Source organism: Pseudomonas sp. dw_612 (assembly GCF_018449725.1).
In the GTDB taxonomy this organism is placed as follows: Bacteria; Pseudomonadota; Gammaproteobacteria; order Pseudomonadales; family Pseudomonadaceae; genus Aquipseudomonas.
Genome location: NZ_JAAVVC010000011.1, coordinates 1 through 115,343 on the forward strand (window position 1 = coordinate 1; position 115,343 = coordinate 115,343).

The window sequence follows — 115,343 nt, forward strand, 5'->3', positions numbered from 1 at the left end:
AGATCGAAAGATCGAAAGATCGAAAGATCGAAAGATCGAAAGATCGAAAGATCGCAGCCTTCGGCAGCTCCCACATGGGTTTGTTGTACATCCTGTAGGAGCTGCCGAAGGCTGCGATCTTTTTTGCCTTTATTTTTCCCAATCGGCCTTGGCGATGTGCAAGCCATGCAGGCCTTTGTACGCCGCGCGCTCAGGCTGGCTCCAGCCTTCGAGCAACGTATCCTCCAAGCGATAAATCTCCACCCCCAGCGGGCGACACACGCTCAGCGGATCCTGCGCATCCGGCCCCCACATGGCCAGCGACAGATCGCCGCCCGGGCAGGTCGACAACGCACACAACAAATCGATTTCGGCAAAAAACTCCAGGTAATCGCCCTTCTGCGCCGGGCATGCCTTCATGAAGTACATGTCGTCATGATTGAGGCCGGTGCACTGGAAGATATTCAGTACGTCATGCACGTCAAACTCGGTCAGGCCATGGGGCAGCACGGCGCGGGTCAGGTTCGAGTGGCAATGGTGATGAAAGTCCTCGCCAGTGAGCATTTTGTTCACATAGGGATCGCAGCGCGTGCCGAGCAAGTCGTGCAGCCGACCGCCATGCTCGTCGATGCCGTAACCGGCCAGGCTGTCATCAGTAATGGTCACCAGCGGCCGTAAAAACGGCAGATTCGACCAGAGCCGGTCATGGGTGCTGACGTGGGCGCCCTGCAACTGCCGGGTGCGTGCGGCCCACAGGCGTTCGCGCGGGTCGTGGGCATTCCAGACGTTGAAATCCCCGACCTGCGGGCCGACCGGCGTGGTCACCCGGAACACATGCCCCGCCGGCACATGCCAGGCACGGCCGGTGCGAATCGGCACTTCGAATTGCTCGATCAGCGTGCGCCCGTCCTTGCTGTCGCGGACCCGCTCATAAAACGCCTTGTCCACCTGCAATGCCGAGCCTTTGCTGACTTGATAGGCCGCCGGATAGTCTTTGTACATGGCACGAATCCTCGATCAGTGATGGGGAACAGGGGTCAGCAGTTGCAACAGCAACTGCTCGGAATCGTCGAGATACAGGCTCATGGCCTCCAGCGCCGCAGCCTTGTTACCTTCGGCCAGCCAATCGTGGATCAACCGGTCACGGGCCAGCCATGGCGCCTGAAAACGCGACTCATCGGGAGCACTGCAAAACACCAGGCGCAACTGCGCGACGACATTGGTGAAAAACTCATCGAACAAAGGGCTGCGCAACAGCCCGACGATGTGTTGATGGAAAGCCAGGCTGTGGGTGCCGACGGCGCGCCAGTCTTCGCGGTCCCGGGCCAGTTCGGTGGCCTCCAGGGCTTCGAGCATCCGGTCGGACTGGTACTCCCGCAGCGGCTGGCTGGCGCTGATGGCTTGCAATTCGAGAGTGCGGCGAACGTTGAACAGATCGCGCACGTCATCGACGCCGACCCGGCGCACCATCACGCCTTTGTTGCGCACATAGCGGGTCAAGCCCTCCTGCCCCAGACGATGCAGCGCTTCACGAATGGTGTTGCGCGAAGCGTTGTAGGCCGACACCAGATCGTTTTCTACCAGCGCCATGCCGGGCAGCAAGCGACCACCGATGATGTCGGCGCGCAACTCCAGGGTGATGTGGTCGGCCAGGGACAGCCCGCTGCTCATAGGGATCGCCTCATGATTGTTCAACAATCGTTAGCGAAGGAGTAATCACTATTCATGCCAAATCTTAAAATCGGCACAACCGAGTTGGACGCATCTGCATGCTTTTTAGAAGTAGAAGTACAGTCACCATTCAACGTTCATTGGTTAAGATGGCGCATTGTCGCGGAGATTAGAGATGCGTTACTCGCAGGACCATAAAGCCCAGACCCACCAACGCATCATCAAGGAAGCGTCAGCACGTTTCCGCCGCGACGGAATCGGTGCGACCGGCTTGCAACCGCTGATGAAAGCGCTGGGGCTGACCCATGGCGGCTTTTATTCGCACTTCAAGTCCAAGGACGAACTGGTCGAAAAGGCCTTGGTGGCCGCAGGCGAACAAGTCGAAGGCTTATGCGCCGAGCTGTTCGCCCAGGAGCGTCCACTGGATGCGTTCATCGACACGTATCTGTCCGAATGGCATCAAACGTCACCCGATGAAGGCTGTCCGCTGCCGACCATGTCGTCGGAACTCGGGCTGCGCGGGCAGCCGAGCCCCACCAGCGATGCGGTGCTCAACGCGCGACTTGAACAGGTGCAAGGCACCCTGGAAGGCGAAAACACTGCCGAGCGCAGCATCGTCATCATGTCGACGCTAATCGGCGCGCTGCTGCTATCACGCAGTGTCGAGAACCCGGAGCTGGCTCAGCGGATTCTCGACGTCACGCGCGATCACCTCAAGCAGATCAACGATTAGCCCTGCCAGCGCTTGAACAGCACGCTGGCATTGACCCCGCCAAAACCAAAGCCATTGGACAGCGCGTACTCGATCGGCATCGATCGCGCCTCGCCATGGACAATGTCCACGCCTTGCGCCGCCGGGTCCGGGTTCTCGAAATTGAGGGTCGCCGGCACGATCTGATCGCGGATGGCCAACAACGTGAAGATGGCCTCGATCCCACCGGCGGCACCGAGCAGATGCCCGGTGGCCGACTTGGTCGACGTCACGGCAATCTTGTTATCGGTCCCGAACAACGACTTGATCGCCGCCAACTCACCCAGATCCCCAACCGGAGTCGAAGTGGCGTGAGCGTTGAGATGCTGGACCTGCGCCGGCGAAACCCCGGCCTGCGCCAACGCCAGTGACATCGCCCGCCGGGCACCGCTGCCATCTTCGGGACCGGCGGTGAGGTGATAGGCGTCGGCGCTGGTGCCGTAGCCGACCAGCTCGGCGATGGGCTGAGCACCACGGGCCAGCGCATGCTCAAGGGATTCAACCACCAGCAGACCGGAACCCTCCCCCATCACAAAACCATCGCGCCCACTGTCGAACGGTCGCGAAGCGCGCTCCGGCGTTTCGTTGTAACCGCTGGACAAGGCACGAGCCGCGGCAAAACCGGCCAGGCTGACCCGATCGATTGACGCTTCCGCGCCGCCACACACGGCAATATCGGCCTCACCACAACGAATCAGCCGCGCCGCATCACCGATCGCCTGAACGCCCGCCGCACACGCGGTGACCGGTGCGCCCAGCGGGCCTTTGAAACCATGCTGGATCGACACGTGACCGGCGGCGAGATTGACCAGGAATGATGGAATGGTGAACGGCGACAACCGTCGCGGACCGCGAGTGTCCGTGGTGCGCACCGCATCGGCTATCGCGCCGAAACCACCCACACCGGAACCGATGATCGTGGCGGTGCGTTCCTGGGCGTTGGCGTCCAGGGCTTTCCAACCGGCCTGCTCCAGCGCCTGGCGTGCAGCCTCCATGGCAAACATGATGAAGCGATCCATCTTCTTCTGTTCTTTGGGCGGCGTTGCCCGGTCCGGGTCGAAACCTGCTTGCGCATCTTCAGCCACGCTGGGCACGGCGCCACCGACCTTAGCCGGTAAATCCGCCACCACCTCATCCGGCAATGCTCGCAACCCGGAGCGCCCGGCCAGCAGGCGCGCCCAAACTGTCTCGACGCCACTACCCAGTGGCGACACCAGGCCCATACCCGTTACAACCACTCGACGATCACTCATACCGCAATTACCTCAAGCCGATTCATGGCGCCTCACGTGTAACGCGTGGCGGCCTTACTTTTGGAAAGATTCGGTGCCAACACCAGACGCGCCGCTACGAAAGCATCCCAGTCGGACGCATCCGGCAACGAAGGAATGGTGACCAGCTCACCTTGGTCCAGGCCGGACAACGCCGCGTCGACCATGTCCCCGGCCTCCATGATCATTTCTGCCGGGATGCCACTGGCATCGATACCGGATCGTTCCCAGATTTCGGTGCGTGTTACCCCTGGCAACACCGCCTGAACCTGGACCCCGGTGCCGTTGAGTTCAGCATTCAACGATTGGGTCAGACTCAGAACATACGCCTTGCTGGCACTGTAAGTCGCGTTGAAACGCTCGGGGAACAACGCCACTACCGACGCAATATTGATGATCGTGCCTCGACCCGCCTTGGCGAAACTGGCCGCCGCCGCCGAGGCCAGACGTGTAACGGCGGTGATGTTGAGCTGAATCAAGCGCTCCAGTTGTTCCATGTCGGCGTTGGCCAGCAAGCCATCCGCCGCAACGCCGGCGTTATTGAGCAATAGGGTGATGCTTGAATCGCTACGCAGGCGCTGCTCAAGTTTCAGCACTTCGTCCTTTTGCGTCAGGTCAGCCTTGAGCACTTCGACCTGAACGCCATGCTCGGCGCTCAGCTTGCTCGCCGCTGCCTCCAAACGCTGCTCGTCGCGAGCCACCAACAACAAATCAAAACCACGTGCCGCCAACCGCTCGGCGTAAATCGCGCCGATACCGGACGAAGCGCCGGTGACGAGGGCTGTACCTTGGGACTGGGTGGAGGTCATGACGGTGCTCCTGAGGGAATGGCTTTAGGAAGACAAGCGCCTGGGCGCTTCGGGGTTTTATTATAGGCATAATCCCAACGCCATATGATAGACGTAATTTTCCATACCCCGACGTAAGGCCCGTTTCATCACTTGGCCAGAATGCAAAAAGGCCGGTCAATGACCGGCCTCTTGGCGTTGATCCAAAAGCTTAGTTCACTTCGAGCTTATCGCGATTCCTGTCCAGAATCGCTTTGCCGATGCCTTTCACTTCCAGCAACTCGTCCACGGACGCAAATGGTCCATTGGTATCACGATATGCAACAATCGCCTTGGCCTTGGCTTCGCCGACACCCGCCAGTTCGCGCTGCAGTGTCGGGGCATCAGCACCGTTCAAATCGATTTTTTCGGCCTGCGCCTTGGCACCAACGTCCAGCACCAGTGGCGCATTGACAGCCTCAGGTTTGCCCGCAGGCGCCGCAATGGCAGCAATTGAGGCGCTAGTGAGCAGGGCAAAAACCAGGGAGGTGAAATAGCCTGTACGCATAAGTGAAGCTCCATGACATCGTTTGAGAAAGCAGCTTTTCCGAAGCTGCTCTCCAAACTTAGGCGATGCACTGGAACTGTCAAAAGTGTGTACGTTACAGAATGTGAAACAATCAGGGTTCGAGGTGACGCTGCTGATAGATCCAGTCGACGATTTCACCGTCGGGAGTATAGCCGCTGACGGTTTCACGCAGGAGTTGGCGCACGCGGGAATAATCATCATGTTCGACAGCATTGAGTAACGCAGTCAAACGAGCCTTGAGCACGTCCCAGGGCAGATGATCTTCGTGGGCGCTCATGATCATCGGGTGCTGCGTCGCCACAACGTTGTCACCGATCAGCAATTCTTCGTAGAGCTTTTCCCCGGGGCGCAAACCGGTGAACTCGATGGAGATGTCACCTTGCAGGTTTTTCTCGGAGCGAATACTCAACCCGGACAGATGAATCATCTTCTCCGCCAGTTCGACGATTTTCACCGGCTCGCCCATGTCCAGCACAAACACATCACCGCCCAAGCCCATCGAACCGGCCTGAATCACCAATTGCGCGGCTTCGGGGATGGTCATGAAGTAGCGAGTGATCTTCGGATGGGTGACGGTCAGCGGGCCGCCGGATTTGATTTGGCTGTGGAACAGCGGAATAACCGAACCGGAAGAGCCAAGCACGTTGCCGAAACGCACCATGGTGAAACGGGTTTTGTTGACGCGGGACACGTTGGCCTTGTCGCCGAACAGAACGGGGGCGATTTCGCGGCTGAGGGCTTGGAGGGTCAATTCGGCGAGACGCTTGGTACTGCCCATGACGTTGGTCGGACGTACGGCCTTGTCAGTCGAGATCAGGACGAAGTTGGAAACTCCTGACTGCAATGCTGCCTGAGCGGTGTTGAGCGTACCGATGACGTTGTTGAGGACGCCTTCGGCTATGTTGTGTTCGACCATCGGGACGTGCTTGTAAGCGGCTGCGTGGTAGACGGTGTCTACGCGCCAGGTTTTCATCACGTCCAGCAGTTTGTCCTTATGGCGGATAGAGCCCAGGATCGGCAACAACTTGACCGACACCGACTCGCGACAGCCACGCTGCTCCAACTCGGAAAGAATGCTGTAGAGATTGAATTCACTGTGCTCGAACAGCAAAAGCGTGGTGGGGCCCAGGGAAAATATCTGTCGGCAAAGCTCTGACCCGATTGATCCGCCGGCGCCCGTTACCATCACGGTTTTGCCTTTGATACAGCGTGCAAGCAGGTCGGGTTGCGCGGGCACCGAGTCGCGGCCCAGCAAGTCGGCTATATCCACTTCCTGAATGTCTTCGACCTTTACCCGACCACTGGCCAGATCGGTGAAGTTCGGGACGCTTCGTATGTGAAGCGGGTAGTCTTCAAGCAGATTGAGGATTTCCCTGCGTCGAGCGCGGGTTGATGACGGCAATGCCAAGAGGATTTCCTGCGCGCCGGTGACGTCGATCATTTGCTGGATGTGCTTGGGTTTGTAGACCTGGAGGCCCGAAATAGAGCGGTCAGCGATACTGGCGTCATCGTCGATGAAAGCCACCGGACGCATGACCCGGCCCATGCGCAGCGCAGCAACCAACTGATTACCAGCAACACCAGCACCGTAGATGGCGACTTTGGTGAGACCGTCGTCACGATTGGTGAAAGGAACGTGCTGAGCGGCGGTGAACCAGTCACCCATGAAGTATTGACGCATGCATAGGCGCAAGCCGCCAATGATGACCAAGCTGAGCCACCAGTAGTTAAAGATGATCGAGCGAGGAACGACCGTTTCGTGGTTGCTGTACCAATAGACGACAAGCGCCAGGATCAGGGAAGAAAGGCTGACAGCTTTAATGATGGCGATGAGCGCGTCGTTACCGAAATAGCGCATGACCGCACGGTACATACCGAATCGAATGAATAACGGAATGGCGATGACCGGGGCACAGGCGAAAAGCCACAGATGGATCCTGAGCGGATTGTACATGTCGTCGATTCCCAGACGAACGATGAACGCGAGCCACAAGGCAACCCAGACCAGAAAAATATCCGTGGCAACCTGGATCAATCGTTTTCGCCGCCTGGGAAGTCCAAGCAAATACGTCCTGACTTTATCCATAAATACCCCACTCACCTCGGATGTCTCCCCTGAAATGTTGCATCACCGTAGTGAAGTCCAAATGGCATAATGCATCAACTTAAAATAACTGAATTGCCGGATCACTATCGGCATCTCAATAATTGAGATTTCGACATCTCCAGATCGAATTAATTCGATGGTTCGAATGATGGCACATAGTCCCGCCCCTCGCCCAAGCTCAGAGGCGGAATACCAATACATCCCGTAGTAGATATTTCCAGACAAAGCGGGCCGCAACTGCACGCAAGCGCGTGAGAAAAATCGCCACAAGCGGCAGGAATGGGCATCTGCTGCTCATTTTACGGCGACTTGCGGGAATTCCCTGCGGGTAACGACACCGTGTAAAACATTGATAAACCCGGTAAACTATCCAGCCTCGCTGCAACGTCAGAGCCATATTCGCCACCATGGAAAGAGCGTTCAACCTTGTGCCAAATCATCCTCCCACCACAACTATACCCATGATTAATCCCGCGACAGATCCGGGATGCGTGGCTGTCTTGCTGTGTACGTTCAACGGGGGAAGCTTTCTCAAGGAGCAACTGAGTTCGATAGCCGCCCAAAGCCATGAGCACTGGGTGGTGTACGCATCAGACGACGGGTCAACGGATGATACGCTAGAAATTTTGCAACACTATCGCGAGGTCTGGGGTAGTGATCGGCTGCTGATCAGCGAGGGGCCTCGACAAGGGTTTTCGAACAATTTCCTGTCCGTCCTGGGCCAGGCCTGTGGCCATCACGAATATTACGCATTTTGTGATCAGGACGACCGTTGGCACCCGGCAAAACTTCAAAAGGCACTCAACTGGCTGAAACGTCAGCCTCCCGAGACGCCCTCGCTTTATTGCGGTCGTACACAGGTTGTCGACATCACCGGGAAAATCATCGGGCTATCCCCGCTGTTCAAAAAGCGCCCAAGCTTCGAAAATGCCCTAATGCAAAACCTGGCTGGCGGCAATACGATGCTGATCAACCGGGCGGCCTGTGTCTTACTGAATGAAACCCCAGCCGGTACCCCCTTGGTATGCCACGACTGGTGGACCTACCTACTGGTCAGCGGTTGTGGCGGCAATGTCTACTACGACCCCGAACCGACACTTGACTATCGTCAGCACACTCAAAACGTCATTGGAGCCAACACATCCATAAAGAGCCGAGCGACTCGTCTAAAGAGCATGTTTGAAGGTTCATTCAGTGAATGGAACGCCAAGAACATCGCAGCGCTGTCTACCTTCTCTCCCCGTTTGAATCCGCATAGCGCAGCAAGCCTCATGCGTTTTGAGCAGGCTCGTAACGCCCCGCTTACAACAAGGATCAAGCTAATGGTCGTCAGCCGCTTTTATCGACAGACCCTTTTAGGCAATCTCGGCCTCGCTCTGGCTGTCCTGATCAAAAGGATCTAATGATGAATACCCTCCCTCGGGACGATTGGTCGGCAGCTCCTGAAGCCGCTCGGCTGCCTGCAAACAAATTTTGACATCGCCCCGCACGGACGCAATCGCCTTATCATTTTCATTTGTCTGGATATTTTAATGAGTGTTCCGCAAAAGACATCAAGCCTGTATGGCCTTTCCAAAAATCTGATATTGCATCGTCATCTGATTTTCCAGATGACCAAGCGTGAAGTTGTTGGCCGGTACCGGGGTTCGGTACTGGGCTTGCTCTGGTCATTCCTGAACCCGCTCATGATGCTGAGCGTCTATACGTTTGTATTTTCTGTCGTGTTCAAATCGCGCTGGGGGATTTCGCCTCCCGGGACCGAGGAGAGCAAAACCATGTTTGCGATCATGCTTTTTGCCGGACTGATCGTGCATGCCGTATTCGCCGAAGTCATAAACCGCTCCCCAAGCATCGTGTTAAGCAACGTCAACTACGTCAAAAAAGTGGTTTTCCCGCTGGAAATCCTGCCGATCGTAACGCTCGGCGCGGCTCTTTTTCATGGCCTGGTTAGTCTGACTGTCCTGATACTGGCGTATGCGATCTTTCAGGGCGTTCCTCATCTCACCATTCTATTGGCCCCGGTAGTGATGCTCCCCCTTATTGTCCTGACACTGGGCCTGGCATGGATACTGGCATCACTGGGGGTCTACCTTCAGGATGTGGGACAGACCACCGGCATAATCACGACGATCATGTTGTTTCTATCACCTGTCTTTTTCCCCTTGCATTCTCTACCTGAACAGTATCAAACCATCATCCTGCTCAACCCGCTGACCTTCATCATCGAACAAATGAGGGAAATTCTGGTTTGGGGACGGATGCCCGACTTTTTGGGGTTGGGTGTCTATTTGATTGTTTCAATAATCGTCGCCGCTGCCGGATACGCGTGGTTCCAGAAAACAAGATCGGGTTTCGCTGATGTCCTCTGAAGTTATTGCGGTAGATCCTTCTGCGGTGCTAGCGCCGGTATCGACGCTGGCCATTCGTGTTGAAAACCTGAGTAAGTGTTTTCATATCTACGAGCGCCCTCGCCAACGATTGCAGCAACTGTTAGTGGCCCCACTCAAAAGCCGGTTTCAAAACGCACACGTCAAATACTATCGAGAGTTCTGGGCGCTCAAGAACATTAATTTCGAAATATCTCGTGGCGAGACGGTTGGCATCATCGGCAAAAACGGATCAGGCAAATCCACCTTGCTGCAGATCATCTGCGGAACACTGACTGCCTCTGAAGGCTCGGTCGAAGTAAATGGGCGGATTGCCGCCCTATTGGAGTTAGGTTCAGGCTTCAACCCAGACTTCACCGGCCGGGAAAATATTTACCTTAACGGCACAATTCTGGGGCTGACCCGCCAGGAGATCGACGACCGATTCGCCGACATCGAAGCCTTTGCCGATATCGGCGACTTCATTGATCAACAGGTCAAATCCTACTCCAGCGGCATGGCCGTACGCCTGGCTTTTGCGGTAGCGATCAACGCTGATCCGGAAATCCTTATCGTCGATGAAGCACTTTCGGTAGGTGACGAATTATTCCAGCGCAAGTGTTTTTCGAGAATTGAAGCCATTCGACAAAAAGGCGCCACAATTCTATTCGTCTCTCACGCCGGCAGCGCCATTATCGAGTTGTGCGATCGCGCCATCCTACTGGACAGCGGGGACAAGTTGACAGAAGGCGCACCCAAGCAAGTAGTCGGCAACTACCAGAAAATGCTCTACGCCGCTGCAGATCGACGGACAATCATTCGCCAGCAAATTATCGATGGCGATCTAAGCACTGCTGGCGCGCCTGAGCCAGGCAACGATGTATTTACAAATGAGATAGAGCAGGACCAGCCTCTCATCGAGATGGACGAAAGCTATGATCCGGGCCTTAAGCCGGACAGCACGATCGAATACCAGGACCACGGCGCTCGAATCAGGGATCCGGGCGTTTTTACACAATCAGGCATCAAGGTTAACAATCTGGTTCGTGGTCGTAGCTACCTGTATCGGTACTCGGTGGATTTCTCAAGGGACTGTGAGCGCGTACGCTTCAGCATGCTGATCAAGACAGTCAGCGGCGCAGAACTGGGCGGGGCCATGTCTGCTGCCTCGATAGGTGAATCGATAGAGCTCGTAGAAAATGGAAAAACCGTCGAAGTACAGTTCAAATTCACTTGCAACCTGACTCCCGGCCTTTTCTTCCTAAACGCCGGCGTGACCGGTCTGACAAATGACACTGAAACCTTCCTTCATCGCGCCCTGGATGCTGCGGCGTTTCGCGTGATGAACGAGTCCGACTGCTTAGCAACTAGCCTAGTTGATTTCCACTGCTCCCCGACATTGAATATTGTTCAAGGACGATAAGATTATGACCATTAAAAAAATCATTATTGTTCTGGGCATGCACCGCAGCGGAACCAGCGCCCTTACACGCGCACTCAGCACCATGGGTATCGGTTTGGGCGACACCTTGCACCCAGCCGGCGTAGACAACCCTACCGGCTTCTGGGAAGACCGAGACGTCATCAGCATTAATAACAAACTCTTAAGCCGATTGGGCTCTGCCTATGACAGGGTCGGCGTACTGGATGTTGATCTGAGTGATGACCCTATCGTTGAAGTGATTTATCAAGAAGCCAAGACGCTCATCGTCGAGAAAACGGCTGGCATCCTGATGTGGGGCATGAAAGATCCGCGGATACCGCGGCTATTGCCCTTCTGGCAGAAACTACTGACAGAGCTCGAATTCGACATTAGTTATGTCATCGCCCTGCGCAATCCATTAAATGTTGCCAACTCTTTAGCTCATCGCAATCAATTCGCCAGCCTGAAGTCCTATCTTCTGTGGCTGGAACATATGCTGCAGGCGGTTTCTTATACCACTTCGGAGAAACGGTTGGTTGTGGGTTACGATAACTTGCTGAGTAATCCTCGCCAGGAAATTCTTCGTATCTCGGCAGCGCTTGAGCTACCTGAGCCAATCGAAGATGAGATATCGACTTACATCAATGAATTTCTTGATCCAGGATTACGTCACGCCCAGCATTCCGAAAGCGAATTACTCAACGGACAGATTGAACCGAAGCTACTTGTCGAGGCTTATCAGCTGCTTAACGAGTGCGCGCTGGACAAGATCGCAATCAATAGTGAAGTATTTGAAGATTGCCTCAAGCCCATGCTGGCCGAACTCAGAGGCATGCTGCCGACGCTCGAACTCATCGCAAGCTCCGAGCGCACTGCAGAGGTAGAGAGCCAGAGAGTCCTGGACCTCAATGTGAAACTGCACTCAAGCGAAGAACATCTCCATGCCGCTTTAAAATCCCTGAACAATGCCAACCTGGAAAACATTTCCTTGAAGGCGCAGATCAATGCGCTAACCGTCGCGACTGAAACGACACACAGCGCCACGGCGGCAGAAACACACAACCTGATCGCGCAGATTCGAGGACTGGAGGCACTTTGTAATACTCTGAAATTCGAAGCGGAAAGATCAGCCCTTGATCAACAGTCCTTGCTCGCCGAAAAAGATGAAGCGATTGCGAACCTAAGCAGTAATTTATCGTTAACGCAGACGGTGCCAAGTGATGAACGGAGGTTCAACAACGATGCTGGCATTACTCAACTAACGGCTGAAAATACCCGCCTCAAATCAGAACTGGCGAAAGTAACACCCCAACTCCAAACACAAGCGATACATCTGGACACCTTGAAAGCCTCTGAATTGTTGTCTGCCAAGCAGATACAAGAGCTGGAGACCTCTTTAGCCACGGCCGAAGTCGAGCAGAAAAAACATCGTTTGTTCGAGGAAAACGCATTACGTGAACTCGAACTGAAGCAAACACATATTCAAGTCCTGTCCAACTCTTGGACACGGTTCTTCAACTCACGGACCTGGCGACTGATCAGCCTGCTAACCATTAAAAGAAGGCCACCGGCTGTGGTTCTTCATAATGGAGAACCTTTTGACGAGCACTATTACCTGAGGACTTACCCCGATGTGAAAGTAGCGGGTATACCGGCTGCCATTCACTATCTGTGTCATGGTCTTCAAGAAGGACGAGCCGGCTCTGCTAACTCAGAAAGCATAAAGCACGCCTCCGCATCGGAGCATCAGGTCGCCGACGCACCGCTCGCGCTGAGCGGTAATTTGATACATGACACAACATTACCGTTCAATGCCGATTTCTACCAAGCCATGTATCCCGACATCGTCAAGTCGGGAATCGATCCAGAATGGCACTTCCTGGAGCATGGGCGGGCTGAGGGCCGCCTCGGCCATGTTCCTACTATCGCGTTGAGTCGGCCAATCGAGTCGCTGCCTACGGATAAATCCACCATCCTTCTGATCAGCCATGAGGCTTCCAGAACGGGTGCTCCTATCCTCAGCCTGAATATCGTCCAGCATCTCACCTCGCAGTTCAACGTGGTGGTGTTGCTGTTCGGTGATGGCCCACTGGAAGAGTCTTTTATCTCATCCGGGGCGATAGTCGCCGGCCCCGTGGATCTTCGTCATAAACCGATAAATGCCGAATGGATAATGGGCCAATTCCTCGATAAGTATTCCTTTGAATTTGCAATCGTGAATAGTCTGGAATCTTATGTAGCGCTCAAACCGTTGGCTGATCGGTATATCCCTACAGTTAGTTTGATTCACGAATTCGCGGTGTACACCCGACCACGCACGGCCATTCAAAACGCAGTCTTGTGGGCCAGTCAAACCGTTTTTTCTGCGAGCGTTACACTCGAAAGCGCGGCACTCGTATTGCCCGAAATGACTCAGTGCGAACTTCCGGTCTTGTCGCAAGGAAAAAGCATTGTCCCTGCCGAAGCACATGACCCGGCTCATCTCGAAGCAGAGAAAGCAATGCTGCAAGCAGTGATGCGCCCGGACGGACCTGAAGACGATACGATCGTTATTCTGGGAGCCGGCTGGGTGCAGATCCGCAAGGGTGTAGACCTGTTTATTGAATGCGCGACCCGCGTTCTAAACTCACCGATAGGTCACAAATGCCGTTTTGTCTGGATTGGTAATAATTACAATCCAGAGCAAGACACTCATTACTCGGTGTATCTACATGATCAGATTCAGCGTGCAGGGATTACAGAGCGACTCACTATCATTTCGGAAACAGCTGCAATTGAGCATGTCTACGCCTTGAGCGACATGATGCTGCTGAGCTCCCGTCTGGATCCATTGCCCAACGTGGCTATTGACGCCATGGTAAGGGGCTTGCCAGTCCTGTGCTTCGACAAGACGACGGGGATTGCCGACATACTTAAACGCAATGGTCTTCAGGAAGAATGCGTCGCACCGTACCTGGACACCCATAGCATGGCCGACAAACTCATTCGATTGGCGTCGTCGCAAGAAGCTCGGGATCAGGTCGCAACGCAGGCCAAAGCTCTGGCTGCACGTGAATTCAATATGCCCCATTACGTCGAACAGTTACTCGCCCTTACAAAAGTAAACGCAGCTTTGTCCCGCCAGGAGCAGATTGACGTCGCTACGATCGAACAAGCCAGTGTCGTTGATCTTGGATACTACCCTCCGGCGAGCGTGCAATTAGCAGGGGCTACCGAGGCCATTCGCCGGTATGTTCGCTCTTGGGCACGCGGACTGTTGCGACGCAAGCTATTCCCGGGTTTCGATCCGGCCGTATATCACAGTATGAATGCCCTGGCGATTGGGGCTCAGGATCCGCTGGCACACTTTCTACGTTCCGGCCGCCCCGAAGGGCCATGGAACTGCCAGCACCTTTCATGGGAAGAGGACTACGCGACCTCGGCCAAGAGCAAATCTCTGATATTTATCAGCCTGCGCTCTTGCGACTTGATGGAAAAAATCATCACGCTACTGCCGAAAAACCCCGGCACCACCGATCTCGTCGTTCTTGTTCCGGACGAGTTAACCGCTCTTTCCATGAAGCAACATTTTCAGGAGCAGCCGTACTCTTCACTGAGTATATTGGTGACTGAAGACCGGCCATTACTCACAACACTGACCCATTTGGCGAACACGCCTTATCAGGATTATGACGCGATTGGTCATATCAACTTGAGTATCGATCCGCTCGACATAGATTTCAGTGATCGAGACACCTATCAACAGTACCTGATCGAAAACATGATAGGCGGCCGGTACAACGCGCTGAAAGTCATTGTTGGTCGCTTGAGCCGTACTTCATCGGATGTAGATCTGGGGATGATCTTCCCTGACGACCCGAACGTTCATGCCCTTGTTGACGATGCGGCAATCATTTCCACCCTTTGCGAATCGCTTGGGTTTGACGTTCCCACGTCACATCACCTTCCATTCCCCATGAATGGTTCGTTCTGGAGCTCGCCAGAAATTTGGGGCCGCTTCCTGACCGGTGACGGTGGCTGGAAATCGACGCTGAAGAGCCTGAAACTTTCTGCTTCGGACCAGGAAAACGTCCTTGCACGCCTGCTGGCTCAAGCCTGTCGTAGCCACGGTAAAAGCATCGCTACTACCGTAGTTCCCGGCATTACCTACTAACTTGAGTGCAGTCGATTTTTCATGAGCCAACCCAAGAAAAAACTATTACGCCGTGCCGCCGGTCGAATCAAACGGCTGGCGAGTCGCGTAATTAAAAATTTGTATGCGCGCATTTATGTTTTCATCAACCGTTCAACGATCCAGTTTGACCCGGATTTCTACCTCGCTCAATACCCGGATATTGAAGCAATGGGAGTGGATCCGTACCGCCATTATGTATTTCACGGCAGGCATGAAGGCCGCGTGGGGCAATCACCACAGTTGGAAAACGCCGGCGATATAGCTCTGCTCGACCCCTCGAAAGAAACAGTATTGGTGGTGAGCCACGAGGCATCGCGCACAGGGGCTCCAATTTTGAGCCTCAATCTCGTAATACGCCTGCAACAAAGATACAACGTGATTGCAATGGTGCTGGGTGAAGGGGAACTGCTGGACGATTTTAAAAAATCAGGTGCCATCGTAATCAATTCAAATGGGCTTCGCTCCAGCCCTGATCATGCTCGCGTGCTGATAGACAAACTCTGTCAATTGATAACAATCAAGTTCGCATTGATCAACAGCATTGAGTCACGCATTGTTTTGCCTGGATTGGCCATTAACTTCGTCCCGACCATCAGCCTCATTCACGAATTCGCCGCCTACATCCGGCCTAAAATAGCTTTCACCGATATGATGTTCTGGTCAACTGAGGTTGTTTTCTCTTCAACGGTGATTCATCAAAGTGCAACCAAAGAGTTCCCTTCTCTGGCGGAGCGTCCTGTGCACATCCTGCCGCAAGGGCGCTGTGAGGTAACATTCAAAGACACCGAAGAAGATAAATTATCGGATGAAAAAGAAAAACTGCATTCTGTGTTTAAACGCCTGAAGGGCAATAACAAGAAAATTGTCCTCGGAGCGGGAATGATCCAGCTCCGCAAAGGCGTAGATCTTTTTATTGACTGCGCACTAAGAGTACTGGAGCGCGGAGAAATAAATGACCTGCACTTTGTTTGGGTAGGGAAAGGCTATGACCCTGAGAACGACGTCCAATACTCAGCTTATTTATATGATCAGGTTCTGCGGGCGGGGCTTGAGAATCACATCACCTTCCTGCCGGAAACACCTGAAATTGATGTAGCGTACGAACATGCTACGGCTGTTTTGATTACATCTCGACTTGACCCTCTACCTAATGTCGCTATCGACGCGATGTGCCAAGGAATACCGGTTCTTTGCTTCGAGCGCACAACTGGAGTGGTCGACTTCTTGAATCAATGCGGATTAGGCGAAGCCTGCGTTGCTCGCTACCTGCACGTACCGGAACTGGCAGATAAGTTACTCGCCCTACTAAGTGCGCCTGAAGCCATAATCCGCATGAGCTCGATTTTGAAAGAGAACGCCGCGCACGTTTTCTCGATGGATACTTACGTTCGAGAACTTGAGTTGATCGCGGCATCGGCGGTGTCTCGTGCGGCGCAGGAAAAGCTGGATTCAATGACCATTAATGAGTCCAGCGTTTATAGAGAAGACTTTGTCGCCCACCATTTGAGGGGCGGCACTCGTTTTGAGACGGTGAGACTCTATGTCAGGGCCTGGGCCAGCGACGTGGGGAAACGCAAGCTATTTCCAGGCTTCCACCCGGGGGTTTTTGCCGATCTATATAGTAAACACGTCCAAACCCAGGATCCTCTGGCCAGCTACCTGCGACATGAGCAACCTTCTGGGCCCTGGCTACATGAGGTGATAACGCCAAACACCATCACCACCGCCCAGCCGGAGTTGGCAAAGATTGCACTTCATGTGCATGTTTACTACATCGATCTATTTGATCAGCTACTTGGATGCCTGAATAACAACAAGGCACACCCCGATCTCTTTCTGAGCGTACCCAATGAGCAGGTCAGGCATGACCTGCAAGCCAGTTGCCAACGGTATAAAGGGAAGGTAATTGCCATTGAGGTTGTACCGAACAAAGGAAGAGACATCGGTCCATTTCTCAGCGCATTCGATCAGCGCCACCTGACTGATTATGAAATTGTTGGTCACCTCCATACCAAGAAAACCAAAGACTACAAGGATCCTGAGGTCGGGCAGATCTGGTACAATTTTTTGTTGGAAAATCTGTTGGGTTCTTCGCACGCGATGGCCGATGTCATTCTGGCAAAAATGATTGACGACCCGCGAATCGGCCTGGTCTTTGCCGACGACCCCAACGTGGTTGGCTGGGATGCTAACCACCCCTATGCAGAACAGTTTTCTGGTAAGTTAGGCTTATCCTCGCTGCCCTCGAGCATCGTGTTCCCCATCGGTACGATGTTTTGGGCCCGCACTGAAAGTCTCAAGCCGTTTATCGCGCTAGGGTTGACGTGGGATGACTACCCCGAGGAACCGCTTCCTTATGACGGCAGTATCCTGCATGCACTGGAAAGGCTTTTCCCTACGGTGGTGCTATCCCAAGGTTACGAGATCTCCTTAACTAATATTCAGAACATCACGAGATAAAATGAAAATTTTAATTTTTGGCGGCGGCGGTTTTATTGGTTCTGCTATCGCGGATCGTCTCTTGGCCGATGGTCATGCGTTGCGTATCTTCGAGCGCCCAAGAGTCGAACCTTACCGAAAATTCTCCACTGGCGAGTCCGTTGAATGGATCACCGGCGACCTGATGAGCAATCACGATGTCAGCGAGGCGCTGGACGGCATGGATGCGGTATTGCATCTGGTCTCGACCACGCTGCCAAAGACATCTAACGATGACCCTATTTACGATGTGCAGAGTAATCTGGTTGCCACACTCCAGATACTGAATGCTATGGTCGCAAAGCGCGTGTCCCGGATCATTTTCATTTCCTCCGGTGGAACCGTGTATGGCCCACCAACCTATTTGCCGATCGACGAGCTTCATCCAACCGAACCACAGGTGTCCTATGGCATCACCAAGCTAGCGATCGAAAAGTTCCTGCTGATGTATCAGCACTTGCACGGTATCAACGCGACGGTATTACGAGTAACCAATCCTTATGGCGAACGGCAGCGCGTTGAAACCGCCCAAGGCGCGGTAGGCGTATTCCTGAGCCGGGCGCTGAAAGATGAATCCATCCAGATTTGGGGGGATGGCAGCGTGACCCGAGATTACATCTATGTTTCGGATGTCGCCGAAGCCTTTGCTTTATCACTGAAGTATGAAGGCCCTTACAGTGTATTCAACATCAGCTCTGGAACCGGTGTCAGCATTAATGAACTGATCGAACGGATCGAGACCGTGGTCGATGGAACCATTTCCAAAGAATATCTGCCAGGTCGTCCCTACGATGTCCCCGTAAGTGTTCTGGACAATGCACTGGCCGCCAGAGAGTTGAATTGGTCACCTAAAGTCGGTCTGGATGATGGGTTAAAATTAACCTCTACATGGATGAAGAGAACAATCGGAAAATGATGGACGCTTCCGGCATCAAAGTTTCGGTAGTCATTCCCACAAAAAATGGTGGGCGCCGATTCAAGTCAGTTTTGGATGCCGTTCTGGAGCAGCAGACTGAGTGGCCCTTCGAAGTCATTGTTATTGACTCCGGATCGAGTGATGAAACCCTGGCCATTGCCCGAGAAAATTCAACGGTCCGCATAATCAATGTCGAGCCTGCAGATTTCCAGCACGGGCGGACTCGTAACGTAGCGATCCAGAGCGCGAAAGGCGACTTTGTCGCCATGATTACCCAAGATGCTCAGCCAGTTGCAAACACTTGGCTGAGTACGTTAGTAACTGAAATCGAGGCTGATGAGCAGATTGCCGGCGTGTTTGGTAAACATATTGCCTACGATGACGCCTCTCTTTTTACCCGCGAGGAACTGGTGCAGCATTTCGCCGGCTTCGAATTGCAGCCCGTGGTCCAAATGACTGATCCGGAGCGATATCTTCGTGATGTCGGTTATCAGCAACACCTGTATTTTTTTTCCGACAACAATGCCTTGATTCGACGTTCCGTCTGGGAACGTTATCCTTATCCGGAAGTGGATTTCTCGGAAGATCAAGCTTGGGCTCGCGTCGTCATAGAAGCAGGCTTCAAGAAGGCCTACAGTCGCGATGCTGTCGTTTATCACTCTCACAATTACGGCCTTTGGGAACGATTTCAGCGTAGCTTCGATGAAAGCATGGCCCTCGACGACCTGTTTCATTATGACCAGCCCAAGGGAATTCTTGTTTTACTTAGAAACTGGATCGGCCTGACGCTGAGGGATCTCAAACTGATTCGCCAGCACGGTCCCAAGGAAAACTGGAAGTTGATATTGCCGGCGATAAGAATGCCTATCGATAATTTTATGCGGATATCGGGTGGCTGGCTGGGCGCTCAGGCGGGATTCGACTGCCCCGCATTGATATCGTTTTGCTCCCGAGACAAAAAACTTAAACGAGTGAAACGGTAGACGTGAATACTCATTTAATTGCAGCTCAAGTCAAGAAATCCGTGAACCACATCAGGCAGGAGGGCATTTCCTCCTTCTTTAATATATTGTTGCGTCGTTTCAAAGGGTCCCGCTCGCTGTTCGCCAAGCCTGATGTTATGCATACCTATCGGTTCTTAAAGTTCACACCCCAGATTCAACAACCGGACGATTCGCTGAATAACTCAGAGCAAACCATCAACTGGTATATCCCTCCGATTGGTAAAGGATCCGGGGGGCACCTGAATATATTCAGGTTTATGCAGCACTTGGAAAACCAAGGTTTCACCAATCGTGTGATCATTGTAGAAGACGACAGCAACCTTTCAGTCGCCAAAGTAAAGTCAACGATATTGGAATGGTTTAGTCTCGACAATGTCGACGTGTATTATATTAATGCACCCATCCCTTCTGCTGCTGTATCAATTGCAACTTCATGGCAAACCGCATATGCGGTGAACAACATCGGCGCAAAAACACATAAGTGCTATTTTGTTCAGGATTACGAGCCTTGGTTCTATCCTGCCGGAACAGAATACGCACTGGCAGAGCAGACCTATCGATTTGGTTTCCATGGGTTTACCGCTGGTAGTTGGCTATCCAGCCTGTTGGAAGAGCAGTTTGGCATGCAAGCCACTGCATTAGGTTTTTCCTACGACAGAGCGCTCTACAAACCTTGCTCCACTCCAGAGAGAGGAGCAGCCAAACGCGTCTTTTTTTACGTACGCCCACCCACGGCGAGACGCGCTTTTGACCTTGGCGTGATGGTACTGGCGGAGCTTGCCAAACGCATTCCAGACCTGACGGTCGTGATGGCAGGCTGGGATGTACACCATTACGCACTCCCTTTTGCCTGTGAACATGCCGGGCTGCAAAACCCCGACCAACTTGCTAAGCTATACAGCTCCTGCGACGCAGCGCTTGTATTGTCGATGACAAACCTGTCGCTTTTGCCACTTGAGATCATGGCGTGCGGTGTGCCCGTTGTCAGCAATCGCGCAGACTATACGGAATGGTTGCTCAACGATGACATCGCCATGTTGGCAGAACCCACAGTTGACGCATTGGCTGGCGCTCTGGAGAAGGTTCTGCTAGCTCCGGAATTGTCACTACGGATCCGGGAGAATGCCTTTGCTTTCGCGGCATCAGCCTCCTGGGCTACCGAAGGAGACAAAATGGCTCGAAGGCTTCAGTATATTTTATCGGGCCCCTTGTCTTCCAGTGAGCCCCAAGGCCTACAGAAATGATTAAAAAAATGAGATTGATGACTTAGTATGATGATCATAGAAGATAAATACATAAAGTTGTCTATCGTCGTGCCCGTCTACCGAAGCGCTACTATTTTACCGACGCTGGTGCAGCAGACACAGGAAGCGATGACTAAAGAGGGGCTATCAGGTTCGTTCGAATTAATTTTCGTAAATGATGCCGGCCCCGATAACAGCTGGGAAGTCATTCAGACTCTGGCTGAAACGCATGATTTTATCCGCGGTATCAACCTGCGAAAAAATGCTGGCCAGCACAATGCAATCATGGCTGGACTGAATCACGTTCGCGGGCAGTTTGTCGCAATCATGGATGACGACCTCCAACATCCTCCCAGCGCTCTCGGAGAGATGGTGCGAGCACTCGAAGGCGGCTATGACGTCTGCTACACCCGCTACTTGAATCGACAGCATGCCTGGTGGAAAAAGGCTGGCAGCCGCTTCAATGATTATGTTGCCTCGCTTCTGCTGGACAAACCCAAGGGCTTGTACCTTTCCTCATTCAAGGCTATGCGACGAGAAATCGTGAAAGATGTCATCAAGTATGACGGCCCTTATGCCTATATCGATGGCCTGATTCTGGACGTCACTCAGTCCATTACGGCCATCGATATCGTCCACCTTGCGCGCTACGAAGGTGAAAGCAACTATAACCTTCGTCGTCTTTTTTCGCTGTGGCTAAAAATGGCTACCAGCTTTTCGATTTTGCCTTTGCGGATTGCTACTTACCTGGGATTTACCCTGGCAGCACTCAGCCTGATTACGGGTACATTCGTTATAGCGGCAAAAATATTACACCCCGAGTATCCGCCAGGGTGGGCATCACTGATCGCTGTCATGTTATTTATTGGCGGGATTCAGACTTTATGCATAGGCATGGTGGGGGAATACCTCGGCCGTACTTATTTGAAATTAAACTGCAAACAGCAGTTCATTATCGGCAGCACTACATGGCAAGGAACGGGATTACATGAACAAACCCGAGTTTGATAAGTTCGCTGATGAGTACAACCAGGTTCTGGGTGATACCATCCCCGACGCATTGAATGAAGATGCCTACTTTGCCGAATACAAAATTGCATTGATGGCCTCACGCCTGAAAGGGAAAAAAATCACCCGCATCCTTGACTTTGGTTGCGGTGCCGGCAGAAGCCTGGCTTTTCTGAAAATCTATTTCCCAGACAGCGAAATATGGGGCTACGACGTCTCTCCAGAGTCGTTGAAAGTAGCCTCGACTCAATTGCCGGAAGCCACCCTATTCTCTGACTGGTCAACCTTGGGGGAAGTACGGTTTGACGCCATTATCGCCGCCAATGTCTTCCATCACATTCCAGTCACCGAGCGCCTGCCTGCCCTGATACTGTGTCGGAAATCATTAAGTGCCGAAGGGCAAATGTTCATGTTTGAACACAACCCGTACAACCCGTTGACACGCTGGATTTTTGAACGATGCCCGTTTGACGCCGACGCCGAAATGCTGAGCCTCAGTACTGGTCTCGATTTGGCGCATAAAGCGGGTTACGCCTCAGAGCAACATGCCTACACCTTGTTTTTTCCGAAGCAACTGGCCTTCTTGCGTAAACTTGAACCCTGGCTCAAACGCTTGCCATTAGGAGCTCAGTATTATGTCCAGATGGCGGGCTGAGTCGAGCTATCTCGGACGTTACATTGGAAGTGGTGCATTTAACACACTAGTGGGCTTTGCCGTCATATTCCTGGCAATGTGGGCGGGTTTTTCGCCCTCAGCCGCCAATATTTCTGGCTATGCTGCAGGTTTTATATTGGGCTTCGTATTGTCCAAAAAAATCGTGTTCCGAAGTAATGGTAGCTTCGTAAAAGAAAGTGTTCGTTACCTAGTCGCATTTCTCGCTGCCTTTACTTTAAATTTTATTGTCCTGCACCTCGCGCTGGATAAGCTCGGGTTAGCGGCGATAGCAGCCCAAATTGTTGCTGCGTTCGTCTACACCTTCGCAATGTACGTTTTGACGCGATTCTATGTATTTTCGCCCGCACTTGAGTCCAAAAGTACTCGTCAATAAACGAACTGATCGATCGTCATGGAGCGGTATTACGGCGGCTCCTTGAATGTCAACTTGTACGCAAAAACAAGATAATGGAATACCATAATGCTCAGTAAAACATCTCTGATGATATCCGCAGTGATTGGAGCTTTGATCCTGGGGCCAGTGTCGGTCACGTTCTACCAAGCGCTGGCCTCGTTGCCTCATGGCATACGACTGCTCAGTACCGGTGTCGTCATCAGCATTTTTATGCTGGCATTTATACTGATCCGCCAGCCGTTCCAAAGAATTGGCACTATCAAGTACTGGCTGTTAGGTGCGACGTTAGTTTTGGGAGTATGCCTATACACATCCTCTCAAATTGAAGTTCAGTCCGCTGACACTGCTCTGGCGCACTATTCGGACGGCAAGCAAACTGACGACGAAAAACCTGCAAGCCTGAGCGCTTGGGGCCGCACTGTCGGTGGCTACTACATGCACCCTGCCTACGGGACTGCGGTCGTGCTGAACACGCTGGAGGCCAAATTCCATACACATCCCGGAAAGGTCCGACTTTTATTCGCCAAACCAACACATGCTTTATTCCAACCCGACGGGACACCCACTGACAGCGATGGTATTTCCGTCGAACTGAATGCTTTTGACGCAAAGGGTAACCTTGGTTATTCGAAAAACTTTTTGATCTCCCAGGAAAGCTTCCTGAAAAACAAGTGGATTGAGAAAGTCGTAAGCATGGATGGCGGTGTTGCTTCAGTGAAAGTCACGCTCGGGTGGGGACCGCCCGGAAGTACACCTAATTTCGACTCCACCATTGTAGGATTTCAGGTCTGGAACTGGCACACCTTTGCCGATCAGATCGGAAAACTGATGCTTGTGTGCATCGGTTTCTTTGTGGTCGGCCTGTTTCTTGTTCTGAATCTAGAGTTTTCCGCAAAAGGCTCAACAACTTTTCCCAGAATACTGTGGCCACGAAACGCCCTGTATTGCAGCCTTATATTCGCTGGTTTGATGCTAATAGCATATTGGTCGGAAAGCCGAACGTCATACGTATTTTTTTGGGATTTTCGTAATTACTGGGAAAAAACAGAAACCCTTTACGAACTCTTTAAGGCCGCCTCTTGGACACAAGCAATAAGTGCATTCTCATCCAGTTACGCCACAGACTATTCGATGCTACCGTCGATTCTACCAAGCCTGCTGAGCCTGATTACAGGATATCCGACGCGACTAAACTATTCGCTCACCATTACGTTACTGTACGCTGTTCCGGCATATCTCATGGTGGCGTACCTCGCAAAAAGATTGATTGATGGGCCCTCCCTCACAGCTGCAAATCCGGTGCGTAATGGATGGATCCTGGCAAGCCTTCCAATTTTCTTCGGTCTGCCAATTTACTTCGAAACTACGCTCTACCTAATGCCAGATATCGGCGGCGTCATCCTGTTTGTAGGCTCCTTATTGAGCGCCTCGACTCTTTTGGATGCGATCAGATCTAAAGAGGATGAAACGCAACCTTGGGAAATATCCAAGGCACTTTTGCGAGCCAGTGTTAGCCTCGGCGTACTCTTCAGCGTCATGTTCGTTTTCCGGCGCTGGTATGTATTTGCTGCCGCAGGCATAGCCTGCTCGCTATTCATCCTAGTAATGATTGAGATTCTGCGCGCTAAACAATCTCGGGTACAGGTGGTGATTCGTGCCATCAATGCCGCAGTATTGATGGCTGCATCAGCGTTACCATTATTGTGCTGGGTGATATTCGTCTGGTCACGAGATTTTGGGCAGCATGACTATTCCACCTTGTACGCTTCATATAAGCACTCACTGGCCGAAGACATACATTCATTCGGCGTTCTATTTGGTGTTGTCGCTCCTTTTCTGTGCATTATAGGAGGCGTACTGCTTTTGCGTCTTGGCAAGGAAAGACGATTGCTTTTTCTTCTAACCGTCTCGACCTTTGTTGCCTGCGCATTGTTTCTCCATGTTCAAAGCCCGGGCCGCCATCATTTTTTCCTTCTTATGCCCTTGCTTGGAGCTTATTTGGCGGGACTAACCATTCTCACAGCCCGACGTTTTGGCTTCTTCCCTGCGGCGAGCCTTACTATGCTTCTGATCATGGGCGGTGCAGTAACAACAATTACTATGAGCAATAAGACAGATGCTAATGCTTTTGGCAATTACGATGGCTGGAAACCGCAATACCAACCATATGCTGAAGGCTTTAGCAAGTTATCTCATTGGCTTGCAAAGCCAGAAAATGTAGAAAAAAAGTTTTGCCTGATTGCCTCTAGTGCCGCGATAAATCAAGGTATTTTTAGCGAGCTTTGGCAGATCGAACCAAGTATTGCAAAGCATGGATATGATAAGAGACTCATTCAATTGGGTCAGGTAGATAGCGTCAATGGCCCCCCTGCACCTACTATCAGGCAGTGTGAAATTTTTGTGGTCGGAGCTCCCTTCCAGACTCACATGACTGCCGGCCAGCAATCCACATTAGAAATCGTTCAAAAAGACATGATCACTGGAACTGGTATTGGTGCAGCTGTAAACCCAACCCCCGAAATATTCCCAATGGGCGACGGTATAGAAATGCGCGCATACCAAACCGTACGAGACATCACCGACGAAGAGTACGCTGACTTGGTGAAGCGCTTTCTGGATGGCAAGGGGTCTGGTTATATCAACCCTGCGGCTAACCTTTAAGCGGGCACTGGCGCCCTAACGCAAAAAGCCCCTACCTGTAGAATGGTTAGGGGCTTTTGCATTCAGTCAGAAAAAACGTCTAGATCAAATCGGGTTCACCGGCATGAAGCTTTTAACAACTTCAATAGCCAACGCCCGAGCGTGCTGACGAAGTTCGGGAACCGCAGTGGCCTCCCACAACTCCGCCTTGAGCATTGGACCTACATAACTCAACCAATCCAGACTTTTCCCGGAGCGATCGACAACCGCGTAATCTTTATCGACCTTGATTCCAAGGTTCAAGGCATCAGCGCAGATCATCGCTTCTTTCGACAAGTACGAAATGAACGTATCGCTGATTTTATCAATATCGGTGCATGGGCCAGTGCAATTGATCACCTGATCAAATTGGCCTTCAATCACCTGATCCGTACCGCGCTTCTTGATTTGCACCGAAATGCATGTTCCCTCAACAGAAGTTGAGAGAATTCGTCCAGCAATCGAGCTTACGCTGGAAGCAGCCAACGCCTCCTGATAAATACGGAAAGTCTGCGGCGCCACTCGATGCCGATAGACATCCCAGTGAGGCTGCACGTGGCGTAAAAAGCGTTTGCGCTCATCAAGCGGCAAACGTGCCCACAGTTCGGACGTAATAGGCCTGAGCGCCGCCACGACCTCGCGCCAGTGTTCCGGAGATCGGGCCACTTCCCGGCGAACCAGCCTTACATACGAGGAAGCCAACGAAGAAGCAGCCAGCAACTGCGCACAAATAGTTGTAGAGAAACCTGGAGCTGGCATCCGCTCGCGGTGAGCCGTCGGTGATAGTCCTCGACGGGAAAGCATTGTTACATTGGCGGTAGGATATGAGTGACGCAGCGAGATCAGGGTATCGACCGCAGTCAAACCACTGCCGACAAGAAGAACTCGTGGCGCTCTACCTGAACTGACCTGCTCCCCCGGAGACCAGGGATCTTCCGTATAAGCTGGGCAGCTATCAAGCGGTTGTAATCCTTGAGGTCTGACAGGAGGGAAATTACCAAACGCCAGCACCACGTGATCCGCAACGATACGCTCACCAGAGCCCATCTCGATGACCGCTCCCGAGCCGCCAGGCTGGATCGACAGGACTTCTCCTACGATACGTGAGCACTTTACGCCGGATTGCATTTCGGCCTGGTTTAGCAGATCACTCAGGTAAGCACCGTACATCTTGCGCGAAACGAAACTGCCTGAATGAGTTTCAGGATCAGTCTTTTGGCAAAAGGTGAGGAATGAGTCAGGCAGATCAACCAGGGCAGACATGTTACCCGCCGGCACGTTCAGCAAATGATGCGGGCTGTTTGTGCCATACGCCAAGCCACGCGCCATCTTTCCCGATCTATTGATGATAGTAAGATGAGCCCCTTCAGGCGCACGATTGAGAAACTCGATCGCTGTTACTGCACCACTAAAACCTGCGCCAATGATGACTAGCCGTTTCACTTTGCATTCCATTGTTCTAAATAGGCCATGACGACATCCACGCCATCCTCTATTGAGTGGCTCAGCGTATCGATTGTTATCTGCGCAGAAGTGGGCGGTTCATAGGGAGAATCAATACCCGTGAAGTTTTTGATCAACCCTTGTCTCGCTTTACTGTAAAGGCCCTTGGGATCACGTCGCTCACACTCGCTGAGTGGTGTATCAACGTAGACTTCAATAAAGGACCGCTCTCCGATCACGCTGCGTGCAAGTGCACGATCACGGTGAAATGGAGAGATGAAAGAAGTGATGACGATAAGCCCCGCGTCTAAAAACAGATTAGCGACCTCAGCGACTCGTCTTATGTTTTCTTCGCGATCAAGATCCCCGAAGCCAAGATCCTTACATAACCCCATCCGGACATTGTCACCGTCCAGCAAATATGTGTGGCAGCCCTTGGCCACAAGTCGTTGCTCAAGCGCGTCGGCAAGAGAGGATTTTCCCGAACCACTGAGGCCGGTCAGCCAGATCACCACGGGACGTTGGTTTTTTTGCTCGCCACGTACGCGACCGGTCGTCGAGATACGCTGGGAGGTGAGATTATTCTGCATGATTTCTCGTCATTTAGTGTTTGGACCATTAGCGAGTGGCCTACCACGGCAACTGGTAAAGCGCTAAAGGCCCGCGCCGAAATTTTAGACCAGCCTGGCCGGCCCTAACTATGCGATTTTGGACGTGCCCGCCTTCATCAGGACCGCCAGGATAACCAAAGGAACAAAGGCGATGAGCAGCCCCACGATTACGCTCAAATGATTCAGTGCCACCAAAACTGAAACGGGAAGCAAAAACACAACATTAATGGCTACGACCGTCAACGTGACATTTTTGTGTCCGGCGCGACGCGCTGCATGTTGATAACCGTGGCTGCTATGGGCCTGATACACCTTATCACCACGGACTAACCGGCAACCCAGCGTCCACGTCGCATCTACAATGAACACACCTAACAGAATGATCCAGCTCCAAAGTAATTCAGGTCTATGCCAGGCCGCTTGCATGGCAAACACCCCAATGATGAGCCCAAGGAAACCACTTCCGGCATCGCCCATGAAAATTCGCGCCGAAGGGAAATTCCACAAAATGAAACCAGCCACGGCAGCTACCAGCACAAGTGGCGCCCAAATCAGATCGGTGTCTGCGCTAAGCCAATACACCAGACACATACCCAGGCAACTACTGATTGCTTCAGCACTGGCCAGGCCATCAATGCCATCCATGAAGTTATAAAGATTCAGCATCCAGACCAGATATACCAGCGCCAGCAGATGACCAAACCATCCCAGATCAATTGTTGTGTCGAATAATTTAATAGGCGCCAGGCCGTTCAACCAGAACAGAGCCCAGACTGCGGCGATAAAGTGCCCGAGTAAACGCCATCTGGCGGGAATATGCCCATGGTCGTCGGCGAATCCGATAACCGCAACAAGCACTCCCGAACCCAGCAACCCATACAACGCCGTAGCCTCAAGCAGATCCAGCTTCGCCAAAACGGGCAACGCAAGGAGAAAGCAGACAACTATGGCGACCCCTCCCCCACGCGGAGTCGGCACTGAATGGGCACTGCGCTCATTTGGAATGTCCATCAAGGTCTTGTACAACGCATATCGGCGCAAACCGAGCGTCAATACCCAGGAAAAAGCGAACACCACGAACAGCAGCCACCAAGCAGTCATTTCGTTTGCGTTTCCTGATAGTGGCCGGCGATCTGTCGCATAGCCTTTTCCATGGTTGTGGGTGGAATCCACCCCAGTAACTCGCGGCTTTTACTGATATCAACTTGCAGCGAGCCACATACTCGTTGCGCAACAGCCCGCTTACCCAGAACCAAGGCCGCCAGTTTCAGTAGATATTCAGGTACAGGCAAGAGGCGAGCAGGTTTGCCGAGTGCCCTGGACAGCCGACGCAGTAATTGAGTAGTGGAGACATCCTCGCCGTCGCTAACCAGAAAGGTCTGGTTAGCCGCAGCGGGATGATCAATACAGGTAACGATAAGACTCACCAGGTTTTCGATGGCGACCAGGCTTCGCTGATTTCGAATGGACCCAAAGGGTAGCGGAACCCCCTTATCTAGCCACTTCAGCATGCTCAAAAAGTTGGCTTTCACCCCAGGACCGTAGACCAGCGGAGGACGAATGATGACCACGGTCATACCGGTATCACGGCCCAACTGCGCCAGAGCCTGTTCTGCCTCGTATTTTGATACGCCATACGGATCCATTGGATTTGGCCGGTCATCCGCATTGAATGGCTTACCCAGAACAGTGCTTTCGCCATTGACCTTGATCGAGCTGATGAAAATAAAACGCTGGACGCCTGACTCCGCAGCGCGCCGCGCCAGTTGGAGGGTCCCCTCCACATTCACCTTGCGAAACTCCGACAAGGCATCCTCGGCACTGTCATTCATGACATGTACCCGGGCTGCGGCATGAACAACAACTTGAACGCCAACAAGTGAAGGCATTGCTTGAACATGATTCAGATCGAACGGCAGCACTGGGCATAACCCGTGCAGTCTCGTGCTACCACGCACAGCGGCAATCGGAACAAACTTGCGGTCCACCAACAGCCTGAAAACCAGGGCTTCTCCAACAAAACCACTTGCCCCCGTTATTAATACTTTCGGGGCGGTCATTTAGCTTTCTTCCCTATCAAAGCGCTGGCCCAGCAAATACAAAAAAAGAACACCTTGTCCCTCACTCGCCGCCGACAACGCCAGGCACTGAATGAAAGCCTCATCAGTTGTCTGCGACGCAATGCCATCCAGCTTTGCACAAACGGATCAGACCCCAGCCCTGTCAAGACTGCAATCATCTGCACCTGGTTGAACCACCATCCATCGTGGATCGTTTTGTAGCGGGCAATAAGCGGGCTCAAGCCTTTGTTGGCGCCTACCTGATTACGTTCGTGTTGGCGGTAGTCCATCGAGGGTATCGGGTCGATATACCAACGGTAGCCGTGGCTGCGGGCGAAAGCGTAGCAATACCAGTCATGCAGGCTGACTTCTTGCAGTGGCTGCCAATTAGCGAGCATCGAAGCCTTCAGCTTATCCACAAGGCCGTTGCTCATCACATAGGTGCAGCCTGGCCCCGCAGCTTCGAACAGAAAATCCCAATCGACCTGAGACTGTGCCTTGTCCAGAAGATGAGTACAGCCATCAGCCCAAAACGCCGTAACGTTGCTTGAGTAGGCGTCTACCTGGCGGGTTTGAATCGCATGGGTCGCGCGCTGTAGTTTATCCGGGCGCCAAACATCGTCCTGATCGGAGAAGGCAACGAAATCATAAGCGTCGAGGTCGACATCGCGAAGCAACCTGAAGAAGTTGCGAGAAGCGCCGCCGAAGGTACCAGCAGCGGGTAGAGCAATAACAGCGGGATGCTGATCGGCATATGCCGCACACCAACCCTCAGTGCCATCGGTGGAGGGGTCAATACTGATATAAACGGTTACTTCAACACCTGACTGGACGAGGATCGAATTCAACTGCTCCTCGATCCATCGCATGCCATTGTAGGCAGCCAGTAAAACCGCAACCTTGGGATGTTTTACTGGCATGCCATTCCTGCTTATACCAATTGAACGCTACTGATTAAAAGAATGGGTCTTTCCAATCAGTGAGAAGGCGAATCCAGCAATTTCTGCAGGTACTGACCGTAGCCAGTCTTCTTCAAGGCGTCAGCTTGAGCACTAAGCTGTTCAGCAGTTATCCACCCGTTGTGGTACGCGATCTCTTCCAGGCAAGCCACTTTCAGGCCTTGGCGCTGCTCGATGGTGTGCACGAAGTGGCTGGCTTCAAGCAGCGAGTCGTGAGTACCGGTATCGAGCCACGCAAAGCCGCGACCAAGCATTTCGACGTTGAGGGACTTGCGCTCAAGGTAAGCACGGTTCACGTCGGTAATCTCCAACTCACCACGCTCGGAAGGCTTGATATTCTTCGCAATCTCGACAACCTCGTTGTCGTAGAAATACAAACCGGTTACCGCGTAATTGGACTTGGGTTTCAGCGGTTTCTCTTCAATGCTGAGTGCACGACCAGTAGCATCGAATTCAACCACGCCAAAACGCTCGGGGTCCGATACATGATAGCCAAACACTGTTGCACCTTTTTTCTGATCAGTCGCTGAACGCAAGTTATCCGAGAAGTGCTGGCCGTAGAAGATGTTATCGCCCAGGATGAGGCAGCAAGGATCCTTGCCGATGAACTCTTCACCGATGATAAACGCTTGCGCCAGACCGTCCGGGCTAGGCTGTTCAGCGTAAGTCAGCTTGATGCCGTACAGGCTGCCGTCACCCAACAACTTGCGAAAGCAGGGCAGGTCATCAGGTGTGGAGATGATCAGGATCTCTCGCATGCCCGCGAGCATCAATACCGAAAGCGGATAAAAGATCATCGGCTTGTCGTAGATCGGCAGCATCTGCTTGGACACACCAAGAGTAAGCGGATGTAAGCGCGTGCCCGAGCCGCCAGCGAGGATAATGCCTTTACGATTTGTCGTGGTCATTTGTTCAGAACTTCCCTAAGCATTCGGGTTACACCACTTTGCCAATCCGGCAAGTGTAGAGAAAAATTGTCGCGCAGCTTCTGAGTATTCAAACGCGAATTAAGAGGGCGACGTGCGGGTGTTGGATAGGCGGTCGTTTCGATCGGATTCACCGCCGTTACAGCGAGCTGCTCGCCATTGGCCTGGGCAAATTCGATGACATGGCTGGCGTAGCCGTGCCAGGACACCTCGCCGCCGGCGGCCAGATGATATAAGCCTGCCAGTTGAGGGCGCCGCACGACTTGCTGAATGGCCAACGCAGTCACATCGGCAATCAGGTCGGCACCCGTCGGGGCTCCGATCTGGTCGGCGATGACACTCAGGGTTTCGCGATCCTTGGCCAGGCGCAGCATGGTCTTGGCGAAATTGTTACCGCGAGCGCCGTAGACCCAGCTAGTGCGGAAGATCAGATGCTTGCAGCCAGATGCGGTAATCGCCGCTTCACCGGCCAGCTTACTGGCACCGTAGTGGTTCACGGGCGCAACTGCATCTGTCTCTTGCCATGGTGTTGAACCTTGGCCATTGAATACGTAGTCCGTCGAGTAGTGGATGAGCCACGCTCCCAGGGACACGGCCTCTTCAGCCATGACCTGGCTTGCCTGACCGTTTACACGATCGGCCAGTTCTGTCTCCGACTCGGCCTTATCGACAGCGGTGTAGGCCGCGGCGTTGACGATGACGTCAGGCTTGACCTGGCGGATCGTCGCACGCAACGCGTCCAGATCGGACAAATCACCGCCGGTGCTACGATCAAGGGCAATCAGCTCACCCAGTGGTGCAAGGGAGCGCTGCAGCTCCCATCCCACCTGGCCGTTCTTTCCCAGCAGAAGGATTTTCATGCCTTATTCGAACGATCCGCGTAATTCTGGTCGATCCATTGCTGATAGCTACCGCTCTTCACGTGAGCAACCCACTCAGTGTTATTGAGGTACCACTCGACCGTTTTGCGAATGCCGGTTTCGAAAGTTTCTTCAGGCGTCCAACCCAGCTCGCGCTGGATTTTGCTGGCATCGATCGCGTAACGCTGATCGTGGCCCGGGCGATCCTGAACATAGGTGATCAGACTGGCGTGAGGGCGATGCGCAGAATCCGGGCGCAACTCGTCGAGCAGTGCACACAAGGTGTTCACGACTTCGATGTTCTGCTTTTCGTTATGGCCGCCGATGTTATACGTCTCGCCGATAACACCTTCGGTCACGACCTTGTACAAAGCGCGAGCGTGGTCTTCGACGTATAGCCAGTCACGAACCTGATTGCCTTTACCGTAAACCGGCAACGGCTTGCCTTCCAGCGCATTGAGGATGATCAGCGGGATCAGCTTCTCGGGGAAGTGGCACGGGCCGTAGTTGTTCGAGCAGTTGGTGACCAGGGTCGGCAGGCCATAGGTACGGCTCCAGGCGCGAACCAGGTGATCCGAACTGGCCTTGCTGGCCGAGTAAGGCGAGCTTGGCTGGTAAGGCGTGGTCTCGGTGAAGAGGTCTTCCGGGCCTTCGAGGTCACCGTAGACTTCGTCGGTCGAAATATGGTGAAAGCGGAAGTTGGCTTTGCGCGCTTCGTCCATTGTCGCCCAGTAGTGGCGCGCAGCTTCCAGCAGGGTGTAAGTGCCGATGATGTTGGTCTGGATAAACTCGGACGGACCGGAGATCGAACGATCAACGTGGGACTCGGCGGCCAGGTGCATGATCGCATCCGGTTGATGTTCACGCAGGACTCGGTCGATTTGATCGCGGTCACAGATGTCGACGCGCTCAAACGCATAACGCGGGTTCTGGCTCACTTCGGCCAATGATTCCAGATTTCCGGCGTAAGTCAGCTTGTCGACGTTAACGACGGAGTCGGCAGTGTTGGAAATGATATGACGGATGACTGCCGAACCGATGAATCCGGCGCCGCCGGTTACTAGAATTTTCACGCGAAACCATACCCTTTGAGTAACTGACAGGGCCGCCAATCGCGCACTGTCTAATCCATGAATGCAGGAGCCGTCATTCAAACCGAGGCTTCTGACAGAGTCAGTCTGACCGATAAGGGAACATACCATTAACGGACAAGCGCAGCATTTTACAGCTTAATGACCGTTTTACTAATGGATATAGACAAGCTGTGATGCGAACTCGATACGTATGGCGTACCCGTCGTAATCAGACGAGACGCTTACGGGAAGCTCTGGACGCACGTCCCACAAACCAGCCCAGGATCGGCCCGATCAGCATGCCGATCAGCAGCGCCAGAACCATAACCAGCGATATCGGCAATTGCGGACCTGCCCAGCCGAAGAACAGCAGCGAAACCGATTGCTGATTTTCAAGGACAAATGCCAGCACCGCCATAATCACCAGCAGGACAACGACGCCCAGGAGCACACGCTTAAGGTTACGCATCTGCCGACCCTTTAGTTATGAAGGTCAAAACCTTCCTCCTCTTCCTCATTCACCCGATCACGCAATTCCTTGCCCGGCTTGAAATGCGGAACAAACTTGCCATCAAGGCTGACGGACTGGCCGGTTTTGGGGTTGCGACCTACGCGCGGTGCGCGGTAGTGCAGGGAGAAGCTGCCAAAACCACGGATCTCGATACGATCCCCAGTGGCCAGACATTGGGACATTTGCTCAAGCATGGTCTTGATGGCCAGCTCCACATCCTTGGATGAGAGCAGCCCTTGATGGGTGACAATTCGTTCGATCAACTCCGACTTCGTCATATTTTTCCCTTCTTTTTCAAGCAGCTAGATCAGCGCTTCAAAGGTTTTAGCATGCCCGGAGGAATTTGAACAGTCCGAGTATTGACATATATTTACCAAGGGTGAGCCGTCCGATTACGGAGCACCACAACACGACAAAATCGTTACGCTCTCACCGACAAATAACCAACATGGTGCGCGTTAACAACCCAGCAGGATTGAAACCGAACGGAAACTCATCCTCGTCCTTGGCCTCATCAGATCGGGCAATAACCTTGTAACCGCTCCCCTTGCACTCCCTGTCGGCTCGCTTACGGCACTTTTCCCATCCAGAACCCAGACCTGAACAGTCGACCTCAATACCACTGACGCCACGCACGACGTGAGTCTTGGCGTTGGTGGTACAGCCTGCCAGTGTGAGCAACACCGCTACGACAATAAGCCTGTTCATTCACTTCCTTATACCGGGCACCCCGCCCGACTATCGTTCGCATCAAGTGCAAGCCTAGCTGCAAATAAACGATTGATCCTGTTAAAGAAAGAGACATCACGTGGAGGGGATTGGTTTCACACCTGTCGTTTATGGGGCGCTCGCAAGGTTGCTGGCGACGTCAGCCTTCAGCAATCAGCTCAGCGAGCGCACAGCCTTGGTCAAATTCCAGGCACAAAAAAGGGCGACCGAAGTCGCCCTTTTTCTATGGTCTGACAGAACTTAGTTCTGTTTTTCCATTTGTGCACGCAACAGGTCGCCCAGAGTGGTAGGACCAGCAGCAGGAGCATCCGAAGCTGGCTTGTCGCGCAGGCTCTGGATTGCTTCTTTCTCTTCTTCAACGTCTTTCGACTTGATCGAGAGCTGGATTACGCGGCTCTTACGGTCAACGCTGATGATCTTGGCTTCTACTTCTTCGCCTTCTTTCAGAACGTTGCGCGCGTCTTCAACGCGGTCACGGCTGATTTCGGAGGCTTTCAGAGTCGCTTCGATATCGTCGGCCAGAGTGATGATGGCGCCTTTAGCGTCAACTTCTTTCACGATGCCTTTAACGATTGCGCCTTTGTCGTTCTCTTGAACGTACTCGGAGAACGGATCGCTTTCCAGTTGCTTGATACCCAGGGAGATGCGCTCGCGCTCTGGGTCAACCGACAGGATAACGGTGTCCAGCTCGTCGCCCTTCTTGAAGCGGCGAACGGCTTCTTCGCCCACTTCGTTCCAGGAGATGTCGGACAGGTGAACCAGACCGTCGATGCCACCATCCAGACCAATGAAGATACCGAAATCGGTGATCGACTTGATGGTGCCGGAGATTTTATCGCCCTTGTTGAACTGGCCAGAGAAATCTTCCCATGGGTTAGATTTGCACTGTTTGATACCGAGGGAGATACGACGACGCTCTTCGTCGATGTCCAGAACCATAACTTCCACTTCGTCGCCGACTTGTACGACTTTCGAAGGGTGGATGTTCTTGTTGGTCCAGTCCATTTCGGAAACGTGTACCAGGCCTTCAACGCCTTCTTCCAGCTCAGCGAAGCAGCCGTAGTCGGTCAGGTTGGTTACACGAGCGGTAACGCGAGTGCTTTCTGGGTAACGGGCTTTGATAGCAACCCATGGATCTTCGCCCAGTTGCTTCAGGCCCAGGGAAACACGATTGCGTTCGCGATCGTACTTCAGAACCTTGACATCGATCTCGTCGCCAACGTTGACGATTTCGGAAGGATGCTTGATACGCTTCCAAGCCATGTCGGTAATGTGCAGCAGGCCATCGACGCCACCCAGATCGACGAATGCGCCGTAATCGGTGAGGTTCTTGACGATACCTTTGACTTGTTGGCCTTCCTGCAGGGATTCCAGCAGAGCTTCACGCTCAGCGGAGTTCTCGGCTTCGAGGACGCTACGACGGGAAACGACAACGTTGTTGCGTTTCTGGTCGAGTTTGATGACCTTGAATTCCAGCTCTTTGCCTTCCAGGTGCGTGGTGTCGCGCACTGGACGGACGTCAACCAGAGAACCTGGCAGGAACGCACGGATGCCGTTAACGTCGACAGTGAAGCCGCCTTTAACCTTACCGTTGATAACGCCCTTGACCACTTCTTCGGCTGCGAAGGCTGCTTCCAGAACAATCCAGCATTCAGCGCGCTTGGCTTTTTCACGGGACAGCTTGGTTTCACCAAAGCCGTCTTCAACCGAGTCCAGAGCAACGTGAACTTCGTCACCGACGTTGATAGTCAGTTCGCCAGCATCGTTGTAGAACTGCTCAAGCGGGATGAGTGCTTCAGACTTCAGGCCAGCGTGAACGGTTACCCAGCGAGCTTGGTAATCGATATCAACGATAACACCGGTGATGATGGAGCCTGCCTGAAGGTTCAGGGTTTTTAGGCTTTCTTCAAAGAGTTCCGCAAAGCTTTCGCTCATTTTAATTCCTGTTGAATAAGGGCGAAGGATACGCCCATCTCCACATCCCAGACGACGTGGGTTACGTTCATTAGAAGAAGCGGCGCAAGACTATGACTGGTCCCCTGCGCAGCTTCTTGGTCACCCGGTGATATCGCGAATGGCGATCTCACTCATGATGCGTTCCAGCACCTGATCGATGGATAATTCCGTGGAATCCAGCTGTATGGCGTCAGCCGCCGGTTTGAGCGGGGCTACCGCTCGCTGGGTGTCACGCTCATCGCGGACACGTATCTCATCTAGCAGACTCGACAGACTAACACCATCGACTTTGCCCTTCAACTGCAAGTATCGACGGCGCGCACGCTCCTCGGCACTGGCAGTGAGGAATATCTTCAGCGGCGCATCGGGAAATACCACCGTGCCCATGTCGCGGCCATCGGCCACCAGGCCCGGCGGCTCCTGAAATGCCCGCTGGCGTTGTAGCAGCGCATCGCGCACCGCCGGCAGCGCAGCGACCTGGGAAGCCCAGGCGCCGACTTGTTCGTTGCGCAGATCATCGGTGACATCGTCACCTTCGAGAATGATTCGCTGCGGATGCCCTTCGGTCGCGCCGACGAACTGCACATCCAGATGAGCGGCCAGCAATTTCAGCGACTCTTCGTTGGTCAGGTCGACACCATGGTTGCGCGCCGCAAACGCCAGCAGACGGTACAGCGCACCGGAATCCAGCAGGCACCAGCCCAGACGCTTGGCCAGAATCCCGGCAATAGTGCCCTTGCCTGAACCGCTGGGCCCGTCGATGGTGATGACCGGTGGCTTGATAATCACGACTGAGCCTCTTGTGCAACACGGATACCGACCTGCGCGCACAGCGCAAGGAAATTCGGGAACGACGTCGCGACGTTGGCGCAGTCATGGATGCGGATCGGTGCCGTGGCGCGCAACGAAGCCACGCTGAAGGCCATCGCAATCCGGTGGTCGCCGTGACCGTGCACTTCGCCACCGCCAATCAGTCCGCCGTCGATAATGATGCCGTCCGGGGTCGGCTCGCACTTGACGCCCAACGCCAGCAAGCCATCGGCCATGACCTGGATCCGGTCCGACTCCTTGACCCGCAACTCCTCAGCGCCGCGCAGGACGGTGCGCCCTTCGGCACAGGCCGCGGCCACGAACAGCACCGGGAACTCGTCGATGGCCAGTGGAACCAGCGCCTCGGGAATCTCGATACCTTTGAGTTTAGCTGCTCGCACGCGCAGGTCCGCCACCGGTTCGCCGCCGACTTCACGCTGGTTTTCCAGGGTGATATCAGCGCCCATCAGGCGCAGGATGTCGATCACGCCAGTGCGGGTCGGGTTGATGCCGACGTGCTCGAGCACCAGCTCCGAACCTTCGGCGATCGACGCCGCCACCAGGAAGAACGCCGACGACGAGATGTCGCCCGGCACTTCAATGTGGGTCGCGGTCAGCTTGTGGCCGGACTCGACCGACGCCGTAGCGCCGTTGACGGTCACCGGGTAACCGAAGCCACGCAGCATGCGTTCGGTGTGGTCGCGGGTCGGTGCTGGCTCAGTGACAGTGGTCTTGCCTTCGGCATACAGACCGGCCAGCAGCAGGCAGGATTTAACTTGGGCACTGGCCATCGGCATCGTGTAAGTCAGGCCTTTGAGCTTGTTGCCGCCACGAATGGTCATCGGTGGACGACCTTCAGCAGCAGTCTCGATCACCGCCCCCATTTCGCGCAGCGGGTTAGCCACGCGATTCATTGGACGCTTGGACAGCGAGGCATCACCGGTCAGGGTGCTGTCGAAGTTCTGCGCCGCCAACAGGCCGGACAGCAGACGCATCGAAGTGCCGGAGTTGCCCAGATAGATCGGACCTGGCGCAGGCTTCAGCCCATGCAGGCCGACTCCGTGAATGGTCACGCGACCGTGGTGCGGCCCTTCGATCACGACGCCCATGTCGCGGAAGGCTTGCAAGGTCGCCAGGGCATCTTCGCCCTCGAGGAAACCTTCCACTTCAGTGGTGCCTTCGGCCAGGGAACCGAGCATGATCGAGCGGTGAGAAATCGATTTGTCGCCCGGTACACGAATCCGCCCAGTCAGGCGGCCACCAGGTTGTGCCAGGAAAATCAGGTCGTTGGAGTTCATAGCGTCCACATAAGCCCGGCGTGCCAGGATTTTACTGAAATGTTCGCGGGCAACCCGGGCGCGAGTGAATACGCCCAACAATTGGTGCCCATCCCCTGCATCGACCGCGTCGCGCAAGGCGTCGAGGTCGCTGCGAAATGTATCGAGTGTGCGCAGGACAGCTTCGCGGTTGGCGAGGAAGATGTCGTGCCACATGACCGGGTCGCTACCCGCGATTCTTGTGAAATCGCGGAAACCGCCCGCAGCGTAACGGAAGATCTCAAGATTTTCATTGCGCTTGGCCAACGAATCGACCAAACCGAACGCCAGCAAGTGTGGCAAATGGCTGGTCGCCGCCAACACTTCGTCGTGGCGCTCGACCTGCATGTGCTCGACATCGGCGCCCAATACGCGCCACAAGCGGTCAACCACGGCCAGCGCTGCCGGATCGGTTTGATCCAGCGGCGTCAAAATCACTTTATGGCGACGGAACAGCTCAGCGTTCGAGGCTTCCACCCCGCTCTGCTCGGAACCGGCAATCGGGTGGCCCGGCACGAAGCGCGCCGGCATGCCGCCGAACGCTTCGGTGGCTGCACGCACCACATTGCCTTTGGCACTGCCGACGTCGGTCAGGATCGCTTGCCCCAGATCCATGCCGGCCAAACGGACCAGCATTTTTTCCATGGCGAGGATCGGCACTGCCAGCTGGATCACGTCCGCGCCCTGGCAGGCAGCGACCAAGTCTTCTTCGCAGCGATCCACCACGCCCAACTCAACCGCCAATTTGCGCGACTGCGGATCAAGATCGACCCCGACCACTTCGCGGCACAGACCACTTTCACGCAAACCCTTGGCAAACGAACCACCGATCAACCCCAGACCGACCACCACCAGGCGCCCGATCATAGGTTCAGCAGATTGCAGTGCAGTGACATCAACCACGAGCCAGAACCTTGGTCAGCGCCTCAAGGAAGCGACTGTTCTCCGCCGGCAGACCGATGGTGATGCGCAAGTGGTTCGGCATGCCGTAATTGGCTACCGGACGCACGATTACGCCTTCGTGCAGCAAGCCCTGGAAGACCGGCGCAGCAACCTGCCCCAGATCGACACAGATAAAGTTGCCCTTGGACGGAATCCAGCTCAGCCCCAGCTCACGGAAGCCCGCTTGCAGTTGCAGCATGCCAGCTTCGTTCAGGCGACGGCTTTCAGCCAGGTATTCGGCGTCCTGCAGCGCCGCGCACGCCGCGGCCAGGGCCAGGCTGTTGACGTTGAAGGGCTGGCGCACGCGGTTCAGCACATCGGCGACCACGGCAGTGGACAAGCCATAACCCACCCGCAACGACGCCAGACCATAGGCCTTGGAGAAGGTGCGCGATACCAAAAGGTTCGGATAGGCCGCGAGGAAGTCCAGGCCATCGGGCAAGTCGCTGCCTTCGGCGTATTCGATGTAGGCCTCGTCCAAAACCACCAGCACATGGGCCGGAACGTCCTGCAGGAACTCGTCCAGCGCTTCGGCGCCGAACCAGGTCCCTGTCGGGTTGTTAGGATTGGCAATGAACACGACGCGAGTATTGGCATCGATCGCGGCCAGCATGGCCGGCAGATCGTGACCCCATTCTTTAGCCGGGATCACCTTCGCCTGAGCGCCCACCGCCTGGGTTGCGATCGGATAGACCGCAAACGCATGCTCGCTGAACACCGCGTTCAGGCCCGGCGCCAGATACGCGCGCGCCACCAGCTCCAGAATGTCGTTGGAACCGTTGCCCAAGGTCACTTGATTAAGCTCGACGCGGCACTGCTCAGCCAGCAAGGTCTTGAGCGCAAAACCGTTGCCGTCCGGGTATCGGGTCAGCTCGGCCAATTCTTCGCGAATCGCGGCCAACGCCTTGGGACTGGCGCCCAGCGGGTTTTCATTGCTGGCCAGTTTGACGATTTTCGCCGGATCGATGTCCAGCTCACGTGCCAGTTCGTCCACAGGCTTGCCCGGAACGTACGGCGAAAGTTGTTGCACGCCCGGCTGTGCCAGAGCGAGGAAGTCACCACTCATTTGCTACCCCTTAGAGAACTGCTTTCGGGTAGGAACCCAGCACTTTGAGTGCTACTGCTTCCTGACTGATCTTTTCCAGCACACCTTTGATCAATGGATCGCGATGGTGGCCGACGAAGTCGATGAAGAACACGTAGGTCCATTTACCGCTACGCGACGGACGGGTCTCGATCCGTGTCAGATCGATGCCGTTGTCGTGGAACGGCACCAGCAACTCGTGCAGCGCGCCAGGTTTGTTGCTCATGGAGACGATGATCGAGGTCTTGTCGTCGCCGGTCGGCGGCACTTCCTGGCTGCCGATCATCAGGAAGCGCGTGGAGTTGTCCGGGCGATCCTCGATTTTCTCGGCCAGACGGGTCAGCCCGTACAAGCCTGCGGCCATGTCGCCGGCAATTGCCGCCGAGTTCCACTCACCCTTGACCCGCTTGGCCGCTTCGGCGTTGCTGGACACCGCCACGCGCTCGACATTCGGGTAATGGGCGTCCAGCCACTTGCGGCACTGGGCCAGGGACTGGGCGTGGGAATAGATGCGGCTGATGCTGTCGGTCTTGGTGTTTTCACCGACCAACAGGTGATGGTGAATCCGCAGCTCGACTTCGCCGCAGATCACCATGTCGTGTTCGAGGAAGCTGTCGAGGGTGTGGTTGACCGCGCCTTCGGTGGAGTTTTCCACCGGGACCACGCCAAAATTCACCGCACCGGCCGCCACTTCACGGAACACTTCGTCGATCGCCGCCATCGGCTTGCTGATCACCGCGTGACCGAAGTGCTTCATGGCCGCGGCCTGGGTGAAGGTGCCTTCAGGGCCGAGGTACGCCACTTTCAACGGCTGCTCGAGGGCCAGGCACGAGGACATGATTTCGCGGAACAGCCGCGCCATTTCTTCGTTGCCCAGCGGCCCCTGGTTACGCTCCATCACGCGCTTGAGCACCTGAGCTTCACGCTCAGGCCGATAGAACACCGGCACTTCGCCTTCGGCCAGCGAGGCCATCTTTACTCGCGCAACTTCCTGGGCGCAGCGTGCGCGCTCGCTGATCAGCTCCAGGACTTTGGCGTCCAGAGCGTCAATGCGAACCCGCAGTGCCTTGAGTTCTTGCTCAGACATTAACCGTGTTCCTTCTCGAACTCTGCCATGTACGAAATCAGTGCGTTGACCGCAACGATATCGACGGCGTTATAGATGGAGGCGCGCATGCCGCCCACGGAACGGTGACCCTTGAGGTTCAGCAGGCCACGTTCGTCGGCACCGGCCAGGAACGGCTTGTCCAGGCGGTCGTCGGCCAGGCGGAACGGCACGTTCATCCACGAGCGATCCGACGTGTTGATCGGGTTGCTGTAGAGGCCGCTGGCGTCGATGAAATCGTACAGCGTGCGCTGCTTGACTTCATTGAGCTTGCCGATGGCCTCGACACCACCCTGCTCTTTCAGCCACTCGAATACCAGACCCGACAAGTACCAGGCCAGGGTCGGCGGCGTGTTGTACATCGAGCCGTTATCGGCCGCGACCTTGTAGTTGAGCATGGTCGGGCACAGGGAACGGGCGTGACCGAGCAGGTCTTCGCGGACGATGTTCACCACAATGCCGCTCGGGCCGATGTTTTTCTGGGCGCCAGCGTAGATCATGCCGAAACGCGAGATATCCACCGGACGCGAGAGGATGTCCGAAGACATGTCGGCTACCAGCGGCACATCGCCGGTTTCCGGGATCCACTGGAATTCCAGGCCGCCGATGGTCTCGTTCGGCGCGTAGTGAACGTAGGCCGCGTCTTTCGACAGGTTCCATTCGTTCTGGCCGGGAATGGCGAAATAGTCGTAAGGCTTGGCGGTCGCCGCAACGTTGACGTGGCCGTAGCGCGAAGCTTCTTCGATGGCTTTCTGCGACCAGATACCGGTGTCGATATAGTCGGCCGAGCCGCCTTCAGGCAGCAGGTTCAGCGGAATCTGGGCAAATTGCTGGCTGGCGCCGCCTTGCAGAAACAGCACTTTATAGTTCGAGGGGATATTCAGCAGATCACGCAGATCCTGCTCGGCCTTGGTGGCGATGGACACGAACTCATCGCTGCGATGGCTCATTTCCATGACCGACAGGCCCTTGCCGTGCCAATCGAGGAGTTCACCCTGAGCGCGCTTCAGGACAGCTTCAGGCAGCGCCGCAGGACCGGCACAGAAGTTATAGGCTCTCTTGCTCACATCCAATCTCGCTCTGATTTGGTGGTATCACGCAATAAATCTGAAAACTCGAAATCCTGTAGGAGCTGTCGAGTGAAACGAGGCTGCGATCTTTTCCTGGATCTTACAAAGCAAGATCAAAAGATCGCAGCCTCGTTTCACTCGACAGCGCCTACAGGTCCTACGTTTCTACATTCAAACAGGAGAAACAAGAAGGGGCGAATTCTCATCCGCCCCCTGCTTGTCCGCTTATTCCTGCGGTTCTTCGTCGGCTGCGGCGTCGAGTTGCTGGTCGTCGGCAACGTCGTCGATCACGACTTCACCGTCGAACACCGCTCCTGCTTCGCCCTCTTCACCTTCGAGCTCTTCGCCCTCGACTTCCGACGGCTCCTGCACCCGCTCCAGACCAACCAGCGTTTCATCGCTGGCCAGCTTGATGAGCGTCACGCCCTGGGTGTTACGACCCAGGCTGGAGACTTCGTCGACGCGGGTACGAACCAGGGTGCCCTGGTCGGAAATCAGCATGATCTCCTCGCCGTCGAGCACCTGGACTGCACCGACCAGACGGCCGTTACGGTCGTTGCTGACCATGGCGATAACGCCCTGACCGCCACGCTTGTACTCAGGGAACTCGGTGATCGCCGTGCGCTTGCCATAACCACGGGCCGAAGCCGTGAGGATCTGGCTGCCTTCTTCCGGGATCAGCATGGAAATCAGCTTCTGGCCTTCCGGCAGGCGCATGCCGCGCACACCGCGAGCGGTACGGCCCATGGCGCGAACGTCGGTTTCCTTGAAGCGAGTCACCTTGCCACCGTCGGAGAACAGCATGACTTCGCGACTGCCATCGGTAATGGAAGCAGAAATCAGCACATCGCCTTCATCCAGTTCCAGCGCGATCAGGCCGACGCTGCGTTGGCGGCTGAAGGATTCCAGCGGGGTCTTCTTCACGGTGCCTTTGGCGGTCGCCATGAAGATGAAGTGACCTTCGGTGTATTCGTCGACCGGCAGCATGGTGGTGATGTATTCATCACTGTCCAGCGGCAGCAGGTTGACCAGCGGACGACCACGGGCAGCGCGGGAGGCTTCCGGGATTTCATAGGTTTTCAGCCAGTACACTTTGCCTTTGCTGGAGAACAGCAGCAGCGTGGTGTGGCTGTTGGCGACCAGCAGGTGAGCAATGTAATCCTCATCCTTGACGCCAGTGGCCGATTTGCCTTTACCGCCACGACGCTGAGCCTGGTACGCAGCCAATGGCTGGGTCTTGGCGTAGCCACCGTGGGATATGGTCACGACACGCTCTTCTTCCGGGATCATGTCACCCAGGGTCAGGTCGAGACGGGCATCGAGGATTTCGGTACGGCGCACGTCGCCGTATTCGGCGCGGATCACTTCCAGTTCTTCGCGGATCACTTCCATCAGGCGCGTGGCGCTGCTGAGGATGCGGATCAGCTCGCCGATCTGGTTGAGGATCTCTTGATACTCGGCCAGCAGCTTCTCGTGTTCGAGACCGGTCAGACGGTGCAGACGCAGTTCCAGAATGGCTTGCGCCTGTTCCGGCGACAGGAAGTATTTGCCTTCACGCAAGCCGTATTGCGGGTCCAGGGTCTCCGGACGGCAAGAGTCGGCACCGGCGCGCTCAACCATCGCGACCACGGCGGAAGATTCCCACGCGGTCTTGATCAGCGCTTCCTTGGCTTCCGACGGCGTCGGCGAGGCCTTGATCAGGGCGATGACCGGATCGATGTTCGACAGGGCAACCGCTTGACCTTCAAGGATGTGGCCACGTTCGCGGGCTTTACGCAGCTCGAACACGGTACGGCGGGTGACAACTTCGCGGCGGTGACGAACGAAGGCTTCCAGCAGGTCCTTGAGGTTCAGGATCCGTGGACGGCCGTCGATCAACGCAACGATGTTAATACCGAACACCGCTTGCAGCTGGGTCTGGGCGTAGAGGTTGTTGAGGATCACCTCAGGCACTTCGCCGCGACGCAGTTCGATCACGACGCGCATACCGTCCTTGTCGGACTCGTCGCGCAGTTCGGTGATGCCTTCCAGCTTTTTCTCTTTGACCAGCTCGGCGATCTTCTCGATCAGACGGGCCTTGTTCAGCTGGTAAGGGAGTTCGGTGATGACGATCTGCTGGCGACCACCGACCTTGTCGATGTCTTCGATCATCGAGCGGGCGCGCATGTAAATACGGCCGCGACCGGTGCGGTAGGCTTCGATGATGCCGGCGCGACCGTTGATGATCGCGGCGGTCGGGAAGTCCGGACCCGGGATGTATTGCATCAGCTCATCGATGGTCAACTCGGGGTTGTCGATGAGGGCCAGGCAACCGTCGATGACTTCACCGAGGTTGTGCGGCGGGATGTTGGTCGCCATGCCCACGGCGATACCGCTGGAGCCGTTGACCAGCAGGTTGGGAATACGGGTCGGCATGACCGCCGGGATCATTTCGGTGCCGTCGTAGTTCGGCACCCAGTCCACGGTTTCTTTATGCAGGTCAGCCAGCAGCTCGTGCGCCAGCTTGGTCATGCGCACTTCGGTGTATCGCATGGCCGCGGCGTTGTCGCCGTCCACCGAACCGAAGTTGCCCTGGCCGTCTACCAGCAGGTAGCGCAGGGAGAATGGCTGCGCCATCCGAACGATGGTGTCGTACACCGCGGTATCACCGTGAGGGTGATACTTACCGATCACGTCACCGACAACACGGGCAGATTTCTTGTACGGCTTGTTGAAGTCGTTGCCCAGCTCGCTCATCGCGAACAGCACACGCCGGTGCACGGGCTTCAAGCCATCGCGCGCATCCGGCAGTGCCCGCCCGACAATTACGCTCATCGCGTAGTCGAGGTAGGACTGCTTCAGCTCGTCTTCGATATTGACCGGGAGGATTTCTTTGGCCAGTTCGCCCATGAGAAGCCTGATTCCTTTTTCTGGTGAAACTTCGTCACATCCATATGGGACGAACGAAGCTCGCCGACGCAGGCTGAGTGCCATGCACCGACTTACGACAAATCAACGAGTTATGCCATGGATCTGCGCAGTAAAGACAACCCCGTGGGGCTGCCTCGGAAAACGCCGGATGTTATCACAAGAGCCGCCACGCACCTATCCCCCTGATGCGCATGGAGCATAGTTAGTTGACCGGTGACAGGCTTAACGGGGACGAGAGAGGCTTAGAGCCGTGGTGAATGCAGATTTCGGGGCAGGATCAGGGCTGTTTGTTGGCTGTAGGCCCTCTTCGCGAGCAAGCCCGCTCCCACATTTGACCGCATTCCCATGAAAGGACTCGGCCACCTGTGGGAGCGGGCTTGCTCGCGAAGGCGATTTGACTGACACCCGATACCGTCAATGTAGACGCTTGCGGCACATCAATTGGGCCATTTTCGCCGTATCCGGCCGTTCGACGATGCCCTTCTCGGTAACGATTGCATCGATCAAATCTGCCGGCGTCACGTCAAACACCGGGTTGAACGCCTCGACATCCGCCCCGACTCGTTTGCCACCGACATCCAGCAATTCGCTGCCGTCGCGCTCTTCGATCGGAATGTCATCGCCACTGGCCAGGTTCATGTCGATGGTCGAACTCGGCGCCACCACCATGAAGCGCACGCCGTGGTGCATGGCGCTCACCGCCAGTTGGTAGGTACCGATCTTATTGGCCACGTCGCCATTGGCGGTGATCCGGTCGGCGCCGACGATCACCCAGGTAATGCCTTTGGTCTTCATGATGTGGGCAGCGGCGGAATCGGCGTTGAGGGTGACGGGAATGCCTTCATTGGCCAGCTCCCACGCGGTCAGCCGCGAACCTTGCAGCCAGGGACGGGTTTCGTCGGCGTAGACGCGCTCGACCATGCCTTCAATGAATGCACCACGAATCACCCCCAGTGCCGTGCCGAAGCCGCCAGTCGCCAGTGCGCCGGTGTTGCAGTGGGTCAGGATGGCCTGGGCGTTGCCTTGATGCTTGCGAATCAGGTCCACGCCCAGTTGGGCCATGGTCAGGTTGGCTTCGCGGTCGCTTTCGTGGATGGCGATGGCTTCGGCCTCCAGCGCCGCCAGCGGGTCTGCATCCTCCTTGAGGCGATCCAGGCGGTCACGCATGCGGTTCAAGGCCCAGAACAGATTGACTGCCGTTGGGCGGGAGTCGGCCAACAGCGCGTAATCTTCTTCCCACGAGGCTTGCCAGTCATCGCCCTCGGCAATGCGGGCGCGGGCCGACAGCACCATGGCGTACGCGGCACTGATGCCGATCGCCGGCGCACCGCGCACCACCATCGAGCGAATGGCCTCGGCCACGCCAGCGGCGCTGGTGTAGGCGATCCAGGTTTGCTCGAACGGCAAAATACGCTGATCCAGCAGGTACAGGGCGCCATCACGCCAATCGATGGCCTTAACTTTCTCTGCAGCCAACAGTCGGTCGCGCATCCTTCACCCCGCACTCATGAACAAAAGCCGCCGATTATAGCGATCCCCCCGCGAAGACGCTCGGGTATACTTCGCCATCCTTTACAAAAGCACTGGAACCGACCCTCGATGCCGAAACCTGCCGTTGCGCTCGACTTATTATTGCTGCCGACCTGGCTGGTACCCGTCGAACCCGCTGGCGTGGTCCTCAAAGAGCACGGCCTGGGCATCCGCGACGGTCGCATCGTGTTTATCGGCCCGCGTGCCGAAGCGCTGAAGTTTAACGCGACCGAAGTCCGCGAGCTCCCGGATGTTCTTTTGAGCCCCGGTCTGGTCAACGCCCACGGCCACGCGGCAATGACGTTGTTCCGCGGCCTGGCCGATGATCTGCCGTTGATGACCTGGCTGGAAAACCACATTTGGCCGGCCGAGGCCAAGTGGGTCGATGAAGCGTTTGTGCGCGATGGCACGGACCTGGCGATCGCCGAACAGCTGAAAGGCGGCATCACCTGCTTCTCTGACATGTATTTCTTCCCGAAGGTTGCCAGCGAACGCGTGCATAACAGCGGCATTCGCGCGCAAATCGCCATTCCGATCCTCGACTTCCCGATTCCCGGTGCCGCCACGGCGGATGAAGCCATTCGTCAGGGCGTGGAATTGTTCGGCGATCTCAAGCACCACGAACGTATCAAAATCACCTTCGGCCCTCACGCACCGTACACCGTGGGCGACGAAAACCTGGAGAAAATCCGGGTGATCGCCGAAGAACTGGACGCTGCCATCCACATGCACGTCCACGAAACCGCGTTCGAAGTGCAGCAATCGGTGGAACAGCGCGGTGAACGCCCATTGGCGCGCCTCGGGCGCCTGGGTTTGCTAGGGCCGCGCTTCCAGGCGGTTCACATGACCCAGATCAGCGATGAAGACCTGGCCTTGCTGGTAGAAAGCAACACCAATGTGATTCATTGCCCGGAATCGAACCTGAAACTGGCCAGCGGCTTCTGCCCGGTGGAACGCCTGTGGCAGGCCGGGGTTAACGTCGCCGTCGGCACCGATGGCGCGGCCAGTAATAATGACCTCGACCTGCTCGGCGAAACCCGCACCGCCGCGTTGCTGGCCAAGGCTGTCGCTGGCTCGGCCACGGCGCTGGACGCCCATCGCGCCTTGCGCATGGCCACCCTCAACGGCGCCCGCGCGCTGGGCATCGAGGCTGAAGTCGGCTCGCTGGAAATCGGCAAGGCCGCGGACATCGTCGCGTTCGACCTCTCCGGCCTGGCCCAGCAACCGATCTACGACCCGGTTTCGCAACTGATCTACGCCACCGGCCGCGACTGCGTGAAACATCTGTGGGTCGCCGGCAAGCAACTGCTCGACGACAAGCGCCTGACGCGCCTGGATGAAGCACAACTCTGCGCCACGGCCAAGGCCTGGGGCCAGCGCATCAGCGGCCACACCGAATCGTAAGCACCTCGGGCGCACACCCGGGGCAACAGGATTTTTCAAGTTTTAGAGGACTTAAACCATGAGCAACGTCGACTACGCCGAAATCGCCAAATTCGAAGCCCTGGCCCATCGCTGGTGGGACCGCGAAAGCGAGTTCAAACCGCTGCATGACATCAACCCGCTGCGGGTCAACTGGATTGACGAACGGGTCAACCTGGCCGGCAAGAAAGTCCTCGACGTCGGTTGCGGCGGTGGCATCCTCAGCGAAGCCATGGCCCAGCGCGGCGCCACTGTCATGGGCATCGACATGGGCGAAGCGCCGCTGGCGGTCGCGCAGTTGCATCAACTGGAGTCCGGCGTGAGCGTCGAATACCGGCAGATCACCGCCGAAGCCCTGGCCGAAGAAATGCCCGAGCAGTTCGACGTGGTCACCTGCCTGGAAATGCTGGAACACGTGCCGGACCCGTCCTCGGTGATCCGCGCCTGTTTCAAAATGGTCAAGCCGGGTGGCCAGGTGTTCTTCTCCACGATCAACCGCAACCCGAAGGCGTACCTGTTCGCGATCATCGGCGCCGAATACATCATGAAGCTGCTGCCGCGCGGCACCCACGACTTCAAGAAATTCATCCGCCCGTCCGAGCTGGGTGCGTGGAGCCGCATGGCCGGCCTGACCGTCAAGGACATCATCGGTCTGACCTACAATCCGCTGACCAAGCACTACAAACTGGCGGCCGACGTGGACGTCAACTACATGATCCAGACCCTGCGCGAGGAGTAAGCCGATGCGAATCAGAGCAGTCCTTTTCGACATGGACGGCACCCTGCTCGACACAGCGCCGGACTTTATTGCCATCTGCCAGGCGATGCGCGCCGATCGCGGCTTGCCGCCGATGAACGACCAGCACATTCGCGACGAGATTTCCGGCGGCGCCAAGGCGATGGTCGCGGTGACGTTCTCCATGGACCCGGAATCGCCAGGTTTCGAGGAACTGCGCCTGGAGTTCCTGGAGCGTTACCTCGTCGGTTGCGCAGTTCACAGCAAACTCTTTGACGGCATGGGTGAACTGCTGGCCGACATCGAGAAAGCCAACCTGATCTGGGGCGTGGTCACCAACAAGCCGCTGCGGTTTGCCGAACCGATCATGCAGCAACTGGGCCTGGCCGAGCGTTCGGCGCTGCTGATATGCCCGGACCACGTGAAGAACAGCAAACCGGACCCGGAACCGTTGATCCTGGCCTGCAAGATGCTCGACCTGGACCCTGCCAGCGTGCTGTTTGTTGGCGATGACCTGCGGGATATCGAGTCGGGTCGCGATGCCGGCACCAAGACCGCCGCCGTGACCTATGGCTACATCCACCCGGACGACAACCCGCGGCATTGGGGGGCGGATGTGGTGGTGGATCATCCGCTGGAGTTACGCAAAGTCCTCGATAGCGCGTTGTGTAGTTGCTAAGAATCGATTTTCCAATCCTGATTTCGGGTTGTCGGCGCTGACGCCTTCGCGAGCAAGCCCGCTCCCACAGGGTTTCGCCGTACCTGTGGGAGCGGGCTTGCTCGCGAATGGCCACGCCGCGGTCTGCACTCTGATTTGTAGAGGTTTTTTATGTTTGATTACTCCGCCCGCCCTGAATTGCTCAAGGGCCGGGTCATCCTGGTGACCGGCGCCGGCCGTGGCATCGGCGCTGCCGCTGCGAAAACCTACGCCGCCCACGGTGCCACCGTGCTGTTGCTGGGCAAGACCGAAGCCAACCTGACTCAGGTCTATGACGACATCGAAGCGGCCGGGCATCCACAACCCGCCGTGATCCCGTTCAACCTGGAAACCGCCCTGCCCCATCAATACGATGAGTTGGCGGCGATGATCGAGACTGAGTTCGGCCATCTCGACGGGTTGCTGCACAACGCCTCGATCATTGGTCCGCGCACGCCGATCGAGCAGTTGTCCGGCGAAAACTTCATGCGCGTGATGCACGTCAACGTCAACGCCATGTTCATGCTCACCAGCACCCTGCTGCCGTTGCTCAAGCTGTCGCAAGACGCCTCGGTGGTGTTCACCTCCAGCAGCGTCGGGCGTAAGGGTCGGGCGTACTGGGGTGCTTACGGTGTTTCGAAGTTTGCCACCGAAGGGCTGATGCAAACCCTGGCCGACGAAGTCGATACCGTGGCACCGGTGCGCTCCAACAGCATCAACCCCGGCGCCACCCGCACCAGCATGCGCGCCCAGGCCTATCCGGGTGAAAACCCGCTGAACAACCCGACACCCGAAGAGATCATGCCGGTCTACCTGTACCTGATGGGCCCGGACAGCACAGGCATCAATGGCCAGGCATTCAACGCTCAGTAACGCCCGCACGTCGCTTTTGTGCCGCGGCATTTAACCGCCGCGGCACGTTACAACCGCTGCAACTTTCGCCCGCTCCAGTCAAACAAATGCCGCGACCTCCAGCACCATTTTCAGGAAACCGTTCTAATCCAATGATTTGGAACGGCTTTTATCCAAATGAACCGAATGGCACGACTTTCGCTCTAATTTTGTTCAGACACGCAGTGTGACAGCAGCTGGCGGTGGCGCCTGAGTCGATAGGTTACTTCTCTTCGGCAAAGCGGACTAAACTCGTACCAAATGTCCTACGGGACTGATGGACCAGTATGACGCGCAGCCCAAAGCCGCTCTCACCCAGCCTGTAAGACAGCCTTACTGCTTAGGGGCTCACGCCATATGAAATCACCTTCCCAGACCAACGCAATTGACTTCGACAGTGCCAAATTGCAACGCCTGGGCTTTGGTCAGCAGCCACCGCTGCTGGAGCGGCCGGTCAGCCTCGCGCAATTGCGCCAGCAACTGAGCCTGCAGCTGCAAACCAGTCTTGAGCCGCAACGCATACTCGGGCTCTTTTTCCGCGAAATTCAACGTCTTGTGCCTCTGGATGCCCTGAGCTACCAGCACAAAACCAGCGACTTGCGCCTGGAGTTCGGTCAGCGCGGTCATCATTCGGTCAGCTACAGCCTGAGCCATGAAGGTGAACATCTGGGTGAGCTGGTGTTCCGCCGCAACCAGCGTTTCAACGAACAGGAACAGGGCAACCTGGAGTCGCTGCTGTCGGCGCTGCTGTATCCGATGCGCAACGCCCTGCTCTACCGTGCCGCGACCCAAAGCGCTTTGCGTGACCCGCTCACCGACACCGGCAACCGCGTCGCCATGGACCAGACCCTGCAGCGGGAAATCGAAATGTCACGGCGGCATTTGCAGCCCTTGTCGTTGCTGATGCTGGATATCGACCACTTCAAACGAGTGAATGACAGCCACGGGCACAGCGCTGGCGATGAAGTGCTCAAGGCAGTGGCCGCTTCGATCAAGGGTCAGTTGCGCAACGTGGACATGGTGTTCCGGTTTGGCGGCGAGGAGTTTTTGATTCTGCTGTCCAACACCACCCGGGAAGCGGCAGCGATGGTTGGCGAGCGTTTGCGGTTTGCTGCCCAGGCTCAGGAATATAGGGCCGATGGTCAATCGATCGAATTGACGGTCAGCCTTGGGTGTTCGACGTTGTTGCCGGGGGAGTCTGCCGAGAGTCTGCTGCGTCGGGCCGACAGTGCGTTGTACGTGGCCAAGCGCGAGGGGCGTAATCGATTGGCGATGGCGGGCTAAATACTTAGCGACACCGCATAACCAATGTGGGAGCGGGCTTGCTCGCGAAGACGGACTGACAGTCACCATTTAATTTGACTGATCTACCGCTTTCGCGAGCAAGCCCGCTCCCACATTTGGTTTGTGTTGCCTAAAGAATCAGCTCTCGACCAACACCATCCGCTCGCGAGCTACCGGTGCGCGCTCCGCGTGCTCCTGCTGCATACAACGCTCGAGGAACAGGAACATGTAGTCGTAGCTCTTGCACACGGCCTGGCGCAATTCCACTTGCAAGGCTTTGCTCGGATTCAGGCCAGCCAGCGTGCAGATGATTTCCAGCGCCTCCCAAGGATGGGCGTCGTCGTACTGGGCGTGCATCTTCAGCCACTTCATGGCCCGCTTGCGATCTTCCTCGGGGAAGGCCGCCGCATATACGCCACTGGAACACACCAACGCCGACCACTCCCCGGTCGCGCCTTCGATGGCGTAGTTGGTGGCGGCAATGGCGACGATCAGCGAATCCGCCGAACTGGTGTGCCAACACCAATGGCTCAATGCATGCAACTCTGGGGCAACCTGTTGCGCTTGCAGATCTTCCAGGCTGACACCGTGAGCCCGGCTCCAGTGCACCCAGTAATCGGCGTGGTTAAGTTCGACACGAATGTTACGCATCAGCCAGCGGCGCGCCATGTCTTCGCCGGGGTGGCGGGCAAAGCGGGTCTTGGTGAGGTTTTGTGCCATATATAACGCGAACTGCTCGACGACCGGCCAGCCCCCTATCAGGTACTGACGCATGGTCTTTGCGCTGAGCTTGTTATCTCGCATGCGCTGATACAGTTCGTGTTCGACAACCCGGCGCTTACTCTCGCTGCAATCCTGGATCAGTTGCTGAGCCCAGGCGGGATAACTTGCAGCTTCCATGAGTGGTCCGGTTCGGTTGAATGTGTCGATCACTGTTCGGCTCCTTTTGATTTGTGATTGTAAGATCAGCAAGAGATTTCAACGGAACGTGCCAGGCGCCTTGAATAACAGCGGCTGCGGTCTGGCGGGACGACTTTGCAAACTGTCGCAGGTAAACAATTGCGGGCGTTCTATGACATACCCTTGAGCGTAATCGACACCGATTTCAAGCAAGGCCTGCTCGATCTGCGGTGTCTCGACAAACTCGGCAATGGTGCGCTTACCCATGACATGGCCGATGTGGTTAATCACCTCGACCATAGCGCGGTTAATCGGGTCGTCCAGCATGTCCTTTACGAAACTCCCGTCGATCTTCAAGAAGTCTACAGGTAAATGTTTCAAGTAAGCGAACGAGGACATTCCGGCGCAAAAGTCATCAAGTGAAAAGTGGCAACCTAAACCTTTGAGTTCATTAATAAATCTGATTGCACTTCCTAAATTCGAAATAGCGCTGGTTTCTGTAATTTCAAAACAAATCATTTCAGGAGGAATAGCGTAAGCAACAAACTGTTCACGCAGGAAGTCCAAAAACGCCTCATCTCCTATAGTAATACCTGACAGATTAATCGCACACATGGCCAACGGACCTTTGCGCTGTTCGGCAATACATTGCGCGATGATCTTAAAAACATTCTCCACAACCCAGCGATCCAGCGACGTCATCAAACCATAACGCTCGGCGGCCGGAATGAAACTGTCGGGCAAGATCATCCGCCCGGCCTCGTCATGCAGGCGCAGCAGGATTTCGATGTGCCCGCCGCCGTGCTCGACATGCCCCAGGGGCGCAATTTCCTGGGCGTACAGGCAGAAGCGATTCTCCTCCAGCGCCATGTGCAAACGCTGCACCCAAGCCATTTCACCGAAGCGCAGGGACAGTTCCGAATCGTCGGCATGGTAGACCTGCACCCGATTGCGCCCCTTTTCCTTGGCCATGTAGCAGGCCATATCGGCGGCGCGCAGCGATGATTCGAGAGTGGTCGGCGTTTGTGCGACATGCACCAGGCCGATGCTGACGGTGGTCAGGAATGGCCGGCCCTTCCATACAAAATGCAGGTTTTGCACGGTCTGGCGTAGCACCTCGGCGATTTTCTCCGCATGCTCCGGTGGACAGTTCTCCAATAGGATGCCGAACTCGTCGCCGCCCAGCCGCGCCAGGGTGTCACCTTCGCGCAGGCCGGATTGCAATAACGCGCAGATGTGCCGCAGCAGTTCATCCCCCGCCGCATGGCCGCAGGTATCGTTGACCAGTTTGAACTGATCAAGATCGAGAAACATCAAGGCGTGACGCCCCGGTTGGCGCGTCAGGTTGTGCAGCGCCTGCTCCAGGCGATATTCGAATTCCCGGCGGTTGGCCAGTCCAGTCAAGGCGTCGTGGGTAGCCTGCCAGGACAGGTTGGCGATGTACTGCCGTTCCTGGGTCATGTCGTGCAGCACCAGCACCGTGCCGCTGACTTTGCCGGCATTGCGGATCGGCGCGCCGACCAGGGTCACCGACACCGTGCTGCCGTCCAGGCGCTGAATCAGTTTCGAATGCTCGCTACCGCCGCTGAGCTGTCCACTCAAAATGTGCTCGATCAGGGTAAAGCCGTCGGCCTGGGCGTTCTCGTCCAGCAGATTGAACAACGCCGCCAGCGGCAATCCGGTGGCCTGCTCGGCTTTCCAGTGGGTCATGGCCTCGGCGGCGGGGTTCATGTAGGCAATCGCACCTTCGACATCCGTGGTGATCACGCCATCGCCAATCGACTGCAAGGTAATCTGCGCCCGGTCCTTCTCCAGTTGCAGGGCTTCGGCGAAGGCATGGCGCTGCTTGAGCAATTTGTGGGTACGCAGTAACGCCAGGACGATCAACCCCAGCGCCGTGGCCAGGTTGGTCACCAGCAACAGCCGCAGGATGACCCGCGAGCCCTCGCCCAATGCATCACTGAACGCTTTGGCGGCCGGGGTTACGCCGTCGTTGATCGCAAAAATCTGATCCTTCCAGCGCTTGATATCGGCCGAAGTGGCCTGATTATCGACGACGCTTTGGTGCATCTCCCGTGCGACGTCATCGAGTTGCACCAGATAGGCATCGCCCACGGTCCAGCGATCGATGGCTTTTTCCAGGTAACTGAAGTGCCGGAAGTTCAGGTACAGCCAGATCAGGCTGGCGACATCGTCCGGATGGTTGCCGCCCTTGAGAATCCCCACCCGCGCGGCGTCGAGATCCGGCGGCTGCTTGTCCAGCGCCACGCGCAATTCATGCCCGCCCTGGGGCACGGCAATGGCGTTCTGGTATTTGAGGAAGATCGCCTCGTCGCGGCTGTCGGCGTAGAGGTTGAGGTAATAGATGGCGTCTTTCTGGCCCTTGGACCACAAACTTTCACCAGCCACATAGCCGCGCACTGCCGACAGCACATAGAGGCTGACGCCGCCGAGCAGCGCTTGAAATAGCACGACGGCGATAAACGGCCAGACGATGCCCAACAATCGTGGCGTTCCGAGAGTCCGTTTTGGCTTCATGAGGTCCCTTGCATAGGTACTGCCTGATCATCATCCAGATCTGACCGCTCCCGCAAGACTAGGAGGCGTTCCCTCTCCCCGCAAGGACGCGCCTGCTCGCAACGTGGACAAGTTGCCATAAATAACGGTTTTTCAGTGCAGATCGGCCAAAAAGGACGGTCACAGCGACCCAATAACATCCGCCGCCATAACTATGTACCACCTCGGCCTTCACTTGATCGCTTGTAATCGAGGCCCTGGGGAGGTTTATGTCAGCATTTCAGGTGCGCAGAGGGCTGACGGATTATTTGCCGCTGTTCCAGAGGACCCTCCGACCTATCTGGACAGCGAGGCGAAACTGATCGGAGTGATCCGTGAGAAGAACCCAAATCGCGAAATGATCCGGTCCGTCAATATCGCCACGACCATGCCCCTGCAACAGTTGCTCGGTGGTCGTCAAAGAATTTGGATACGACGGCGGAGAAAACGCCCTGCAAGTCCTGTGGAAATAACCTACAACTGCTGCAAATGCCCATAAAGCTTGGCGTACAAACCACCATCGGCAATCAGTTGCTGATGGTCGCCATCCTCGGCGATCCGCCCACCATCGAACACCAACACCCGGTCGGCCTGTTTCACGGCGGACAGTCGGTGGGCAATGATCAGGGTGGTGCGTTCACTGAGGAAACGCGCCAGTGCCTCGTGCAGGTTGTATTCGGTGGCGGCATCCAGCGCCGAGGTGGCCTCGTCGAGAATCACCACCTTCGGTTGCGCCAGCACCATCCGCGCAATGGCCAGGCGTTGACGCTGGCCACCGGACAAACGCACGCCGGAACGCCCGACCACACTGTCCAGGCCCTGGGGCAAGGCGCGCACGGTGCCATCGAGCTGAGCGATTTCCAGGGCCTGCCAGCACGCGTCATCGCCGCGTTCGCGGCCCATGGTCAGGTTGGCCCGGATGGTGTCGTTGAACAGCGCCGGATGTTGCAACACCACGGCGACGTTTTCCCGCACGGTTTCCAGGCCGATCTCTTCTTGTGTCGCGCCGCCAAAGCGAATCGTCCCCGCCAGCGGCGTGTACAAGCCCAGCAGCAATTGCACCAGGGTGCTTTTGCCGCCACCGCTGGCACCGACGATCGCGACTTTTTCACCGGGGGCGATGCTCAGGTTCATCTGGTCCAGCACCAGCTCATCGCCATAACTGAAACACAGGCCCTGAACCTCGATGCCCACGGTGTTGCGGCCCTGGAACGGATCGACGCCACCGGGGTATTGCGGCTCGTCGGCGCGGGCCAGCAACTCATTGATCCGCGACAGCGCACCGCCAGCGGCGTAATAGGCGTATTGCAGGTTCAGCAGTTGCTCCACCGGACCGATCATGAACCACAGGTAACTGAACACCGCGAGCATCTGGCCGATGGACAAGTCGGAAAACAGCACCGTGAGCATGGCCGCGGCGCGGAAAATATCGATGCCGAACTGGAACAACAAGCCGCTGGCGCGGTTCGACGCATCGGTTTTCCACTGCGAGTTCACCGCGTAATCCCGCACTTCCCGGGCACGCTGGCCGAGCCGTCCGAGGAAAAAGCCCTGGCGGTTGCCGGCGCGCACTTCCTGGATTGAATCCAGGGTTTCGGTCAACGCTTGAGTGAAGCGCGAGGTGCTGTCGTTCTCGAGTTTTTTCAGGTGCTTGACCCGTTTGCCCAGCTGCACCGTGGCGTAGATCACCAGCGGGTTGAACAACATGATCAGCAGCGCCAGTTTCCAGTGCATCCACACCAGAATGCTCGCGGTGCCGACCAGGGTCAGCATCGCCACGAGGAAACGACTGAGGGTTTCGCCGACAAACTTGTCGAGGGTGTCCAGGTCGGTGACCAGGTGCGTGGTCACCGTGCCGCTGCCCAGACTTTCGTATTCACCCAGGGAAATGCGCTTGAGCCGTTCGATCAGCCGCACGCGGATGCGGTAGACGATGTCCTTGGCCAGCGCCGCAAACAATTTGGCCTGCACCACGTTGAACAGCAACGCGCCACAGCGCAGGACAAAGGTCACCAGCAACATCAGGCCGATGTAACCGGCGGCTTTCTGCCAGGCATCGGGCAGTGCGTGGTTCATGATCTTCAGCGCGGAATCGCCGTGACCCAGCAGCACTTCGTCCACCAGCAACGGCAACAGCAGTGGAATTGGCACGCTGCACAGGGTCGCCAGCACGGCCACGCCGTTGGCGATCCACAGGGATTTTTTGTGATGCAGGGCCAGTCGGCGGATTTCCGCCCAGCTCAGTCGATCGGTACGCGGGACTGCGGGTGCGTCATCGGGCAGATCATGCACAGGCAGCGCGCTCCAGCCAGCGGCCGAGCAGCGGTGACAGGACACTCAAGGGTTGATAACCGTTGGTCAGCAGCGCCAGTTGCCCGTCGCGCTCGGCGAGCAAGGTTGGAAACCCGGCGATGCCGAGGTCCTGGACCCAGGTGAAATCAGCAGCGGTGGCAGCGTGCTGGTCGGCGCGATCGAACGCGGCGGCGAACTCGATGCGCGGCAAACCGGCCTGCTCCGCCAACTCCACCAGCACGCTGGCGTGGGTGACGTCGCGACCTTCGGCGTAGAACGCGTGCTGGATCAGCCCGAGCAGTTTCCACGCACAGTCCGGCGCCAGGCTGCGCGCGGTCACTAATGCCCGGCACGCCGGCTCGGTGTCGTAGACAAAGCCGTCAGGCAACGCGCCTTCGCGCTTGAACGGCTGGCCGGTGGCCTCGGTGACCGCCTGCCAGTGCTCAAGAATGTAGCGCCGGGTGGTCGGCTCCAGTGCCGCGCCACTGCCGGTACGCAAACCGCCCACCACCAGATGCAACTCAACGCCCGCCGCTTGCGCCTGCTCGACCAACGCTGCAGCCACCGGCGCAAAGCCCCAGCACCAGGAACACATCGGGTCCATCACATAGAGCAGGCGGCGAGCAGACATGGATTCAAGCCTCGGAAGGGGTTTGCTTGTAGTTGTAACCGATCGGGTGCGGCAAATTGCGCGCCTTGGCCAGTTCGATCTGCTTCTGCCGGTCGATGGCGCTACGACGGGTTTTATCGCTCAGCTTATCCCAGCAATGCGGGCAACTGATGCCGGCCACGTAGTGCTCGGATGCGCGGTCTTCGACGCTGATCGGTGTACGACAGGCATGACACTGATCGTAGTCGCCTTCGCTCAAATCGTGGCGCACGGTCACGCGGTTGTCGAACACGAAGCAGTCGCCCTGCCACTTGGTCTCTTCCTGCGGCACCTCTTCGAGGTACTTCAGAATGCCGCCCTTGAGGTGATAGACCTCGTCGAAGCCCTGGCTGAGCATGTAGCTCGATGCCTTTTCACAACGAATGCCACCGGTGCAGAACATCGCGACTTTCTTGTGCACGGCCGGGTCGAAGTGTTCTTTGATGTAGTCGGGGAATTCGCGAAAACTGGTGGTTTTCGGATCGATGGCGCCTTCGAAGGTGCCGATCGCGACTTCGTAGTCGTTGCGGGTGTCGATCAGCAGCACTTGCGGGTCGCTGATCAGCGCGTTCCAGTTCTGCGGATCGACGTAGGTGCCGACGGCTTTGTTCGGGTCTACGCCTTCGACGCCGAGGGTGACGATTTCTTTCTTGAGCTTGACCTTGGTGCGGTAGAACGGCTGGTCGTCGCAGTACGATTCTTTGTGATCGATATCGTCCATGCGCGGGTCGTTCTTGAGCCAGGCCATCAACCCGTCGATGCCTTCGCGGCTGCCGGAGACGGTGCCGTTGATGCCTTCTTCGGCGATCAGCAGTGTGCCTTTGACGCCGTTGTCGACCATCGCTTGCAGCAATGGCTCGCGCATCTCGACGTAGTTTTCCAGGGTGACGAACTTATACAGTGCCGCCACGACAATCTGTTGTGTCATGGGTGATTCTCCAGGTGGCTACCCTCGTAAGGGGTGAACCGGATGCGAAAAAAAACGCGCCGGGTAAGCGGCGCGTTGCGGATTCTAGCAAAAAAGATCGCAGCCTGCGGCAGCTCCTACAGGAGAACGCATTCCCATGTAGGAGCTGCCGAAGGCTGCGATCCTTTGATCTTAATGCTTACTGCCGCCAGCACAGGTCGGCGAGGCAGGAGCCGCGTCCATCTGTGCCCATTCCTCAGGCGTGTAGGTATGCAGCGCCAACGCATGAAACTCGCCCATCAGCTCGCCGAGCGTGCCGTAGACCTTCTGGTGACGCTTGACGCGATTGAGCCCTTCGAACTGCTGGCTGACCACCACGGCCTTGAAGTGGGTCTGCAACCCACGGCTGTGCATGTGGCTTTCATCCAGCACTTGCAGGTGCTCGGGCTGCAACAGCCCCAGCGTCGATTCGATGCGTTGTTGCATGGTCATACCCGACTCCGCTTAAGGCTTTTTCTTGGCCGGAGCAGGAGCAGCAGCGCCAGCTTTAGGGTCCAGCTCGTTGGTCATGTCGGCCAACAGTTTGTTGACAACCGGCACCGCGCTTTCAAGCTTGGCCTGGGTCATCTGGGCCGATTGCTGGGTCAGCTGCGGCATTTTTTCCAGGACTTTCTTGCCCAGTGGCGACTGGTAGAACGCGACCAGGTCCTTGAGCTCGGATTCGCTGAAGTTGGTGGTGTACAGCTTGACCATGTCCGGCTTCAGCTTGTTCCAGCCAATGGCTTGGTCCAGAGCGGCGTTGGCCTTGGCCTGGTAGGTTTCCAGCAGGGCCTTTTTCGATTCAGGGGCTTTGGTCTGTTCAAAGCGCTGAGCGAACATTTGCTGCACTTGCATGTACACCGGAGTGCCCAATTTGTCAGCGTGCGCCAGAGTCAGGAAAGCTTCGGCACTGGCGTTGTGGCTGGCGGTATCGGCAAAAACAGGGCCGCTGGCGCAAACCAGTGCAACCGCGGTACAGATGGCACGAAGACGAGTCATCGAGTTTCCTTTTCTAGCAGGCGAGGTCGTTACCCCAAGGGCGACCATTCTGCACCTAAAAAAGTGTGTCACTCAACCCCAAGCCTTGTCGGGCCTGAATTAGAGGGGTTGAATGGTCAAAAAACAGACTGATGGAACCACGGCCGACGATCACGGCCTAAACTGCGCAATCAGACCTACAGGAGTGTGACCGATGAGCCGTATCGAAACCGACAGCCTTGGTGAAGTGGACGTCCCGGATGATGCCTACTGGGGCGCACAGACCCAACGTTCGCTGATCAACTTCGCCATCGGTCAGGAACGTATGCCCTTGGCGGTCCTGCACGCCCTGGCGCTGATCAAGAAGGCCGCGGCCCGGGTCAATGACCGCAATGGCGACGTGCCGGCGGACATCGCCCGGCTGATCGAGCAGGCCGCCGACGAGGTGCTCGCCGGCAGCCACGACGACCAGTTCCCGCTCGTGGTGTGGCAGACCGGCAGCGGCACCCAGAGCAACATGAACGTCAACGAAGTGATCGCCGGTCGCGCCAACGAACTGGCCGGCAACGCCCGCGGCGGCAAGTCGCCGGTGCATCCCAACGACCACGTCAACCGTTCCCAGAGTTCCAACGATTGCTTCCCCACCGCCATGCACATCGCCACCGTTCAGGCAGTACAGCAAAGCCTGTTGCCGGCGATCAGTGAGTTGTCCGGCGGACTGGCCGAACTGTCGGCGCGGCACATGAAACTGGTCAAGACCGGCCGCACCCACATGATGGATGCGACGCCGATCACCTTCGGCCAGGAACTCTCAGCCTATATCGCGCAACTGGATTACGCCGAACGGGCGATCCGCAGCGCCCTGCCACAAGTCTGTGAACTGGCCCAGGGCGGCACGGCGGTCGGCACCGGGCTCAACTCGCCCCACGGCTTTGGTGAGGCGATTGCCGCTGAATTGGCCGCGCTGTCCGGTTTGCCGTTCGTCACCGCGCCGAACAAATTCGCCGCCCTCGCCGGCCATGAACCCCTGACCACGTTGTCGGGCGCGCTGAAAACCCTGGCTGTGACGTTGATGAAAATCGCCAATGACCTGCGTTTGCTCGGCTCCGGGCCGCGCGCAGGTTTTGCCGAAGTGAAACTGCCGGCCAACGAGCCGGGCAGTTCGATCATGCCCGGCAAGGTCAATCCGACCCAGTGCGAAGCGCTGTCGATGTTGGCGTGCCAGGTGATGGGCAATGACGTGGCGATCGGCTTTGCCGCGAGTCAGGGGCATCTGCAATTGAACGTGTTCAAACCGGTGATCATCCATAACCTGCTGCAATCGATTCGCCTGCTGGCCGATGGCTGCAGCAACTTCCAGCAGCATTGCATCGCCGGGCTGGAACCGGACGCCGAGAAAATGGCGGAACACCTGGAACGTGGCTTGATGCTGGTGACGGCGTTGAATCCGCACATTGGCTACGACAAATCGGCGGAGATTGCCAAGAAGGCGTATGCCGAAGGGCTGACCTTGCGCGAGGCGGCGTTGCAGTTGGGGTATCTGACCGATGAGCAGTTTGATGCCTGGGTGCGGCCGGAGAATATGCTGGAGGCTGGGGCCAAGGGCTGAGATTGCAGTGAAGCGAAAAGATCGCAGCCTTCGGCAGCTCCTACAGGAGTTGTGTCGTTTACCGATTATCCGAACGCCACAAATCCTGTGGGAGCGTGGCTTGCCCGCGAAGAACGTTAACGCGGTCTAACTGGGGCCAAGGACTGAGATTGCATTGAAGCGAAAAGATCGCAGCCTTCGGCAGCTCCTACAGAGATCGGTGTAGGAGCTGCCGCAGGCTGCGATCTTTTGATTTTCAGGCCATTCGAATACGCCGCGCCCTGAGCCCCGCCATCAACGACGGTCCCAACGCCACCAGCGCCGAGCCCAGCACCACCAACACTGCCCCGCCATACCCCAGGCCATTGATCGTCTCGGCATGCACATATTCCGGCCATGCCCACGCCGCCACGGCCACCGCCACAAACGTCACCAGCGGCGTAATCGCCAACGTCGCACTGACCCGCGAAGCTTCCCAGTGCGCCAGCGCTTCGGCAAACGCGCCATAGGCGATCAAGGTGTTCAAGCAGCACGCGAGCAGCAGCCAGCCTTGTCTTGGGCTCAGGTTCAGCGCTTCCAGCGGATGCACCCACGGCGTCAGCAGCAACGCGCAGAACAGATAAATCACCATCATCACCTGCAACGAATTCCATACCGTCAGCAATTGTTTCTGGCCCAGGGCGTAGAACGTCCAGACCGTGGACGCTGCCAACACCATCAACACGCCGGCGGTGTAATCGGTCAGGGACGTGAGCAGTTCAGCCAGACGCTGATTGAAAAACAGCCCGAAGCCGATCAGCAGCACCAGCAGGCCAATTCCTTGCCCCACGCTGAAGCGTTCCTTGAACACAAACAGGCTGGCGATCAGCAACATGATCGGGCCCATCTGCACCACCAGTTGCGCGGTGCCGGGGCTGAGCAGGTTCAGGCCCATCAGGTACAGCACGTAGTTACCGACGAGCCCGAGCACCGCCATCAGCACCAGCCAACCGCCCTTCGGACCGAGCACTTTGCGGCTTGGCAGACGCTGGGTCGCCGCCAGATACAGGAACAGGCAACCGCCGGACACTAGCAAGCGAAACCAGGTCACCGTCACCGGGTCCATCACTTGCAGCACTTGCTTGAGTTTGATCGGCAGGATTCCCCACAGCAGTGCGGTCAGCAACGCCAGGAACAGACCGTACGCCCAGCGACCCGATGAAATATGCATGCTGACCCCGAAGCCCAATGGCGAAATTGCCATTCTAGGCGCAGCGCCGTGTGGCACACAGGGACAGTTGTGGGTTAGCCGCAAATGAAACTGTACAGGTCGCAACGCTTAATTGACGAAATGCCGTCGATCAGCTCGCCAGGCGCCGCAAGACCTTCAGAACTAAGCTCATTGGATTCGCCAACAGGAGATCGCCATGTACGGCGTGCGCGCCCAGGACAACGGCCCCGCCACGCACTTTCGCAGTGACCGGATGTGTCGTGTGAATGGGGAGTTGTATTTCAGCACTCGGGAAAACACCCTCGAAGGGCCGTTCGACAACCCCGAAGCGGCGGCGCGGGAGATTCAGGCGTATATCGAGCGGATGCAGTTGCAGAGCAAGAACCGGTAGACCGAGGCGTCTGCATCGCGGGCAAGCCTTGCTCCTACAGGGTTCGCGTAGATTCTGCAGGAGCAAGGCTTGCCCGCGATAACCATTCAACAGACAACCCAAATCCTGCGGTTTAACGCACCGCCTCAAACAACCCCGTTGCCCCCATCCCACCGCCCACGCACATGGTCACCACGCCATAACGCAAGTCGCGCCGTTGCAGCTCGCGCACAATATGCCCAACCTGTCGCGACCCGGTCATGCCGAACGGATGGCCAATGGAAATCGACCCACCATTGACGTTGTATTTCGCGTTATCGATTTCCAGCCGATTGCGGCTGTACAGGCACTGGGACGCGAACGCTTCGTTGAGTTCCCACAAATCGATATCGGCAACCTGCAAGCCCTTGGCTTTGAGCAACTTCGGCACCGAGAACACCGGGCCGATGCCCATTTCATCCGGCGCACAACCGGCGACGGTGAAACCACGGAAGAACGCTTTCGGCTTCAACCCCAGTTCCAGGGCTTTTTCCAGGCTCATGATCAGGGTCATGGACGCACCGTCCGACAACTGTGATGAGTTGCCCGCCGTCACCGAACCGTCCTCGGCAAACACCGGTTTCAACCCGGCGAGGCTTTGCAGGGTGGTGTCCGGGCGGTTGCAGTCATCGTGATCAACCACGCCGTCAAGGATCTGCACCTGGCCGGTAGCCTTGTCTTCAACCCGGTACTTGACCACCATCGGCACGATTTCATCGTCAAACAAACCGGCTGCCTGGGCTAACGCCGTGCGTTGCTGGCTCTGTAATGCGTAAAGATCCTGCTCTTCGCGGCTGACGTTGTAGCGTCGGGCGACGATTTCCGCCGTTTGCCCCATCGGGAAATAGATGCCCGGCACCTGCTCCTTGAGCAACGGGTTGATCACGTTGTCGGTGTTGACGCTTTTCATGGTCAGGCTGATGGACTCGACGCCACCGGCCACAATGATGTCGCTGCAACCCGAGGCGATCTGGTTCGCAGCAATCGCGATGGCTTGCAAACCCGAGGAACAGAAACGATTGAGGGTCATGCCGGCGGTGCCGATGCCCAAGCGCGAGAGCACCGCGACGTTACGCCCGATGTTGTAGCCCTGGGCGCCTTCGTTGGAGCCGGCGCCGACGATGCAATCCTCGACGCTGGCCGGGTCGATGGCGTTGCGCGACAACAATGCGTTGACACAATGCGCCGCCATGTCGTCCGGGCGGGTCTGATTGAACTTGCCGCGAAAGGATTTGGCCAGGCCGGTCCGTACGCTGTCGACGATCACCACTTCACGCATGGCATACCTCATTGTTGTTGTCGGTTGAGAGTGGACCGAGCATAAGTCCACCCCATTGCCGACCGCGACAATCATTCACCCCGCGTATGCGCAACCATCGCCCTACTTCTTGTGCTTCCTGGCCTTTTTGTCGGCCTTTTCGAACGCTTCTTCCAGCGCCCGGTTGATCGTGCGCAACACTTTGACCCGCGCCCAGCGCTTGTCATTGGCCTCGACCAGGGTCCAGGGCGAAATCTCGGTGCTGGTGCGATCGACCATGTCGCCGACTGCGGCGCGGTAGGCGTCCCACTTGTCGCGGTTGCGCCAGTCGTCTTCGGTGATCTTGAAGCGTTTGAAGGGGATTTCTTCGCGAGACTGGAAGCGTTCCAGTTGGGTCTGTTTGTCGATGGCCAGCCAGAACTTGACCACGATGACGTGGGACTCGGAGATCTGCTCTTCGAAATCGTTGATTTCGCTGTAGGCCCGCAGCCAGTCCGCTGGCGGGCAGAACCCCTCGATGCGCTCCACCAGCACCCGGCCGTACCAGGAACGGTCAAACACAGTGAATTTGCCCTTGGCTGGGAGGTGACGCCAGAATCGCCACAGATACGGTTGCGCCCGCTCCTCTTCGGTCGGCGCGGCGATCGGCACGATGCTGTATTGCCGTGGATCGAGAGCCGCCGCGACCCGCCGAATCGCCCCGCCCTTGCCCGCTGCATCATTGCCTTCGAACACCGCGACCAGAGCGTGCTGACGCATGCGCTTATCACGCATCAGGCCAGAGAACCGCGCCTGCTCGGTAATCAGTTGTTCTTCGTAATCGTCTTTTTCCAGGTGCTGGGTCAAATCCAGGCTGTCGAGCAAGTTCAGTTGATCGACATGGATCGGCAACGGCGCGGCGTTGACTTGGTCGGGATGAATCTTGGGACGCTTCAACGCATCCTGCAGGCCTTCGAGCAAGATCTTGCCCACCGCCAGGCTGCGGTAATGCGGGTCAACACCTTCGATCACATGCCACGGCGCATAGTCGCGACTGGTGCGGCGCAACACGCGTTCGCCATACTTCACGAATTTGTCGTAGGTCTGGGATTGCTGCCAGTCCAGCGGGCTGATACGCCAACTGTGCAACGGGTCGTCAGCCAGTGCCTTGAGGCGCGCCTTCATTTGTTTTTTGGAGAGATGGAACCAGAACTTGAAGATCAGCGCGCCTTCGTCGCAGAGCATTTTTTCAAAGCGTTCGGACTGGTTGATCGCCTGATCCAGCACCGCATCCTTGAACAAACCGTGCACCCGCCCTTGCAGCATCTGGCTGTACCAGTTGCCGAAGAAAATCCCCATGCGGCCCTTGGCCGGGAGCATCCGCCAATAGCGCCAGGCCGGTGGCCGCGCGAGCTCTTCGTCGGTCTGCTGGTCGAAGGTGCGCACCTCGATCAGGCGCGGGTCCATCCACTCGTTGAGCAACTTGACCGTCTCGCCCTTGCCGGCGCCTTCGATGCCATTGATCAAAATGATCACCGGAAAACGTTTTTGCTGCTGAAGTTCGAACTGCGCCTCAAGCAAAGCTTCGCGCAGGGCCGGCACTTCGGCGTCGTAGGTTTCTTTGTCGATGGCGTGACCGATTTCGGCAGATTCGAACATGGGCGGCTCCGTTCCTAGATTGAGCAAGACTAGCGGATTGACCTCTCGTGCGGGGAGAAGATCAAAATCAAAATCAAGATCAAAAGATCGCAGCCTCGTTCCCTGTAGGAGCTGTCGAGTGCAACGAGGCTGCGATCTTTTGATCTTGCTCTGCATTTTCCTCATCTGGCCTGCACCCACACTTGCCATGGATCAAGCACACCCCCACCAATCAGCTAGAATGCCCGCCTTGTCGTTGCCGAGCCTGCCATGAACCCTGAAATGCCCCACGCCCAGCTCGACTGGGACGACCAGGGACGTCCGCACTCGCGGGTGTTCGATGATGTGTATTTTTCCGACCTGTCCGGTCTGGAGGAAACCCGTTATGTGTTCATCGAACAAAACCGCCTGAAGGAGCGCTTTGCCGCGCTGCCCGCCGAGGGCCATTTTGTGATTGGCGAGACCGGTTTCGGCACCGGGCTGAATTTCCTCTGCGCCTGGCAACTGTTCGAAGAACAGGCCGTGGCCGGTGCGCGTCTGCATTTTGTCAGCGTGGAAAAGTACCCGCTGGCCGCCCCGGACCTGGCGCGGGCGCTGGCCTTGTGGCCGGAACTCAAGCCCTTTGCCGATCAGTTGCTGACCCAGTACGTGGCGATTCATCAAGGCTTCCAACACCTGGTGCTGGATAACGGTCGGGTAACCCTGACGCTATTGATCGGCGATGCGCTGGAGCAGTTGCCGCAACTGGACGCGCAGATCGATGCGTGGTTTCTCGACGGCTTCGCCCCGGCGAAAAACCCCGACATGTGGACCGCCGAGCTGTTCGCCGAACTGGCGCGCCTGGCCGCCCCCGATTCGACCATCAGCACCTTTACCAGCACCGGTTGGGTCCGGCGTCTGCTCAACGCGGCGGGCTTCAAAATGAAGCGCACGCCGGGCATCGGCCACAAATGGGAAATCCTGCGCGGCGCGTTTCTGGGCTGGCCCGCCGAGACGTCTGCACCCGCCGTCGCCAAGCCGTGGTTCGCCCGCCCGCCCGCGCATAAAGGCGAGCGTCGCGCTCTGGTGATCGGTGCGGGCCTGGCCGGTTGCGCCAGTGCGGCCAGCCTCGCAACCCGGGGCTGGCAGGTGAGTTTGCTCGAACGGCATGACGGGATCGCGCAAGAAGCCTCGGGCAACCCACAAGGTGTGCTGTACCTGAAACTGTCGGCCCATGGCACCGCACTGTCGCAATTGATTGTCAGCGGTTTCGGCCACACCCGGCGGGTGCTCGAACACTTGCATCGCGGAGTCGACTGGGACGGCTGCGGGGTGCTGCAACTGGCGTTCAATGCCAAGGAAGCCGAGCGTCAGGCACAATTGGCGGCGGCGTTTCCTGAAGACCTGCTGCACGTACTGGATCAACCACATGCCGAGGCGCGGGCCGGCATTGCGTTGGCCCATGGCGGGTTGTTCTATCCCGAAGGTGGCTGGGTGCATCCGCCGGCGCTGTGCCAATGGCAGGCTTCACATTCCAACGTTCAACTGCTGCCACATGGTGACGTGTTGCAGTTGCGCAAGGTCGACGGCCAGTGGCAAGCCAGGGACGGCGACACCTTGCTCGCCAGCGCACCAGTGGTGGTGCTGGCCGGCGCCGCCGAGATCAAACGGTTTACGCAAAGTGCAGACCTGCCGCTCAAGCGCATTCGCGGGCAAATCACCCGGTTGGCGCAAACCCGCGAGAGCCAGAGCCTGGCCACGGTGGTGTGCGCCGAAGGGTATGTCGCACCGGCGCGGCTGGGCGAACACACCCTGGGCGCCAGTTTCGACTTCACCAGCGATGACCTGACGCCGACCACCGCCGAGCACTTGGGCAACTTGCAATTGCTGGAAGAGATTTCCAGCGATCTGGTCACCCGTCTGCACGCCGATCAACTGGACGCCGAACAGCTGCAAGGCCGTGCGGCGTTCCGTTGCACCAGTCCCGACTACCTGCCGATTGTCGGCCCGCTGGCGGATGGCCCGGCGTTCAACCTGGCCTATACCGCCCTGGCCAAGGACGCCCGACAAGTGCCGGATGTCCCGTGCCCTTGGCTCGAAGGTTTGTACGTCAACAGTGGTCACGGCTCACGGGGGCTGATCACTGCGCCGCTGTCCGGCGAGTTGCTGGCCGCTTGGCTGGATAACGAACCGTTGCCCCTGCCACGCGCCGTGGCTGAGGCCTGTCATCCGAACCGCTTTGCCTTGCGCCGATTGATCCGCGGCAGTTGAATCAAACCTCGGCGATCGCACACAAACCGAGGTCGACCCGTTTCAAGGCCTCGTCCGTCAAGCGCTCCAGCAGCTTTGTCTCGGCCAGATCGCGTTCTTTGTTAATGGCCTCGACCTGCCCACGGTAATCGGCATCCTTCAGGGTCGGGGCCGTATCAAACACCTTGCTCAACCGAGTCTGAAACGGCGCATTCATCGTCGAAAACGCCTTGGGCGAATGCTGTTTCAAGTAATCGGCCCAGAAGTATTGCTTCGCCAGGGACCCGCGCAACGCCGGGGAAAGCTCGGCGGCGAGGATCTGGCTTTTTGCAGCCGCGATGTCGGTGGGGGTCACATCGCCGAGGGAAGAAAAACGCATGTACTTGGGCTGCCCCGGCAGTTCAAGATCCTCCGCCAGCCCCGTTCGAAAGGCCAGGTTGGCCTCCAGCGGGTCCACCGCCGGATGGGTGGTTTTATGTTCCAGGGCGATGGCATTCAACCGCTCGATTCGAAACAGCACGCGCCCCAATTGCAGCAATGGCTTCGCCGAGGCGGTGGTGGTGCCGGACAGACGCCGGACCTTGTCCACCTCCACCGCCACTTCGAGGTTGCTGAAATTCATGGCCGCCGTGTCCGTGCAATTGATCGGATTGGCCGCCTGATTGAGCACCTGGTCACGCAACGCCGCATCGTCATAAGCCGCCTCCAGCACCGACCAGACTCTGCCGGTCATGTCGTCACGCACGTATTCGCTGTCAGCGGTGTTCCCCAGTTCAGCCAGCAACTGGAACAGGCTTTCGGACTGTGGATCATCCTTGAACGCGTTCCAGATCTCGCCACGCCGGGTGTAAGTGACCGTGGTTTCCTCTGGCAGCCAAAGCGCCTTGGCGCTCTGTTCGTTCATGCGGGCGATGTCATCGTCGAAATAGCCCATGCCCACCCCGGTGTTATCCCGATAGGTCTCGAGCTTGATGCGACTGGCGTCGTCCAGGGTGTTGGTGCGCAGATTGATGCTTTTGCTGAAGCGCACGGGCACCTCGAACAGCCAGTCGGGCAGCGTCCTGATGGTGTTCTCGCGCAGGTCGACGAAGTTCAGATTCGGCAACCGGACCAGGCCTTTGGGCAGCTCCGTGGCCTGGGTATCTCGCAACGACAGCAGGCGCAGATCGAACATGTTGCTGACGTCAGGCGTGGCGCCCAATGCGTTCTTGCTCAGGTTCAACGATTGCAGCGAACGCATGGCCGCCAGTTTCACCAGCGTCGTCTCGGATAAGCGCAATCGGTTGTTGGCCAGGCTCAAGTGGATGAGTTTGGGCATCAGCGCCAGTTCTTCAGGCAGCGCTGTGACGTGGTTGCCATCCAGCTCCAGAGATTGAATGCCCTTGAAGGACGTCAGGAAGTGGGTCACTTCATCGCCCTGCGCCATGCCTTTCAATGACAGACGCTGCACATGACTGAAGTCGATATCGGCCGGCAGTACCGGCAGCTTGCCGACCCGCATCCCGTCCAGGCTAAGCCCCGGCACACTGCGCCCCTGCTCATCACGCAGCACTGCCACCCGCCGCCAACTGTTCTCGATGGCCTCGGCCACTTGGTGACGACTTTGCCGATACTCACTCAAGGCGCCCGGCAGTTTGCGCATTTCAGCGTCGTCATTGCGCCAGGTCTTGAGCGACCCGCGCAGGGACTTGAGTTGTGCCTGGCGCTGCTTGACTGCCGTCGCCCGGGTCAGGTGGTCAGTACCCAGCCCATCGAGCAGAGCATCGATCTGTTTATCGGTCAGCAGCGGATAGAGCTTTTTGACTTTGCGCAGCAACGCACGGGCATGGGTCGACGAAGGCTGCGCCGGGTCTGCCTGGACACAGGCGTTTGGCAGCTCGATATCCAAGGGTTTGCCCGCCAGTAAACGCGCGGATTGCGCACGTTCCTCCGTGGCCCGGGCCAGCAACTGGCCGCGCAACAGCTTGGCTTGCTCCGACGCCTGGTCGCCCAGCCCCATGGCCGTCCGTTGTGCGGTAGGCAGGGCTTGTACGATGGCTTCGTATATGGCGTCCGGGCCTTTTGTCACAGCGCCCAGCGACTTTGCATCGCTGCCAAACGCTTGGTAACCCGCCGCCGATTTGACGAGGGTACGCTTCAAAACGCTAGCTTGCGGCCCCATGCTCTGCAGCACTTTTCCGGTCATGGCGCCGTCACGTACTTCCAGCAACAATTTGTTGTCCCAGCCACGCAGGTGTTCGAGCAAGGCAATCGCCAGTTTTTCGGTATCGCCAGTGGCGATTTCTGGCAAGTAGAGCCCGCTGATGGCTTTGTCCAGCCGCACATCCGCCAAAGCGTCCCGGGATTTTTGCGCCAGCCCCATGGGCACACGCTGAGTGGCCCGCAAACGCAAACGCTCGACACTGCTGGCCTGATCGATCAGCTCCTGTGCCACGCCGGCGGGAAGTTGGGCAAATGCTTTTCTGACGATGGCCGCGTCACTCGCCGTGCTGACGTCATGCAACTCATACAGACGATTGAACAGCGGCAAACGCTCCTGTTTCAACGCGGCGCCAAGTTTTTTGGCCAGCGCATCAACTTCCTGCTCCGCGCTGGTTTTGGCACCGAGCAAGGTGTCCACCTCGCTCTGGTACAAACCCGCCACGACTTTCTCAAACAACTTGCCCTGGGCCACTTCCGTTTCAAGGACATCAACGGCCAGATCTTCATCAGCGACACGCGCGGTTTTCGGATACACGGCAGTGACCTTCAGGTCGCTTTCCAGCAACCGTATATAGCGCCCGGCCGGCCAGCCGCTCATCGAGGGCAAGGCATGCAGCTGTTCTGTCGCATGCAACGCGCTGCGCGGATCGCCGGTTTCCAGGGCGGCGATACAGTCACGAATTCGTTGCTCCAGGCGAAAACGCTCGATGCAGTCCTTCAACCGAGCGCTCAAGACCAGACTTTCTTCGTTGAGGTGATGAAGGTCGGGGACAGAAGTACCGGTAATACGTCGAATGTTTTCCACCCGGCTGTCCTCCAGCGCCGACAAGTGTGAATCGATGCGTTTGAGTGCATAGCTGCCTTCACGCCATTGATGCGGTTGCTCGAATGCCAACCGCCAGCCACGCTCGCCGTTGTGCGCCAGGATCGGAGAAAAGGCATCGACCCGCGCGGGATGACGAACCCGCCATTTTTTCAGCACTGGGTCGTAGTGAATTCGATAGGCGCTGTCGTCGATGCGGATATGCGGTTGCCCCTCGATCTGGTAGACGCCCTCTGCGTCGGCGGCGCGGCCACTCAGCGTGCTCAGGGGGCGCTGGTACGACTTGAGGTCGGTTTTCCACAGATGTGGCTTGTCGTTGCCGTCGGCCATGGATTCGAACTGGCTGAAGAACTCCGGGTGTTCGCGCACGGTTTTCCTGATCAGCGAAGAGACCACTTTGCCACCGGCCGCGAACGCCCCCATCAACGTGAGGTTTTCCGTAACACTGAGCAGGTGTGAAAGTGCCTCCTGCCTGTCGCCGTGCTGCCAGTCCCGGACCCCGTCATACACTTCGGACAGCAACATCCCGACGCTCACACCGATCATCAATTGCCCCAGCACCGGGACAAAAAATGCCGCGACATTGGCCACCGTCAGCCCCAGCTCAAGCAGGTTCTCCACGCGTTTCTTGCGCACTTCTTCATCGACATCCGCCGTGGGCACGACCGTCTGCCGCGCATCGATCTGCATCTTGCCGAGGGCACTCTGGATCATGAATTGAAACAGCGGCACCTCGATCGGCAGCGCTTTGAACGTGTCGAGCTGAGTAGCCTGTGCCGCTGACTTGAAGAACTCCAGCTTGTGGTCGTCTTCGATCCCGTGGGCGAAGTAGTCCTTGTAGCGGTTGACCTTCAATTTCAGCCCCAGATACAACTGGAACTCGGCGAAGGTCTTGTATTCGTAGAGCGGCCGCCCGGGTTCGTTGGGCATGTAGACGATGCACCATTCGGTCGGATAGGTCTGGACCGAACGTTTGGAGAACACCACCACGCCCCACACACAACTGCCGAACAATTCCATGCCCTGGATAATCAGCGGCGTGGTGCCGTGGGTTATTTTCTGAATGCCCTCTTCGCTACCTGTTCCGCTATGAGTACCTAGCGTCAGCAAGGTTTTATAGGCCGCTTCGGTGATGTGCCCTTTCAAAAAGGCCAGGTGCGCATCCACCCGGAGCTTCTTGACCTTGAGCCATTTCAGGTCATTGACAAGGCCGTCGGAGGTTGCCGGCAGGTTGAACACCTCGCGGATATGCGCCTGATAGCCTTGGCCCAGGTCGAGCTCTCGACACAACGTGGCAAATGCCTGAGGTGTCAGGCCCGCCAAACCTTTCGGGGTCGAGGCGATGTCAAGTGTGCTATCGGCCGGAAAACCGTCCGTTTCAGTTTCAGCGGTCGTGAAGTTTTGCATCGCCGCCTGAAGCAGGCTACGCCGGATCGCCGGGATTTTTTTCACGCCCTCGGTGGTTGTCGGGGTGCCTTCGCAGCCACAGTCGAAGCCGGGAAGCACCAGCGCGTCATTATTCACATCGAACGCCACGGGCCACTTCTTTGTCAGAGCGCTCGCCAGTTTCGAGGCACACCAGGTGTCCAGCGGTTGCAGCTTCTGCATCAGCAATTCGAACTTTTGCTGATAAGCCAGCAGCTCCCGTGCATCCGTGTCCAGGGCCGCGAGCACCGTCGAGGCGCCCTTGAGCAACCAGGCGGGAATCCCCTGCTGCAACGTTTCGGCGATCTCCAGATCCCCGGTGGCTTCCAGCAGCGCAGTGAGCGTTTCGGTGGGACTCAATGGCCGGCGCACCGGCGCCGGCGTTTGCGTGGTCAACATCAGCAATATTCCTTATTGCAGGTCAGTAGCCCTTAACCTATCGGCTCTGCATCAGGAAAAAAAACACGAATTGTGGTGCGTTCCGGCACTGCTTCGAGCAGTAACTTGCATGAGTCATATATCTATTTACCACCCGGCAGCCATCCGGTTGTGCCTGCCGTCCGTTACAGCCCAGCCCCGCTACTTATAACCGATCGATCTAAAACTCCCACCAACCCGCCGGGTCAGTTTCAGAGTACCCGCCGTTTTGGCGCGGTAGCGATTGACCCTCCCCAACGGAAAAACCGGTAAGGACTTTATGTGCGGATTAGCTGGCGAGTTACGCTTTGATCATCAACCTGCGGACCTCGCGGCCGTTGAACGAATCACCCATCACCTGGCCCCTCGCGGCCCGGATGCGTGGGGCTTTCACAGCCAGGGGCCGATTGCCCTGGGCCATCGTCGCCTGAAAATCATGGACCTGTCGGACGGCTCGGCGCAGCCGATGATCGACAACCAACTAGGCTTGTCCCTGGCCTTCAACGGCGCGATCTACAACTTCCCGGAACTGCGCACCGAGCTTGAAGCGCTTGGTTATGCCTTCTATTCCGGTGGCGACACGGAAGTGCTGCTCAAGGGCTATCACGCCTGGGGCGAAGCGCTGCTGCCAAAACTCAATGGCATGTTCGCCTTCGCCATCTGGGAACGCGACGCCAAACGCCTGTTCATTGCCCGCGACCGTCTCGGCGTGAAGCCGTTGTACCTGTCGCGCACCGGCCAGCGCCTGCGCTTTGCCTCAGCATTGCCGGCGTTGCTCAAGGGCGGCGATATCAGCCCGATGCTCGACCCGGTGGCGCTCAACCATTACCTGAATTTCCACGCGGTGGTCCCAGCCCCGCGCACCTTGATCGCCGGCATCGAAAAACTGCCACCCGCGACCTGGATGCGTATCGAGGCGGATGGCACCACCGAGCAGAAAACCTGGTGGACCCTGCCCTACGGCCCCCACGCCGACGAGATGAACCTGACCCTGGAAGACTGGCGCGACCGTGTGCTCGACAGCACCCGCGACGCGGTCGCCATCCGTCAGCGTGCTGCCGTGGATGTTGGTGTGCTGCTGTCCGGTGGTGTCGATTCGAGCATGCTCGTGGGCCTGTTGCGTGAAGTCGGCGTGGAAAACCTGTCGACCTTTTCCATCGGTTTCCAGGATGCCGGCGGCGAACGTGGCGACGAGTTCCAGTATTCGGACCTGATCGCCAAGCATTACGGCACCCAGCATCATCAGTTGCGCATTCAGGAAAGCGAGATCATCGAGCAACTGCCGGCGGCGTTCCGCGCCATGAGCGAGCCGATGGTCAGTCATGACTGCATTGCCTTCTATCTGTTGTCCCGTGAAGTGGCAAAGCACTGCAAAGTGGTGCAAAGCGGCCAGGGCGCGGATGAGCTGTTCGCCGGGTATCACTGGTATCCGCAAGTGGACGGTGCGGCCGATCCATACACGGCCTATCGCGATGCGTTTTTCGACCGCAGTTACGAAGACTACGCCGCCACCGTGCAGCCGAAATGGCTGACGGCGAATGACGCGGCCGGTGACTTCGTGAAGGAGCATTTCGCACAACCCGGCGCTGATGCGGCGGTGGACAAAGCGTTGCGTCTGGACAGCACAATCATGCTGGTGGACGACCCGGTCAAACGTGTCGACAACATGACCATGGCCTGGGGCCTGGAAGCGCGCACGCCGTTTCTCGACTATCGCCTGGTGGAATTGTCGGCCCGGGTGCCGGGTAAATTCAAACTGCCGGATGGCGGCAAACAAGTGCTCAAAGAAGCGGCGCGGCTGGTGATTCCAAGCGAAGTGATCGACCGCAAAAAGGGTTACTTCCCGGTGCCCGGCCTCAAGCATTTGCAAGGCGATACGCTGAACTGGGTGCGTGAACTGCTGCTCGATCCAAGCCAGGATCGCGGCTTGTTCAACCCGGCCATGCTCGACCGCCTGCTGACCGACCCGCAAGGCCAGTTAACCCCATTGCGCGGCTCCAAGCTGTGGCAATTGGCGGCGCTGAACCTGTGGCTCAGTGAACAAGGAATCTGATCGATGAAACCCCACGCCACGGCTTACAGCCAACGTTTGTTGCGCGGTCAGTCACCCTCCTACGAACGCTTGCAGGCGCGGCTGGCCGAAGATGGCAGCGAATTGGGCGCCGCGCCGATCGCGGTGCATTGCGGTTGGGGCCGGTTGCTGATCGGGCACACCTTTCCTGACGCGGCGAGCATCGCCCAGGAATTGCTCAACGAGCAGCCCGGCGAGCGCGATATCGCCCTGTATGTGGCAGCGCCCCAGCAAGTGTTGGGGCTGGAGCCGGCCCAGTTGTTTCTTGATCCGTCCGACACCTTGCGCCTGTGGTTCAGCGACTATCGTCAGTCGACCCGGGTGTTTCGCGGGTTCCGCATTCGTCGGGCGCAGAGCGACGCCGATTGGCAGGCGATCAATCTGCTGTATCAGGCACGCGGCATGTTGCCGATCGACCCGTCGTTACTGACCCCGCGTCATATGGGCGGCCCGGTGTATTGGCTGGCGGAAGACGAGGACAGCGGCGCGATCATTGGCAGCGTCATGGGCCTCAATCATCACAAGGCTTATAACGATCCCGAAAACGGCAGCAGCCTCTGGTGCCTGGCGGTCGATCCGCACTGTTCGCGGCCCGGTGTCGGCGAAGTGCTGGTGCGGCATCTGATCGAGCACTTCATGAGCCGTGGGCTGAGCTACCTCGATCTGTCGGTGTTGCACGACAACCGCCAGGCGAAAAGCCTGTACGCCAAGCTTGGCTTTCGTAACCTTTCGACCTTCGCCATCAAACGCAAGAACGGCATTAATCAGCCGTTGTTTCTCGGGCCGGGGCCGGAAGCCGAATTCAATCCGTACGCGCGGATCATTGTCGAGGAAGCCCATCGACGTGGCATTGACGTGCAGGTGGATGACGCCGATGCCGGGATGTTTACCCTCAGCCACGGCGGGCGCCGGGTGCGTTGCCGCGAATCCCTGAGCGACCTGACCAGCGCCATCAGCATGAGCCTGTGCCAGGACAAGAGCCTGACCCACAAGGTGCTGAAAGCCGCTGGCCTGAACCTGCCCTCCCAGCAACTGGCGGGTAACGGTGACGACAACCTGGCGTTTCTCGACGAGCACGAACGGGTGGTGGTCAAACCTCTGGATGGCGAACAGGGCCGGGGTGTGGCGGTGGATTTGCAGACGATTGAAGAGGTTCAGCAAGCCATCGAAACGGCGCGCCAGTTCGACACCCGCGTACTGCTGGAAAGCTTTCACGAAGGGCTGGATTTGCGGATTGTGGTGATCGGTTTCGAAGTGGTCGCCGCTGCGATTCGCCGGCCGGCGGAAGTGGTCGGTGACGGCCAGCATTCCATCCGTGCGTTGATCGAAGCCCAGAGCCGGCGACGTCAAGCGGCCACCAGCGGCGAAAGCAAAATCCCGATGGACCACGAAACCGAGCGCACCTTGCAGGCGGCGGGTTACGACTACGAAAGCATTCTGCCGGCCGGTGAGCATTTGTTCGTACGGCGTACGGCGAATCTGCATACCGGCGGCGTGCTGGAAGATGTCACCGCGATCCTGCACCCGACGCTGGTGGATGCCGCCGTACGCGCGGCGCGGGCGCTGGATATCCCGATGGTCGGGCTCGACCTGATGGTGCCGGCCGCCGACCAGCCGGAGTATGTGTTTATCGAAGCCAATGAACGCGCCGGCCTGGCCAACCATGAACCGCAGCCGACGGCGGAGCGGTTTGTGGATTTGTTGTTTCCGCATAGTCAGCCGGCGGTTTCTTAGTGATGTAGTGCCTGGACTGGCGCCTTCGCGGGCAAGCCCGCTCCCACAGGGGAACGCATTCCAAAATGTGGGAGCGGGCTTGCTCGCGAAGGCGGCCTACCAGGCACTACAAAATCCTTTCCCCTCATCGAAACCATCGATGCTGTTTACTCATCAGGAGTTTCCATGACCAGCAAAATTCCCGAACCGGATCTCAACTACCTGCAAAAAGTCCTGTTGGAAATGCTCGCCATTCCCAGCCCGACCGGGTTCACCGACACCATCGTGCGTTACGTCGCCGAGCGGCTCGAGGAGTTGGGCATTCCGTTCGAAATGACCCGGCGCGGCACCATCCGCGCCACGCTCAAGGGCAAGAAAAACAGCCCTGACCGCGCCGTGTCTGCCCACCTCGACACCATCGGCGCGGCGGTGCGCGCGGTGAAGGACAACGGTCGTTTGACCCTGGCCCCGGTCGGCTGCTGGTCCAGCCGTTTTGCCGAAGGCAGCCGGGTCAGCCTGTTTACCGACAACGGTGTGATTCGCGGCAGCGTGTTGCCGTTGATGGCTTCCGGGCATGCGTTCAATACCGCAGTGGATGAAATGCCGATCAGTTGGGACCACGTCGAACTGCGCCTGGACGCCTATTGCGCGACCCGTGCCGATTGCGATTCCCTGGGGATCAGCGTCGGTGATTTCGTCGCCTTCGACCCGTTGCCGGAGTTCACCGAAAGCGGTCACATCAGCGCCCGTCACCTCGACGACAAGGCTGGTGTAGCGGCGCTGCTGGCAGCGATGAAAGCGATCATCGACAGCGGCGAAGAGCTGATGATCGATTGCCATCCGCTGTTCACCATCACCGAAGAAACCGGTAGCGGCGCGGCGGCGGCATTGCCGTGGGATGTCAGCGAATTCGTCGGCATCGACATTGCGCCGGTCGCGCCGGGCCAGCACTCCAGCGAACACGCGGTGAGCGTGGCGATGCAGGATTCCGGCGGGCCGTACGACTATCACCTGTCGCGGCATCTGCTGCGGCTGGCCAGTGACAACGAGTTGCCGGTGCGCCGCGACCTGTTCCGCTATTACTTCAGTGATGCCCATTCGGCGGTGACCGCCGGGCATGACATTCGTACCGCGCTGCTGGCGTTTGGTTGCGACGCGACCCATGGCTATGAACGAACGCACATTGATAGCCTCGCGGCGCTGAGTCGTCTGCTCGGTGCATACATCCTGAGTCCGCCGGTGTTCGCCAGCGATGCACAACCGGCCAAGGGTTCGCTGGACCGGTTCAGTCATCAGATCGAACATGACACGCAGATGGAAAGTGATACGCGGGTGCCGTCGGTGGATAGCCTTGTCGGGCAGCGAACCGATAGCTAAGTCCTGCGGTGTTTGAATAATCGCCTTCGCGGGCAAGCCTCGCTCCTACAGGGTATGTGTCGATCCCGCAACCTGTAGGAGCGAGGCTTGCCCGCGAAGGCGTCAGATCAAACACCACAGGAGGTCAAGGCTAGCCGCAACCCATCATTCGCCGTAGCATCGCGCCATTGTTTTAGCCGAGGTGCTTATGCTGATCCCTTACGACCAACTTGAAGTCGACACCCTGACCCGCCTGATCGAGGATTTCGTGACCCGCGACGGCACGGACAACGGTGATGACACGCCGCTGGAAACCCGCGTACTGCGGGTTCGTCAGGCGCTGACCAAGGGCCAGGCGCTGATCGTTTTCGACCCGGACAGCGAGCAATGCCAGTTGATGCTCAAGCACGATGTGCCCAAGCATCTGTTCGACTGATCGCTCAGCGTCCTTTGCTTTTGGCCAATTTGACCTGGATGCGTTCGTAGACTTCGGCCCGATGCACATTGACGTTTTCTGGCGCTTCGACGCCGAAGCGCACGCTGCCGCCGTTGACCGCCAGAATGCGCACGGAAATGTTGTCACCGATGGAAATCAATTCGCCTACAACGCGACTGAGTACAAGCATGGTCTTTATCCTTCAGGGTTACCGGACCCCGAAGATGCCCGGCGCGCGCCGGGGCTTCAATGCGATGCAGGCAAATCAGGCTTGCCCTACAGGACAGGACGTCGCCACCGACAGACACCTCTTACAAACACGTTGAATGCAGGACCCATCCTTCAGGACGCGGAGAAACGCGGGCCGAAAAGGATGACGGACGCGCCGATCACGCACAGCGCCACGCCGATCCAGTCCGAGCCCAGCGGACGCACCCGCTCGACCACCGCCAACCAGCCAATCGACGCAATGATGTAAATGCCACCGTAGGCCGCATAGGCGCGGCCGGCGTAGGTCGCTTCGATCCGGGTCAGCAGCAACGCAAACAAGGTCAGGCTCAGCAGCGCCGGTATGACCCACCAGGCACTTTTGCCCTGGCGCAGCCACATCCAGAACGCGAAACAACCGGCGATTTCGAACAGCGCGGCGAGGAAAAACCACAGGTAATTGAGCATGCAGACGTCTCGTGAGGATGGCCGAATGCGGCCACCCTATCGACGGTGTCGCCTGCGGGCAAGATCAACCGGCGGTCTGCTTGGCCTTGGCGCGCATTTTGTCGGCCATGACGGTCATTTCGTTGTAGAGCAGTTGCGGGTTTTTCTGCTTCAGCGCCCACGCCATGCGCCCCTGTTCGTGGGGCAGGATCATGAATTCGCCGGCCGCCACTTGGGTGTAGATGTAGTCCGCGATGTCGGTGGCGGTGATCGGAGAGCTTTCCAGCAACTTGCCGACCTGGGCTTTCATCGCCGGGGTCGGGCCACGGAAAGAGTCCAGCAAATTGGTCTGGAAGAACGACGGGCACACCACGTGTACGCCGACTTCCTGTTGCGCCAGTTCGATCAGCAGGCTTTCGGACAACGCCACCACACCAGCCTTGGCCACGTTGTAGTTGCTCATGGCCGGACCTTGCATCAGCGCCGCCATGGAGGCGATGTTGATGATCTTGCCTTTGCTTTTTTCCAGCAGTGGCAGGAAGGCTTTGCAGCCCTTGACCACGCCCATCAGGTTGATTGCGATCTGCCAGTCCCAGTCTTCCAGGGACAGCTCGCTGAAGAACCCGCCCGAGGCCACACCGGCGTTGTTGACGATGATGTCGATGCCACCGAGTTTCTCTTCGCACGCCTGGGCGAACGCGGTCAGTTGGCTGTAATCACGGACATCGCAGCGCTGGATAAACCCGTCGCCGCCCGCTTCGCGAACCAGCTTCAGGGTTTCTTGCAAGCCGGGCTCGCTGACATCCGACAAGGCCAGTTGCCAGCCTTCGCGGGCCCAGCGCAGCGCGATTTCGCGACCCAGGCCCGAGCCTGCGCCAGTGATCATCATGCGATTTTGCATAGCAAACAGCCTTGTTGTTCTGGGGAAGATGCGCCGAGTGTAGCGAAGGATATTGCCCGACCCACGCTCCATCAGATTGCTGAATGGTCCGCGCAAACCGTGGGAGTGACTGGCCCGGTTTGTCTGTAGACCGCGTCGCCGCCTTCGCGAGCAAGCCCGCTCCCACAGTTGATCGCGTTCCCCTGTGGGAGCGGGCTTGCTCGCGAAGAACGATAACGCGGTCTAACTTATGAACTTGCCTGGGGATAAAAACGAAATAAGCCTGCAATCTAAAAAACATTAAAAAACTTTGAATTTTCTTTCATCCGCGAGAGTCGGATTTTGTAAGCAGTTCGGATTTATCGCATTCCGGCTGACAGTTAAAACGTTAGGTCATTCAGAACACTTCCAACAAGGAAATAGACATGGGCACAATTCTTATCGTTATCCTGATCCTCTTGCTGATCGGTGGTCTGCCAGTCTTCCCACACTCCAGAAGTTGGGGTTATGGCCCATCGGGTATCCTCGGCGTAGTGTTGGTAGTGCTGTTGATTCTGCTCTTGCTTGGCAAGATATAAAGATTTAACCCGACCAAAAAAAGAGGCCCTTGAAAAAGGGCCTCTTTTTTATTGCGTCAAACGTTAGTCCGGCTTGCCGTTAACCACGCCGGCAGTGTTATCCAGCAGGCTCTTGGTCGCGGTTTGCAGGAACGCCTCAAGTTTCTGTTTGAGCGCCGCTTCGTCAGCCGACTCCGGAATCACTTCACCTTTCGGATTGGCGCCCAGTTCGTAGTGATAGAGTTTTGGCGGCATCTCTTTCGGCAACACCAGTACACGGTCCGCCGTCAGCAACGCTACGGTCTGATCGCTGCCCGAAGGCTTGATCACGCCGAAACCCTTGTCGCCTTCCGGCAGGTTCAGCAAGTCACGACCCCAGCACTGATGAATCACGTCGCCACCGATGCGGCCCATGATGGTCGGCACGATGTCGATCTGAGTGCCCACGGTGTGGTCACGCTGACCGAATTTTTCCTGGATACCCGGCCCGATCATCAGCATCGGCACGTTGAAGCGGCCCAGGTCCATTTCGGTGATCTGTTCCTCGTTACCGAAGCCGTGGTCACCGACAACCACAAACAGCGTTTCCTTGAAGTACGGCTCTTTACGGGCCTTCTCGAAGAACTGACCCAGCGCCCAGTCGGAGTAGCGCATGGCGGTCAAGTGCTCGTTCATGCTGCCCCGGTCGGTCACAGGCTCTACCGGCAATGGCGTCGGCAAGGCATACGGCGTGTGGTTGGACAGGGTTTGCAGCAAGGCATAGAACGGCTTTTTGTCCTTGCCATCGCGCGCCTTCAGTTCTTCCAGGCCACGGTTGAACATGTCCTGGTCGGACACGCCCCAGGTCGGATCAGAGAACACCGGGTTAACGAAATCGTTGCGCCCGATGAAGTTGGTCATGCCCTGGTTGCTGAAGAAGCCCGACTGGTTGTCCCAGGCAAAGTCGCCGTTGTAGACGTACACATCGTCATAGTCACGAGCGCTGAGCAACTGCGGCAGGCCGGACAACTTGTGGCTGCCTTCCGGGGTCTGCATCAGGTATTCGAAACCCGGCAGGTTCGGGAAGCAGGCCATGGTGGCGAACATACCCTGGTGGGTGTGCGTGCCGTTGGAGAAGAAACGGTCGAACAACAGACCTTCCTTGGACAGTTTGTCGAAGGCTGGCGTGACGTTGCCCGGACGACCCAGGGCGCCCACCGAGTGACCGGCGAAGCTTTCCATCAGGATCACCACGACGTTCTTGATCGGCAGGGTCTTGCTGGCGTCAGGCGTGTAGTTGCGGCGCACGGCAGAAATGTCGGGATCCACCAGTTTGTCGCTTGGGGTCAGCAACATGTCGCGCACGGTCTGCTGGGCCAGAGGCTGCGGCAGCGTGGCTTTCCAGATGTTGTCGCGATCTTCGGACATCCGCGCCTTGGCCGCTGCAATCAGCGACAGCGTACCGTTGAGGCCCAACTGATTGGCGAAGTTGGAGTCGGTGGTGTAAACGTCACCCCAACGCAGGGGCGGGCCCTGACGCAAGGTGCCACGGGCGGCGACCACGCAGACCAGCAGGCAGACCACGAATACCGCAATGCGCGCATACCACGGGGCGATTTGCCGGGTGCCAATGCTGCCACCGCTGAACGGACCGCGAGGACGGGTGGCGCGGTCGGCGCCCTTGAACGCCAGGGTCAGGACCAAGGTGCCCACGGCCCACGCCAGCAGGTAGCGAACCACCGGAAAACCGTACCAGAGCATGCTCATCACGGTTTTCGGGTCTTCTTTAACGTACTGGAAAACCAGGCCATTGAGGCGCTGGTGGAACTCACGATAGAAGTCCATCTCCATCAGGCCGAGGAACAGCGCGATGCTCGAAGCGATGGTCAGCCAGAAACGGAAGAACCCGCGGGCAGCCATGGCCCGAGCGCTGAACAGTGCCAGCAGCAGCGGAATACTGAGGTAGACCACCAGGCGCAGATCGAAACGCAGGCCATTGGCGAACGCTTCGAGGAAGGTCGAAGCCGGGGTGTCGAGGATCATCGCGCGGTTGTAGACCAGCAGCGCGACGCGCAGCAGGCTGAACATGACCATCATGACCAGGGCACACAATAACGTGTAGGCCAGATGCGATTTGACGGTCGGTTGCAGCAGGCGACTAGAAGCTCGCTGCTGATTCAGGGCGTCCGGGTTTGCCATGTCGTTTTAGGACCCATTGGAAAGTTGAAGTTGCAAAAATACAGCTGCGCCCTGCCCTCTGTTGGCCAGTACTTGGCCCCGGGGCTTGCGCGGTGCGCAAATGTTGCACGATCACTCGCGGCATTGCCATTGATTACTGTGCGGGATGTTGGCGCGGGCGAATTGTCTTGGAGGCTTTGTGAAAATTTCGTGCAACGCATATCTGGAAACACAATAAAGCCCTGAACCTGACGCTCTGAACCTGTGGGAGCGGGCTTGCTCGCGAATGCGGTGTGACAGTCGATATTTGCTTTAACTGGCACACTGCATTCGCGAGCAAGCCCGCTCCCACAGAGATTGTGTTTAAGCTGCTCCTTAATGACAAACGCCCCGAACAGGTCGGGGCGTTATCGGAAGAACAGCGCGGTTACTTCTCGGCGCGTTCTTTCAGGGCTTTCAAGGTATTGAACGGGGCATCGACCACAAATTTGTTGGCGATCATCGACGGCACGCTGCCGCCCGGCTCGGTGTGTACCTGATAGGTCACTTCAACCTGGTCACCCTTGGGCACGAACTTCCAGAAGCCATCGACCTTGGCGACCCGGACAAAGCCTTTTTCCTCAGGAATGTATTTCGGCACGCCTTCGAGTTTACGGGTCAGGCTGCCATCGGCGCCTTCGACGGTGGTGACATGCAATACCGAATCGCGCGGGGTGACGGGCCATGGGGTATTGAATTGGGTGTAAGTCCAGCTATCAGCGCCTTCATGCTTGAGCAACTTCTGGGCTTTGCACTCGTGAATCCACGAGCAGGCTCCTGCCACGTCTTCCTGCAGCGTGCGCAATTTGGCGATGGTGGTCTTCATCAGGGTGACGCCCTGGTAAGCCTTGTAATCGGAACCGGCCACTTCACTCAGGGACACCTTGATGCCCTCTTCGTTTTTGGCGACTTTCCAGTCTTCGGCCTGAGCCGCCGAGGTGGCCAGCAAAACCGTCAAACCACATAGCACAGCAATACGATGCAACGAACCCATAGTCTTATTCCTTATTGTTGAAGTTCCGTTCGTTTGAACATCACGCCGCCGTCATTTGCTCCCACCAGCCAAGCAGCCTGATGGCTTCTTCACTGCTGTTTCCGCAGACCTCGGCATCGGCTTCGAAAGCCGAACAGACTGCCGGGCGTTCTGGCTGGCCGAAAATGTTGCACAGGTTTTCGACAGAGAGTTGTACGCAACGTTCTCCCGCAGGTTTGCCATCGGGCATGCCTGGAATCGGAGAACTGATGGAAGGGGCAATGCAACAGGCGCCACAGCCTTCACGGCATTTCATGACGACAAGCTCCTCGCGACGGGTGATGTGTAAAAGGGACGTGGCACAGAGTAACCGCTAAAACGACTGTTTAAAATTGCCTGGACCGGGGTTTTTGCATTCAAGCGAACGTGACTGACCAGTCTCCGACGAAGCGTCTGGCCCGCGGCTCACCGATGGGAATGATTTACTGCTTGAACTCGAATTCCAACGCCGCGCCTTCGACTTCACGACGCTCCTCGTTGCGCAGTTGCAACTGCATTTCGTTGCTGAGCAGACGGCCGTTGAGCTGGAACTGACTGCTCTTGTCGCCAAACATTTGTGGCAATACCGCATCGTGCCTGGGCAATGGCACAGTCCCGATGGGCTTGAGTTCGTCGACCATGTGTTGCGGCAAGCTCAAGTCAAGATTGGCGGGTGGCAGTTGGGTGGTTTTGACCACTTCACTGGCCGACTTGGACTTGGAAGCAATGGGCGGACGTTTTTTGATCGGAGCGGCCTTCTTTGCCGGCGCCGCTTTTTTGGCCGTCACCGGCTTCTTTGCTGTCGCCTTGGTGCTGCTGGCGGCCGGTTTTTCCTGGACAGCAGCAGCCATGACACCTTCCGGTAACGCAGTCATCAACAGGCAGATCGACAGCCAAGCGGCAGAAAAAATCGGTTTCATGGACCCAACGGCGCTAACGGCAGAGGGGGCATATGCTCGCTTGTTGCACGCGACATGACAAGCACGGGCAGTGGATACCTGCCCGTGCGATCAAAAACCGCTGGCCGTCTCCTGACAGAGTTGGGTCGCCAGCAGCCCGAGGGTCATCAATGCACGCTCGGCTTCACGGTTCCAGGGCGTGCCACAGTTCAGTCGAATGCAATGATTGAATTGCTCGGTGTTACTGAAAATCAGCCCCGGCGCGATGCTGATGCCCTGCTGCAAGGCCCGCACATGCAATTCCTGAGTATTGACCCGCCCCGGCAGGCTGACCCACAAAATAAAGCCACCGGTTGGCCGGCTCATTTGCGTGCCTTCAGGGAAATACTGCTGCACCGCCAACTGGAAGGCGCTGAGGTTTTTCCGGTACTCCTGACGGATGTAACGCAAATGCCGGTCGTAACCGCCGTTTTCCAGGTAAGCCGCAATGCCCATCTGCGTGACGCTGCACGCCGAATGCGTACTGAACGTCTGCAAGCGCTGGATCTCCTGCTGGTACTTGCCGGCGATCATCCAGCCAATCCGCACCCCCGGCGACAGGGTTTTGGAGAAGCTTGAGCAGTAGATCACCCGATCCAGCCGATCATAGGCCTTGAGCGCTTTGGTACGGCCCTGCTCGAACATCAATTCGCCGTAGATGTCGTCTTCGACGATTTGGATATCGAAATCCGAAGCCAGGCGCAGCAATTGTTTCTGCCGCTCTTCGGGCATGGTGCCGCCCAGTGGATTACTCAGGCGGGTGGTCAGCACCAACGCCTTGATCGACCACTGGTTGGCGGCCAGTTGCAGGGCCTCGAGGCTCATCCCGGTAGCAGGGTCGCTGGGGATTTCGATGACTTTAAGGCCAAGCAAGTCGGCCAGTTGCAGTAAGCCGTAATACGTCGGTGATTCGGCAGCGATCAGGTCGCCGGGCCGGGTCAATACCCGCAGCGACATCTGCAACGCATCGACGCAACCGTGGGTGATCACGACTTCGGACGGATCAACCACTACGCCAGCATCGCGCATGCGGATCGCCACTTGACGGCGCAACGGTTCAAAACCCGGGCTGAACATGTAGCTGAACGCCCTCGGGCTATGGAATCGGGTGACTTTGGCCAGTTGTTGATGCAGCGCGCGGACCGGCAAATAATCGACGCTCGGCACCGCCGCGCCCAAGGGGAACACACCCTCGCGGCGGGATTCGACCAGCACTTGCTGAATGATGCTGCTGCGCGTAACCAGACCCGGCCGTTCGACCCGAGCGATGTCCGGCGTCGGCGCCGTCAGGGCCGGGGTCTGGTGTACGTAGTAACCGGACTGCGGCCGGGCGCGGATCAGGCCCTGGTCCTCAAGGTTGGCGTAAGCCTGCAACACCGTTGCATGGCTGACATTGAGCTGCGAGCTCATCTTGCGCACCGAAGGCACGCGCTCCCCCGGTTGATAGACACCGCGACGGATGTCTTCGGCCAGTTGCTGAGCAATACGTTGGTAGAGCAAGAGATTGGTCATGACGCAGCACTCGATTTCACGGGCATTTTATTCTTGTGTGAAACAATACCGGAACAGTTTAGAAGTGTACGGGGACAGTTGCCACAATAGTCGACCGTACAGTGCAGTGTCAGCAAAATCTGTACTGCTTTGTGAAGCGATTGGCAGGCGTAAAAAAACCCGGCGCTGTCTGGCAGGCCGGGTTTTCCAGAAACGCAGCCCTTAGCGGGCGGCGCCGAGCTGGCCTTTTTCGTCGGAGAACACAATTTCTACCCGACGGTTCTGTGCGCGACCGCGCTCAGAGGCGTTCACGTCCACCGGGTATTCATCGCCATAGCCTTCGACCTGAATGCGTTTATCGTCGATACCCAGGTCCATCAGCACGTCGGCCACCGATTGCGCACGGTCGCGGGACAGTTTGAGGTTGTCCTGCTTGCCGCCGGTGCTGTCGGTGTAGCCCTCGATCCGCACCACGCGCTTGGGGTTGAGCTGCAGGAACTGCACGATCTTCAGCACCACGCGGTTCGCCGAATTCTTCAATTCTGCCTCGCCGGTATCGAACAACACGTCGCCCAGGGTCATCACCAGACCGCGATCGGTCTGGGTGGTCGCCAGCGCGACGATTTGCTCTTCGAGCCACTTGCCCTGTTGCTGCACGCTCAGCAGTTTGGATTCGCGCAGGGCCAGTTGCAGGCGCTGGCGTTCCAGTTCGAGCTTGGCCGCCTGCTCCTCGTTGAGCACCTGGTTGGTGTGTTCGCGGGCAATTTCGCTGTAGCGCTGACTCAGATAAGCGTAATGCACCACATCCGAACCGCTGCCCCAGTAGCTGGACAAGCGATCGGCGCGGGCCAGGGACTCACCGGCGCGGATGACGTCCTTGGGCGCAATACGCAACACATTCGAGTCTTCCTTGACCTTCTGGAAGTCGGCACCGGCCTGCTGCAACGCCGTCTCGCTGTGCTGACCGGCGCAGCCATACAGGCTGGCGCAACCTGCGAGGATCAAACCGCCGAGTGCTTTGGATTTGAGGCTCATTGGGCATCCCCCAGTTGCTTGCGCAGGCGAGTGATGCGGGTATTGAGCAGGTTCAACTGCTCTTGGCTCTTGAGGGTCAGGACCCGGGCTTCGGCCAGGCGCGCGTCCAACTCGGCCTGTTCGGCGCGCATGCGGGCGTGTTTGTAAGACTGATCGGTCATGTCGCCCTGTGCGCGGGAGAACTTGTCTTCGGCCAGTTTCAGCTCCGGCACTTCGTCAGCGGTGGCGCCAACGGCTTTGGCTTGTTCGAGTGCCTGCTCGGTCAGGCGAATTTGTTCATTCGGCGCCGGATCGGCTGCACAACCCGCCAGAGCCAGAACGGCCAGGGCAGCGAAAAGAGGTCGAATACTCACTAAAAATCCCTACTGTTTTGGGGTACTGACGGGTTGTTGCTGCCGTTGGGAGAGTTGTGCTTTCCAACGCTCGATATTGCGCAGCAGAACAGCTTCCGTCAGTCCGGACGCGGGCAATTCTGTCATCTTTTTGGCCAGCTGTCCGCGCAACCACGGATCGTTGCAGGCGGAGTTATGGGAAACCGCGAGGAACAGGCCGGGTTTATCGACCGGTTGCGGATAGGCTTGCAGGTCATTGCCCATGCCCAATGCCTGCGCGGCCGCCATGCCTGAGTAGCGCCCGGCGAGTACATATTCCACTTCACCCAGCAGCAATTTCTGAAGGGTCTGGGTCAGGTTTGGTGTACGGGTCAGGGTCAATTGCTGCTCGGCGAAAGTGCCGAACTCCCGGGTCATTCGAGACTTTTCCGACACGGCGCCGGGGTGCCCGTGCAGGTCTTTCGCTTCGCTGTAGACCAGCGTTGAGCCCTTGCGGGTCCAGACCAGATAGTCGTTTTCCAGCAGCGGCGGATGGATGTAATCCAGGGTTTCCAGCTCGTTGATCGTCAACGGTGCGTCCGCCAGCATGTCCATGCGCCCGCTGCGCACTTCATCCAGGGCCTGGGCGCGTTTGCCGGCATACAGCATGTCGATCTTGATGCCCAACTCCCCCGCCACTTGCTGCAACAAATCGGCGCTGGCGCCGATCAGGTGTTTGGGGTTTTGCGGGTCTTGCCACAGGTACGGCGGCGCGTCCGGGCTGCCGGTGACCACCAGGCGTTCGCACTTGCCTGCGGCTGCGCATAGCCCTGGCAATAGTGACAATCCCAGCAAGCCCCATACAAGACGCAGATCCATAGCAATACACTCCGCTCAATCCCGGTTATGTCACCTGTAGGAGCGCTGTAGGAGCTGTCGAGTGAAACGAGGCTGCGATCTTTTCGAGTTCACTTGAGACTCAAGCGAAAGATCAAAAGATCGCAGCCTCGTTTCACTCGACAGCTCCTACCAGCTCCTACAGCGGAACAAAAAAAAAGCCCGACCAAAAGGCCGGGCTCTTTATAGTTTAAGCCGCTGGATTAGACCAGCTTCTCGAACTCGGGGATTGCTTCGAACAGGTCCGCCACCAGGCCGTAATCGGCCACCTGGAAGATCGGCGCTTCTTCGTCCTTGTTGATCGCAACGATCACTTTGGAGTCTTTCATGCCGGCCAGGTGCTGGATCGCGCCGGAGATACCGACCGCGATGTACAGCTGTGGAGCAACGATCTTGCCGGTCTGACCGACCTGCATGTCGTTGGGTACGAAACCTGCGTCGACCGCAGCGCGGGAAGCACCGACAGCAGCGCCCAGCTTGTCGGCCAGGGCGTACAGGTGTTTGAAGTTGTCGCCGTTCTGCATGCCGCGACCGCCGGAAACGACGATCTTGGCAGCGGTCAGTTCCGGACGATCGGACTTGGCCAGTTCTTCGCCGACGAAGCTCGAAGTGCCAGCGTCGTGGGCAGCAGCAACCGCTTCAACAGCAGCCGAACCACCTTCAGCGGCAACCGGGTCGAAACCGGTGGCGCGCACGGTGATCACTTTCACGGCCGCGTTCGATTGAACGGTGGCGATGGCGTTACCGGCGTAGATCGGACGCTTGAAGGTGTCAGCGCTTTCGACCGAGATGATCTCGGAGATCTGGTCAACGTCCAGGGTCGCGGCAACGCGCGGCAGGATGTTTTTGCCGTTGGACGTCGCGGCAGCCAGGATGTGGCTGTAGCCCTTGCCCAACTCGGCGACGAGCGGAGCAACGTTTTCCGGCAACTGGTGAGCGTAGGCGGCGTTGTCGGCCACCAGCACTTTCGCCACGCCAGCGATTTTCGCAGCGGCTTCAGCCACGGAACCAGCGCCTTGGCCGGCCACCAGAACGTGAATGTCACCACCAATTTTAGCGGCAGCGGCCACGGTGTTCAGCGTGGCCGGGGCCAGCACTTTGTTGTCGTGTTCAGCAATAACCAAGATAGTCATTTAGATTACCTTCGCTTCGTTTTTCAGTTTCTCGACCAGTTCAGCCACCGACTTGACCTTGATACCCGCGCTGCGTGCAGCAGGCGCTTCGACTTTCACGGTCTTGTTGGTGGAGGCGGTGGAAACGCCCAAAGCGTCCGGAGTCAGCACTTCGAGAGGCTTCTTCTTGGCTTTCATGATGTTTGGCAGGGACGCATAGCGCGGCTCGTTCAAACGCAGGTCGGTGGTGACGATGGCCGGCAGTTTCAGGGAAACTGTCTGCGCGCCGCCGTCGATTTCGCGGGTCACGGCAACGGTATCGCCAGTGACTTCAACTTTCGAAGCGAACGTGCCCTGACCGTAGCCGCTCAATGCAGCGAGCATCTGGCCAGTCTGGTTGTTGTCGCTGTCGATGGCTTGTTTGCCGAGGATCACCAGCTGAGGCTGTTCCTTGTCGACAACGGCTTTCAACAGTTTGGCAACGGCCAGGGACGTCAGATCTTCAGCGGATTCGACGAGGATGGCGCGGTCGGCACCCAGAGCCAGCGCGGTGCGCAGTTGCTCTTGAGCGGTGGACGGGCCGACGGAAACGACGACGATTTCAGTCGCAACGCCTTTCTCTTTCAGGCGTACGGCTTCTTCCACGGCGATTTCGCAGAATGGGTTCATCGACATCTTCACGTTAGCGAGGTCGACGCCGGAATTGTCCGCCTTGACGCGAACCTTGACGTTGTAATCCACAACGCGTTTGACAGCTACAAGAACCTTCATGGATTCCTCGTTACTCTCCGGTGAAAAGAAAGTCGCCTAGGCGAACCTGGCGGTTGATGCTCGTGGGCGCAAGGGCACCTCTAAAAACGCTGGCATCTGAACGGGGTGACACTGCCCTGCGTTAATAATGACCGTTCGTCAGTGGTGACTGACGAGTCATTCATTAGCGCGGCGTGTAAACTGCGCGCCGAATCTTGCTGCGCATCACCTTGTACTGCCATCGCCCTGTCTTTAGAGGTGCTCTTGAAACCAACAGTCAGCCTACGGCGAGCGCAAAACCGCCCGTATCTTGACCGGAACGCCTATTCCGGTCAATACGGCAAAATGGCCAGTCATAAGCCGCGTTACTTTGATTTCTCTGGCCTGGAGCCAATTCAAACAAACGTTTGTATTGGACGCTAGGAGTGGTGTAGATATAATGCGCCACCCAGAGAGAAAGGTGGTTCATCGATTGTCCTCTTCCGGCATTGCGCCGGGATTCATGGATGCGACACCAAACCTCCAATTAGAAAAAAAACTGTTGAGCCTTGAGTAGGAGATAACCTGTGGAACGCGAATACATGGAATTCGACGTGGTCATCGTCGGTGCCGGCCCCGCTGGTCTTTCCGCCGCCTGCCGCTTGAAGCAGAAGGCTGCTGAAGCCGGTAAGGAAATCAGCGTCTGCGTGGTCGAAAAAGGCTCCGAAGTCGGTGCTCACATCTTGTCCGGTGCCGTGTTCGAACCACGGGCCCTGAACGAATTGTTCCCGGACTGGAAAGAACTCGGCGCGCCGCTGAACACGCCGGTCACCCGCGATGACATCTTCGTTCTCAAGAACGCCGACAGCGCGCAGAAAATCCCAGACCTCTTTGTGCCCAAGACCATGCACAACGAAGGCAACTACATCATCTCCCTGGGCAACCTGTGCCGCTGGCTCGCCCAGCAGGCCGAGAACCTGGGCGTGGAAATCTACCCGGGCTTCGCCGCCCAGGAAGCGCTGTTCGACGAGAACGGCGTAGTGCGCGGGATCATCACCGGTGATCTGGGTGTTGACCGCGAAGGCAACCCCAAAGAAGGCCTGTACACCCCGGGCATGGAGCTGCGTGGCAAATACACGCTGTTCGCCGAAGGTTGCCGTGGCCACATCGGCAAACAGTTGATCAAGCGCTTCAACCTCGACAGCGAAGCCGACGCTCAGCACTACGGCATCGGCCTGAAAGAAATCTGGGAAATCGACCCCGCCAAGCATCAGCCAGGCCTGGTGGTGCACACCGCCGGTTGGCCGCTGGACATCATGGGCACCGAGAACACCGGTGGCTCGTTCCTCTATCACCTGGAAAACAATCAGGTGGTGGTCGGTCTGATCGTCGATCTTTCCTACAGCAACACCTACCTGTCGCCGTTCGACGAATTCCAGCGCCTCAAGCATCACCCGGTGCTCAAGCAGTACCTGGAAGGCGGCAAGCGCATCAGCTACGGCGCGCGTGCGATCTGCAAGGGTGGCCTGAACTCGCTGCCGAAAATGGTGTTCAAGGGCGGCGCGCTGATCGGTTGCGACCTCGGCACCCTGAACTTCGCCAAGATCAAAGGCAGCCACACCGCGATGAAGTCCGGCATGCTGGCCGCTGAATCCGTGGCCGAGGCGCTGTTCGCAGAGAAAGACGGCACCGAAGAACTGACCACCTACGTCGACGCGTTCAAGAAGAGCTGGCTCTACGACGAACTGTTCGCCAGCCGTAACTTCGGCCCGGCGATCCACAAGTTCGGCGCTATCGTTGGCGGCGGTTTCAACTGGCTCGACCAGAACATCTTCGGCGGCAAACTGCCGTTCACCCTGCACGACACCAAGCCGGATTACGCGTGCCTGAAGCTCGCGGCCGACTGCAAGAAGATCGACTACCCGAAACCGGACGGCAAGATCAGCTTCGACAAACTCAGCTCGGTGTTCATCTCCGGTACCAACCACGAAGAAGAACAGCCGTGCCACCTGAAGCTGACCGACCCGAGCATCCCGATCAGCAAGAACCTGCCGCTGTACGATGAACCTGCCCAGCGTTACTGCCCGGCCGGCGTGTACGAAGTGGTGACAAAGGAAGACGGTGAGAAGCGCTTCCAGATCAACGCCCAGAACTGCGTTCACTGCAAGACCTGCGACATCAAGGACCCTGCACAGAACATCACCTGGGTGGCGCCGGAAGGCTCCGGCGGCCCGACTTACCCGAATATGTAAGCCGAACGCCTGAACATCAAGGCTCCCGACATGGGGGCCTTTTTGTTGCCCGGGATTTAAGCAACCACACAGCCCCCCCTGTGGGAGCGGGCTTGCTCGCGAATGCGGTGTACCAGTCACCTTTTAAATCAACTGACACACCGCATTCGCGAGCAAGTCCGCTCTCACAAGGGGATTGTGGTGTGTCAGGCCGCCCGCTCATCCCCCGGACTACGCTCAAAGTAGCGCTTGTATTCGCGACTGAATTGCGACGTGCTCTGATACCCCACCCGATGCGCCACCTGCGCCACGCCCAACCCTTGGGACAGCAACAATTGCTGCGCCTTGAGCAAGCGCAAGCGCTTCAGATACTGCACTGGCGACAACAACGTGCTGCGCTTGAAATGCTCATGAAAAGTCGACGCGCTCATGTTCGCGCAACTGGCCAACGTCTCGACATTCAGCGGTTCGGTGAAATGCCCGTGTAGATGATTCAGCGACGCCGCAATCCGCGCGAATTGCCCCTGCTGTTCGACCAATGCCCGCAGCACATCGGCCTGGGGGCCACGCAACGCGACGAACAACAATTCACGCAAACGCGCAGGCCCCATGATCTGACATTCCAGCGGATCGTGCAGGCAACGCAACAGCCGCTCCACACAACCGCGCATCCCGTCATCGAGCACCGCCGAGGTCATCGACTCCAGCGTCTGCGCCGCCACGCTGCGCCCCGACACCAACCCCATGGCCAGCACCAATTCGCCGAGCAACACCCGGTCAATGGCGATGGAAATCCCCAGCATCGGCCCTTCCGGCGCGGCAAAGGTTTCGCACTCGAACGGCACCGGCAACGCCTGAATCAGATAGTGTCCGGCGCCGTACTCCAAGGTACGCGGTCCCAGATACGCTAATTTGCTGCCCTGAACGATGATCACCAGGCTCGGTTCATAAATCTGCGGCCCCCGCGCCACGTCGCAACTGGCGCGCAACACCTGCACGCCCGGCAACGCCGTGGGGGCGAAACCGTCGCGAGTGGTCAGCGGTTGAATCAGTGAAACCAGCGTGGCATTGGCGTCGAGATGACGGGTCAACAACATGGGCAGCTCTTCACTCAAAAGTGACGAAAAAAGGGATGAAAACATCATCGCAGGTCTGGCGGGCAATGCGACCCATCAACGGTACATGCCGGAGGATTAGGCATGACACCCGGAGGAATCGTCATGGCTGATGTCGGTATCGACCCCCAAAATGGCGCATCTCACCTGTCACTGCTTTTGCGAGGTTCCTCATGTACACCGCTATCGGATACGCCGCCCAGTCGGCCACCACTCCCCTCGCCCCCGTGAAATTCGAGCGCCGCAGCCCACGGGCCGACGACGTGGCGATCGAGATTCTCTACTGCGGCGTCTGCCATTCCGACATCCACCAAGCCCGTAACGAATGGGGCATCGCCGTTTATCCACTGATGCCCGGCCACGAGATCGTCGGCAAAGTGACTGCCGTCGGTGCGAACGTGACCAAACACAAAATCGGTGATCTGGTCGGTGTCGGCTGCATGGTCGATTCCTGCCGCAGTTGTGATGCCTGCCAAGCCAACCTCGAGCAATATTGCCTCGAAGGCCCGACCATGACCTACGCCACCCCGGACCGGGTCGATGGCAGCAACACCATGGGCGGTTACTCCGACAGCATCGTGGTCAGCGAGCACTTCGTGGTGCGCATCCCGGAAAAACTCGACCTGGCCAGCGCCGCGCCGATCCTCTGCGCCGGCATCACCACCTACTCGCCGCTCAAGCATTACGGCGTGAAGGCTGGCGATAAGGTCGGGGTCCTCGGCATGGGCGGCCTGGGCCACATGGGCATCAAGTTCGCCAAAGCCATGGGCGCGGAAGTGACACTGTTCACCCGCTCGGCGAGCAAGGCTGAAGAAGCGCGGCGTCAAGGCGCGGACCACGTGATCGTGTCCACCGATGCCGAACAGATGAAGGCCGCCGCCGGGCATTTCGACTTCCTGCTGGACACCATCCCGGTGCAGCACGACCTCAACCCCTACCTCGATACCCTGCGTTTTGATGGCGTGCACATTCTGGTGGGCTTGATCGAACCGATCGATCCGCCGGTCCACGCCGGCAAACTGGTGATGAGCCGTCGCGTACTCGCCGGTTCGCTGATCGGTGGCGTCGCCGAAACCCAGGAAGTGCTGGATTTCTGCGCCGAGCACAACATCACCTGCGACATCGAAATGCTCGACATCCATCAGATCAACGAAGCGTTCACCCGCATGATTGCCGGTGATGTGAAGTACCGCTTCGTGATCGACATGGCGACGCTGAAGGTCTAAGCCTTCGCACCGAGTTCAGCCGAGAGCCGGGCCGTGACCCCTTTGATCAGGGGAATCAGCTCGGCCATTTTTTCCAGCGGCATGTACGGCACGGTGCTGGCGATGCTGATACCGGCAACGATGCGCTTGCTGGCATCGCGGATCGGCGCCGCCACACAACGAATCGACGGTTCGTTGTCTTCCAGATCGAACGCGTAGCCCCCCGCCACATAGTCCACCATGCGCTGCTGAAACTGCTCCCAGGATTGCTCCGGGTGCTGCGGCCAAAACAGATTTTTCCCACCGGCCGGCAGGCTGACTTCGTACAGCCGTTTCCAGTCTTCTTGAGTATCATCGAGCATCAGCGCCTTACCGATCCCGGTCCGCGCCAACGGCATGCGATGGCCGACCCGCGAGCGCATTTCCGGGCCATTGCGCCCTGGATTCTTGTGCAGGTACAACACCTCGTCGCCTTCGCGAATCGCCAAGTGAATGGTGTCGCCCGTCAGCGCCGACAACTCATCCAGATACGGTCCGGCCAACGTCACCAACGGCAACTCTTCCCGTGCCTGAAAGCCCAGCTCGATCAGCTTCGGCCCCAGCAAATAGCCAACTTGCGGGACGACACGCAAATAACGCTCGTCCACCAGGCAACTGGCCAGACGATGAGTGGTGCTGCGCGTGGTGCCGATGAGTCGGGCAATTTCCTTGAGATCGCGGGCACCACTGGCCACGGCCTGAACCACACCCAAACCACGAAGCAGTGTCTGGGTGCCGGTCGGCGCGGCGTCCTTGGCGATTTTTGGGGCGTCTTCCTGCATATCCAGCCTTTACCGTTGAGCGAGGGAACGGGCGGCATTATGGTCGCCCGATGGCTGCCACTACAACTTGATACGCTCGACCTTGCCCACCAGCAGCACGTAGGAAAGTGCACCAATCAATGCGAGAACCGCGATGTAGGTAATCGCCGGGGCAAACGAATCGCCAGTGGCGAGGAAACCGATGACGATCGGCGTGGTAATCGCCGACAGGTTGCCAATGAAATTGAACACCCCGCCGGTCAACCCGAGCAACCGCGCCGGGGCCAACGTTGACACCAGCGACCAGGTGATCGAGGCCAGACCGTTACCGAAAAACGCCAGCGCGAGGAAGGCAATCACCAGCGGTGTCGATTCGACGAAGTTGGCGCCGATGATCGAAGTGGAAATCAGCAGGCCGCCAATGATCGGCAGCTTGCGGGCGAAACCGACGGTGTAACCGCGACGGATCAAAAAGTCCGAGAAGAACCCGGAACACAGCACGCCCACAAACGCTGCGAGAAATGGCAGCGATGCCAGCAGGCCAGACTTGATGAAGTCCATGCCGCGATATTTCACCAGGTAGGTCGGGAACCACGTCAGGAAAAACCACAACGTCGAGTTGAGGCAGAACTGGCCGAGGTAAATGCCCCACAGCTTGCGTTTGCTCAGGACGATTCCGAGGTCGGTCCAGCTGAACTTGGCTTTGACTTTGGCCTGTTCAGCCTGGATATCCACCAGCCCGCCGCCCTCGCGGATCAGGTCGATTTCGGCGTCGTTGGCGCCCTTGAAATCCCGGGGCTCACGATACACCGCGTACCAAATCACCGCCCAGATAATGCCGACCACACCGGTGCTGACGAACACCATGTGCCAGCCAAATTCATGCTGCAGCCAGGCCAGTACCGGCGTCAGGAACGCCAACCCGACAAACTGCCCGGAGGTGTAGAAACCGATGGCGGTGGCGCGCTCGCGCTCAGGGAACCAAGTGGTGACCACGCGGCTGTTGATCGGATAAGCCGGGGCTTCCAGCGCACCAACCGCCATCCGCAGCACGAACAACGCAATGAAGCTGCCGGCAAAACCGAGCATCACCGTGGCGATCGACCACAGCAGCAGTGCGACGCTGTAGAGAATCCTTGGCGGCACGCGATCCACCAGCCAGCCGCCGGGGATCTGCATGGCGGCGTAGGTCCAGCCGAACGCCGAGAAAATCAATCCGACGTGGATCGGGTCGATCCCCAGTTCGGTGGTCAGCGCCGGGGCGGCGATCGACAGGTTGCTGCGGTCCAGGTAGTTGATCACCACGGTGATAAACAGCAGCACCATGATGAAAAAACGCTTGCGGCTGGGCGTCACCAACGACGCCTGCCCGGTGAGGGTTTGCGGTTGCATGAGGGATGCCTCTTCTTATGTTTATTGAGGGCGGTATCAAGACTTGCGCTGAAACCCTGTGGGAGCGGGCTTGCTCGCGAATGCGGTGTGTCAGTCGACATCGATGCTGAATGACACACCGCTTTCGCGAGCAAGCCCGCTCCCACAATGGATTTCGGTGAGATCAGAGAGCACTCACCACTCCGCAAAACTGCCATCGGCGTGACGCCAGATCGGGTTGCGCCAGCGATGACCCACCGCCGCGCGCTCGATCACGTATTCCTCGTTGATTTCGATCCCCAGGCCCGGGCCGTTCGGGATCTTCACGAAGCCTTTGTCGTAATCGAACACCCGCGGATCTTTCACATAGTCGAGCAGGTCGTTGCTCTCGTTGTAATGGATGCCCAGGCTCTGTTCCTGGATGAACGCGTTGTAGCAAACCGCATCCAGTTGCAGGCAAGCGGCCAATGCAATCGGGCCCAGCGGGCAATGCAAGGCCAGCGCCACGTCGTAGGCTTCGGCCATGTTGGCGATCTTGCGGGTTTCGGTGATGCCGCCAGCGTGGGACGCATCGGGCTGGATGATGTCGACGTAACCTTCACTGAGCACGCGCTTGAAATCCCAGCGCGAGAACAACCGCTCGCCCAAGGCAATCGGGGTGCTGGTCAGCGGCGCCAGTTCCTTCAGCGCTTCGTAGTTTTCACTGAGCACCGGTTCTTCGATGAACATCAACTTGTACGGGTCGAGTTCCTTCATCAGCACCTTGGCCATGGGCTTGTGCACCCGGCCATGGAAGTCGACGCCAATGCCGACATTCGGGCCGACCGCGTCACGCACGGCGGCAACGTTGGCCAGGGCCAGGTCGACTTTTTCGAAGGAATCGAGGAATTGCAGTTCTTCGGTGCCGTTCATTTTCACCGCAGTGAAACCACGCTCCACCGCCTCTTTCGCCGCACGGGCGGTATCAGCCGGGCGGTCGCCACCGATCCACGAATACACGCGAATCTTGTCCCGCACCTGACCACCGAGCAAATCGCTGACCGAAACACCCAAGGCCTTGCCCTTGATGTCCCACAACGCCTGGTCGATACCGGCCAGTGCGCTCATGTGGATCGCGCCGCCGCGATAGAAACCGCCGCGATAGAGCACGGTCCAGATGTCTTCGATGTTGCGTGGGTCTTTGCCGATCAGGTAGTCGGACAATTCTTCGACGGCTGCGGCCACGGTGTGGGCGCGGCCTTCGACCACAGGTTCACCCCAACCGGTCACGCCCTCATCGGTTTCGATCTTGAGGAAGCACCAGCGCGGCGGGACGATGAAGGTGGTGAGTTTGGTGATTTTCATCTGTTCGTCTCTCTTGTTAGAGGTAGCGCGCTCGGCGCCAAAAAAGTCTTATTGCAGAGCGTTCCATGCAGCCACGTAGGCCTTGGCATTGGCGGCCACTTGCTCAGGCGTCATGCCCGGTTTGAACAACCCGGAACCCAGGCCAAAACCCTTGACGCCCGCGTCGATAAACACCTGCATGTTGTCCGGCGTGATCCCGCCCACCGGTGCCAGAATCGTTCCGGCCGGCAACACCGCGAGCCAGGCTTTCACCACGGCAGGCCCCATCTGTTCGGCGGGGAACATCTTCAGCACGTCCGCGCCTTCGGCCAACGCGGCAAAGGCTTCGGTCGGCGTCGCCACACCCGGCGACAGAAACAACCCCGCCGCTTTCGCCGCACGCAAGACCTTGGGATCGCTATGCGGCATGACGATCACCTGACCGCCCGCCGCTTTCACCTGCTCGACCTGTTCCGGCGTCAACACCGTGCCCGCGCCGATCAGGCAATCGGCCGGCAAGGTACTGCGCAGGATGCGGATACTTTCGTACGGCTCCGGGGAATTAAGCGGCACTTCAATGACGCGAAATCCGGCGGAATACAGGACTTCGCCGATGGCAGCCGCCTCTGTAGGACGCAGGCCGCGCAGGATCGCGATCAGGCCATTTTGCGCCAGGGCTTGCTTGAGCATGTCAGACCTCCAGTCAGGTTTAACGGGATGGATTGGGTTTGATCAGTCCGGCGGCGACCGCCAGTTGCCACAACCCGCGCTCGGTGGCCTGTTCGGCCAGGGTCACCCGGGCAAAGCCGCAGGCATCGAGGGCCCGGCAGTAGCGCGCGCAGAGTTGGGCGTTTCCGATGAGGATGATCGAGGGCAGGTGCACGCTATTGCGTCGATGCCGCTGAACGCTGGCCAGGGCCGACAGTTCATGGCCGATCAACAACCCGGACAGATAGTCCGGTTGGGCGGTGGCGTTGAGTTCGCCGGTCAAGCCGAGACTACGCGCGCTGAACAGTGTCGATAACGGCCCGATCTCGCCATCCGCCGACAAGGCCACTTGCACGCCCCGATCAAACGCCTGGCCATCGAACGACGCACCCTGCTGCTGGGTGCGCCCGAGAATGCTGTGTTCACTGAGCACGGCGAAGATTTCGCCGGTCATGAAGGTATCGAAATGCACGATGCAGCCGTCCGCGACTTCCACCCATTTCGAGTGGCTGCCCGGCAGGCCGATCAACAGATCGCCGACCGCCCCGCCCGGCAGACTCTGCAACACGCCAAGGACCTGGGTTTCTTCGCCGCGCATCACATTCGGCAGGTGCGAACGCTGAATCACGCCCGGCACGATGTGCACATCGACACCGCGAAGACTGCGAACGGTTTGTAGGGAAGTTCCGAGATTGGCGACGTTTGCCGGCGTATCCCGGTAGGCCGCTTCGCGCCAGCCCTGAGCGCTGCCGACCATGCCGCAAGCGATCACCGGCAAATCGGGTTGGGCGTCGAGCCAGTCACCGCAGGCCTCATCAAAGGCCAGTTCAAAGCCGTTGGTGCATGCCTGGCCGTTGATGATTCTGGGCGTGCGGGGCAGCTGCATGATCCCGGACGACAGCGAACGCTGTTCCAGCACCTGGCCACCCGCGGCGAGTTTGTAAGCACGTAATGAGGTTGTCCCCCAATCGAGCGCGATCAATTGCGCCAGCATCGCTTCACCTGTTTTGTTTTATTGGCAGTGAGTGAGCTGGACTATAGACCTCCTAGAGGCTAAATCTCAATATGTAATTAATCCTCCCACATATTGGGACTCGTCGATTTGCGGTGTCCATATCTCTCTGGCCCCAATATCCGCCCCGACTTCAGCCTTCAGCGTCTCCTGCGTCATCGAACCCACCAGATGCGTATCGCCGTTCTCAGCCGAGATGCCGGGTTCGCGCCGACCATCGCCTCGAATCAGGGTGTAAGCCGTCAGAGGCTTGGGGGTTTGGTCCGACCAGGTCACAAGCCTCAGTTTCTTGTTGCTGGGTGCGAATGAAGCCAACAGACCGGCGTAAGGCACATCGCGGCATAAACCGACGTCGTCGATCTGGTCGTAAGCCGGTGACAATTCTTCGCGCCAACGAACGATGCAAACCGGCTCGAATTGCAGCCAGGTCAAAGGGCGATCTGCGGGTTTGAGTGAAACGCGTCGAGGCGCAATTCGAGGATTTTTCACCTCGGCAATAATCCGCGACGTCGGGACGTACATCACTTTCGAATAGTAAGCCTTGAACGGAAACGCGGTGATGACGACTTTGCAGGGCATGTAATCCTGAGGTTCCAGGAGCCGGACCAGCTCTGCTGGAGCGATGTAACTCAAACCAGAGCGGTCCTCATTGTTCTCAAATCGCACACTGGCCAGGATTTCATAACGCCGATCGCCCTCGATCAGGCGCATACCTTCTATGCGGCCATAACCCTCCAGCGCAATCTTGTGTTCGACGGAAAAGTCGAGATCGCCATTGAGCGAACAATGAAGGCTGGTGCCTATCTGTCCGCTCCGACCATGGGCCTCATACAAATGAATCAGATCCCTGTCCGAGGTGAACCGCACGTCATAGAGCGAATATCTATCGTGATTAATCGATACGAACTCTATGCGTGCCGGCGGCACATCGAGATGCAGGCACCCCGAACAGAGTGCACAGAACAGCATCAAGGTAAAAAAACGCAGGAAAATGCAGAAGCCAAGTTGCATTGCAGATGTCGTCCGTGAGCGCGCAAAGGGCGCACAGAGTGCCGGACTAGGGCAGTACCGACAACAGATTCATAGGCGGATCCCCCTCACACATCAGCGCCCCTCGGCAAACTCCCGTAACACCGCCCCATCCATCCGATACCGCACCCACTCTTCCTGCGGCTGCGCGCCGAGGGATTTGTAGAACTCGATGGCTGGTTTGTTCCAGTCGAGCACGCTCCATTCAAAACGTCCGCAATCATTGGCGCAGGCGATTTTTGCCAGGTGGCGCAGCAAGGTTTTGCCGGCGCCGCCGCCGCGTTGTTCGGGGGTGATGTAGAGGTCTTCCAAGTACAGGCAATTGCTGCCCAGCCAAGTGGAATAGCTGAAGAAGAACACCGCGAAACCGATCGGCACACCGTCCCGCAGGCAGATCAGGCCGTGGGCGGTGGCGCCTTCGCTGAACAGGCTGCGCTCGATGTCCGCGACGCTGGCGATGACTTCGTGACGGGCACGTTCGTAGTCGGCCAGTTCGGTGATGAACCCGAGGATTTGCGGTGCATCGCTGGGGGTCGCCGGGCGGATCTCGATCGTCATGGACGTGCCTTGTCGGAAGTTGAAAACGCCATACTAAGGCGGTACCTGGCGCTCGTCACATGGGAAAGCAAAAAGTACCCTGTAACCCACCGCTCACCTGTAGCAGCTGGCGAAGCTTGCGTTCGGCTGCGCAGCAGACGCCAAACCTGCGCACGCGGTCCATCGGATACACCGAGTCGCCTGGATTCACGACTGCTGCGCAGCCGAACGCAGGCTTCGCCAGCTGCTACAGGTGCGCGTTGCCACAAGAGCTCTGGACAAAAAGGATGTTTATGACCACCACCGCTTTCGCCCCTCTGCAAACTCTCGCCGAAACCCTGCTGCCCCATGCACTGGAGCCCTCGGAGGATGGCGCCCACGATCTGTCGCACTTGCAGCGGGTGTGGCACAACGTGCGCACGCTTCAGGCACAAGAAGGTGGCGACATGGAGGTGCTGCTGGCAGCGGTGCTGTTGCATGACTGTGTGGCAGTAGAAAAGTACTCGCCGCTGCGCTCCCAAGCCTCAAGGCTGGCGGCGGAGAAAGCGGCGACGTTGCTCACGACACTGAATTGGCCAGCCACAAAAATCGCCGTCGTCGTGCACGCCATCGAGGCTCACAGTTTTTCCGCCAATATCACCCCGACCAACCTCGAAGCGAAAATCATGCAGGACGCTGACCGCCTCGACTCCCTCGGCATGCTTGGCGTGGCGCGCACCTTCTACATCGCCGGACGCATGGGCAGTGCGCTGTACGATCCGCAAGACCCGGAAGCCAAGGCCCGGGATTACGACGACAAACGCTTTTGCCTCGATCATTTCCAAACCAAGCTGCTGCACCTGGCGGACGGTTTCCAGACCACCACGGGCCAGCATCTGGCGCAGATTCGTCACCAGCGACTTAAGGGATTCATGGAGTTGTTCAAGGAAGAAATCGGCGTCTGCTGAACCCCTTACTCCGGCCGGCACTAACCCTGAAATCGACAACCCCGGACCTAACCGCGGTGTCTTGCATGGTAGATAGGTATCACGCACGTCTATCGGGTCAAGGAACCGCCTAATGTCTACCGCACCAGCCCAGGTCCCGAGCAAGTTGTTCGGCCTGTTTTGCCTCGCCAGTTATCTCCTGTCGCTGTCCTACGGCTCGACGTTCCTGCTCTCGCTGCTGATCGGCTCCCGGGGCGGTAATGAGCATGACGCCGGCAGCGTGATTTCGGCGGCGATGCTCAGCACCTTTGCGGCGGTGATTGTTTCCGGGCACCTGTCTGATTGGCTTGGCGCGGCGCGGTCGATCGCGCTGTTCGGCCTCCTGTTGGTGGCCGCGAGTTTGGGCTTCGCGCTGACGCCGGGATTCGGCAACCTGCTGCTGTTTTTCGGTTTGCTGCTGGGCCTCGGTTGGGGCGTTTTTTACACCTTGGGCCCGATCATCGTTGCGAGCCTGGTGACGCCGGCGCAGCGGGCGAAATACTTCGCGCTGCTGTCGGGCAGCATGATGACGGGCATTGGCAGTGGTCCATTACTGGGCCGCGCTGCCAGCGCTTTGGGGTATCCGGTGACCGCTGCGTTTTACCTGGCGGCACTGGCGAGTCTGATCGGCGTCGTGCTGTTCTGGCGCCTGGATTCGCAGCTGAAAAAAGCCCACACCAACCCGGCAGCGGTCTCGCGCATTTCCTGGCGCGCCACCCGACAAGTGCTGTCATCCAAAGCGCTGTTCCCGATCCTCATGGTCGGCCTCGGCGGCTGCGTGTTCGGCGGGCTGTCGAGTTTCCAGACCAGCTACGCAGCGTCTCGCTCGCTGGATTACTCGCTGTTCTTTTTCGGCTTCATGGGCGCGGCGATCAGCAGCCGGATGCTGATCGCCAGTTTCGTGGTCAGACGCGATCCGTTCCGCACATCGTGCCTGTTATCGGGACTGATGATGGCGGCGATCGGGATGTTCGGCTTCGTGGTCGACAGCAGCTTCACTTACCTGCTGGCGGCGGTAATACTCGGCGTCGGCTACGGCCTGACGTACTCGGTGATCAACGGCCTGGCGGCGAACGAAGCGCCGAATGGCACCACTCCGCAAGCGTTGCTGCTGTTCAGCCTGTCCTACTTTATCGGCGTATTCGGCTTTCCGTTGCTGGCCGGGAAGCTCATCGTCGAGCAGGGCATGGCGACATTATTGTTTACAGTTTTGCTGATCGCCGCGTTGAACTGGCTGATCACCGTGGGCCGGCTGATCTGGCGCAAAACCCTCGGCAAAAACCTGCAACAGGCCTGAACCGTTCGTCGTTCATCAGGCACCAATCCAAATCGAGGGCGGACCAACATCAGGTAAGGACTCTAATAATCTGGAGACGACACCATGATCATGTCCCGGCTGACCGCTCTCGCTCTTGCTGCCCTGCTGTCCTCTACGGCATTCGCCGCCACTTCGACGGCCGATACCGGCCCCACCGACCCGGTCGAAAAACCCAAGGCCCCCGCTATCCAGAGTGCGCCCGGCATGAACACCGACGGCTCGGGCATCGACAGCAGTCTGCCACCGTCCACGGGCACTGATCCGCGCCTCAAGGGCAACGACACCGGCCGTCAGGGCGGAATGGGCACGCCGGACAGCCAGACACCCGATAACGCCGGCAGCGGCACGGGCTCGAAAACCACCACCGGTGGTTCGGGCTCTGAAGGTGCCGGCCAATAGTTCGCCCACGCGAGCGACGCAACACCCTATCCACATCCATGAAAGAGGTAACCATGAACGTCGATAAAAACCTGGAAAAAGAAGTCCTGACCCGCCTGCTGCACGCCCATCCGGGTGGTTTGGGCAAGGAGGTCCTGGACAATTACCGGGGGGAGAAAGTCGTGGCCAGTACCCTCGCCACTTTGCAGGATCGCGGATTGATCCAGCATGGTCATGTCAGTTGCAACGAGGCCGGCGAGCATTCGCTGAGCTTGCCGATCAAACTCAGCGCGGCGGGGGTTGAGGCGGCGCGCAAGTTAGAACTCCAGTAAGCCGAAACAGGTCGCAGTCGTACGCGATTGCGGCCGTCAGACAGACTCTACAAGCAGCAGGAGAAATCCCATGCCTCGTGGAAGCAAAGACCAATACACCGCCGAGCAAAAGCGCAAGGCCGAGCACATTGAAGAAAGCTACGAACATAAAGGTGTTTCGAAAGACGAAGCCGAAGCCCGGGCCTGGGCGACGGTGAACAAACAGTCGGGTGGCGGCGAACGCGCCGGTGGCTCCGGGCGCAAGAAACCGGCGAGCGCCAAGTCTGAAGATCGCCAGGAATCATCGCGCCGGGCGGCGGCCAGCCGTGAAGGTCACCCGCGTAACAGCAAGGCTTCGCGCGATACCCAAACCGTGGACAGTTTGATGAAAGAAGCCCGGGCGAAGAAGATTCCGGGGCGGTCGGGGATGCGCAAGCAGGAGCTGATTGAGGCGTTGCGCAAGGCGGGTTAGCGATCTGGATGTGTACTGATTTGAGGGCCCCTTCGCGAGCAAGCCCGCTCCCACAGGGGATTTGTGGCGGTCACAAAACCAATGTGGGAGCGGGCTTGCTCGCGAAGGCGGCCGATCAGGCACCCAATGTCAAAAGCACTAACACTCAGCACATCGGGTGATTGAACCGGTTAATCACATTCGAGTATTTGCTGGTGTAGCGGTTAGCCGCGTTAACAATGTTCGAACTGCTCATACGCGCCATGGCGCCGGTTTCTTCACGCTTGAAAACGCCATCCTTGATGTCTTTGACCATCGAGCGGGACTGGCCCAGAAAATCGTTGATCTCCAACATGCCGCCACTGCAGCTCTTGCCGGACTTGGCAGACTGTTCGGTGACTTTCTTGTCCCAGCCTGCCGCGGCGTCCGCTACTTGGGCCAGGGACTTTTCAAAAGCCTCCAGCGCCGCCGGATTATTGGGTGCGGCAAACAATACGCTGGCATCGGCATTGTTCAGCTTGCCGTAGTAAATCAGCCCCGCGCGATAGTAGGCGGCCGTGTCCTTCGGCGCCTTGTCGAACGCTTCTTTGGTCAGCGCCTGATCACGATCACTCAGCCCTTTGTAGAACGCCGCTTCTTTTTGCGCCACCAGCGTCAGAGCCGCCAGGTAATCCTTGCTCAACTGACGCGCCTTCTCGCCATTGTCGGCCAGGTAACCTTTGGAGTCGGCGTAGTTGTTCAGCTCGTGGCTCAACGGTGACAACACCTTGAGCGCAGCGGAAAAGTCCTTGGCGGCGGGATCGATTTCGACGATCGGGGCGTCGATGGCCGCGGCGGTGTCCAGTTTCGTGGCCGAGCGATCGACCAGAATGTCATTCTCGATGCGCATCGAAGTGGGCGCTGCTTTGCCCTTCAACAGGGGCATCTGCTGAGTCTCGTAGTTTTCCCGGGCTTCCTGGAACGACGTCGTCAGGCTGTTGGCCACATCGACATACTGGTTGTACTTCTCGATTTGCTGCTGTTCAGCGGCGCTTTGCGTTGGCTGCGCAGCGGCTGTCGCGTCAGGCTTGTCACCACAACCGGCCAACAGTGCAGAGGTCGCGACCAATGTCGCGGCAATCATCATCCGGAATTTCATTCTTTCTCATCCATAAAAAAACGCGGCGGGCCATGCATGGCTTGCCGGGGGGATTCGGTGGGAGGTTTTGCAACGAGGGACTCTCTCCTTGAGCGTACGAAACTGGCCTGACAAGGTGTCAGACGCTTCCCCCCTTCCTGGGGGGCGCGCATTGTGCGAATTTTCAGACGGGATAGCAAATAAGCCGCCGCGCCCCACACCGATCAGCATGTACCACCGATCAAATGTGGGAGCGAGCCTGCTCGCGAAGAGGGTCTGTCAGTCGCCGAAGGTCTTATGGATCAACGCATCCACCTCAGCAGACCCCGGCGAAGTCGCCGGCCCCCACCGCGTCACGGCCAAAGCCGCCGCCGCATTCGCCCGCCGCGCCGCCTCAACCGCCGACAACCCTCGCGCCAATCCAGCCACAAACACCCCGGCATGCGCATCCCCGGCGCCGTTGCTGTCCACCGCTTCAACCTCGAAACCTGGCACGTGCTGACATTCACCACGCTGGCGAATCCAGCAACCCTGTGGCCCATCGCGAACCACCATCAAGACCTCGGCGGGCAGATGATCAACCAACCGATCCAGCGCCTGGGCAATGTCCGAAGCCCCGGTAAACCGCAGCGCCTCGACGCCGTTGCTGGTCCACACATCGATGCGCGGCAGCAATGCGTTCATCAGCGGTTCGTCCGGCGAATCCACCAGCGGCCCCGGATCGAAAATCACGTTGATCCCTTTCGGCAACTTCAGCAGCCAATCCACCAGCGCCTGCGCCTTGCCAGCGTGCAGCAGGCTGTAGCCGCTGACATAGACATAGTCGCCCGCCTCCGCCGGAACGCTCGCCAAGTCTTCGGTGGACACCTCACCCTCAGCGCCGATGTAGGAAATGAAACTGCGTTCGGCCGAGGCGTCGGTCACCGCGACGCACAACCCGGTGTCGCGTTCGGCTTTGTGGGCGATGCCGATCTGAATGCCTTCAGCCTTCATCGCCTCCCGGGCCAGATCGCCGAAACGGCCGGTGCCATGGCGACCGAGGTAAACCACCGACAAGCCATTACGCTGGGCGGCGGCCATCACGTTGAAGCCGCCGCCGGCCTCGAAACTGGCGGATTGCGCCAGTACGTCGCCGCCAGCCTGGGGCAGTTTATCTACGGCCATGACCAGGTCGATGATGACCTGGCCGGTATGCAACAGCTTAGGCATGAGCATTCTCGATCAACGCAGCACGACGATCCTTGGCCCCGCCGAGTACAAAGTAAATCCCGCCGGCCACCAGGAAGGTCACGATCCAGCCGAGGCCGTTATGCCCCAGATACGAATCGGAGAGGAAACCGCGGAACCAGATGTTTTCGGCCGTGGTGCCGATGGTGGTGAAACTGAAGCCCAGCACAATCGCCAGCGCCCAGGCACCGAAGGCACGCCACTCGACGCCGCCGCGATACCAATAGGCGCTGCTCGGGCTGACGTCCAGCAGGTCTTTCGGGCTGTAGTAATGACGGTGAATCAGATCAACGACGAAGATCCCGACCCACGCCGTGATCGGCACCGCCAGCAGGGAAATGAAGGTGATGAACGGGCCGTAGAAGCTGTCTGCAATCAGCATGAAGTAGATCGAACCGGCGAAGATCGCGACGATATCCACGACCACTGCGTAGACGCGAGGAACCTTCAAACCGAGGGTCAGTGTGGTCAAACCGGCGGAGTATACCGAGAGGTTATTCGACAGCAGCAGCCCGCCGAACGCGGTGATCAGGTACGGCACGGCCATCCAGGTCGGCAACATGTCGCGGATCGCAATGATCGGGTCCGTGGCTTGCGCCAGGTCGTTGTTGCCCACCGACAGCAAGCCGCCGAGGGTGATCAGCAGCACCAGCGGAATCCCCGCACCAAATGCGGCCGAGGCCACCAGACGCACGGCTTTGACGCTTTTGTGCTGGTAGCGCGACATGTCGGCACCGGCGTTGGCCCAACCGATCCCGGTGCCCGCAGCCATGGTGCCGACGCCGATGATCATCGCGCTCAGCGGTGCCGGGGTGGCGTTGAACACCGCGCTCCAGTCGATCGTGGCGCAAAGGAAACCGCCGACCAGAATGTTCAGCGCGCCGAACACGTAGGTCGCCCACTTCTGGATCACCAGCAACGTGGCGTGACCGAGGCCGGACACCGACAGGGTCAGCAGGACAAAAATCGCAATGAAGAGCAGGGTCAGAACCGGCGCGCTTTTGGCTTCCACCGGCGAGCCGAACAGGATCGAGCACAACGACAGCAACACGAATGCCGCCGTGGTGGTGTTGACGGTTTCCCAACCCAGGCGCGACATCAGCGAAACCACGGTCGGGCCGATGTTGCCGCGAACGCCGAAGATCGCTCGGGACAAGGTCAGGCTCGGCGCACGACCGCGACGGCCGGCGATGGAGATGATCCCGACCACCGCGAACGAACCGGCCGCGCCGAGGATCGCGACGATGATGGCCTGCCAGATAGCGAGCCCACGAAACGCAACCAGCGTGGCGCCCAGCGGCAAGCCGAGGATGGAGATGTTGGCGGCGAACCAGACCCAGAACAGTTGCAGCGGATGACCGTTGCACTCGCTTTCCGGGACCGGTTCGATGCCACGGGTTTCCAGTTGCCCGGCGCTTGGCCCGGCGTTCGATGAACTCATGATGGATGCTCCTGTTGCCATTGTTTTGGTTGTGGGCAGACGGATTTCTAAGTGTCCTGCGCAACTCCGCGTAGGAGCTGCCGAAGGCTGCGATCTTTTGATCTTGATTTACAGTCGCCTCAAGGCTGCCAAGATCAAAAGATCGCAGCCTTCGGCAGCTCCTACAGGGGTTTCGATCCTCAGCGAAGAGTGAGGAGTCCTTTCACAAGGGGTTCCAACTCCAGCCCATTCACGGCTTTGATCTTATCGATCATCCCCGCCGGCCAACTCTCCAGCCCCAGGCAAGCCCCGAGCATCGCGCCGAGAATCGCCGCGATGGTGTCGGTGTCGCCACCCAGGCTTGCGGCCATGCACACGGCTTCAAAAGCGTTCATCTCGCCAATGGCCACTTGCTGGGCCAGGGCAAACGACACCACCACCGATTCCTGCGAAGCCACGGAAGTGCCGATCACGTCGTAGAGCAAGTCGGCCAGTAAGGCTTTGTCGCTATCGATACTGATGGTCCGCGCCCAACTGATGCGCGAGGCGATGCGTCCGCCCGCGACCCAGTGGCCATGGCCTTCAGCTTGCTGGGCGATTTGCATGCCCAGGTTCAACGCCTCGCCGAGGTCCATGCCGTTGATGCCGGCCGAGACCACTGCCGCCACCGCCGCCGCGCTGGAAATTCCCAGCGTGGTGTTGTGGGTGACCTGGCAGGCTTGCACCACCGCGTTAATAAAGCGCTGCGGATCGGCGACATCCGCCGCGATCCCGACCGGCGTAATGCGCATCGCCGCGCCGTTGGTGGTGCCGTAGCGCCCCGCTTCTTCCGGCGAATGGCCCGCGAGGATCATTTCGATCGCGCGTTTGGTCGAAGGGCCGAGCAAATCCTGCGAGCCCTTGGCCTGCATCTCGGCTTCCCATTCGATCAGCCGTTGAGCCAGCACCGAAGGCTCGATTCGGCCTTCACCCTCAATCAACAATTGACCGACCAGGATCGCCTGCTCGGTGTCGTCGGTGATCGAGCCTTTGGGCATGTTGGCGGCGATCGGTTGATCGGGGCCGGCGTCTTCCAGGTCGGTAATTTCGCCGAAGCGCGCCTTGATCTCGGCGCGGCTCAGGGATTGGGTCGGCATGCCCAGGGCGTCGCCCAAGGCCAAACCATAGAACGCGCCCAAGGCACGATTGAGCGCGGTCACTTTGACTCTCCAAACTGCAGGTGCAAACGAAAATGTACGGGGTCGAGCAAACTTTCGACCTGCTCCATGAACCGGCCCTGGCGGTCATACGTGGTGCGCAGGGCCTTGAGGAATACCGTGCCGAGCGGACGACCGAGCAACTCGGCATCTTCGGCGTTCAGCGGCTCGGCACCGATCCACTGATCACCGCGTTCGCCGATGTAACCGTAGGCGGCCAGGGTAATGGTCAACGAGTTATCGATCAGCCCCACTCGCGGCAAGCTTTCCAGGCCTCCGGTGGCGGGCATCAATGATCGTTCAAGGGACACCAGCGTGCCGTCATTGGCCCGGCGGCGACGGTCGAGGGTGATGAATTTGTCGGTGCCGAAACGCGACAGCAGGTCTGGCCGGCTGATCGCCTCCAGCCGCAGCACTTCGGTGTTGACCAGCGCCCCGCTGTCCGCAAGAGCCTGGGCCCAGCCGCTGCGCTGATCGAGCACCACACCGTCGAAGGTGACGATAGAGCCGACTCCGCTTTGCGTGGCGATGTAGTTGCGCCTCTTCAGTTCGGCCAGGGCTTCACGCAGCGTGCCGCGGCTGACCTTGAATTCTTGAGCCAACTGATGCTCGCCCGGCAACAGAAAGCCGTCCTCCATGAGGCCGCTTTCGATGCGCCGAATGAGCTCGTCGACCACCCGTTGTTTCTTGTCAAATCGAACCTGTCTAATCATGTACAAAGTGATAACCGAAACAGGGCCGGGCGGGCAAGGGATATTTTTCGGGAGGTGACGGGAGGTGGGCTTTTGATCAGTGGGGTGTCAGATAAATCCACCCCTCACCCCAACCCTCTCCCCAAGGGGTAGAGGGGGCTGACCGGGGTGTTTGATGGATTTACTGGGACCTGAAAGTCCGAATCGAACTCCAGACTTGAAAGGCGAAAGTCCGAATCGAACTCCAGACTTGAAAGGCGAAAGTCCGAGTCGAACTCCAGACTTGAAAGGCGAAAGCCTGAGTCGGGCTCAGGCTTGAAAGGCTTGAAGATCTGCTCCCTTTCCCCCTCTCCCCTCTGGGGAGAGGGTTGGGGTGAGGGGTGGTTCTTGATCTCAGCGCTGCTTCAGACGGTCAATCACAACGGCCAACAGCAGAATCGAACCGCGAATCACATACTGATAAAACGTATCGATGTTCTTCAGGTTCATCGCATTCTCGATGATCGCCAGAATCAACACCCCGGCAATCACATGCCGGATCATGCCGATCCCGCCGCTCAGCGACACCCCGCCCAACACACACGCCGAGATCACGGTCAGCTCAAAACCCTGGCCGATCATCGGTTGGCCCGAGGTCATGCGCGACGCGAGGATCACCCCGGCCAACGCGCCGATCAAACCGTGCACGGCGAAGATGATGATCTTGGTCCGATCAACGTTAACCCCGGCCAGCAGCGCCGCTTCCTGGTTGCCACCGATGGCCATGGTGTTGCGCCCGTAGGTGGTGTAGTTCAGCAACCAGCCGAAAAACAGGAAGCACACGATGGTGATCAGGATCGGCACCGGCACGCCGAACAACTGGCCGTTGCCGAACACGAAGAACTGTTCCTGGGACACGCCCACCGCTTTGCCGTTGGCAAAAATGTACGCCAGGCCCCGCACGATCTGCATGGTCGCCAGCGTGGTGATCAACGCATTGACCCGCAACTTGGCGATCACAATCCCGTTGATCAACCCGACAATCAGCCCCATGAACAGCGCCGCCGCGACGCCGAGGAACACGCTGTCGGTGTCGCGCATCACCACCGCCGCGACCACGCCGGCACAGGCAATCACCGAGCCCACCGACAAGTCGAAATGCCCGGACGCCAGGCAATACAACATGGTGCACGCCGCAATCCCGGTGGTGGAAATCGCCAGGCCCAGGCCGCGCATGTTCAACGGCGACAGGAAGTTGTCGATCAGCAAGGTGCAGGCCAGGAAGATGCCGATGGCCGCTGCCAACATCACCCAGTCATCGAGAAAACGCCGCAGGTCCAGGGGTTTGCGCGGGGTGGGCAAAGCATTGTTTTGAATCGTCATCATCGTTACCTCTCAGTTCGCCACGCCGTCAGCGCGTTGGCGCGGCAAAGCCAGTTGCAGCAGGTTGGATTCATTGGCCTCGTCGCGGGACAGCTCGCCGCGCATCGCGCCTTCACACAGCACCAGGATGCGGTCGGAAATACCCATGACCTCCATCAAGTCGCTGGACACCACGATCACCGCAATGCCACTGGCCGCGAGGTTATGGATGATCTGGTAGATCTCGGCCTTGGCGCCGATATCGATGCCACGAGTCGGCTCGTCGAGCAGCAGGACTTTCATCGGCATCGACAACCAGCGACCGAGAATGGCCTTCTGCTGATTGCCGCCGGACAGGTACATGATTTTCTGCGAAGCGCTGGGTGTCTTCACTTTCAGCGCCGCGATCTGCTTGTCGGCGTTGCCCTTTTCCCAGAGGCCGCGCAGCAGGCAGCCGAAAGTCGAATTGGCGCCGCGCGCACTGATGTTGATGTTCTCGGCGACGCTGGAGAGCGGCATGATGCCCTCCTTCTTGCGGTCCTCGGGGCACAGCAGAATCCCGGCGGCAATCGCATCGCGCGGTGAACGCAGTTTCAGTTCATGGCCACGCAATTCAAGACGTCCGGCGGTGTTGCGGGTCAGGCCGCTGAGCATGCGGAACAGCTCGGTGCGCCCTGCCCCGACCAATCCGAACAGCCCGAGAATCTCGCCTTTGTGCACCTCGAAACTCACCGGCTCGCGCAGGCCCGGCCCAAGCAGACCGTTGACCTTCAGCGCCACCGCGCCACGTTGACGCGGGCGGTAATCGTAGATGTCCTGGATATCGCGACCGACCATGCAAGTCACCAACTGGTCGTGGGTCAGTTCGCTCATGTTCTCGAACGTGCGCACAAAGCGGCCGTCCTTGAACACCGTCACCGCGTTGCAGATGCGGAACACTTCTTCCATGCGATGGGACACGTAGAGCACCACTTTGCCTTCGTCCCGCAGGCGACCGATGATCGCCATCAAACGATCGATCTCCCGCGCCGAGAGGCTGCTGGTGGGTTCGTCGAACGCAATCACATGCGCGCCACGGGACAAGGCCTTAGCGATTTCCACCAATTGCCGTTGGCCGAGGGACAGGCGCCCGACTTTCTCTTGCGGATCGATTTCATCCGCCAGGCCCTTGAGGCAGGCCAACGCTTGCTGGCGCAAGGTACTGCGATTGATCAAGCCGAAACTGGCCGGCAGATGCCCGAGGAACAGGTTTTCCGCCACGGTCATTTCCGGGACCAGGTGCAGTTCCTGGTGAATCACCGCCACGCGGCTGGCGATGCTGTCAGCGGTGGATTTGAACGCCATCGTCTGTTCGCCGATCTGCAGATCGCCGCTGCTCGGGATGTACGCGCCGCCGAGGATTTTCAGCAACGTCGATTTGCCGGCGCCGTTCTCGCCCATCAAGGCATGCACCTGCCCCGGGTGCGCGACGAAGCTGATGCCGTCCAGCGCCTTCACGCCGGGAAAGGTCTTGCCGATCCCGTTGAAGCGCAAGCTGCCGCCGCGGTGTTCTTGTGTTTGTGTTTGCGCTTGCATAACCACCTCATCACACAGATCAGGCAGCCCCGTCGCCAGGGCCGCCGATGAAATCAACCGGCCTTAGTTCCACAGGCCGATCTTAGTCAGCTCCTCCTGGAAGTTTTTCCGGGTGATGAGGGTCACTTCGTCCATGGCAGTGTATTTCGGCGGTTCTTTGCCGGTGGTGACCCACTCGTACATCATCGCGGCGGTGTTGTAGCCCTCGATGTGCGGGCTCGGCAGCATAGAGCCGAAGAAGCCGCTGTTGGGCTTTTTCAGTTCGCCGATGGCGTCAGTGCCGTTAATGCCGATGCCGATCACATTGGTGGCGGTAAACCCGGCGCTTTCGGTGGCGCGCACGCCGCCCAGCACGGTGTTGTCGTTCATGCCGCCGATGATCAGGTTTTTCGCGCCGCCAGGCAGTTTCACCAGCGCGGAGTTGGTGGCGTCCATGCTGCCGGGAACGTCGAGGGTTTTCTGCGCGGTATAGAGGATGTGCTCTTTTGGCAGGCCCGCCGCTTCCAAGGCCTTGGCCGAACCGTCAGTGCGTTTCTTGCCGGTGTCGAGTTCGTTGAAGGTGTTAATCACGGCGTAGGTTTCTTTCCAGTCCCAGCCGCGATTTTTTGCCTCGGTGGCCATGGCGGCCCCCTGTTTCTCGCCGACTTCGAAAGCCGCCATGCCGAGATAAGGCACGTCTTCCATGAACTTACCGTTGGCATCGACGAAACGG

General features: G+C 57.9%; 98 protein-coding genes and 1 pseudogene (1 of these 99 running past the window's edge). 34 read left to right on the top strand and 65 right to left on the bottom strand.

The window, feature by feature from the left end; genetic code table 11:
- Positions 1–129: 129 nt before the first annotated feature.
- Both HB680_RS17645 and HB680_RS17650 read right to left on the bottom strand, forming a co-directional pair.
- Positions 130–981, bottom strand: coding sequence for a DUF1989 domain-containing protein (locus HB680_RS17645; protein WP_213939871.1), 852 nt, complete (start codon positions 979–981; stop codon positions 130–132).
- A gap of 15 nt (positions 982–996) precedes the next feature.
- Complete coding sequence (locus HB680_RS17650) at positions 997–1,650, bottom strand: GntR family transcriptional regulator (RefSeq protein WP_213939872.1); 654 nt, start codon at positions 1,648–1,650, stop codon at positions 997–999.
- Positions 1,651–1,825: 175 nt separating this feature from the next.
- Here HB680_RS17650 and HB680_RS17655 point away from each other — a divergent pair, with 175 nt between their 5' ends.
- On the top strand, positions 1,826–2,383 hold the full coding sequence (locus tag HB680_RS17655) for a TetR/AcrR family transcriptional regulator (protein ID WP_213939873.1): 558 nt from the start codon (positions 1,826–1,828) through the stop codon (positions 2,381–2,383).
- Here HB680_RS17655 and fabF read toward each other — a convergent pair.
- The 4 genes from fabF to HB680_RS17675 form a co-directional block, all read right to left on the bottom strand.
- Complete coding sequence (fabF, locus tag HB680_RS17660) at positions 2,380–3,654, bottom strand: beta-ketoacyl-ACP synthase II (protein ID WP_213939874.1); 1,275 nt, start codon at positions 3,652–3,654, stop codon at positions 2,380–2,382. The two genes, HB680_RS17655 and fabF, sit on opposite strands and share 4 nt — an antisense overlap.
- 32 nt (positions 3,655–3,686) lie before the next feature.
- The gene (locus HB680_RS17665) at positions 3,687–4,481 is read right to left on the bottom strand and encodes an SDR family oxidoreductase (RefSeq protein WP_213939875.1); all 795 of its coding nucleotides are present in this window, start codon (positions 4,479–4,481) and stop codon (positions 3,687–3,689) included.
- Positions 4,482–4,671: 190 nt separating this feature from the next.
- A complete protein-coding gene (locus tag HB680_RS17670; RefSeq protein WP_213939876.1) occupies positions 4,672–5,007 on the bottom strand; it encodes a helix-hairpin-helix domain-containing protein in 336 nt (111 codons plus the stop codon).
- A 112-nt stretch (positions 5,008–5,119) separates the two neighbouring features.
- The gene (locus tag HB680_RS17675) at positions 5,120–7,114 is read right to left on the bottom strand and encodes a nucleoside-diphosphate sugar epimerase/dehydratase (RefSeq protein ID WP_213939877.1); all 1,995 of its coding nucleotides are present in this window, start codon (positions 7,112–7,114) and stop codon (positions 5,120–5,122) included.
- A 482-nt stretch (positions 7,115–7,596) separates the two neighbouring features.
- Between HB680_RS17675 and HB680_RS17680 the strand changes: the two genes are divergently transcribed.
- The 12 genes from HB680_RS17680 (at position 7,597) to HB680_RS17735 (ending at position 25,479) form a co-directional block, all read left to right on the top strand.
- Entirely contained in the window at positions 7,597–8,538 is a 942-nt protein-coding gene (locus HB680_RS17680; RefSeq protein ID WP_256735574.1) for a glycosyltransferase family 2 protein, read from the top strand.
- A 129-nt stretch (positions 8,539–8,667) separates the two neighbouring features.
- Positions 8,668–9,504 (top strand): ABC transporter permease, encoded by an 837-nt coding sequence (locus HB680_RS17685; RefSeq protein WP_213939879.1) that lies wholly within the window; start codon positions 8,668–8,670, stop codon positions 9,502–9,504.
- Positions 9,494–10,924 (top strand): ABC transporter ATP-binding protein, encoded by a 1,431-nt coding sequence (locus HB680_RS17690; RefSeq protein WP_213939880.1) that lies wholly within the window; start codon positions 9,494–9,496, stop codon positions 10,922–10,924. Before HB680_RS17685 ends, HB680_RS17690 begins: the two co-directional genes overlap by 11 nt.
- A gap of 4 nt (positions 10,925–10,928) precedes the next feature.
- A complete protein-coding gene (locus tag HB680_RS17695) occupies positions 10,929–15,077 on the top strand; it encodes a glycosyltransferase (RefSeq protein ID WP_213939881.1) in 4,149 nt (1,382 codons plus the stop codon).
- Positions 15,078–15,098: 21 nt separating this feature from the next.
- Positions 15,099–17,558, top strand: coding sequence for a rhamnan synthesis F family protein (locus tag HB680_RS17700; protein WP_213939882.1), 2,460 nt, complete (start codon positions 15,099–15,101; stop codon positions 17,556–17,558).
- A 1-nt stretch (position 17,559) separates the two neighbouring features.
- Entirely contained in the window at positions 17,560–18,492 is a 933-nt protein-coding gene (locus HB680_RS17705) for an NAD-dependent epimerase/dehydratase family protein (RefSeq protein ID WP_213939883.1), read from the top strand.
- Positions 18,465–19,475 (top strand): glycosyltransferase family A protein, encoded by a 1,011-nt coding sequence (locus HB680_RS17710; RefSeq protein ID WP_256735575.1) that lies wholly within the window; start codon positions 18,465–18,467, stop codon positions 19,473–19,475. Before HB680_RS17705 ends, HB680_RS17710 begins: the two co-directional genes overlap by 28 nt.
- 2 nt (positions 19,476–19,477) lie before the next feature.
- Entirely contained in the window at positions 19,478–20,740 is a 1,263-nt protein-coding gene (locus tag HB680_RS33100) for a glycosyltransferase (protein WP_213939884.1), read from the top strand.
- A gap of 27 nt (positions 20,741–20,767) precedes the next feature.
- A complete protein-coding gene (locus tag HB680_RS17720) occupies positions 20,768–21,748 on the top strand; it encodes a glycosyltransferase family 2 protein (protein WP_213939885.1) in 981 nt (326 codons plus the stop codon).
- Positions 21,729–22,403: a class I SAM-dependent methyltransferase gene (locus tag HB680_RS17725; RefSeq protein ID WP_213939886.1), complete on the top strand. Its 675-nt coding sequence runs from the start codon at positions 21,729–21,731 to the stop codon at positions 22,401–22,403. The genes HB680_RS17720 and HB680_RS17725 overlap by 20 nt, the downstream gene beginning before the upstream one ends.
- Positions 22,384–22,797, top strand: a complete 414-nt coding sequence (locus HB680_RS17730) for a GtrA family protein (RefSeq protein WP_213939887.1) — start codon at positions 22,384–22,386, stop codon at positions 22,795–22,797. The genes HB680_RS17725 and HB680_RS17730 overlap by 20 nt, the downstream gene beginning before the upstream one ends.
- Before the next feature lie 87 nt (positions 22,798–22,884).
- Positions 22,885–25,479, top strand: a complete 2,595-nt coding sequence (locus tag HB680_RS17735; RefSeq protein ID WP_213939888.1) for a hypothetical protein — start codon at positions 22,885–22,887, stop codon at positions 25,477–25,479.
- A gap of 84 nt (positions 25,480–25,563) precedes the next feature.
- Here HB680_RS17735 and HB680_RS17740 read toward each other — a convergent pair whose 3' ends face one another.
- The 19 genes from HB680_RS17740 to mtnA form a co-directional block, all read right to left on the bottom strand.
- Positions 25,564–26,940, bottom strand: a complete 1,377-nt coding sequence (locus HB680_RS17740) for an FAD/NAD(P)-binding protein (protein WP_213939889.1) — start codon at positions 26,938–26,940, stop codon at positions 25,564–25,566.
- The gene (cysC, locus tag HB680_RS17745) at positions 26,937–27,530 is read right to left on the bottom strand and encodes an adenylyl-sulfate kinase (protein WP_213939890.1); all 594 of its coding nucleotides are present in this window, start codon (positions 27,528–27,530) and stop codon (positions 26,937–26,939) included. The genes HB680_RS17740 and cysC overlap by 4 nt, the downstream gene beginning before the upstream one ends.
- A 108-nt stretch (positions 27,531–27,638) precedes the next feature.
- Positions 27,639–28,652, bottom strand: a complete 1,014-nt coding sequence (locus tag HB680_RS17750; protein ID WP_213939891.1) for a glycosyltransferase family 4 protein — start codon at positions 28,650–28,652, stop codon at positions 27,639–27,641.
- Positions 28,649–29,611, bottom strand: a complete 963-nt coding sequence (locus HB680_RS17755; protein WP_213939892.1) for an SDR family oxidoreductase — start codon at positions 29,609–29,611, stop codon at positions 28,649–28,651. Before HB680_RS17755 ends, HB680_RS17750 begins: the two co-directional genes overlap by 4 nt.
- The gene (locus HB680_RS17760; protein ID WP_213939893.1) at positions 29,608–30,531 is read right to left on the bottom strand and encodes a glycosyltransferase; all 924 of its coding nucleotides are present in this window, start codon (positions 30,529–30,531) and stop codon (positions 29,608–29,610) included. The genes HB680_RS17755 and HB680_RS17760 overlap by 4 nt, the downstream gene beginning before the upstream one ends.
- Before the next feature lie 56 nt (positions 30,532–30,587).
- Positions 30,588–31,478, bottom strand: coding sequence for a glucose-1-phosphate thymidylyltransferase RfbA (gene rfbA, locus HB680_RS17765; RefSeq protein WP_213939894.1), 891 nt, complete (start codon positions 31,476–31,478; stop codon positions 30,588–30,590).
- Positions 31,475–32,356 carry a dTDP-4-dehydrorhamnose reductase gene (rfbD, locus tag HB680_RS17770; RefSeq protein WP_213939895.1) on the bottom strand — a complete coding sequence of 294 codons (882 nt, stop codon included), beginning with the start codon at positions 32,354–32,356 and terminating at the stop codon, positions 31,475–31,477. The genes rfbA and rfbD overlap by 4 nt, the downstream gene beginning before the upstream one ends.
- Positions 32,353–33,429 (bottom strand): dTDP-glucose 4,6-dehydratase, encoded by a 1,077-nt coding sequence (rfbB, locus tag HB680_RS17775; protein ID WP_213939896.1) that lies wholly within the window; start codon positions 33,427–33,429, stop codon positions 32,353–32,355. Before rfbB ends, rfbD begins: the two co-directional genes overlap by 4 nt.
- 229 nt (positions 33,430–33,658) lie before the next feature.
- The gene (locus HB680_RS17780) at positions 33,659–33,898 is read right to left on the bottom strand and encodes a LapA family protein (protein WP_213939897.1); all 240 of its coding nucleotides are present in this window, start codon (positions 33,896–33,898) and stop codon (positions 33,659–33,661) included.
- An 11-nt stretch (positions 33,899–33,909) separates the two neighbouring features.
- Positions 33,910–34,218 carry an integration host factor subunit beta gene (gene ihfB, locus HB680_RS17785; RefSeq protein ID WP_054051920.1) on the bottom strand — a complete coding sequence of 103 codons (309 nt, stop codon included), beginning with the start codon at positions 34,216–34,218 and terminating at the stop codon, positions 33,910–33,912.
- Positions 34,219–34,369: 151 nt separating this feature from the next.
- Positions 34,370–34,648: a hypothetical protein gene (locus HB680_RS17790; RefSeq protein WP_213939898.1), complete on the bottom strand. Its 279-nt coding sequence runs from the start codon at positions 34,646–34,648 to the stop codon at positions 34,370–34,372.
- 261 nt (positions 34,649–34,909) lie between these two features.
- A complete protein-coding gene (gene rpsA / locus HB680_RS17795; protein WP_213939899.1) occupies positions 34,910–36,604 on the bottom strand; it encodes a 30S ribosomal protein S1 in 1,695 nt (564 codons plus the stop codon).
- 120 nt (positions 36,605–36,724) lie between these two features.
- Positions 36,725–37,414 carry a (d)CMP kinase gene (gene cmk, locus HB680_RS17800; RefSeq protein ID WP_149660062.1) on the bottom strand — a complete coding sequence of 230 codons (690 nt, stop codon included), beginning with the start codon at positions 37,412–37,414 and terminating at the stop codon, positions 36,725–36,727.
- Positions 37,411–39,618, bottom strand: coding sequence for a bifunctional prephenate dehydrogenase/3-phosphoshikimate 1-carboxyvinyltransferase (locus HB680_RS17805; protein ID WP_256735580.1), 2,208 nt, complete (start codon positions 39,616–39,618; stop codon positions 37,411–37,413). Before HB680_RS17805 ends, cmk begins: the two co-directional genes overlap by 4 nt.
- 28 nt (positions 39,619–39,646) lie before the next feature.
- Entirely contained in the window at positions 39,647–40,759 is a 1,113-nt protein-coding gene (gene hisC, locus HB680_RS17810) for a histidinol-phosphate transaminase (RefSeq protein ID WP_213939901.1), read from the bottom strand.
- A 10-nt stretch (positions 40,760–40,769) separates the two neighbouring features.
- The gene (gene pheA / locus HB680_RS17815) at positions 40,770–41,864 is read right to left on the bottom strand and encodes a prephenate dehydratase (RefSeq protein WP_213939902.1); all 1,095 of its coding nucleotides are present in this window, start codon (positions 41,862–41,864) and stop codon (positions 40,770–40,772) included.
- Positions 41,864–42,949, bottom strand: coding sequence for a 3-phosphoserine/phosphohydroxythreonine transaminase (gene serC, locus HB680_RS17820; RefSeq protein ID WP_213939903.1), 1,086 nt, complete (start codon positions 42,947–42,949; stop codon positions 41,864–41,866). The genes pheA and serC overlap by 1 nt, the downstream gene beginning before the upstream one ends.
- A 228-nt stretch (positions 42,950–43,177) precedes the next feature.
- Positions 43,178–45,841, bottom strand: coding sequence for a DNA gyrase subunit A (gene gyrA, locus HB680_RS17825; RefSeq protein WP_054051909.1), 2,664 nt, complete (start codon positions 45,839–45,841; stop codon positions 43,178–43,180).
- Positions 45,842–46,276: 435 nt separating this feature from the next.
- A complete protein-coding gene (mtnA, locus tag HB680_RS17830; RefSeq protein ID WP_213939904.1) occupies positions 46,277–47,353 on the bottom strand; it encodes an S-methyl-5-thioribose-1-phosphate isomerase in 1,077 nt (358 codons plus the stop codon).
- A gap of 108 nt (positions 47,354–47,461) precedes the next feature.
- Between mtnA and HB680_RS17835 the strand changes: the two genes are divergently transcribed.
- The 5 genes from HB680_RS17835 (at position 47,462) to HB680_RS17855 (ending at position 52,422) form a co-directional block, all read left to right on the top strand.
- The gene (locus HB680_RS17835) at positions 47,462–48,796 is read left to right on the top strand and encodes a TRZ/ATZ family hydrolase (protein ID WP_213939905.1); all 1,335 of its coding nucleotides are present in this window, start codon (positions 47,462–47,464) and stop codon (positions 48,794–48,796) included.
- Positions 48,797–48,854: 58 nt separating this feature from the next.
- A complete protein-coding gene (gene ubiG / locus HB680_RS17840; RefSeq protein ID WP_010461694.1) occupies positions 48,855–49,553 on the top strand; it encodes a bifunctional 2-polyprenyl-6-hydroxyphenol methylase/3-demethylubiquinol 3-O-methyltransferase UbiG in 699 nt (232 codons plus the stop codon).
- 4 nt (positions 49,554–49,557) lie between these two features.
- Positions 49,558–50,229 (top strand): N-acetylmuramic acid 6-phosphate phosphatase MupP, encoded by a 672-nt coding sequence (gene mupP / locus HB680_RS17845; RefSeq protein WP_157710866.1) that lies wholly within the window; start codon positions 49,558–49,560, stop codon positions 50,227–50,229.
- 150 nt (positions 50,230–50,379) lie between these two features.
- On the top strand, positions 50,380–51,120 hold the full coding sequence (locus tag HB680_RS17850) for a YciK family oxidoreductase (RefSeq protein WP_213939906.1): 741 nt from the start codon (positions 50,380–50,382) through the stop codon (positions 51,118–51,120).
- A gap of 375 nt (positions 51,121–51,495) precedes the next feature.
- A complete protein-coding gene (locus tag HB680_RS17855) occupies positions 51,496–52,422 on the top strand; it encodes a GGDEF domain-containing protein (protein ID WP_213939907.1) in 927 nt (308 codons plus the stop codon).
- 138 nt (positions 52,423–52,560) lie between these two features.
- On the opposite strand, the gene HB680_RS17860 is transcribed toward HB680_RS17855, so the two are convergent.
- The 7 genes from HB680_RS17860 to HB680_RS17890 form a co-directional block, all read right to left on the bottom strand.
- Entirely contained in the window at positions 52,561–53,355 is a 795-nt protein-coding gene (locus HB680_RS17860; RefSeq protein WP_213939908.1) for an iron-containing redox enzyme family protein, read from the bottom strand.
- 45 nt (positions 53,356–53,400) lie between these two features.
- Positions 53,401–55,860, bottom strand: a complete 2,460-nt coding sequence (locus HB680_RS17865) for an EAL domain-containing protein (protein WP_213939909.1) — start codon at positions 55,858–55,860, stop codon at positions 53,401–53,403.
- A 492-nt stretch (positions 55,861–56,352) separates the two neighbouring features.
- Complete coding sequence (locus HB680_RS17870) at positions 56,353–58,170, bottom strand: ATP-binding cassette domain-containing protein (protein WP_213939910.1); 1,818 nt, start codon at positions 58,168–58,170, stop codon at positions 56,353–56,355.
- Positions 58,163–58,765, bottom strand: a complete 603-nt coding sequence (locus HB680_RS17875; protein ID WP_213940034.1) for a DsbA family protein — start codon at positions 58,763–58,765, stop codon at positions 58,163–58,165. The genes HB680_RS17870 and HB680_RS17875 overlap by 8 nt, the downstream gene beginning before the upstream one ends.
- Positions 58,766–58,805: 40 nt before the next feature.
- Complete coding sequence (locus HB680_RS17880; RefSeq protein WP_213939911.1) at positions 58,806–59,747, bottom strand: rhodanese-related sulfurtransferase; 942 nt, start codon at positions 59,745–59,747, stop codon at positions 58,806–58,808.
- A 171-nt stretch (positions 59,748–59,918) separates the two neighbouring features.
- Positions 59,919–60,218 carry a BolA family protein gene (locus tag HB680_RS17885; RefSeq protein WP_054051883.1) on the bottom strand — a complete coding sequence of 100 codons (300 nt, stop codon included), beginning with the start codon at positions 60,216–60,218 and terminating at the stop codon, positions 59,919–59,921.
- Positions 60,219–60,230: 12 nt separating this feature from the next.
- On the bottom strand, positions 60,231–60,764 hold the full coding sequence (locus tag HB680_RS17890) for a DUF2059 domain-containing protein (protein ID WP_213939912.1): 534 nt from the start codon (positions 60,762–60,764) through the stop codon (positions 60,231–60,233).
- Positions 60,765–60,957: 193 nt separating this feature from the next.
- Between HB680_RS17890 and HB680_RS17895 the strand changes: the two genes are divergently transcribed.
- Positions 60,958–62,352, top strand: a complete 1,395-nt coding sequence (locus HB680_RS17895) for a class II fumarate hydratase (protein WP_213939913.1) — start codon at positions 60,958–60,960, stop codon at positions 62,350–62,352.
- A gap of 235 nt (positions 62,353–62,587) precedes the next feature.
- Here HB680_RS17895 and HB680_RS17900 read toward each other — a convergent pair whose 3' ends face one another.
- The gene (locus tag HB680_RS17900) at positions 62,588–63,541 is read right to left on the bottom strand and encodes a DMT family transporter (protein WP_213939914.1); all 954 of its coding nucleotides are present in this window, start codon (positions 63,539–63,541) and stop codon (positions 62,588–62,590) included.
- A gap of 196 nt (positions 63,542–63,737) precedes the next feature.
- Here HB680_RS17900 and HB680_RS17905 point away from each other — a divergent pair, with 196 nt between their 5' ends.
- Positions 63,738–63,932, top strand: a complete 195-nt coding sequence (locus tag HB680_RS17905) for a DUF6316 family protein (protein ID WP_213939915.1) — start codon at positions 63,738–63,740, stop codon at positions 63,930–63,932.
- Between the two features lie 112 nt (positions 63,933–64,044).
- Here HB680_RS17905 and HB680_RS17910 read toward each other — a convergent pair whose 3' ends face one another.
- Positions 64,045–65,229, bottom strand: a complete 1,185-nt coding sequence (locus tag HB680_RS17910; RefSeq protein ID WP_213939916.1) for a thiolase family protein — start codon at positions 65,227–65,229, stop codon at positions 64,045–64,047.
- A gap of 102 nt (positions 65,230–65,331) precedes the next feature.
- A complete protein-coding gene (pap, locus tag HB680_RS17915) occupies positions 65,332–66,846 on the bottom strand; it encodes a polyphosphate:AMP phosphotransferase (RefSeq protein ID WP_213939917.1) in 1,515 nt (504 codons plus the stop codon).
- 249 nt (positions 66,847–67,095) lie between these two features.
- Between pap and mnmC the strand changes: the two genes are divergently transcribed.
- Positions 67,096–69,075 (top strand): bifunctional tRNA (5-methylaminomethyl-2-thiouridine)(34)-methyltransferase MnmD/FAD-dependent 5-carboxymethylaminomethyl-2-thiouridine(34) oxidoreductase MnmC, encoded by a 1,980-nt coding sequence (gene mnmC / locus HB680_RS17920; RefSeq protein WP_213939918.1) that lies wholly within the window; start codon positions 67,096–67,098, stop codon positions 69,073–69,075.
- A 1-nt stretch (position 69,076) separates the two neighbouring features.
- Here mnmC and HB680_RS17925 read toward each other — a convergent pair whose 3' ends face one another.
- Positions 69,077–73,903 (bottom strand): NEL-type E3 ubiquitin ligase domain-containing protein, encoded by a 4,827-nt coding sequence (locus tag HB680_RS17925; protein WP_213939919.1) that lies wholly within the window; start codon positions 73,901–73,903, stop codon positions 69,077–69,079.
- A gap of 298 nt (positions 73,904–74,201) precedes the next feature.
- Between HB680_RS17925 and HB680_RS17930 the strand changes: the two genes are divergently transcribed.
- The 4 genes from HB680_RS17930 (at position 74,202) to HB680_RS17945 (ending at position 79,497) form a co-directional block, all read left to right on the top strand.
- Complete coding sequence (locus HB680_RS17930; protein ID WP_213939920.1) at positions 74,202–75,974, top strand: N-acetylglutaminylglutamine amidotransferase; 1,773 nt, start codon at positions 74,202–74,204, stop codon at positions 75,972–75,974.
- 3 nt (positions 75,975–75,977) lie between these two features.
- Positions 75,978–77,726 (top strand): N-acetylglutaminylglutamine synthetase, encoded by a 1,749-nt coding sequence (gene ngg, locus HB680_RS17935; protein ID WP_213939921.1) that lies wholly within the window; start codon positions 75,978–75,980, stop codon positions 77,724–77,726.
- A 165-nt stretch (positions 77,727–77,891) separates the two neighbouring features.
- On the top strand, positions 77,892–79,082 hold the full coding sequence (locus HB680_RS17940; RefSeq protein WP_213939922.1) for an osmoprotectant NAGGN system M42 family peptidase: 1,191 nt from the start codon (positions 77,892–77,894) through the stop codon (positions 79,080–79,082).
- 187 nt (positions 79,083–79,269) lie between these two features.
- A complete protein-coding gene (locus tag HB680_RS17945) occupies positions 79,270–79,497 on the top strand; it encodes a YheU family protein (RefSeq protein ID WP_010461751.1) in 228 nt (75 codons plus the stop codon).
- A 4-nt stretch (positions 79,498–79,501) separates the two neighbouring features.
- Here HB680_RS17945 and csrA read toward each other — a convergent pair whose 3' ends face one another.
- From csrA to HB680_RS17960, 3 genes are all read right to left on the bottom strand, one after another.
- Positions 79,502–79,687: a carbon storage regulator CsrA gene (gene csrA / locus HB680_RS17950; RefSeq protein ID WP_213939923.1), complete on the bottom strand. Its 186-nt coding sequence runs from the start codon at positions 79,685–79,687 to the stop codon at positions 79,502–79,504.
- A 152-nt stretch (positions 79,688–79,839) separates the two neighbouring features.
- The gene (locus tag HB680_RS17955; RefSeq protein ID WP_054051859.1) at positions 79,840–80,172 is read right to left on the bottom strand and encodes a YnfA family protein; all 333 of its coding nucleotides are present in this window, start codon (positions 80,170–80,172) and stop codon (positions 79,840–79,842) included.
- Positions 80,173–80,236: 64 nt separating this feature from the next.
- Positions 80,237–81,052 (bottom strand): SDR family oxidoreductase, encoded by an 816-nt coding sequence (locus HB680_RS17960; RefSeq protein ID WP_213939924.1) that lies wholly within the window; start codon positions 81,050–81,052, stop codon positions 80,237–80,239.
- 398 nt (positions 81,053–81,450) lie between these two features.
- Between HB680_RS17960 and HB680_RS17965 the strand changes: the two genes are divergently transcribed.
- Positions 81,451–81,609 (top strand): DUF3309 family protein, encoded by a 159-nt coding sequence (locus HB680_RS17965; RefSeq protein WP_178076589.1) that lies wholly within the window; start codon positions 81,451–81,453, stop codon positions 81,607–81,609.
- A 63-nt stretch (positions 81,610–81,672) separates the two neighbouring features.
- Here HB680_RS17965 and HB680_RS17970 read toward each other — a convergent pair whose 3' ends face one another.
- The 10 genes from HB680_RS17970 to HB680_RS18015 form a co-directional block, all read right to left on the bottom strand.
- Positions 81,673–83,766, bottom strand: a complete 2,094-nt coding sequence (locus HB680_RS17970) for an LTA synthase family protein (protein WP_213939925.1) — start codon at positions 83,764–83,766, stop codon at positions 81,673–81,675.
- A gap of 406 nt (positions 83,767–84,172) precedes the next feature.
- Positions 84,173–84,778 carry an START domain-containing protein gene (locus HB680_RS17975; protein ID WP_213939926.1) on the bottom strand — a complete coding sequence of 202 codons (606 nt, stop codon included), beginning with the start codon at positions 84,776–84,778 and terminating at the stop codon, positions 84,173–84,175.
- Between the two features lie 40 nt (positions 84,779–84,818).
- Positions 84,819–85,073: a YkgJ family cysteine cluster protein gene (locus tag HB680_RS17980; RefSeq protein ID WP_213939927.1), complete on the bottom strand. Its 255-nt coding sequence runs from the start codon at positions 85,071–85,073 to the stop codon at positions 84,819–84,821.
- 166 nt (positions 85,074–85,239) lie between these two features.
- On the bottom strand, positions 85,240–85,716 hold the full coding sequence (locus tag HB680_RS17985; protein ID WP_213939928.1) for a translation initiation factor 2: 477 nt from the start codon (positions 85,714–85,716) through the stop codon (positions 85,240–85,242).
- Positions 85,717–85,806: 90 nt separating this feature from the next.
- Complete coding sequence (locus tag HB680_RS17990; RefSeq protein ID WP_054051847.1) at positions 85,807–87,246, bottom strand: PLP-dependent aminotransferase family protein; 1,440 nt, start codon at positions 87,244–87,246, stop codon at positions 85,807–85,809.
- Between the two features lie 201 nt (positions 87,247–87,447).
- On the bottom strand, positions 87,448–88,260 hold the full coding sequence (locus HB680_RS17995) for an OmpA family protein (protein ID WP_213939929.1): 813 nt from the start codon (positions 88,258–88,260) through the stop codon (positions 87,448–87,450).
- Positions 88,257–88,613, bottom strand: a complete 357-nt coding sequence (locus HB680_RS18000) for a DUF4398 domain-containing protein (protein ID WP_213939930.1) — start codon at positions 88,611–88,613, stop codon at positions 88,257–88,259. The genes HB680_RS17995 and HB680_RS18000 overlap by 4 nt, the downstream gene beginning before the upstream one ends.
- A gap of 9 nt (positions 88,614–88,622) precedes the next feature.
- Entirely contained in the window at positions 88,623–89,450 is an 828-nt protein-coding gene (locus tag HB680_RS18005) for a transporter substrate-binding domain-containing protein (RefSeq protein ID WP_213939931.1), read from the bottom strand.
- A 221-nt stretch (positions 89,451–89,671) separates the two neighbouring features.
- Positions 89,672–90,601 carry an FAD-binding protein gene (locus tag HB680_RS18010; RefSeq protein WP_213939932.1) on the bottom strand — a complete coding sequence of 310 codons (930 nt, stop codon included), beginning with the start codon at positions 90,599–90,601 and terminating at the stop codon, positions 89,672–89,674.
- The gene (locus HB680_RS18015; protein WP_123598523.1) at positions 90,602–91,351 is read right to left on the bottom strand and encodes an electron transfer flavoprotein subunit beta/FixA family protein; all 750 of its coding nucleotides are present in this window, start codon (positions 91,349–91,351) and stop codon (positions 90,602–90,604) included. It abuts the gene before it with no gap.
- Between the two features lie 545 nt (positions 91,352–91,896).
- Here HB680_RS18015 and HB680_RS18020 point away from each other — a divergent pair.
- Positions 91,897–93,561 carry a 4Fe-4S dicluster domain-containing protein gene (locus HB680_RS18020; RefSeq protein ID WP_213939933.1) on the top strand — a complete coding sequence of 555 codons (1,665 nt, stop codon included), beginning with the start codon at positions 91,897–91,899 and terminating at the stop codon, positions 93,559–93,561.
- 185 nt (positions 93,562–93,746) lie between these two features.
- On the opposite strand, the gene HB680_RS18025 is transcribed toward HB680_RS18020, so the two are convergent.
- Complete coding sequence (locus HB680_RS18025) at positions 93,747–94,637, bottom strand: AraC family transcriptional regulator (RefSeq protein ID WP_213939934.1); 891 nt, start codon at positions 94,635–94,637, stop codon at positions 93,747–93,749.
- A 191-nt stretch (positions 94,638–94,828) separates the two neighbouring features.
- Here HB680_RS18025 and HB680_RS18030 point away from each other — a divergent pair, with 191 nt between their 5' ends.
- The gene (locus tag HB680_RS18030; protein ID WP_213939935.1) at positions 94,829–95,881 is read left to right on the top strand and encodes an NAD(P)-dependent alcohol dehydrogenase; all 1,053 of its coding nucleotides are present in this window, start codon (positions 94,829–94,831) and stop codon (positions 95,879–95,881) included.
- On the opposite strand, the gene HB680_RS18035 is transcribed toward HB680_RS18030, so the two are convergent.
- Positions 95,878–96,681 carry an IclR family transcriptional regulator gene (locus HB680_RS18035; RefSeq protein WP_213939936.1) on the bottom strand — a complete coding sequence of 268 codons (804 nt, stop codon included), beginning with the start codon at positions 96,679–96,681 and terminating at the stop codon, positions 95,878–95,880. The genes HB680_RS18030 and HB680_RS18035 overlap by 4 nt on opposite strands.
- Before the next feature lie 60 nt (positions 96,682–96,741).
- Positions 96,742–98,052, bottom strand: a complete 1,311-nt coding sequence (locus tag HB680_RS18040) for an MFS transporter (protein ID WP_213939937.1) — start codon at positions 98,050–98,052, stop codon at positions 96,742–96,744.
- Positions 98,053–98,110: 58 nt separating this feature from the next.
- Here HB680_RS18040 and HB680_RS32860 point away from each other — a divergent pair.
- Positions 98,111–98,200: pseudogene (locus HB680_RS32860) on the top strand (DUF4381 domain-containing protein); the annotation flags it as partial.
- Between the two features lie 26 nt (positions 98,201–98,226).
- Here HB680_RS32860 and dgoD read toward each other — a convergent pair.
- The 5 genes from dgoD to HB680_RS18065 form a co-directional block, all read right to left on the bottom strand.
- The gene (gene dgoD / locus HB680_RS18045) at positions 98,227–99,375 is read right to left on the bottom strand and encodes a galactonate dehydratase (RefSeq protein WP_090186690.1); all 1,149 of its coding nucleotides are present in this window, start codon (positions 99,373–99,375) and stop codon (positions 98,227–98,229) included.
- 48 nt (positions 99,376–99,423) lie between these two features.
- Positions 99,424–100,044: a 2-dehydro-3-deoxy-6-phosphogalactonate aldolase gene (locus HB680_RS18050; RefSeq protein ID WP_213939938.1), complete on the bottom strand. Its 621-nt coding sequence runs from the start codon at positions 100,042–100,044 to the stop codon at positions 99,424–99,426.
- A 19-nt stretch (positions 100,045–100,063) separates the two neighbouring features.
- Positions 100,064–101,056 carry a 2-dehydro-3-deoxygalactonokinase gene (locus HB680_RS18055; RefSeq protein ID WP_213939939.1) on the bottom strand — a complete coding sequence of 331 codons (993 nt, stop codon included), beginning with the start codon at positions 101,054–101,056 and terminating at the stop codon, positions 100,064–100,066.
- A 66-nt stretch (positions 101,057–101,122) separates the two neighbouring features.
- On the bottom strand, positions 101,123–102,085 hold the full coding sequence (locus HB680_RS18060; RefSeq protein WP_213939940.1) for a hypothetical protein: 963 nt from the start codon (positions 102,083–102,085) through the stop codon (positions 101,123–101,125).
- 93 nt (positions 102,086–102,178) lie between these two features.
- The gene (locus tag HB680_RS18065) at positions 102,179–102,661 is read right to left on the bottom strand and encodes a GNAT family N-acetyltransferase (protein ID WP_213939941.1); all 483 of its coding nucleotides are present in this window, start codon (positions 102,659–102,661) and stop codon (positions 102,179–102,181) included.
- 272 nt (positions 102,662–102,933) lie between these two features.
- Here HB680_RS18065 and HB680_RS18070 point away from each other — a divergent pair, with 272 nt between their 5' ends.
- From HB680_RS18070 to HB680_RS18090, 5 genes are all read left to right on the top strand, one after another.
- Positions 102,934–103,587: an HD domain-containing protein gene (locus HB680_RS18070; protein ID WP_213939942.1), complete on the top strand. Its 654-nt coding sequence runs from the start codon at positions 102,934–102,936 to the stop codon at positions 103,585–103,587.
- Positions 103,588–103,699: 112 nt separating this feature from the next.
- Positions 103,700–104,902, top strand: coding sequence for an MFS transporter (locus HB680_RS18075; RefSeq protein WP_213939943.1), 1,203 nt, complete (start codon positions 103,700–103,702; stop codon positions 104,900–104,902).
- 84 nt (positions 104,903–104,986) lie between these two features.
- The gene (locus tag HB680_RS18080; protein ID WP_213939944.1) at positions 104,987–105,322 is read left to right on the top strand and encodes a hypothetical protein; all 336 of its coding nucleotides are present in this window, start codon (positions 104,987–104,989) and stop codon (positions 105,320–105,322) included.
- A gap of 53 nt (positions 105,323–105,375) precedes the next feature.
- Complete coding sequence (locus tag HB680_RS18085; RefSeq protein ID WP_213939945.1) at positions 105,376–105,633, top strand: hypothetical protein; 258 nt, start codon at positions 105,376–105,378, stop codon at positions 105,631–105,633.
- Positions 105,634–105,703: 70 nt separating this feature from the next.
- Complete coding sequence (locus HB680_RS18090; RefSeq protein WP_213939946.1) at positions 105,704–106,084, top strand: Rho termination factor N-terminal domain-containing protein; 381 nt, start codon at positions 105,704–105,706, stop codon at positions 106,082–106,084.
- 145 nt (positions 106,085–106,229) lie between these two features.
- On the opposite strand, the gene HB680_RS18095 is transcribed toward HB680_RS18090, so the two are convergent.
- The 8 genes from HB680_RS18095 to HB680_RS18130 form a co-directional block, all read right to left on the bottom strand.
- Positions 106,230–107,201, bottom strand: a complete 972-nt coding sequence (locus tag HB680_RS18095) for a DUF3829 domain-containing protein (protein WP_213939947.1) — start codon at positions 107,199–107,201, stop codon at positions 106,230–106,232.
- Between the two features lie 258 nt (positions 107,202–107,459).
- Positions 107,460–108,389 carry a PfkB family carbohydrate kinase gene (locus tag HB680_RS18100; protein ID WP_213939948.1) on the bottom strand — a complete coding sequence of 310 codons (930 nt, stop codon included), beginning with the start codon at positions 108,387–108,389 and terminating at the stop codon, positions 107,460–107,462.
- Positions 108,382–109,848, bottom strand: a complete 1,467-nt coding sequence (locus tag HB680_RS18105; protein ID WP_213939949.1) for a cytosine permease — start codon at positions 109,846–109,848, stop codon at positions 108,382–108,384. Before HB680_RS18105 ends, HB680_RS18100 begins: the two co-directional genes overlap by 8 nt.
- Positions 109,849–110,027: 179 nt before the next feature.
- Positions 110,028–111,026 (bottom strand): ADP-ribosylglycohydrolase family protein, encoded by a 999-nt coding sequence (locus HB680_RS18110; RefSeq protein WP_213939950.1) that lies wholly within the window; start codon positions 111,024–111,026, stop codon positions 110,028–110,030.
- Positions 111,023–111,736 carry a GntR family transcriptional regulator gene (locus HB680_RS18115; protein WP_213939951.1) on the bottom strand — a complete coding sequence of 238 codons (714 nt, stop codon included), beginning with the start codon at positions 111,734–111,736 and terminating at the stop codon, positions 111,023–111,025. Before HB680_RS18115 ends, HB680_RS18110 begins: the two co-directional genes overlap by 4 nt.
- Before the next feature lie 372 nt (positions 111,737–112,108).
- The gene (gene araH / locus HB680_RS18120; RefSeq protein ID WP_213940035.1) at positions 112,109–113,077 is read right to left on the bottom strand and encodes an L-arabinose ABC transporter permease AraH; all 969 of its coding nucleotides are present in this window, start codon (positions 113,075–113,077) and stop codon (positions 112,109–112,111) included.
- Positions 113,078–113,089: 12 nt separating this feature from the next.
- Positions 113,090–114,631: an L-arabinose ABC transporter ATP-binding protein AraG gene (gene araG / locus HB680_RS18125; RefSeq protein WP_213939952.1), complete on the bottom strand. Its 1,542-nt coding sequence runs from the start codon at positions 114,629–114,631 to the stop codon at positions 113,090–113,092.
- Positions 114,632–114,694: 63 nt separating this feature from the next.
- Positions 114,695–115,343, bottom strand: partial view of a substrate-binding domain-containing protein gene (locus HB680_RS18130; protein ID WP_213939953.1) — the 3' portion only. Its footprint extends 356 nt past the window's final position; the window shows 649 of its 1,005 coding nt (coding positions 357–1,005); its start codon lies beyond the right edge, outside the window; its stop codon occupies positions 114,695–114,697.

Excerpts from the sequence above, each read along its gene's own strand:
- HB680_RS17645 (WP_213939871.1), bottom strand. The coding sequence starts at position 981 with ATGTACAAAGACTATCCGGCGGCCTATCAAGTCAGCAAAGGCTCGGCA.
- HB680_RS17650 (WP_213939872.1), bottom strand. The coding sequence starts at position 1,650 with ATGAGCAGCGGGCTGTCCCTGGCCGACCACATCACCCTGGAGTTGCGC.
- HB680_RS17655 (WP_213939873.1), top strand. The coding sequence starts at position 1,826 with ATGCGTTACTCGCAGGACCATAAAGCCCAGACCCACCAACGCATCATC.
- fabF (WP_213939874.1), bottom strand. The coding sequence starts at position 3,654 with ATGAGTGATCGTCGAGTGGTTGTAACGGGTATGGGCCTGGTGTCGCCA.
- HB680_RS17665 (WP_213939875.1), bottom strand. The coding sequence starts at position 4,481 with ATGACCTCCACCCAGTCCCAAGGTACAGCCCTCGTCACCGGCGCTTCG.
- HB680_RS17670 (WP_213939876.1), bottom strand. The coding sequence starts at position 5,007 with ATGCGTACAGGCTATTTCACCTCCCTGGTTTTTGCCCTGCTCACTAGC.
- HB680_RS17675 (WP_213939877.1), bottom strand. The coding sequence starts at position 7,114 with ATGGATAAAGTCAGGACGTATTTGCTTGGACTTCCCAGGCGGCGAAAA.
- HB680_RS17680 (WP_256735574.1), top strand. The coding sequence starts at position 7,597 with ATGATTAATCCCGCGACAGATCCGGGATGCGTGGCTGTCTTGCTGTGT.
- HB680_RS17685 (WP_213939879.1), top strand. The coding sequence starts at position 8,668 with ATGAGTGTTCCGCAAAAGACATCAAGCCTGTATGGCCTTTCCAAAAAT.
- HB680_RS17690 (WP_213939880.1), top strand. The coding sequence starts at position 9,494 with ATGTCCTCTGAAGTTATTGCGGTAGATCCTTCTGCGGTGCTAGCGCCG.
- HB680_RS17695 (WP_213939881.1), top strand. The coding sequence starts at position 10,929 with ATGACCATTAAAAAAATCATTATTGTTCTGGGCATGCACCGCAGCGGA.
- HB680_RS17700 (WP_213939882.1), top strand. The coding sequence starts at position 15,099 with ATGAGCCAACCCAAGAAAAAACTATTACGCCGTGCCGCCGGTCGAATC.
- HB680_RS17705 (WP_213939883.1), top strand. The coding sequence starts at position 17,560 with ATGAAAATTTTAATTTTTGGCGGCGGCGGTTTTATTGGTTCTGCTATC.
- HB680_RS17710 (WP_256735575.1), top strand. The coding sequence starts at position 18,465 with ATGGATGAAGAGAACAATCGGAAAATGATGGACGCTTCCGGCATCAAA.
- HB680_RS17720 (WP_213939885.1), top strand. The coding sequence starts at position 20,768 with ATGATGATCATAGAAGATAAATACATAAAGTTGTCTATCGTCGTGCCC.
- HB680_RS17725 (WP_213939886.1), top strand. The coding sequence starts at position 21,729 with ATGAACAAACCCGAGTTTGATAAGTTCGCTGATGAGTACAACCAGGTT.
- HB680_RS17730 (WP_213939887.1), top strand. The coding sequence starts at position 22,384 with ATGTCCAGATGGCGGGCTGAGTCGAGCTATCTCGGACGTTACATTGGA.
- HB680_RS17735 (WP_213939888.1), top strand. The coding sequence starts at position 22,885 with ATGCTCAGTAAAACATCTCTGATGATATCCGCAGTGATTGGAGCTTTG.
- cysC (WP_213939890.1), bottom strand. The coding sequence starts at position 27,530 with ATGCAGAATAATCTCACCTCCCAGCGTATCTCGACGACCGGTCGCGTA.
- HB680_RS17750 (WP_213939891.1), bottom strand. The coding sequence starts at position 28,652 with ATGACTGCTTGGTGGCTGCTGTTCGTGGTGTTCGCTTTTTCCTGGGTA.
- HB680_RS17755 (WP_213939892.1), bottom strand. The coding sequence starts at position 29,611 with ATGACCGCCCCGAAAGTATTAATAACGGGGGCAAGTGGTTTTGTTGGA.
- HB680_RS17760 (WP_213939893.1), bottom strand. The coding sequence starts at position 30,531 with ATGCCAGTAAAACATCCCAAGGTTGCGGTTTTACTGGCTGCCTACAAT.
- rfbA (WP_213939894.1), bottom strand. The coding sequence starts at position 31,478 with ATGACCACGACAAATCGTAAAGGCATTATCCTCGCTGGCGGCTCGGGC.
- rfbD (WP_213939895.1), bottom strand. The coding sequence starts at position 32,356 with ATGAAAATCCTTCTGCTGGGAAAGAACGGCCAGGTGGGATGGGAGCTG.
- HB680_RS17780 (WP_213939897.1), bottom strand. The coding sequence starts at position 33,898 with ATGCGTAACCTTAAGCGTGTGCTCCTGGGCGTCGTTGTCCTGCTGGTG.
- ihfB (WP_054051920.1), bottom strand. The coding sequence starts at position 34,218 with ATGACGAAGTCGGAGTTGATCGAACGAATTGTCACCCATCAAGGGCTG.
- HB680_RS17790 (WP_213939898.1), bottom strand. The coding sequence starts at position 34,648 with ATGAACAGGCTTATTGTCGTAGCGGTGTTGCTCACACTGGCAGGCTGT.
- rpsA (WP_213939899.1), bottom strand. The coding sequence starts at position 36,604 with ATGAGCGAAAGCTTTGCGGAACTCTTTGAAGAAAGCCTAAAAACCCTG.
- HB680_RS17805 (WP_256735580.1), bottom strand. The coding sequence starts at position 39,618 with ATGATCGGGCGCCTGGTGGTGGTCGGTCTGGGGTTGATCGGTGGTTCG.
- hisC (WP_213939901.1), bottom strand. The coding sequence starts at position 40,759 with ATGAGTGGTGACTTCCTCGCTCTGGCACAGCCGGGCGTGCAACAACTT.
- pheA (WP_213939902.1), bottom strand. The coding sequence starts at position 41,864 with ATGTCTGAGCAAGAACTCAAGGCACTGCGGGTTCGCATTGACGCTCTG.
- gyrA (WP_054051909.1), bottom strand. The coding sequence starts at position 45,841 with ATGGGCGAACTGGCCAAAGAAATCCTCCCGGTCAATATCGAAGACGAG.
- mtnA (WP_213939904.1), bottom strand. The coding sequence starts at position 47,353 with ATGCGCGACCGACTGTTGGCTGCAGAGAAAGTTAAGGCCATCGATTGG.
- HB680_RS17835 (WP_213939905.1), top strand. The coding sequence starts at position 47,462 with ATGCCGAAACCTGCCGTTGCGCTCGACTTATTATTGCTGCCGACCTGG.
- ubiG (WP_010461694.1), top strand. The coding sequence starts at position 48,855 with ATGAGCAACGTCGACTACGCCGAAATCGCCAAATTCGAAGCCCTGGCC.
- mupP (WP_157710866.1), top strand. The coding sequence starts at position 49,558 with ATGCGAATCAGAGCAGTCCTTTTCGACATGGACGGCACCCTGCTCGAC.
- HB680_RS17850 (WP_213939906.1), top strand. The coding sequence starts at position 50,380 with ATGTTTGATTACTCCGCCCGCCCTGAATTGCTCAAGGGCCGGGTCATC.
- HB680_RS17855 (WP_213939907.1), top strand. The coding sequence starts at position 51,496 with ATGAAATCACCTTCCCAGACCAACGCAATTGACTTCGACAGTGCCAAA.
- HB680_RS17865 (WP_213939909.1), bottom strand. The coding sequence starts at position 55,860 with ATGAAGCCAAAACGGACTCTCGGAACGCCACGATTGTTGGGCATCGTC.
- HB680_RS17875 (WP_213940034.1), bottom strand. The coding sequence starts at position 58,765 with ATGTGTTCCTGGTGCTGGGGCTTTGCGCCGGTGGCTGCAGCGTTGGTC.
- HB680_RS17880 (WP_213939911.1), bottom strand. The coding sequence starts at position 59,747 with ATGACACAACAGATTGTCGTGGCGGCACTGTATAAGTTCGTCACCCTG.
- HB680_RS17885 (WP_054051883.1), bottom strand. The coding sequence starts at position 60,218 with ATGACCATGCAACAACGCATCGAATCGACGCTGGGGCTGTTGCAGCCC.
- HB680_RS17890 (WP_213939912.1), bottom strand. The coding sequence starts at position 60,764 with ATGACTCGTCTTCGTGCCATCTGTACCGCGGTTGCACTGGTTTGCGCC.
- HB680_RS17895 (WP_213939913.1), top strand. The coding sequence starts at position 60,958 with ATGAGCCGTATCGAAACCGACAGCCTTGGTGAAGTGGACGTCCCGGAT.
- HB680_RS17900 (WP_213939914.1), bottom strand. The coding sequence starts at position 63,541 with ATGCATATTTCATCGGGTCGCTGGGCGTACGGTCTGTTCCTGGCGTTG.
- HB680_RS17905 (WP_213939915.1), top strand. The coding sequence starts at position 63,738 with ATGTACGGCGTGCGCGCCCAGGACAACGGCCCCGCCACGCACTTTCGC.
- HB680_RS17910 (WP_213939916.1), bottom strand. The coding sequence starts at position 65,229 with ATGCGTGAAGTGGTGATCGTCGACAGCGTACGGACCGGCCTGGCCAAA.
- pap (WP_213939917.1), bottom strand. The coding sequence starts at position 66,846 with ATGTTCGAATCTGCCGAAATCGGTCACGCCATCGACAAAGAAACCTAC.
- mnmC (WP_213939918.1), top strand. The coding sequence starts at position 67,096 with ATGAACCCTGAAATGCCCCACGCCCAGCTCGACTGGGACGACCAGGGA.
- HB680_RS17925 (WP_213939919.1), bottom strand. The coding sequence starts at position 73,903 with ATGTTGACCACGCAAACGCCGGCGCCGGTGCGCCGGCCATTGAGTCCC.
- HB680_RS17930 (WP_213939920.1), top strand. The coding sequence starts at position 74,202 with ATGTGCGGATTAGCTGGCGAGTTACGCTTTGATCATCAACCTGCGGAC.
- ngg (WP_213939921.1), top strand. The coding sequence starts at position 75,978 with ATGAAACCCCACGCCACGGCTTACAGCCAACGTTTGTTGCGCGGTCAG.
- HB680_RS17940 (WP_213939922.1), top strand. The coding sequence starts at position 77,892 with ATGACCAGCAAAATTCCCGAACCGGATCTCAACTACCTGCAAAAAGTC.
- HB680_RS17945 (WP_010461751.1), top strand. The coding sequence starts at position 79,270 with ATGCTGATCCCTTACGACCAACTTGAAGTCGACACCCTGACCCGCCTG.
- csrA (WP_213939923.1), bottom strand. The coding sequence starts at position 79,687 with ATGCTTGTACTCAGTCGCGTTGTAGGCGAATTGATTTCCATCGGTGAC.
- HB680_RS17955 (WP_054051859.1), bottom strand. The coding sequence starts at position 80,172 with ATGCTCAATTACCTGTGGTTTTTCCTCGCCGCGCTGTTCGAAATCGCC.
- HB680_RS17960 (WP_213939924.1), bottom strand. The coding sequence starts at position 81,052 with ATGCAAAATCGCATGATGATCACTGGCGCAGGCTCGGGCCTGGGTCGC.
- HB680_RS17970 (WP_213939925.1), bottom strand. The coding sequence starts at position 83,766 with ATGGCAAACCCGGACGCCCTGAATCAGCAGCGAGCTTCTAGTCGCCTG.
- HB680_RS17975 (WP_213939926.1), bottom strand. The coding sequence starts at position 84,778 with ATGGGTTCGTTGCATCGTATTGCTGTGCTATGTGGTTTGACGGTTTTG.
- HB680_RS17980 (WP_213939927.1), bottom strand. The coding sequence starts at position 85,073 with ATGAAATGCCGTGAAGGCTGTGGCGCCTGTTGCATTGCCCCTTCCATC.
- HB680_RS17985 (WP_213939928.1), bottom strand. The coding sequence starts at position 85,716 with ATGAAACCGATTTTTTCTGCCGCTTGGCTGTCGATCTGCCTGTTGATG.
- HB680_RS17990 (WP_054051847.1), bottom strand. The coding sequence starts at position 87,246 with ATGACCAATCTCTTGCTCTACCAACGTATTGCTCAGCAACTGGCCGAA.
- HB680_RS17995 (WP_213939929.1), bottom strand. The coding sequence starts at position 88,260 with ATGAGCCTCAAATCCAAAGCACTCGGCGGTTTGATCCTCGCAGGTTGC.
- HB680_RS18005 (WP_213939931.1), bottom strand. The coding sequence starts at position 89,450 with ATGGATCTGCGTCTTGTATGGGGCTTGCTGGGATTGTCACTATTGCCA.
- HB680_RS18010 (WP_213939932.1), bottom strand. The coding sequence starts at position 90,601 with ATGACTATCTTGGTTATTGCTGAACACGACAACAAAGTGCTGGCCCCG.
- HB680_RS18015 (WP_123598523.1), bottom strand. The coding sequence starts at position 91,351 with ATGAAGGTTCTTGTAGCTGTCAAACGCGTTGTGGATTACAACGTCAAG.
- HB680_RS18025 (WP_213939934.1), bottom strand. The coding sequence starts at position 94,637 with ATGTTGTTGACCCGTCATCTCGACGCCAATGCCACGCTGGTTTCACTG.
- HB680_RS18030 (WP_213939935.1), top strand. The coding sequence starts at position 94,829 with ATGTACACCGCTATCGGATACGCCGCCCAGTCGGCCACCACTCCCCTC.
- HB680_RS18035 (WP_213939936.1), bottom strand. The coding sequence starts at position 96,681 with ATGCAGGAAGACGCCCCAAAAATCGCCAAGGACGCCGCGCCGACCGGC.
- HB680_RS18040 (WP_213939937.1), bottom strand. The coding sequence starts at position 98,052 with ATGCAACCGCAAACCCTCACCGGGCAGGCGTCGTTGGTGACGCCCAGC.
- dgoD (WP_090186690.1), bottom strand. The coding sequence starts at position 99,375 with ATGAAAATCACCAAACTCACCACCTTCATCGTCCCGCCGCGCTGGTGC.
- HB680_RS18050 (WP_213939938.1), bottom strand. The coding sequence starts at position 100,044 with ATGCTCAAGCAAGCCCTGGCGCAAAATGGCCTGATCGCGATCCTGCGC.
- HB680_RS18055 (WP_213939939.1), bottom strand. The coding sequence starts at position 101,056 with ATGCTGGCGCAATTGATCGCGCTCGATTGGGGGACAACCTCATTACGT.
- HB680_RS18060 (WP_213939940.1), bottom strand. The coding sequence starts at position 102,085 with ATGCAACTTGGCTTCTGCATTTTCCTGCGTTTTTTTACCTTGATGCTG.
- HB680_RS18065 (WP_213939941.1), bottom strand. The coding sequence starts at position 102,661 with ATGACGATCGAGATCCGCCCGGCGACCCCCAGCGATGCACCGCAAATC.
- HB680_RS18070 (WP_213939942.1), top strand. The coding sequence starts at position 102,934 with ATGACCACCACCGCTTTCGCCCCTCTGCAAACTCTCGCCGAAACCCTG.
- HB680_RS18075 (WP_213939943.1), top strand. The coding sequence starts at position 103,700 with ATGTCTACCGCACCAGCCCAGGTCCCGAGCAAGTTGTTCGGCCTGTTT.
- HB680_RS18080 (WP_213939944.1), top strand. The coding sequence starts at position 104,987 with ATGATCATGTCCCGGCTGACCGCTCTCGCTCTTGCTGCCCTGCTGTCC.
- HB680_RS18085 (WP_213939945.1), top strand. The coding sequence starts at position 105,376 with ATGAACGTCGATAAAAACCTGGAAAAAGAAGTCCTGACCCGCCTGCTG.
- HB680_RS18090 (WP_213939946.1), top strand. The coding sequence starts at position 105,704 with ATGCCTCGTGGAAGCAAAGACCAATACACCGCCGAGCAAAAGCGCAAG.
- HB680_RS18095 (WP_213939947.1), bottom strand. The coding sequence starts at position 107,201 with ATGAAATTCCGGATGATGATTGCCGCGACATTGGTCGCGACCTCTGCA.
- HB680_RS18100 (WP_213939948.1), bottom strand. The coding sequence starts at position 108,389 with ATGCCTAAGCTGTTGCATACCGGCCAGGTCATCATCGACCTGGTCATG.
- HB680_RS18105 (WP_213939949.1), bottom strand. The coding sequence starts at position 109,848 with ATGAGTTCATCGAACGCCGGGCCAAGCGCCGGGCAACTGGAAACCCGT.
- HB680_RS18115 (WP_213939951.1), bottom strand. The coding sequence starts at position 111,736 with ATGATTAGACAGGTTCGATTTGACAAGAAACAACGGGTGGTCGACGAG.
- araH (WP_213940035.1), bottom strand. The coding sequence starts at position 113,077 with ATGACGATTCAAAACAATGCTTTGCCCACCCCGCGCAAACCCCTGGAC.
- araG (WP_213939952.1), bottom strand. The coding sequence starts at position 114,631 with ATGCAAGCGCAAACACAAACACAAGAACACCGCGGCGGCAGCTTGCGC.